The sequence below is a fragment of the Paenibacillus sp. FSL H8-0282 genome (genome assembly GCF_037963825.1).
Lineage (GTDB): Bacteria > Bacillota > Bacilli > Paenibacillales > Paenibacillaceae > Paenibacillus_AQ > Paenibacillus_AQ odorifer.
This window is the reverse complement of sequence record NZ_CP150146.1, coordinates 4,036,998-4,152,340: the sequence shown is the minus strand read 5'-3', so window position 1 is coordinate 4,152,340 and position 115,343 is coordinate 4,036,998. Positions and strand designations below refer to the sequence as shown.

At 43.5% G+C, this 115,343-nt stretch carries 101 protein-coding genes and 1 other annotated feature (1 of these 102 only partly in view); of the genes, 79 read left to right on the top strand and 22 right to left on the bottom strand.

Annotation, left to right across the window (positions count from 1 at the left end):
• The first annotated feature begins 10 nt into the window (after positions 1 to 10).
• The 18 genes from NST94_RS17840 to NST94_RS17755 all read left to right on the top strand — a co-directional run bounded on the left by NST94_RS17840 (position 11) and on the right by NST94_RS17755 (position 18,219).
• Positions 11 to 1,249, top strand: coding sequence for a pitrilysin family protein (locus tag NST94_RS17840; protein ID WP_256720979.1), 1,239 nt, complete (start codon positions 11 to 13; stop codon positions 1,247 to 1,249).
• A gap of 2 nt (positions 1,250 to 1,251) precedes the next feature.
• The gene (locus NST94_RS17835) at positions 1,252 to 2,532 is read left to right on the top strand and encodes a pitrilysin family protein (protein ID WP_076179904.1); all 1,281 of its coding nucleotides are present in this window, start codon (positions 1,252 to 1,254) and stop codon (positions 2,530 to 2,532) included.
• Positions 2,533 to 3,300, top strand: coding sequence for a 3-oxoacyl-ACP reductase FabG (gene fabG, locus NST94_RS17830; RefSeq protein WP_036688412.1), 768 nt, complete (start codon positions 2,533 to 2,535; stop codon positions 3,298 to 3,300). It begins immediately after the preceding gene.
• Positions 3,301 to 3,437: 137 nt separating this feature from the next.
• Positions 3,438 to 3,701, top strand: a complete 264-nt coding sequence (locus tag NST94_RS17825; RefSeq protein ID WP_036688409.1) for a DUF3243 domain-containing protein — start codon at positions 3,438 to 3,440, stop codon at positions 3,699 to 3,701.
• A 177-nt stretch (positions 3,702 to 3,878) separates the two neighbouring features.
• Positions 3,879 to 4,646, top strand: a complete 768-nt coding sequence (locus NST94_RS17820; protein WP_036688406.1) for a DUF3388 domain-containing protein — start codon at positions 3,879 to 3,881, stop codon at positions 4,644 to 4,646.
• A gap of 93 nt (positions 4,647 to 4,739) precedes the next feature.
• Positions 4,740 to 5,672, top strand: coding sequence for a RodZ domain-containing protein (locus NST94_RS17815; protein WP_076179903.1), 933 nt, complete (start codon positions 4,740 to 4,742; stop codon positions 5,670 to 5,672).
• A 79-nt stretch (positions 5,673 to 5,751) separates the two neighbouring features.
• Positions 5,752 to 5,913, top strand: coding sequence for a hypothetical protein (locus NST94_RS17810; RefSeq protein WP_169744781.1), 162 nt, complete (start codon positions 5,752 to 5,754; stop codon positions 5,911 to 5,913).
• Between the two features lie 210 nt (positions 5,914 to 6,123).
• On the top strand, positions 6,124 to 6,615 hold the full coding sequence (locus NST94_RS17805) for a YajQ family cyclic di-GMP-binding protein (protein ID WP_076127877.1): 492 nt from the start codon (positions 6,124 to 6,126) through the stop codon (positions 6,613 to 6,615).
• A 155-nt stretch (positions 6,616 to 6,770) separates the two neighbouring features.
• The gene (pgsA, locus tag NST94_RS17800; RefSeq protein ID WP_036688397.1) at positions 6,771 to 7,358 is read left to right on the top strand and encodes a CDP-diacylglycerol--glycerol-3-phosphate 3-phosphatidyltransferase; all 588 of its coding nucleotides are present in this window, start codon (positions 6,771 to 6,773) and stop codon (positions 7,356 to 7,358) included.
• 108 nt (positions 7,359 to 7,466) lie between these two features.
• Positions 7,467 to 8,753, top strand: coding sequence for a competence/damage-inducible protein A (locus NST94_RS17795; RefSeq protein WP_036688393.1), 1,287 nt, complete (start codon positions 7,467 to 7,469; stop codon positions 8,751 to 8,753).
• A 301-nt stretch (positions 8,754 to 9,054) separates the two neighbouring features.
• Entirely contained in the window at positions 9,055 to 10,119 is a 1,065-nt protein-coding gene (gene recA, locus NST94_RS17790) for a recombinase RecA (protein ID WP_076127879.1), read from the top strand.
• 110 nt (positions 10,120 to 10,229) lie between these two features.
• Positions 10,230 to 10,955 (top strand): RecX family transcriptional regulator, encoded by a 726-nt coding sequence (locus NST94_RS17785; RefSeq protein WP_076127881.1) that lies wholly within the window; start codon positions 10,230 to 10,232, stop codon positions 10,953 to 10,955.
• A gap of 319 nt (positions 10,956 to 11,274) precedes the next feature.
• Positions 11,275 to 12,816: a ribonuclease Y gene (gene rny, locus NST94_RS17780; RefSeq protein WP_036689085.1), complete on the top strand. Its 1,542-nt coding sequence runs from the start codon at positions 11,275 to 11,277 to the stop codon at positions 12,814 to 12,816.
• 211 nt (positions 12,817 to 13,027) lie between these two features.
• Positions 13,028 to 13,822 carry a TIGR00282 family metallophosphoesterase gene (locus NST94_RS17775; protein ID WP_076276224.1) on the top strand — a complete coding sequence of 265 codons (795 nt, stop codon included), beginning with the start codon at positions 13,028 to 13,030 and terminating at the stop codon, positions 13,820 to 13,822.
• Between the two features lie 199 nt (positions 13,823 to 14,021).
• The gene (locus NST94_RS17770; RefSeq protein ID WP_019910496.1) at positions 14,022 to 14,282 is read left to right on the top strand and encodes a stage V sporulation protein S; all 261 of its coding nucleotides are present in this window, start codon (positions 14,022 to 14,024) and stop codon (positions 14,280 to 14,282) included.
• 121 nt (positions 14,283 to 14,403) lie between these two features.
• Positions 14,404 to 15,369, top strand: a complete 966-nt coding sequence (locus tag NST94_RS17765) for a dipeptidase (protein WP_339281130.1) — start codon at positions 14,404 to 14,406, stop codon at positions 15,367 to 15,369.
• A 138-nt stretch (positions 15,370 to 15,507) separates the two neighbouring features.
• Positions 15,508 to 16,080: a phosphate propanoyltransferase gene (locus NST94_RS17760; RefSeq protein WP_036688383.1), complete on the top strand. Its 573-nt coding sequence runs from the start codon at positions 15,508 to 15,510 to the stop codon at positions 16,078 to 16,080.
• Between the two features lie 750 nt (positions 16,081 to 16,830).
• Entirely contained in the window at positions 16,831 to 18,219 is a 1,389-nt protein-coding gene (locus NST94_RS17755; RefSeq protein WP_081383205.1) for a DEAD/DEAH box helicase, read from the top strand.
• A gap of 149 nt (positions 18,220 to 18,368) precedes the next feature.
• Here the strand turns inward: NST94_RS17755 and dapA are convergent, their stop codons facing one another.
• The gene (gene dapA / locus NST94_RS17750; protein ID WP_280753079.1) at positions 18,369 to 19,265 is read right to left on the bottom strand and encodes a 4-hydroxy-tetrahydrodipicolinate synthase; all 897 of its coding nucleotides are present in this window, start codon (positions 19,263 to 19,265) and stop codon (positions 18,369 to 18,371) included.
• Positions 19,266 to 19,386: 121 nt separating this feature from the next.
• Here dapA and NST94_RS17745 point away from each other — a divergent pair, with 121 nt between their 5' ends.
• Positions 19,387 to 20,262, top strand: a complete 876-nt coding sequence (locus tag NST94_RS17745; RefSeq protein WP_076127886.1) for a LysR family transcriptional regulator — start codon at positions 19,387 to 19,389, stop codon at positions 20,260 to 20,262.
• Here the strand turns inward: NST94_RS17745 and NST94_RS17740 are convergent.
• Positions 20,233 to 20,655 (bottom strand): VOC family protein, encoded by a 423-nt coding sequence (locus NST94_RS17740; protein WP_076301614.1) that lies wholly within the window; start codon positions 20,653 to 20,655, stop codon positions 20,233 to 20,235. The genes NST94_RS17745 and NST94_RS17740 overlap by 30 nt on opposite strands.
• A 280-nt stretch (positions 20,656 to 20,935) precedes the next feature.
• Here NST94_RS17740 and htpG point away from each other — a divergent pair, with 280 nt between their 5' ends.
• Positions 20,936 to 22,816: a molecular chaperone HtpG gene (gene htpG, locus NST94_RS17735; RefSeq protein WP_076127889.1), complete on the top strand. Its 1,881-nt coding sequence runs from the start codon at positions 20,936 to 20,938 to the stop codon at positions 22,814 to 22,816.
• A 66-nt stretch (positions 22,817 to 22,882) separates the two neighbouring features.
• Here the strand turns inward: htpG and NST94_RS17730 are convergent, their stop codons facing one another.
• Positions 22,883 to 23,347, bottom strand: coding sequence for a DUF4362 domain-containing protein (locus tag NST94_RS17730; protein WP_076182589.1), 465 nt, complete (start codon positions 23,345 to 23,347; stop codon positions 22,883 to 22,885).
• A gap of 125 nt (positions 23,348 to 23,472) precedes the next feature.
• Positions 23,473 to 23,734 (top strand) — a binding site (T-box leader).
• 44 nt (positions 23,735 to 23,778) lie between these two features.
• Here NST94_RS17730 and metG point away from each other — a divergent pair.
• The gene (gene metG, locus NST94_RS17725; protein ID WP_076301611.1) at positions 23,779 to 25,425 is read left to right on the top strand and encodes a methionine--tRNA ligase; all 1,647 of its coding nucleotides are present in this window, start codon (positions 23,779 to 23,781) and stop codon (positions 25,423 to 25,425) included.
• Between the two features lie 9 nt (positions 25,426 to 25,434).
• On the opposite strand, the gene NST94_RS17720 is transcribed toward metG, so the two are convergent.
• The gene (locus NST94_RS17720) at positions 25,435 to 26,304 is read right to left on the bottom strand and encodes a LysR family transcriptional regulator (protein WP_076179895.1); all 870 of its coding nucleotides are present in this window, start codon (positions 26,302 to 26,304) and stop codon (positions 25,435 to 25,437) included.
• A gap of 150 nt (positions 26,305 to 26,454) precedes the next feature.
• Between NST94_RS17720 and NST94_RS17715 the strand changes: the two genes are divergently transcribed.
• From NST94_RS17715 to NST94_RS17700, 4 genes are all read left to right on the top strand, one after another.
• Positions 26,455 to 28,191: an ABC transporter ATP-binding protein gene (locus NST94_RS17715; protein WP_076301785.1), complete on the top strand. Its 1,737-nt coding sequence runs from the start codon at positions 26,455 to 26,457 to the stop codon at positions 28,189 to 28,191.
• Positions 28,188 to 29,927: an ABC transporter ATP-binding protein gene (locus tag NST94_RS17710; protein ID WP_076301610.1), complete on the top strand. Its 1,740-nt coding sequence runs from the start codon at positions 28,188 to 28,190 to the stop codon at positions 29,925 to 29,927. The genes NST94_RS17715 and NST94_RS17710 overlap by 4 nt, the downstream gene beginning before the upstream one ends.
• 1,461 nt (positions 29,928 to 31,388) lie before the next feature.
• A complete protein-coding gene (locus NST94_RS17705; protein ID WP_280753080.1) occupies positions 31,389 to 32,102 on the top strand; it encodes an ABC transporter ATP-binding protein in 714 nt (237 codons plus the stop codon).
• Positions 32,095 to 33,696: a hypothetical protein gene (locus NST94_RS17700; RefSeq protein WP_280753081.1), complete on the top strand. Its 1,602-nt coding sequence runs from the start codon at positions 32,095 to 32,097 to the stop codon at positions 33,694 to 33,696. Before NST94_RS17705 ends, NST94_RS17700 begins: the two co-directional genes overlap by 8 nt.
• 87 nt (positions 33,697 to 33,783) lie before the next feature.
• Here NST94_RS17700 and NST94_RS17695 read toward each other — a convergent pair whose 3' ends face one another.
• Positions 33,784 to 34,488, bottom strand: coding sequence for a TetR/AcrR family transcriptional regulator (locus NST94_RS17695; protein WP_076304461.1), 705 nt, complete (start codon positions 34,486 to 34,488; stop codon positions 33,784 to 33,786).
• A 230-nt stretch (positions 34,489 to 34,718) separates the two neighbouring features.
• Here NST94_RS17695 and NST94_RS17690 point away from each other — a divergent pair, with 230 nt between their 5' ends.
• Positions 34,719 to 36,152 (top strand): MDR family MFS transporter, encoded by a 1,434-nt coding sequence (locus NST94_RS17690; protein ID WP_280753082.1) that lies wholly within the window; start codon positions 34,719 to 34,721, stop codon positions 36,150 to 36,152.
• Positions 36,153 to 36,246: 94 nt separating this feature from the next.
• A complete protein-coding gene (locus NST94_RS17685; RefSeq protein WP_280753083.1) occupies positions 36,247 to 37,857 on the top strand; it encodes an S-layer homology domain-containing protein in 1,611 nt (536 codons plus the stop codon).
• A gap of 100 nt (positions 37,858 to 37,957) precedes the next feature.
• On the opposite strand, the gene NST94_RS17680 is transcribed toward NST94_RS17685, so the two are convergent.
• The 5 genes from NST94_RS17680 to NST94_RS17660 form a co-directional block, all read right to left on the bottom strand.
• Positions 37,958 to 38,674 (bottom strand): glycosyltransferase family A protein, encoded by a 717-nt coding sequence (locus NST94_RS17680; protein ID WP_076129813.1) that lies wholly within the window; start codon positions 38,672 to 38,674, stop codon positions 37,958 to 37,960.
• The gene (locus NST94_RS17675) at positions 38,671 to 39,408 is read right to left on the bottom strand and encodes a glycosyltransferase (RefSeq protein WP_280753084.1); all 738 of its coding nucleotides are present in this window, start codon (positions 39,406 to 39,408) and stop codon (positions 38,671 to 38,673) included. The genes NST94_RS17680 and NST94_RS17675 overlap by 4 nt, the downstream gene beginning before the upstream one ends.
• Before the next feature lie 187 nt (positions 39,409 to 39,595).
• Positions 39,596 to 40,582, bottom strand: coding sequence for a phosphotransferase (locus NST94_RS17670; protein ID WP_280753085.1), 987 nt, complete (start codon positions 40,580 to 40,582; stop codon positions 39,596 to 39,598).
• A gap of 20 nt (positions 40,583 to 40,602) precedes the next feature.
• Complete coding sequence (locus tag NST94_RS17665) at positions 40,603 to 41,475, bottom strand: glycoside hydrolase family 43 protein (RefSeq protein ID WP_076129816.1); 873 nt, start codon at positions 41,473 to 41,475, stop codon at positions 40,603 to 40,605.
• 68 nt (positions 41,476 to 41,543) lie between these two features.
• Positions 41,544 to 42,449: an AraC family transcriptional regulator gene (locus tag NST94_RS17660; RefSeq protein WP_280753086.1), complete on the bottom strand. Its 906-nt coding sequence runs from the start codon at positions 42,447 to 42,449 to the stop codon at positions 41,544 to 41,546.
• Positions 42,450 to 42,604: 155 nt separating this feature from the next.
• Here NST94_RS17660 and NST94_RS17655 point away from each other — a divergent pair, with 155 nt between their 5' ends.
• Positions 42,605 to 44,680 (top strand): beta-galactosidase, encoded by a 2,076-nt coding sequence (locus NST94_RS17655; protein WP_280753087.1) that lies wholly within the window; start codon positions 42,605 to 42,607, stop codon positions 44,678 to 44,680.
• 49 nt (positions 44,681 to 44,729) lie between these two features.
• Here the strand turns inward: NST94_RS17655 and NST94_RS17650 are convergent, their stop codons facing one another.
• Together NST94_RS17650 and NST94_RS17645 are read right to left on the bottom strand one after the other, a co-directional pair.
• The gene (locus NST94_RS17650; RefSeq protein WP_280753088.1) at positions 44,730 to 45,275 is read right to left on the bottom strand and encodes a GNAT family N-acetyltransferase; all 546 of its coding nucleotides are present in this window, start codon (positions 45,273 to 45,275) and stop codon (positions 44,730 to 44,732) included.
• A complete protein-coding gene (locus NST94_RS17645) occupies positions 45,272 to 45,922 on the bottom strand; it encodes an NUDIX domain-containing protein (RefSeq protein WP_076190947.1) in 651 nt (216 codons plus the stop codon). The genes NST94_RS17650 and NST94_RS17645 overlap by 4 nt, the downstream gene beginning before the upstream one ends.
• 142 nt (positions 45,923 to 46,064) lie before the next feature.
• Here NST94_RS17645 and NST94_RS17640 point away from each other — a divergent pair, with 142 nt between their 5' ends.
• A complete protein-coding gene (locus NST94_RS17640) occupies positions 46,065 to 46,589 on the top strand; it encodes a hypothetical protein (protein ID WP_280753090.1) in 525 nt (174 codons plus the stop codon).
• Positions 46,590 to 46,591: 2 nt separating this feature from the next.
• Positions 46,592 to 47,032, top strand: a complete 441-nt coding sequence (locus NST94_RS17635; RefSeq protein WP_076307739.1) for a hypothetical protein — start codon at positions 46,592 to 46,594, stop codon at positions 47,030 to 47,032.
• A gap of 311 nt (positions 47,033 to 47,343) precedes the next feature.
• Here the strand turns inward: NST94_RS17635 and kduD are convergent, their stop codons facing one another.
• Genes kduD through kduI form a run of 3 tightly spaced genes read right to left on the bottom strand, consistent with a single transcriptional unit; the run spans position 47,344 to position 49,766 of the window.
• On the bottom strand, positions 47,344 to 48,099 hold the full coding sequence (gene kduD, locus NST94_RS17630; protein ID WP_036688326.1) for a 2-dehydro-3-deoxy-D-gluconate 5-dehydrogenase KduD: 756 nt from the start codon (positions 48,097 to 48,099) through the stop codon (positions 47,344 to 47,346).
• 43 nt (positions 48,100 to 48,142) lie between these two features.
• Positions 48,143 to 48,898, bottom strand: a complete 756-nt coding sequence (locus tag NST94_RS17625) for a DeoR/GlpR family DNA-binding transcription regulator (protein WP_076129821.1) — start codon at positions 48,896 to 48,898, stop codon at positions 48,143 to 48,145.
• 34 nt (positions 48,899 to 48,932) lie between these two features.
• Complete coding sequence (gene kduI, locus NST94_RS17620) at positions 48,933 to 49,766, bottom strand: 5-dehydro-4-deoxy-D-glucuronate isomerase (protein WP_036688322.1); 834 nt, start codon at positions 49,764 to 49,766, stop codon at positions 48,933 to 48,935.
• A 229-nt stretch (positions 49,767 to 49,995) separates the two neighbouring features.
• On the opposite strand from kduI, the gene NST94_RS17615 reads away from it, so the two are divergent.
• A complete protein-coding gene (locus tag NST94_RS17615) occupies positions 49,996 to 51,672 on the top strand; it encodes a hypothetical protein (RefSeq protein ID WP_248548818.1) in 1,677 nt (558 codons plus the stop codon).
• A 393-nt stretch (positions 51,673 to 52,065) separates the two neighbouring features.
• Entirely contained in the window at positions 52,066 to 53,496 is a 1,431-nt protein-coding gene (gene aspA, locus NST94_RS17610) for an aspartate ammonia-lyase (protein ID WP_094903409.1), read from the top strand.
• Positions 53,497 to 53,642: 146 nt separating this feature from the next.
• Here aspA and NST94_RS17605 read toward each other — a convergent pair whose 3' ends face one another.
• Positions 53,643 to 54,185 carry a MerR family transcriptional regulator gene (locus tag NST94_RS17605; protein WP_280753091.1) on the bottom strand — a complete coding sequence of 181 codons (543 nt, stop codon included), beginning with the start codon at positions 54,183 to 54,185 and terminating at the stop codon, positions 53,643 to 53,645.
• A 213-nt stretch (positions 54,186 to 54,398) separates the two neighbouring features.
• Between NST94_RS17605 and NST94_RS17600 the strand changes: the two genes are divergently transcribed.
• From NST94_RS17600 to ybaK, 5 genes are all read left to right on the top strand, one after another.
• Positions 54,399 to 55,019, top strand: coding sequence for a bifunctional transcriptional activator/DNA repair enzyme AdaA (locus tag NST94_RS17600; RefSeq protein ID WP_076217828.1), 621 nt, complete (start codon positions 54,399 to 54,401; stop codon positions 55,017 to 55,019).
• On the top strand, positions 55,009 to 55,542 hold the full coding sequence (locus tag NST94_RS17595) for a methylated-DNA--[protein]-cysteine S-methyltransferase (protein WP_076301596.1): 534 nt from the start codon (positions 55,009 to 55,011) through the stop codon (positions 55,540 to 55,542). The genes NST94_RS17600 and NST94_RS17595 overlap by 11 nt, the downstream gene beginning before the upstream one ends.
• Entirely contained in the window at positions 55,539 to 56,357 is an 819-nt protein-coding gene (locus NST94_RS17590) for a radical SAM protein (RefSeq protein WP_076301595.1), read from the top strand. Before NST94_RS17595 ends, NST94_RS17590 begins: the two co-directional genes overlap by 4 nt.
• A gap of 85 nt (positions 56,358 to 56,442) precedes the next feature.
• Positions 56,443 to 56,694: a YolD-like family protein gene (locus NST94_RS17585; RefSeq protein ID WP_036688306.1), complete on the top strand. Its 252-nt coding sequence runs from the start codon at positions 56,443 to 56,445 to the stop codon at positions 56,692 to 56,694.
• A gap of 100 nt (positions 56,695 to 56,794) precedes the next feature.
• Entirely contained in the window at positions 56,795 to 57,268 is a 474-nt protein-coding gene (gene ybaK, locus NST94_RS17580; RefSeq protein ID WP_076129827.1) for a Cys-tRNA(Pro) deacylase, read from the top strand.
• Here the strand turns inward: ybaK and NST94_RS17575 are convergent.
• The 3 genes from NST94_RS17575 to NST94_RS17565 form a co-directional block, all read right to left on the bottom strand.
• On the bottom strand, positions 57,257 to 58,009 hold the full coding sequence (locus tag NST94_RS17575; protein WP_076190957.1) for a YdcF family protein: 753 nt from the start codon (positions 58,007 to 58,009) through the stop codon (positions 57,257 to 57,259). The two genes, ybaK and NST94_RS17575, sit on opposite strands and share 12 nt — an antisense overlap.
• 61 nt (positions 58,010 to 58,070) lie before the next feature.
• On the bottom strand, positions 58,071 to 59,306 hold the full coding sequence (locus tag NST94_RS17570; RefSeq protein ID WP_076301594.1) for an MFS transporter: 1,236 nt from the start codon (positions 59,304 to 59,306) through the stop codon (positions 58,071 to 58,073).
• A gap of 156 nt (positions 59,307 to 59,462) precedes the next feature.
• Complete coding sequence (locus tag NST94_RS17565) at positions 59,463 to 59,945, bottom strand: MarR family transcriptional regulator (RefSeq protein WP_076182515.1); 483 nt, start codon at positions 59,943 to 59,945, stop codon at positions 59,463 to 59,465.
• Between the two features lie 279 nt (positions 59,946 to 60,224).
• Between NST94_RS17565 and NST94_RS17560 the strand changes: the two genes are divergently transcribed.
• From NST94_RS17560 to NST94_RS17540, 5 genes are all read left to right on the top strand, one after another.
• A complete protein-coding gene (locus NST94_RS17560) occupies positions 60,225 to 61,826 on the top strand; it encodes a response regulator (RefSeq protein ID WP_076190964.1) in 1,602 nt (533 codons plus the stop codon).
• Positions 61,827 to 61,858: 32 nt separating this feature from the next.
• A complete protein-coding gene (locus tag NST94_RS17555; RefSeq protein WP_280753092.1) occupies positions 61,859 to 63,640 on the top strand; it encodes a sensor histidine kinase in 1,782 nt (593 codons plus the stop codon).
• Between the two features lie 202 nt (positions 63,641 to 63,842).
• Positions 63,843 to 65,192 carry an extracellular solute-binding protein gene (locus NST94_RS17550; RefSeq protein WP_076129833.1) on the top strand — a complete coding sequence of 450 codons (1,350 nt, stop codon included), beginning with the start codon at positions 63,843 to 63,845 and terminating at the stop codon, positions 65,190 to 65,192.
• An 83-nt stretch (positions 65,193 to 65,275) separates the two neighbouring features.
• Entirely contained in the window at positions 65,276 to 66,214 is a 939-nt protein-coding gene (locus NST94_RS17545; protein WP_076129834.1) for a sugar ABC transporter permease, read from the top strand.
• Between the two features lies 1 nt (position 66,215).
• Positions 66,216 to 67,052, top strand: coding sequence for a carbohydrate ABC transporter permease (locus NST94_RS17540; RefSeq protein ID WP_179089370.1), 837 nt, complete (start codon positions 66,216 to 66,218; stop codon positions 67,050 to 67,052).
• Between the two features lie 78 nt (positions 67,053 to 67,130).
• Here the strand turns inward: NST94_RS17540 and NST94_RS17535 are convergent, their stop codons facing one another.
• The gene (locus tag NST94_RS17535) at positions 67,131 to 68,045 is read right to left on the bottom strand and encodes a helix-turn-helix domain-containing protein (protein WP_076129835.1); all 915 of its coding nucleotides are present in this window, start codon (positions 68,043 to 68,045) and stop codon (positions 67,131 to 67,133) included.
• A gap of 173 nt (positions 68,046 to 68,218) precedes the next feature.
• On the opposite strand from NST94_RS17535, the gene NST94_RS17530 reads away from it, so the two are divergent.
• The 23 genes from NST94_RS17530 (at position 68,219) to NST94_RS17420 (ending at position 98,738) form a co-directional block, all read left to right on the top strand.
• The gene (locus NST94_RS17530; RefSeq protein WP_339281129.1) at positions 68,219 to 70,330 is read left to right on the top strand and encodes a glycoside hydrolase family 52 protein; all 2,112 of its coding nucleotides are present in this window, start codon (positions 68,219 to 68,221) and stop codon (positions 70,328 to 70,330) included.
• 184 nt (positions 70,331 to 70,514) lie between these two features.
• Complete coding sequence (locus tag NST94_RS17525; RefSeq protein ID WP_076301593.1) at positions 70,515 to 71,369, top strand: AraC family transcriptional regulator; 855 nt, start codon at positions 70,515 to 70,517, stop codon at positions 71,367 to 71,369.
• Positions 71,370 to 71,507: 138 nt separating this feature from the next.
• Positions 71,508 to 72,395, top strand: coding sequence for a hypothetical protein (locus tag NST94_RS17520; RefSeq protein WP_076301592.1), 888 nt, complete (start codon positions 71,508 to 71,510; stop codon positions 72,393 to 72,395).
• A gap of 33 nt (positions 72,396 to 72,428) precedes the next feature.
• Positions 72,429 to 73,805, top strand: a complete 1,377-nt coding sequence (locus tag NST94_RS17515) for an ABC transporter substrate-binding protein (RefSeq protein WP_076301591.1) — start codon at positions 72,429 to 72,431, stop codon at positions 73,803 to 73,805.
• A 104-nt stretch (positions 73,806 to 73,909) separates the two neighbouring features.
• Positions 73,910 to 74,800 (top strand): sugar ABC transporter permease, encoded by an 891-nt coding sequence (locus NST94_RS17510; protein WP_076217816.1) that lies wholly within the window; start codon positions 73,910 to 73,912, stop codon positions 74,798 to 74,800.
• Between the two features lie 12 nt (positions 74,801 to 74,812).
• Complete coding sequence (locus NST94_RS17505) at positions 74,813 to 75,721, top strand: carbohydrate ABC transporter permease (protein ID WP_339281128.1); 909 nt, start codon at positions 74,813 to 74,815, stop codon at positions 75,719 to 75,721.
• A 12-nt stretch (positions 75,722 to 75,733) separates the two neighbouring features.
• Complete coding sequence (locus tag NST94_RS17500; RefSeq protein ID WP_339281127.1) at positions 75,734 to 76,594, top strand: metallophosphoesterase; 861 nt, start codon at positions 75,734 to 75,736, stop codon at positions 76,592 to 76,594.
• Positions 76,591 to 77,793 carry a Gfo/Idh/MocA family oxidoreductase gene (locus NST94_RS17495; protein WP_339281126.1) on the top strand — a complete coding sequence of 401 codons (1,203 nt, stop codon included), beginning with the start codon at positions 76,591 to 76,593 and terminating at the stop codon, positions 77,791 to 77,793. The genes NST94_RS17500 and NST94_RS17495 overlap by 4 nt, the downstream gene beginning before the upstream one ends.
• A gap of 2 nt (positions 77,794 to 77,795) precedes the next feature.
• On the top strand, positions 77,796 to 78,311 hold the full coding sequence (locus NST94_RS17490; protein WP_076307236.1) for a GNAT family N-acetyltransferase: 516 nt from the start codon (positions 77,796 to 77,798) through the stop codon (positions 78,309 to 78,311).
• A 186-nt stretch (positions 78,312 to 78,497) separates the two neighbouring features.
• Complete coding sequence (locus NST94_RS17485; RefSeq protein ID WP_312149790.1) at positions 78,498 to 79,535, top strand: ROK family protein; 1,038 nt, start codon at positions 78,498 to 78,500, stop codon at positions 79,533 to 79,535.
• Positions 79,536 to 79,545: 10 nt separating this feature from the next.
• The gene (locus NST94_RS17480; RefSeq protein ID WP_076129845.1) at positions 79,546 to 80,748 is read left to right on the top strand and encodes an MFS transporter; all 1,203 of its coding nucleotides are present in this window, start codon (positions 79,546 to 79,548) and stop codon (positions 80,746 to 80,748) included.
• 65 nt (positions 80,749 to 80,813) lie between these two features.
• Positions 80,814 to 81,905 (top strand): glycosyltransferase family 2 protein, encoded by a 1,092-nt coding sequence (locus NST94_RS17475; protein ID WP_339281125.1) that lies wholly within the window; start codon positions 80,814 to 80,816, stop codon positions 81,903 to 81,905.
• Positions 81,905 to 82,522: a glycerol-3-phosphate acyltransferase gene (locus NST94_RS17470; RefSeq protein WP_076301585.1), complete on the top strand. Its 618-nt coding sequence runs from the start codon at positions 81,905 to 81,907 to the stop codon at positions 82,520 to 82,522. The genes NST94_RS17475 and NST94_RS17470 overlap by 1 nt, the downstream gene beginning before the upstream one ends.
• Before the next feature lie 224 nt (positions 82,523 to 82,746).
• Entirely contained in the window at positions 82,747 to 84,978 is a 2,232-nt protein-coding gene (locus NST94_RS17465; RefSeq protein ID WP_076301584.1) for an AraC family transcriptional regulator, read from the top strand.
• Positions 84,979 to 85,173: 195 nt separating this feature from the next.
• Complete coding sequence (locus NST94_RS17460) at positions 85,174 to 86,148, top strand: ABC transporter permease subunit (protein ID WP_076129849.1); 975 nt, start codon at positions 85,174 to 85,176, stop codon at positions 86,146 to 86,148.
• Positions 86,149 to 86,178: 30 nt separating this feature from the next.
• The gene (locus NST94_RS17455; protein ID WP_076129850.1) at positions 86,179 to 87,042 is read left to right on the top strand and encodes a carbohydrate ABC transporter permease; all 864 of its coding nucleotides are present in this window, start codon (positions 86,179 to 86,181) and stop codon (positions 87,040 to 87,042) included.
• 87 nt (positions 87,043 to 87,129) lie between these two features.
• Entirely contained in the window at positions 87,130 to 88,716 is a 1,587-nt protein-coding gene (locus NST94_RS17450) for an extracellular solute-binding protein (protein WP_076182453.1), read from the top strand.
• Between the two features lie 104 nt (positions 88,717 to 88,820).
• Complete coding sequence (locus tag NST94_RS17445) at positions 88,821 to 90,257, top strand: glycosyl hydrolase family 28 protein (protein WP_280753093.1); 1,437 nt, start codon at positions 88,821 to 88,823, stop codon at positions 90,255 to 90,257.
• 31 nt (positions 90,258 to 90,288) lie between these two features.
• On the top strand, positions 90,289 to 95,808 hold the full coding sequence (locus NST94_RS17440) for a discoidin domain-containing protein (RefSeq protein WP_339281124.1): 5,520 nt from the start codon (positions 90,289 to 90,291) through the stop codon (positions 95,806 to 95,808).
• Between the two features lie 214 nt (positions 95,809 to 96,022).
• The gene (locus NST94_RS17435) at positions 96,023 to 96,445 is read left to right on the top strand and encodes an SRPBCC domain-containing protein (protein WP_076129854.1); all 423 of its coding nucleotides are present in this window, start codon (positions 96,023 to 96,025) and stop codon (positions 96,443 to 96,445) included.
• A 1-nt stretch (position 96,446) separates the two neighbouring features.
• Complete coding sequence (locus NST94_RS17430; RefSeq protein ID WP_076182444.1) at positions 96,447 to 96,779, top strand: metalloregulator ArsR/SmtB family transcription factor; 333 nt, start codon at positions 96,447 to 96,449, stop codon at positions 96,777 to 96,779.
• Between the two features lie 109 nt (positions 96,780 to 96,888).
• The gene (locus tag NST94_RS17425) at positions 96,889 to 97,920 is read left to right on the top strand and encodes an ATP-binding cassette domain-containing protein (protein ID WP_076301580.1); all 1,032 of its coding nucleotides are present in this window, start codon (positions 96,889 to 96,891) and stop codon (positions 97,918 to 97,920) included.
• Between the two features lie 2 nt (positions 97,921 to 97,922).
• Positions 97,923 to 98,738, top strand: a complete 816-nt coding sequence (locus NST94_RS17420) for an ABC transporter permease (RefSeq protein WP_076129863.1) — start codon at positions 97,923 to 97,925, stop codon at positions 98,736 to 98,738.
• Between the two features lie 138 nt (positions 98,739 to 98,876).
• Here the strand turns inward: NST94_RS17420 and NST94_RS17415 are convergent, their stop codons facing one another.
• Positions 98,877 to 99,530 carry a TetR/AcrR family transcriptional regulator gene (locus NST94_RS17415; protein WP_076220107.1) on the bottom strand — a complete coding sequence of 218 codons (654 nt, stop codon included), beginning with the start codon at positions 99,528 to 99,530 and terminating at the stop codon, positions 98,877 to 98,879.
• A 199-nt stretch (positions 99,531 to 99,729) separates the two neighbouring features.
• On the opposite strand from NST94_RS17415, the gene NST94_RS17410 reads away from it, so the two are divergent.
• The gene (locus NST94_RS17410) at positions 99,730 to 100,515 is read left to right on the top strand and encodes an SDR family oxidoreductase (protein WP_076301579.1); all 786 of its coding nucleotides are present in this window, start codon (positions 99,730 to 99,732) and stop codon (positions 100,513 to 100,515) included.
• Between the two features lie 49 nt (positions 100,516 to 100,564).
• On the opposite strand, the gene NST94_RS17405 is transcribed toward NST94_RS17410, so the two are convergent.
• A complete protein-coding gene (locus NST94_RS17405) occupies positions 100,565 to 100,759 on the bottom strand; it encodes a hypothetical protein (RefSeq protein ID WP_143766400.1) in 195 nt (64 codons plus the stop codon).
• Positions 100,760 to 102,467: 1,708 nt separating this feature from the next.
• Here NST94_RS17405 and NST94_RS17400 point away from each other — a divergent pair.
• The 13 genes from NST94_RS17400 to NST94_RS17340 all read left to right on the top strand — a co-directional run.
• On the top strand, positions 102,468 to 102,794 hold the full coding sequence (locus tag NST94_RS17400) for a PadR family transcriptional regulator (RefSeq protein ID WP_036688249.1): 327 nt from the start codon (positions 102,468 to 102,470) through the stop codon (positions 102,792 to 102,794).
• Positions 102,795 to 102,800: 6 nt separating this feature from the next.
• Positions 102,801 to 103,763 carry a permease prefix domain 1-containing protein gene (locus tag NST94_RS17395; protein WP_076303332.1) on the top strand — a complete coding sequence of 321 codons (963 nt, stop codon included), beginning with the start codon at positions 102,801 to 102,803 and terminating at the stop codon, positions 103,761 to 103,763.
• Between the two features lie 251 nt (positions 103,764 to 104,014).
• Positions 104,015 to 104,773, top strand: a complete 759-nt coding sequence (locus tag NST94_RS17390) for a Wzz/FepE/Etk N-terminal domain-containing protein (protein WP_076303331.1) — start codon at positions 104,015 to 104,017, stop codon at positions 104,771 to 104,773.
• Entirely contained in the window at positions 104,721 to 105,428 is a 708-nt protein-coding gene (locus NST94_RS17385; protein ID WP_076277771.1) for a CpsD/CapB family tyrosine-protein kinase, read from the top strand. Before NST94_RS17390 ends, NST94_RS17385 begins: the two co-directional genes overlap by 53 nt.
• A 5-nt stretch (positions 105,429 to 105,433) precedes the next feature.
• The gene (locus tag NST94_RS17380; RefSeq protein WP_076303330.1) at positions 105,434 to 106,669 is read left to right on the top strand and encodes an oligosaccharide flippase family protein; all 1,236 of its coding nucleotides are present in this window, start codon (positions 105,434 to 105,436) and stop codon (positions 106,667 to 106,669) included.
• Positions 106,670 to 106,753: 84 nt separating this feature from the next.
• Positions 106,754 to 107,980: an O-antigen ligase family protein gene (locus tag NST94_RS17375; protein WP_179089467.1), complete on the top strand. Its 1,227-nt coding sequence runs from the start codon at positions 106,754 to 106,756 to the stop codon at positions 107,978 to 107,980.
• The gene (locus NST94_RS17370) at positions 107,928 to 109,238 is read left to right on the top strand and encodes a glycosyltransferase family 4 protein (protein ID WP_081383496.1); all 1,311 of its coding nucleotides are present in this window, start codon (positions 107,928 to 107,930) and stop codon (positions 109,236 to 109,238) included. Before NST94_RS17375 ends, NST94_RS17370 begins: the two co-directional genes overlap by 53 nt.
• A 106-nt stretch (positions 109,239 to 109,344) precedes the next feature.
• On the top strand, positions 109,345 to 111,255 hold the full coding sequence (locus NST94_RS17365) for a nucleoside-diphosphate sugar epimerase/dehydratase (protein ID WP_339281123.1): 1,911 nt from the start codon (positions 109,345 to 109,347) through the stop codon (positions 111,253 to 111,255).
• A gap of 3 nt (positions 111,256 to 111,258) precedes the next feature.
• On the top strand, positions 111,259 to 112,377 hold the full coding sequence (locus tag NST94_RS17360) for an LCP family protein (RefSeq protein WP_339281122.1): 1,119 nt from the start codon (positions 111,259 to 111,261) through the stop codon (positions 112,375 to 112,377).
• A gap of 24 nt (positions 112,378 to 112,401) precedes the next feature.
• Positions 112,402 to 113,028: a sugar transferase gene (locus NST94_RS17355; RefSeq protein WP_076129746.1), complete on the top strand. Its 627-nt coding sequence runs from the start codon at positions 112,402 to 112,404 to the stop codon at positions 113,026 to 113,028.
• Positions 113,025 to 113,822 carry a GNAT family N-acetyltransferase gene (locus tag NST94_RS17350; protein ID WP_076303328.1) on the top strand — a complete coding sequence of 266 codons (798 nt, stop codon included), beginning with the start codon at positions 113,025 to 113,027 and terminating at the stop codon, positions 113,820 to 113,822. The genes NST94_RS17355 and NST94_RS17350 overlap by 4 nt, the downstream gene beginning before the upstream one ends.
• Positions 113,815 to 114,948: a GNAT family N-acetyltransferase gene (locus NST94_RS17345; RefSeq protein WP_076303327.1), complete on the top strand. Its 1,134-nt coding sequence runs from the start codon at positions 113,815 to 113,817 to the stop codon at positions 114,946 to 114,948. The genes NST94_RS17350 and NST94_RS17345 overlap by 8 nt, the downstream gene beginning before the upstream one ends.
• Positions 114,945 to 115,343 carry the 5' portion of a DegT/DnrJ/EryC1/StrS family aminotransferase gene (locus NST94_RS17340; RefSeq protein ID WP_076303326.1) on the top strand. It continues 768 nt past the right edge of the window, so the window shows 399 of its 1,167 coding nt (coding positions 1-399); its start codon is at positions 114,945 to 114,947; the stop codon falls past the right edge of the window. The genes NST94_RS17345 and NST94_RS17340 overlap by 4 nt, the downstream gene beginning before the upstream one ends.

Genomic DNA, 115,343 nt, shown 5'->3' with positions numbered 1-115,343 from the left:
CGTTGCAGGTATGCGTATTCACGTGATGCCTACCAAGGCGTTCAAGACCTACGCCATCTCACTTTATGCCGGCGTCCCACTTAATGAGGATACGGTCACCCCTACAGCACTTGCTCCATTTGTGCTCCGCAGAGGTACCGCTTCTTATCCAGAGACTACTCAATTCCGTGAGCGTTTGGAGGAGCTGTATGGCGCTGGATTTGGTTTTGATATTTATAAAAGAGGCGATTATCAGATTGTTCAGTTTCGCATGGACACCATTAATGACTCCTTCGTGCAGAGTCAGGAGAGCTTACTTGAACAATCCTTTGCTTTCCTAGGAGAAGTCCTGACCCGTCCGTTGGTGGAGGAGGGAAGCTTCCGTCCTTCCTATGTTGCAACAGAGCGTGAAACAGTGCGCAAGAAGCTGGAATCTATCGTAAATGATAAGATTCGTTATGCTGCGGAACGCTGTATCGAAGAAATGTGCCGTAACGAGCCCTATCGTCTTCATCCACTGGGTCAAAGAGCAGATTTGGATCGGATTACCCCAAAAAGTTTGTACGAATCTTATAACTCATGGCTGGATGGAGCCATTTTGGATCTCTATGTTGTGGGAGATACGACTACTGAGGAAGTTGAAAAGCTTGTGCAGCAGCACTTCGGACGCATTCAGTCGGAGGTGGGCTTATATAGCTCCAAGTTTGTCCCAGTATCCGTCAGCGAGGTGCGGACGGTAGAGGAGAAGCTGGATGTCAGTCAGGGCAAGTTGAACATGGGTCTGCGCACATCGATTACGTATAAGGACGATACATATGCGTCCGCACTTATGTACAACGGAATATTAGGAGGGTATCCACACTCCAAACTCTTCGTCAATGTACGGGAGAAAGCCAGTCTTGCATACTATGCTTCTTCACGCTATGACGGTCACAAGGGGATTGGAACGATACAATCAGGCATCGAAACGCAAAATTACAACAAAGCTGTTGAAATTATAGAGAAACAACTGGAAGAGATGAAAGCTGGCAATATCAGTGATCTGGAGTTAAGCCAGACCAAAGCCATGATCCGCAATCAGCTTTCCGAGATTCCGGATTCTGCTTTTGAGATGATCTCTTACGACTTCAACCGCCAGTTGTCAGGAAAAGAACGGACAGCGGATCAGCTGCTAGAAGAGGTGGAACAAATCGGTGCAGGGGAAGTAAAAGCTGCAGCGGAGACCTTTCAGCTGGATACGATTTATTTCTTGACAGGGAAGGAGGAATAGAGATGGAACAGATTCAATACGACAGACTTCAAGAGACCCTTTATCATGAGGTGATGGAGAATGGGCTTCAGGTTTATGTATTGCCAAAACCAACATTCAAAAAAACTTACGCCACATTTGCAACTAAATATGGTTCTGTAGATAACCATTTTCATGTCGCAGGTGGAGAAGAGACCACTGTTCCTGATGGTATAGCTCACTTTTTGGAGCACAAAATGTTTGAAGAGCCAGAAGGCGATATTTTTGCCACTTTTGCTTCAAATGGAGCTTCAGCTAACGCTTTTACAAGTTTTGATCAGACGGTTTATCTTTTCTCGGCAACAGAGAACATAGAGACCAACCTTAGTACACTCGTTGATTTTGTACAACGACCTTATTTTACGGATGAGAATGTAGAAAAGGAAAAAGGGATCATTGGTCAAGAAATCAATATGTATGCAGATAATCCAGACTGGCGCGTGTACTTTGGCCTTATTGAGGCGATGTATTCGAAACATCCGGTTCGGATTGATATTGCCGGAACTATAGAGTCGATTAGTACGATTACGAAAGAAACACTGTACACTTGTTACAACTCTTTTTATCATCCCAGCAATATGCTGTTGTTCGTAGTGGGTGGTGTGGATCCGGAGAAGGTATTCTCCTTGATTCGCAGCAATCAGCAGGGGAAATCTTATGGTAAACAAGGTGAGATTAAGCGTATTTTTGAAGAGGAGCCGGAACAAGTCGCTACGAAGCGCTTAGAAAGCAAACTCGCTGTTTCGATGCCTAAGATTATGTTTGGATTTAAGGAAAAAGTTGATGGTCTTACAGGTGAAGCTGCGCTTAAGCGTGATCTCGCCACAAAGCTTATGCTTGATTTGCTGGTTGGCAGTAGCACAGCGTTGTACCAAAAACTCTATGATGAAGAACTGATCTCAGACAGCTTTGGCCATGAATTTAATAGTTCAGAACAATATGCTTTTTCAGCTATGGGTGGAGATACCAAAGACCCGGATTTGCTGCTAAAACGAATTAAAGAAGAAGTGGATCAGATCTTAAAGTCTGGCTTTGCTGAGAAGGATTTCGAGCGGGCACGGAAAAAGAAAATAGGCGGATATTTGCGCATGCTGAACTCCCCTGAAAGTATCGCACATGAATTTACACGTTACCAATTCCGCGGTGGTGACCTGTTTGAAGTTCTGCCTATTTACGAATCGATTACTTTAGCTGAAGTGAATGAGCGTTTACATGCCCATGTAAATTGGGAGCAGCTCGCTGTTTCACTAGTGGTGAGTCCTTAAATGGCGCTTTTGGGAGAGAGCAACAAACCATTAGGAGAAATGACAGTTCTGGTGACAGGGGGCAGCGGGGGAATCGGTGGCGCCATTGCAGAACGGTTTGCCTCTGTAGGCATGAATATTGTTATTCACTACAAGCACTCACATGAAGCTGCTAATGATGTCGCTCGGCGTTGTATGGCTCTTGGAGCAAAGGTAATGACTGTAAATGCGGATATGAAGGATCGCAGTCAGATTGTACGAATGGCGGAGAAGCTTGAAAGTAATGGAATGCAGCCGGATATTCTTGTCAACAATGCCGGTAAATCTCATTATGGGATGCTGGCTGATGTGAGTGAAGAGGAATGGGATGATATTATGGCCATTAACTTGAAAGGTACCTTTATGTGCAGCCAGATTTTTATGCCGTACATGGTATCCCAGCGTTATGGTCGAATCATCAACGTTTCTTCCGTGTGGGGAATATCGGGAGCCTCTTGCGAGGTCGCTTATTCAGCCAGTAAAGGCGGAGTAAATGCGTTTACTAAGGCGTTAGCCAAGGAACTAGCACCTTCTGGCGTAACTGTGAACGCGGTAGCTCCAGGAGCGGTTAATACGAATATGTTGTCTAACCTACAGGAGGATGAGGTCCGGATGCTGGAGGATGAGATTCCGGCGGGACGTTTGGCTACACCGAACGAGATCTCCTCACTGATTTACTTTTTAGCATTGCCTGAATCCGGGTATATTACTGGGCAGATCATTAGCCCTAACGGTGGCTGGATTACTTAATGCTTAACTTGGAGAAAAGCTCCAGCATAAGAATCTATCGTCTGAGACATATTATAAGTGTTGTTTTTTAATCTCTCGTAAGGCGGCTTACAGCCTGTATGCAGGTGTTTGACCGTAAACATGAAGGAGGATTTAAGATGACACAAGACGATAGCGTAATCAAAAATTTTGACACCTGGAAGAAATTCCTAGGTAAACGGGTTGTACAGGCGGAGAAACTTGGGATGAGTCAAGATACAATCTCAAAGCTGGCTTTTGAAATCGGGGAATTCCTTGATGAAAAAGTGGATCCAGCAAACACTCAAAACCGTGCGATCAAAGAGCTATGGGATGTCGGCAACGATGAAGAAAAGCAAACGATTGCTAAACTCATGGTCAAGTTGGCGAAAGACAACGCCTAAGCTTGCGGAAAAGCTCCCCCTGTGGGAGCTTTTCTGCAATTATTACAGGACTGACCTTGCCTTTCATTTTTATTTTATATATCATTAACATGACCCGTGTAAAAGACCGCTTTGCCGGGGCAGCTTTTTTTGCTGTATTGGCAAAGGGTAGGGAAAAGGAATCTATGAGGTGTACAAGTGGAATATAAACAGTGGTATATGGAATACAAGATTCACAAGAACAGACCCGGTCTGCTTGGTGATATCGCTTCAATGTTAGGGATGCTGGAAGTTAACATTCTGACGATTAATGGAGTTGAAGGAAAAACTCGCGGAATGTTGCTGGAGACCAATGATGATGAGAAAATTATGCTGATGGGCGAAATGCTCAAAAAAGTTGATAATATTACAGTTTCAGCTCTGCGGTCTCCAAGGCTCGTGGACAAGCTGGCTGTGCGCCATGGGCGATATATTGAACGGGATTCAGATGATCGGAAGACGTTTCGTTTCACCCGCGATGAGCTAGGTCTATTGGTTGATTTTCTCGGTGAGCTGTTTAAAAAAGATGGGAATCAGGTTATAGGACTTCGTGGTATGCCCCGTGTAGGAAAGACGGAATCCATTATAGCTGGCAGTGTCTGTGCTATGAAACGCTGGACATTTGTCTCCTCCACATTATTGCGGCAGACGGTGCGCAGTCAATTGGCTGAAGATGAGATGAACCCACATAATGTATTTATAATTGATGGTATAGTTAGTACGATCCGCTCTAATGAGAAACATTATAATTTATTGCAAAATGTTATGAGCATGCCAAGCACAAAGGTTATTGAGCATCCAGATATTTTCGTACGCGAATCTGAGTATAGTTATGATGACTTTGATATTATTATTGAGCTGCGGAATAATCCAACGGAAGAAATCTTGTACGAGTCATTTACGACGAGCTACAGTGATGATTTATAGAACACAAACGATGAAGAATACACTTCCGAGCATGTTTTTTTATAAAGCTGGTTAAGGAAGTTTACATTCATAGAACTTACAGGAGGTGATGGTATGTCGGAACTGGGCCGGCAATTGAAAGAGGCACGTCTGCAAAAAGGGATGAGTCTTGACGATGTCCAGGAAGTAACAAAAATTCGCAAAAAGTATTTGGAGGCCATCGAGTCTGGAGACTACAAGGTGCTTCCAGGAAGTTTTTATGTGAGGGCGTTTATCAAAACGTATGCAGAAGCAGTAGGCATGAGTCCTGACGAACTGCTCGAGGAGCATGGGAACGTACCTGCACCACCCGCAGACACGACCATGGAGACGGTGATTCAAAAGCGCAGCCGTAGACCCGAAACCGAACGGAATGCAAAATGGCTGCCAACGGTGCTGATGTGGACATTCCCTATATTGATTATTGTGGTGATTTACATTTATGCTTCTAGTTTAAACAAAGCAGACCCTGATCAAGTTGATCAAACAAATATCACCAATAATGTGCAGGATCCTAATACAGCACAAACATCTCCACCCGCATCAGGAGGCGGTGTAGTAGCGCCTACTTCCTCGGCAGGTGCAGAAGCAACTACTGAGCCAACTACGGAGCCTACGCCAACACCGACACCAACGCCGTCTCCTCAATCGATCACAGTTACACCAGATGGGAAGTCAGGCAAAACAACGAAATTTAAGGTTACAGCTCCTGCCGGAAGCGAAGTTAAGGTTGAGATTGTTGCATCCGGAGTAAGCTGGCTTGAAGTTTACAAAGGCGAAAACTCTAAAGGTGAAAAACTCTCCTTCGGAAATACTGCAGCAGGAGAAACTATGAGCTTCGTTCTTGGTAGTGAGGGCATGTATATTAAGTCTGGGTATTCCCCAGCAACTGAAATTACCGTAAATGGTCAAGTAATCACGGATGAGAAGACGTCCTCACGTCTCCTGCTTAATCTTGACGACGGTTCTGGAAGTGAAGGTACCCAAAGTGACGGGACAGGCGAATAACAAATAGGATGTATAGACTTTGGCTTTAGGGAGAACATAAGACTGTTTTCAGTTTTAGCCAAAGTGAGGTGTACATCTTATGACAGTTAGCTGGATTGTAGCTGGCCTTGGGGTTGTTGTCAGTCTCATCGGATACTATTTGACACCAGGTGCTTGGGGATACGGAATTCTCGGATTCGGTATTGCACATATTGTGCTAGGAATTCTGGATATGTTTCGTAATCCGGTCCGAAGCAGATAGAAGCTGTAGAAATGAACGTCTCCAACGGCGTACTTCCGGTGGAGACGTGTTTCTACCCTTTGAACCAAACTCACTCGAAGGAAAAGCTCCACTTAGTGGGGCTGTTTTCTATGTCGGGTGAGCTACATAATGATTTATCCAAAATTAGACTTAATAGTACCATTCTCTTATAATAGTAGCAGACTAATTGTATAAAGGACGTGGAGTTTAATGAGTTCAGAATGTTCATTTGATATTGTATCCAAAATGGATATGCAGGAGTTAACGAATGCTATTCACCAAACAGAGAAAGAGATCGACAACCGCTTTGATTTTAAGAACAGCAAAAGCAGTCTGAAGCTGGAGAAAGACGCACTTATAATCGCCTCTGAAGACGAATATAAGCTCAACGCTGTTATTGATATTTTACAATCAAAGATGGTGAAAAGAGGCATTACCCTAAAAAATCTGGATTTCGGTAAAGTAGAACCGGCTTCCCTGGGATCTGTACGTCAACGTTTAGGGCTTAAGCAAGGCATTGATCAGGAGAATGCGAAAAAAATTAATATTCTGATCCGTGATTCAAAATTAAAGGTGAAGAGCCAAATCCAAGGGGATCAAATTCGTGTAACCGGTAAGAGCCGCGACGATTTGCAGCAGATTATTCAGATCTTGCGTAAAGCTGATTTGCCGCTGGATCTACAATTCATGAACATGAAATAGAATTTTGTGCCCCGCAGTGCTTATTAGCACTAACAACGCGGGGTGCTTTCTGTTTTTTTGACACCTATTTATTGCTATAATATACTTGCTTAAGTAGAAATGGATTAGCCTGATTTAGGCAATTTGTATGAACGATTTAGGGGAGGAAAACTTCAGTGAATTTGCCCAACCGCATCACGCTAGCTCGTATTTGCCTGATCCCGATTATGATGTTTTTTTTACTGGTGGATTTCAGTTTTTATCCAGAACCGATACATTGGGGCTCGTTTCAGCTATCTGTTAATCATTTGGTAGCAGCTGTAATCTTTTTGCTTGCGGCCAGCACGGATGGAATAGACGGCTACATTGCTAGGAAATATAATATGGTCACCAATCTCGGTAAACTCCTTGATCCACTTGCGGACAAACTGCTGGTATCTGCAGTTCTGATTTCACTTGTGGAGCTGGGCAGATGCGATTCATGGATTGCTATTGTAATCATCAGTCGTGAGTTTGCAGTCACCGGACTTCGCCAGATTGCATTGCTAGAGGGAAAAGTGGTTGCCGCCAGCAAATGGGGCAAGATAAAGACGGTTGTACAAATTGTTGCGATCTCACTGCTGTTGTTGAATAATTTCCCATTTCAATTTGTCAGTATTCCTGTAGACGATATTGCTATTTGGGCCGCAGCGCTGATCACTATTTATTCTGGAATTGATTATTTTGTGAAGAATAAGGATCTGCTACAGCTGCATAATGCGTAAGCATGTAAGCTGGATATACAAGGAAAGGTAATAGGTGAAGCACCTATTACCTTTTTTGAAATCCAAAAGCAGTGTACCTACATTATAACGAGGAGGCGAAAGCCAGGTATGAAAGCGGAGATTATTGCAGTAGGGACAGAGCTTTTGCTCGGTCAAATCGTGAATAGTAATGCCCAGTTTTTGTCTATCGAGCTAGCTGCCATCGGGATCGATGTATACTTTCAAACCGTTGTCGGTGATAACAGCAGCCGCCTACAGCAAGCCATCGAGATCGCTCAGAGTCGGGCTGACGTTATTATCTTTACGGGCGGAATTGGCCCCACTGAGGATGATCTGACTAAAGACGCACTGGCTGCATCGCTAGGTAGAACGCTCCATATTGATCGTTTGGCGATGGATCATGTACAACGTTTCTTTGATGATCGTAAGATCGTTATGACCGAAAATAACCGCAAACAGGCACTTATAATTGAAGGAACTACACCGTTGCCGAATGAAATCGGTCTTGCGGTTGGGATTGCTTTTGAGCATGAGAAGAAATATTATATTGTGCTTCCAGGTCCACCTCGTGAGATGAAACCGATGTTCGTAGATAAAGCAGTACCGTGGCTACAGCAGCACGCCTTGACGAACGAAACACCGCTTTATTCAAAAATGCTCAAATTTGCCGGCATCGGAGAATCACTGCTGGAGGACAAGCTCATCGAACTGATTCGCAGTCAGACTGATCCAACGATTGCTCCGTATGCCAAAGAGGGAGAGGTAACTGTTCGTATTTCGACAAAGGCCCCTTCTGAGCATGAAGCTACAAAAAAGCTGGAGATACTGGAACAACAAATCAAGGAGATTTTGCCGGAACATTTGTATGCGAACATTGATGTGCCGCTGGAGCAATTGATTGTGGATTGGATGGCGGATGCCGGCCTGACCTTAAGTGCGGCAGAGAGCTGCACCGGAGGTTTGCTGATGGAGAGCATAACAAATATTCCAGGCAGTGCTTCGATGTTTGCCGGCGGAATCGTCTGCTATTCGAATGACTTAAAGAAAAAGTTACTGAATGTGCCAAGTGCTTATTTGGAGGGACCCAATGCTCCTGGAGCCGTAAGTCGAGAAGTTGCCGAGGTGTTGGCTGACCAAGTGAGAATGATTGCTGACAGCGATTTCGGCTTATCTGTTACGGGTGTGGCTGGACCGGGTTATTCTGAGCGCAAGCCTGTTGGACTTGTATTTATCGGCTTGGCTGAACGGGGACGTAAGACAGAGGTCTATGAGCTTAATCTTAAAGGTACACGGGAAAATATCCGGTTGCGTACTGTAAAGGCTCTGCTGTATCGTCTGTGGCGGAGACTTGAGGAACGCAAGGTGGAGACACCTCTTGAGGGTTCAGACTTGTAATGGGAGATTAGCCCAGTTATAATAAACACATACGGAAGAACCGTGGCACTGAGATTTCTTTGCTGCGGTTTTTTGTATATTTGCAGAGATTTTGATCACGATGACTACTCATGATCATAAGTCGTTGATGTCCGGTGAAGTGGGGAATTTAATTAACTTCTATCTCCGGAGGGAGGCTTACAATAAAAGGGATAAATAACGCCCAAGACAAAAAAAAACGAATGTATGTTCGAAAAAAAGCTTGGCAAGACCTTAAAAACACGTTATTATATTACTATAAACAGTGAAGGAAGTGGTCTGATTGTCAGATCGTCGTGCAGCGCTTGATATGGCGCTTCGTCAAATAGAAAAACAATTTGGTAAAGGTTCGGTAATGAAACTGGGAGAATCCACGCATATGCAAGTGGAAGTTGTACCTAGCGGATCTTTGGCACTTGATATTGCGTTAGGTATAGGCGGACTTCCAAAGGGACGTATTATTGAAGTATATGGACCGGAATCTTCAGGTAAAACAACAGTTGCTCTTCATGCTATTGCAGAAGTGCAAAGACAAGGCGGACAAGCTGCATTTATCGATGCCGAGCATGCGCTTGATCCGAAATATGCACGTAACTTGGGCGTAAATATCGATGAGTTGCTGCTTTCTCAGCCAGACACGGGTGAACAAGCGCTGGAAATCGCCGAAGCACTCGTTCGTAGTGGAGCCGTTGATATTATTGTCGTTGACTCCGTTGCTGCTTTGGTACCTAAGGCTGAAATTGAAGGCGATATGGGTGATTCCCACGTCGGATTGCAGGCTCGCTTGATGTCTCAAGCACTTCGTAAGCTTTCTGGTGCCATTAGCAAATCCAATACGATCGCTATCTTTATCAACCAGCTTCGTGAGAAGATCGGTGTTATGTTCGGTAACCCTGAGACAACTCCGGGTGGTCGTGCATTGAAATTCTACTCTTCTGTACGTTTAGATGTACGTCGCGTAGAGAGCATCAAGATGGGGAACGATGTGGTTGGTAACCGTACTAAGATCAAGATTGTGAAGAATAAAGTAGCCCCTCCTTTTAAACAGGCTGATGTTGATATTATGTACGGTGAAGGGATTTCCAAAGAGGGAAGTCTTGTAGATATCGGTACTGAAATGGATATCGTGAATAAGAGTGGTGCATGGTATTCCTACGAAGGCGAGCGTCTCGGTCAAGGCCGTGAGAATGCTAAACAGTTTTTGAAGGAACATCAGGATATTGCCCTTATTATTGAGAATAAGATCCGTGAAGCAAGTAATTTATCCACTATTGTTGCTGCGCCGAAGAATGAAGATATTATTGCAGAGCAAGAAGAAGAAGAGAAATTGCTTCTCGAAATCGAATAGTATATTAAGCAATAGGACGCCCTGTGATTGATTGTTGCAGGGTGTCTTTTCTTAACAAGTAATGAAAGTAAGACGATAACCGATCTATTGCTACGAGGTGACAAACAACTATGGTAATACAACTGGATTTTGAAGCAGAAGAACAAGATGAGCAGGTGTTATCTGATTTTCCTGAAGGAGAACTCTTAGAGATCACTAAAGTAGAACGTCAAAAGAAATCTGATCACCGTTATATCATACATTTCGGAGCATATAACATGACTGTGCACGAGGACGTCATGATTAAATATCGAATGATTACTGGTAATTCTTTTATGAAGGCTGATTTGGTTGAAATTGTTGTAGCTGATGAGCGTCAACGAGCTTATGTAGAAGGCCTCCGTTATCTAGAACGTAAACCACGCACCGCTATGGAAATGACTCGCCGTTTACGCCAGAAGGAAATAGGAGAGACTATTATTGCGGAAGTGGTGCAGCGGCTGCAGGAGGAAAGACTTCTTGATGACCCTTTATATGCTAAGCAATGGGCAGAGCAACGAATAGCGAACCAGCGGAAAGGGAAGATGTGGATTCGACAAGAGCTACGTGAGAAAGGGATAGACAAAACCCTTATATCGGAAGCTTTGGAGAATATTACTCCTGAACAAGAGCTGGAGAGCGCACTCGAAACTGGGCGCAAGAAATGGAATCTCATCCGTGGAGAAGCTTCAGATAAGCGAAGAAAGACTGGAGCCTTCCTTATGCGCCGTGGATTTTCGGGCGATATGGTTCGCCAAGTGATCAATACTTTACTTGCGGAAGACAATTATGAAGGTGAAGATGAGGAGTTTTACTAGAATCACTGATTCTCTTGACATTAATGCGTATATCGACTCTCTTGACAATGTCTTTTTATAAATAATAAAATATAACATGAATCGGCATAAAATTAGAATCCTTTTTCCTTCCCAAAAAGGAGACTGTTTTAAACGGTTCACGTACAACTCATATGAAATGTAATCGCCGGATAAGGCGGGCAGTGTGCATGTGCAGCATGTGCAGTATGGCAATCGGTTGTTTACCGGTTTTTTGTATGGTGATGAACGGATAGTTAAACAACTGCACAATTCCCAGGGATATACCTTGGAGAGGAACCAACGAGGAGGTGAACAGATGCTGGAATCATGGATCTGGGTCATTATCGTTCTCGTTGTAGCTGCAATATTCTTTGGGTTCGGTTATTTTATTCGTAAATCCCTTGCAGAAGCTAAAATCCAAAGCGCAGAAAGAGAAGCCGTTGTCATCGTTGAGAATGCGAAGAAGGACGCTGAGGCGCTGAAGAAAGAAACAGTATTGGAAGCTAAGGACGAAGTCCATAGAATCCGTACTGAAGCTGAGAAAGAAACTCGTGAACGTCGGAATGAAATCCAACGGCAAGAGAGACGTTTGCTGCAAAAGGAAGAATCTCTGGATAAAAAAATGGAATCGCTTGAAAGAAAAGAAGAACAAGTAGCTAACAAAGAGAAACGAATTGATGAAACCCAACAGCAAATTGATGTTATTTACAAAAACCAAGTCACTGAATTGGAACGTATCTCCAATTTAAGCATCGAAGATGCAAGAAGTATCATTCTTAGCAATGTTGAGCAAGAAGTTCGCCATGAAACGGCACAAATGATCAAAGAAATTGAACAGCAGGCGAAAGAAGAAGCGGATAAGAAATCCCGTGAAATCATCACACTCGCTATCCAACGCTGTGCAGCTGATCACGTAGCGGAAACAACGGTTTCAGTTGTTACGTTGCCGAATGAAGAGATGAAAGGTCGGATTATCGGTCGTGAAGGCCGTAATATTCGTGCTTTGGAAACTCTTACAGGTATCGACCTCATTATTGATGATACGCCGGAAGCAGTTATTTTGTCAGGATTTGATCCAATCCGCCGTGAAGTGGCCCGTACGGCACTTGAGAAATTGGTGGCTGATGGACGTATTCACCCCGCTCGTATTGAAGAGATGGTGGAGAAATCCCGCAAAGAAGTGGACGAACGGATTCGGGAATATGGTGAACAAGCTACTTTCGAAGTGGGCGTTCACGGTTTGCATCCAGATTTGATCAAGATTCTGGGGCGTCTGAAATTCCGTACAAGCTATGGTCAAAATGTATTGAAGCACTCCATGGAGGTTGCTTATTTAACAGGACTGATGGCCGGTGAGCTTGGGGAAGACATCGTGCTTGCAAAACGTGCAGGATTACTCCATGATATCGGCAAAGCGCTGGATCATGAAGTGGAAGGTTCGCATGTTGAGATCGGCGTTGAACTAGCGAAGAAATATAAAGAACATCCGGTTGTTATCAACAGTATCGCATCTCATCATGGAGACTGCGAAGCTACCTCGGTTATTGCTATGTTGGTTGGTGCCGCTGACGCATTGTCGGCTGCTAGACCTGGTGCTCGCCGTGAAACACTGGAAACGTATATTAAACGTCTAGAGAAACTGGAAGAAATCTCAGAGTCATTCGAAGGCGTAGAGAAATCATTTGCTATTCAAGCGGGCCGTGAGGTGCGCGTGATGGTACAGCCAGAGAAGATTGACGATGCAGAGGCATTCCGTCTTGCTCGCGATATTACGAAGATGATTGAAAGTGAACTGGATTATCCAGGACATATCAAGGTTACCGTTATTCGTGAGACACGGGCTGTTGAATACGCTAAATAGGCAATAAGTAGATAACATACTCTTGGGAAATAACGATATTTATGATCGTTTCCTGGTATATGTTTCTGCTAGGAATATAAGGTTAAAGGATAAGATATAACTTATACTTTCTTATATTTGATGAAAATTGGCCCCTAAGCGGGGCCTTTTTTCTTTTAAATATGAAGACTTATCCGTTAGATGCAGAGGTTAAGATTAGGAGGAGAGAAACATTAAAGTACTATTCATTGGAGATATCGTAGGTAGTGTAGGTAGGAAGGCACTTCGGGAGATGTTGCCCTCATTAAAAAGCAAATATCAACCACATATAATCATAGTTAACGGTGAGAATTCTGCTGCCGGTAGAGGTATTACTAAAGCGATCGCAAATGAATTTTTTAACTGGGGCGTTCACGGAATCACCATGGGTAATCACACATGGGACAACAAGGATATCTTCGAGTTTATCGACGATGAGGCCCGGATTATCCGTCCTGCTAATTTTCCTCCAGGAACACCGGGAAGAGGATATACAGTTGTTAAAGGTAACGGCAAAGAGCTAGCTATAGTTAACCTGCAAGGCCGTACATTTTTGCCTGCGATTGATTGTCCTTTCCGTGTGGGTGAAGAAATTGTGGAAGAGCTACGTAGAGATCATAAATGCATTCTCGTTGATTTCCATGCAGAGGTTACCTCTGAGAAAATCGCCATGGGCTATTTCATGGATGGTCGCGCATCAATTGTAGTAGGGACCCATACTCACGTTCAGACGAATGATGATGTGATTTTGCCGGGTGGAACGGCTTACTTGACCGATGCGGGCATGGTTGGTTCAAGCGAAGGGATTCTGGGTATGGAAAGAGATGCAGTACTTTATAAGTTCACTACACAGCTTCCAGCACGATTTGTTGTTGATGAAGGCAAGTGGCAGCTTCATGGTTTATTTGCAGAGTTAGACGAGAGTACTGGCGCGGCTACCCGTCTGGAGAAAATACGGCTACGTGAAGATGAATGGGTAATGAGCTAGTAGTAGGATAAGATAAGTGATTTTCCGGGTAATTTCGCCGAATAAGGGTAAAGTGTGATATTTATTATATCGAAAAAGAGTATCTATTGTACCATTTTCTCCAGAGTAGTCCGCAAAAAGAAGGAATTATTTCTTCTCTCGCGAATAACATCTAAAGTAGTGGAAGAACACCATTATTTTCCCAGGGGAGGTACTTACTATGGATGTATTAAAAGTATCAGCTAAATCCAATCCAAATTCCGTCGCCGGCGCTTTAGCAGGTGTTCTTCGTGAACGTGGATCGGCCGAATTACAAGCTATTGGAGCTGGAGCACTGAATCAAGCAGTCAAAGCAGTTGCCATTGCCCGGGGATTTGTTGCACCAAGCGGAGTAGATTTGATCTGCATTCCGGCATTTACAGACATTGTGATTGACGGAGAGGATCGAACCGCGATTAAATTGATTGTAGAACCCAGATAATAGAAGCATAGAACGGATGAACCTGTTTACTTATGTAAACAGGTTTTTTGCTTTTCGTATATAGTCTGGCGTTTTTAAGCATAGAATCTGGAATAGGGCTGCATGAAAGCGAGGGCTTGGGATGAGAACCGATAAGCTACAGGTTGCGGATTTTCATTGTGATGTGCTGAGTAAAATGCAAGCATCACCAGATATGGATTTTAAGAATGATCCTCGGCTGGATGTTACCGGAGAGCGGCTGGTAGCGGGCGGTGTGGAATTGCAGATTTTTGCAATATACCTTTCGGCAAGTAGAGGAAGACCTAGCTTTGAGAATGCTTTAGGACAAATTGATTTGTTCCGGCAAAAAATAATAGGCGCAGAGAGCCTTCAGTGGCTGCGTTGGAAGGAGGAGGTAGGAAAACGAACAGCTGGAGCATCCCCATGGGGAATGCTCTCTCTGGAGGGTGTAGACGGTCTAGAAGGGAACTTGTTTTATGCACAGCTCTGCTTTGAGCTTGGCGTGCGGTTTTTGGGAATCACTTGGAATTATGCCAATTGGGCAGCGGACGGTGTTCTGGAGCAGCGCAACGGCGGATTTACGGAAAAAGGGCGAATGCTGATCGAATGGTGCAACGACAGTGGAATGCTGCTTGATGTGTCGCATTTGTCTCAGGCAGGTTTTTGGGAGCTAGCCGACTTAAGTACACGTCCGTTTATAGCTTCCCATTCGAACGCCGCAGCAATCTGTGGGCATGTTAGAAATTTAAATGATGAACAGATTAAAGCTTTGATTGCAATGGACGGAAGAATGGGCCTGACCTTTTATCCGTGGTTTGTATGTGATGATGGAAAAGCTCGTATGGATGATTTATTAAAGCATATTGATCATGTATGTAGTCTAGGTGGCGAGAAACATATGATGTTTGGTTCGGATTTTGACGGCATTGACACTTGGGTAGAGAACATGGAGCATCCGGGAAAATACCCTGAGCTCGCGGAGCACCTGCTTCGTTACTATCCAGAAGCTTCCGTAAAAGGTTGGTTATATGAGAATGCGGTCTCCTACCTGCGCACAAACTTACCTTCTCAGGTGTCTAAATCATGACAATCCTGCTCTAAAAGTATGAATTGTCGAAAAAAAGGCCCTCGTTATGATGTGGGGCTTTTTATTTTTGGTTAAGAAGATGTATAATGGTTAATGGCTTGTACAGATACTAGAGAAAATACAAGGAGTGACTTTACTATGAGTAAGACTGTACCCGTAGGTGTGTCGGCTAGACATATTCACCTTACGCAAGAGCATGTGGAGGCTTTGTTTGGCCCAGGATATCAACTAACGGAGTTCAAACCCCTCTCTCAACCAGGACAGTTTGCAGCAAATGAGCAAGTAGCAGTTATCGGCAGCAAAGGTAAATTTGACAAAGTAAGAATTTTGGGACCTGCTCGTCCGGCTTCCCAATTAGAAATTTCCCGTACTGACTCCTTCGCACTTGGCGTGAAAGCTCCAGTTCGCGAATCTGGAAATATTGATGGAACACCTGGCATTACGCTTAAAGGACCTGCTGGCGAAGTAGAATTGGAACAAGGCGTTATCATCGCCGCTCGTCACATTCATTTCCATACTTCTGAAGCTGAAGCTTGGGGCATTGCTGATAAGCAATTGCTTAAAGTTCGCCTCGGAGGCGACCGTGGTCTCGTATTGGAGAACGTAATTGCACGCGTATCAGACAGCTTTAAACTGGATATGCATATTGACACTGACGAAGCTAACGCTGCAGGTGCCAACAACGGCGATACTGCTGAAATCGTAGAATAGTCATCATAGTTATAGCAAAGATAAGAAGCGGGGGAGAAATCCTCCGCTTTTTTTGCGTGTCTGATCTGCGTGCTGTAAGGATTGTGTGTCTGATCGGCGTGCTGTAAGAATTGCGTGGCTGATCGGCGTGCTGTAAGGATTGTGTGTCTGATCGGCGTGCTGTAAGGATTGTGTGTCTGATCTGTGTGCTATAAGGAATGTGTGTCTGATCGGCGTGCTGTAAGGATTGCGTGGTTTACCCGACGGCTTGTACTTATCGGACTGTATTGCAGCTATTTCAGCATTTTGATCTATTTTGCCAAGGTTTCGGACTGCATAGCTCTTATTGCCTTATATTTGTACTGAATTGGGCTTCGAAGGTGTGAATAACTGCATCTGAGTCCGATAGCATGTCCAAAATCCACGAATTTTCGAAATAAGGGCGTCTGAGTCCGATGGCTCAGCAGTCTCAGCAGTCTCAGCAGGTTCAGCAGTCTCAGCAGTCTCAGCAGTCTCAACAGGATCAACAGGATCAACAGGATCAACAAAAGATACGCCGCAGGATAAATTGAGAAGGAGTATTTTACGGTTAGTAAAAATATTTTTGTAAGAGCAGAACGGATAGTATCCTGAAATGGATTATTAATGAAAATTGGTGTGATGATAAAGAAAATCTATTATTATGTAACTTATTGTGTTATGATTATGGTTTATGACGTGACAAAAGGATTTATTGTTAAGAATATATGTATTAGAAATTAAGGAGACCCAATGACATTTAATGAACTGAATATTGTGCCTGCAATTTTGAAGGCTTTAAGCAAAGAAAACTATACATCACCTACACCAATACAGGAGCAGTCGATTCCAGCTGTATTAGCGGGTAGAGATTTACTTGGATGCGCGCAAACGGGAACAGGAAAAACAGCTGCATTTTCCGTGCCTATTATTCAATTGCTAAGCGAACAATCGAGCCCTAACAAATCCAATAATGTGCGACGCATTCGCTCGTTGATTTTAACACCGACAAGAGAACTAGCGATTCAAATTGCTGATAACATAAAAGCGTATAGCCAATATACAGATATCCGCTCAGCTGCCATTGTTGGCGGTGTGTCACAGAAAGTGCAAGAGCGCGCACTGAATCAAGGTGCCGATATTCTTATTGCTACACCTGGTAGACTTATCGACCTGATCAATCAGAAACGTGTAGATCTGCAATATGTACAAATTTTAGTTCTGGATGAAGCTGACCGGATGCTGGATATGGGCTTTATTCATGATGTGAAACGAATCATCGCCAAAATGCCTACGAAGAAGCAAACTCTGTTTTTCTCGGCAACGATGCCAACTGAGATTTCTAAATTGATCAAAACATTGCTTGTGAATCCAGTGAAGGTAGAAATCACACCCGTGTCATCTACTGCGGATAGAATCAATCAATCGATCTATTTATTAGAGAACGGAAATAAGCAAAACCAATTGAACCTGCTGTTACAGGATAAATCCATCGTCTCAGCATTGGTGTTTACTCGTACCAAACGTGGTGCAGACCGTGTTACCCGCGATCTGGCTAAAGTGAACATTGCTGCTCAAGCCATACACGGCAATAAATCTCAAAATGATCGCCAGAACGCTTTGCGGAATTTTAAAAGCGGTGCGACTCGTGTTCTCGTAGCTACGGATATAGCTGCCCGGGGAATTGATATTGATGAGCTGTCTCACGTAATCAACTTCAACTTACCGAACATTCCGGAAACCTATGTGCACCGGATCGGTCGTACAGGCAGAGCGGGATTGAGCGGAACGGCAATTTCTTTTTGCGAAGCTGAAGAGCTTCCTTTCCTTAAAGATATTGAAAAATTGATTGGAAAATCGATTCCGGAAGTTAAGGACCATCCGTATCCGATGTCTCGTAAAACGCAAATGAAGACAGATCGTTCGGCGAAACCGTCAGGTTCGAAAGCAGCAGCTTCGAGACCATCGTCTTCCAGACCGTCGAATTCCAAACCAGCAACTGCTAAACCTGCGGCAACAAAACCGGCAGCAACAAAATCAGCGGCATCTAAACCAGCTAAAGCAAAACCTAAGTCTAACCCTCCATTGAAGCCAAAGTCCGAGTGGTTCACAAAAGGAAGACAAAAAACGAGCAGCAGATAAGTTAGTTTGAATGCGTATCGTTTCTATAGCAAAATAAAAAAACCGTCAGAGTAAATCTGATGGTTTTTTATGTTTTATTTCCTGATAATTTACAACAAAAAACAGCCGCTAAACAGTTCCTCACTGTACAACGGCTGTTGTTATTTCATTTATGCGGTTGCTTCAATTGTATTCTCCTGAACATAGGGGCTCAGTTCTTGCTGAAGTCCTGCGCTGATGGAAGTCATAGGGAGGCGAAGCGTATCCGAGGACAGTAGGCCGTTTTGGCTAAGCATCCATTTAATTGGAGCGGGATTCGATTCCTTGAATAATAGGCGGATGATCGGCAGTAGTTGTTCAAAGCTTTCTTTAGCAAAGTCCACTTGACCAGATGTAAAGGCTTCAAAGATACGAAGGCATTCTGCCGGGAAAACGTTGGCAGTAGCAAGCATCCCCCCAGCTGCTCCGCAGCTAAGCATTTCATAAAAGAGGGAATCATCGCCGCCAAGCACAGGTTTAACACCTGTACGGACTAACTCTGTAACCATTTTTGTACTGCCTGAGCAGTCTTTTAAACCGACAACATTATTCATTTCTAGGATTGTACGTGCAGTATCTACCGTCATGGCCGTACCTGTACGACTTGGAATATCATAAGCCATGATTGGTATGCCTACTTCTGCAGCTTTGCGGAAATGGGCAATGATACCCTCTTGTGAAGGACGACTATAATAAGGTACGACTACTAGTGCACAATCAGCACCAAGGTTTGCAGCAATTTCCGTGCGTGCAACCGTAGAGGCTGTATCATTGGTACCTGTACCAACTACTAAGGGGATTGATGTGGATTGTAGAAGCTCACGGGAAGTGTTTACTAGAAGCTGCATTTCATTTACGGTTACAGTGGGCGATTCTCCGGTGGTTCCATTAACGACCAGACCTTGTATGCTGTTGTTAATAATGTTCTTTACATAACGCTGATACGAATCCAAATCAACTTCACCAGCAGCATTGAACGGGGTGACCACGGGGACATAAACTCCATAAATCTGTTGTTCTGTAAGCATAAATTATCGGCCTCCAAAATATTTTAATTCCTCTACATACACTTTACCATGGAAAGTAGCATCGTCGTTAGCTATAATAAATGATATGGATCATCAAAAATATTGATGTTAGGGTGAGGTAATGGATTTAACCTATTTACGAACCTTCCGCGAGGTGGCTAAACGTCAGAGCTTTACGCGAGCTGCTGAAGAATTGGGATATGCACAATCAAGTGTGACGATGCAGATACAGAAGATAGAGAAGGAATATGGAGTACCTTTAATAGAGAGGCATGGCCGTCAGCTGCGGCTTACCCCGCCAGGAGAAGAGTTATTGAAGCTGTTCGTGGAGATTTTGGATTTATATGATCGTTCAAAAGAAACCATCGCCCAGCAAATCGGAGGTACGTTAACTATTGGGACGATAGATTCTTTAGCGGCCTTTTATTTACCTCCTTACCTGCAGCAGCTAAGGACTAAATTTCCGAAGCTGGATATTCATCTGCAAACGATGCAGGAAGCTAATCTTCTTGCCAAAATAAAAGATGGCGAAGTAGATCTAGGCTTAATGTTGGATCGCACCACTGCGGATTCCATCCTTGAGCGTACGATCGTCAGAGATGAGCCACTTGTTTTGATAGCTCCCATTCATCATCCGCTTGCCCAGATGGATACGGTAACCCTACAGGATCTGAATAACTGTGAGCTAATAGTCTCGGAGGAAAGCTGTATTTACCGGAGTTTGTTCGAGAATTTGTTAAAAGAGCACGGGATCATATTCCGCATAGGTTTTGAGCTTTCGAATCTGGAGGCCATTAAACGTTGTGTAATGAATGGTCTTGGAATTGCTTTGTTACCAAAAATCGTGGCAGAGGAAGAAATTGAACGGGGAAGCTTGGCTGAGCTGTCCTTTGTTCATCCCGAAATTCACTTTGATCTGCAGCTTCTGATGCACCCTAAGAAGTGGAAATCACAACCACTGCAATTTTTAATCCAAATGCTGTTTGCAAATCATTAGTTTATTCCCATCAGGGTCTTTTACTACAAACCATTTTTGATCTTGAATTTCGGTTACTATATCTACACCGAGCTCCTTTATATAGTTGAAAGAGGCTTGCAGATCATCGGTTATAAGCATAAGAGCAGGTGTTGTAATTGGAGGAGCCCCTTCAGGCTCTAAACCTCCCCACATGGGCATGGTGTCCAGAATGATCCCAGTGCTTCCTTGCATAGTTAACGGACATAAATGACCGTTTATAATCGAATGATCTGCTTCTTGGAGTCCTAGGACTTGGCAATACCAGTTACGGGCTTTTTCAATATCGTGTACGGGGATAAATACACTGCCAATCAAATTCTTAATGGGACTTGTTGCTGAAGAATTTACAATGGACTGTGCTTGTTCATGCATTTGAATCCCTCCAGAGAAGATGCTAGACCTTTATTTGTAATTTATGTATCTAATCTATTTAAAACATAGAATCATCCTATGTGCAAGTTGAATGTTATTTATCGATCAAATCCTAAATTTGTATGCAAAATACAGCTTTATTTAATGAAAGTCGCTGTAAATATTGACATTGAAAATGAGTTTATGTTATATAAAAAGAAGAATTAGCACTCATCTAAGAAGAGTGCTAATCACGATGTGCTGGATAAGAAGGTTATTTTGAAAGGAGATTTATTTATTCATGGCCAAAAAAGAGTTTAAAGCCGAATCGAAAAGATTGCTGGAAATGATGATTAACTCCATTTATACACAACGGGAAATATTCCTGCGTGAGCTGATTTCCAATGCAAGTGATGCGATTGATAAGATCTATTACAAAGCATTAGCTGATGAAGGCCTGGTCTTCAATAAAGAGGATTATTATATTAAAGTGACCGCCGATAAGGCGAACAGAACCTTGACGATTTCCGATACAGGTATCGGGATGACACAAGAGGAGCTGGAGAATAACTTAGGTACAATCGCGAAGAGTGGATCTCTTGCTTTTAAGAAAGAGAACGAAGCTAAAGATGGCCACAACATCATCGGGCAGTTCGGGGTGGGCTTCTACGCTGCGTTTATGGTGGCTGATGACGTTATAGTGATCAGTAAGGCATTAGGCAGTGACGAGGCCTTTAAATGGGAGTCTAAGGGCGCTGACGGCTATACCATCGAGACTGTCGAGAAGGATTCTGTCGGCACTGATGTGATTTTGAAGATTAAAGAGAATACGGAAGAAGATCAATATGATGAATATTTGGAAGAATATCGCCTGAAATCTATCATTAAAAAATACTCCGACTTCATCCGTTTCCCAATTAAAATGGACGTGAAGGAGCAAAAGCCAAAAGAAGGCACGGAGAACGAGTTCGAAGAAGTTATTCAAGAACAAACCGTAAACAGCATGGTGCCTATCTGGCGCAAGAACAAAAGCGAGCTGACTACAGAAGATTATGATAACTTCTATGCAGAGAAACGTTACGGCTTCGATAAGCCGCTTAAACATATTCATATCAGTGCCGATGGTGCTGTAGTGTACAATGCAATCCTGTTCATTCCAGAAAATACGCCGTTTGACTATTACACAAAGGAATATGAAAAAGGTCTTGAGCTCTATTCCAATGGTGTGCTGATCATGAACAAGTGTGCGGATCTGCTGCCTGATTACTTCAGCTTTGTAAAAGGTATGGTGGACTCAGAGGATCTGTCCTTGAACATTTCCAGAGAGATGCTCCAGCATGACCGTCAGCTGACTCTGATCGCTAAGAACATTAAGAACAAGGTGAAAAGCCAACTGCAAAGCCTGCTGAAGGATGAAAGAGAGAAATATGAGCAGTTCTATAATGCTTTTGGTAGACAGCTTAAGTTTGGTGTCTATAACGATTATGGGATGCACAAAGACACCCTTCAAGATTTGTTGATGTTCTATTCCTCTAAGGAGAAGAAGCTGGTTACGCTGGACGAATACGTCTCAAGAATGCCAGAAGATCAGAAGTATATCTACTATGCTTCCGGAGAGTCGATCGACAGAATCGAGAAGCTCCCGCAAACCGAGCTTGTATCGGATAAAGGGTATGAAATTCTCTACTTCACTGATGATATTGATGAATTTGCGATCAAGATGATTCAGTCTTATAAGGAAAAAGAATTTAAATCCGTATCCAGCGGAGATCTGGGGATCGAAGCCGACGAAGCGGACAAGCCAACGGAAGCGGAAGAGAACGAAAACAAGGAGCTTTTTGAAGCGATGAAGGACATCCTGTCCGGCAAAGTGAAAAATGTTAAAGCTTCCAAACGTTTAAAGACTCATCCGGTATGTCTCTCTGCCGAAGGTGAACTGACAATCGAGATGGAGAAAATCCTGAAATCGATGCCGAATGGCCAAGAGGTGCAAGCGGATAAGGTACTCGAAATCAACATCCATCACGAAGTGTTCCAGTCCTTGAAGGCGGCAGCAGAGAACGACAAAGAAAAGCTCGGTTTATACACGAACCTGCTGTACAACCAAGCCCTGTTGATCGAAGGTCTACAGGTTAGTGATCCTGTTCAATTCACCAATGATATTTGCAAAATCATGAAATAATATGAAGTACAGAGACCATCCAATTGTATTATGATTTGATTGGGTGGTCTTTTTTATTTCAGTATTTCATTTTGTTGTGCGAAAAAGGTAGTAATCAATTTCAGAGTCATTATTTGTACAACCGCTGATCGAATAGATAATTTCACCTTGTGTGCTTTTTTTACTCGTCACTTCGGAGCAGGTATCGGTTCTGACTCCTGTGTTGCTTCCACCGAATGCATCATTAGAAGTATCATAGCTGTAATTAATCACGTTACCGTCAAATTTTAAATCCTTAAATATGGGATCGCCTTCATCTGTGTAACTTGTAACGCGTATATTGTCTGCTTTTTTGCTGGAGAGATTAGTTATAAATTTCTCGAATTTATCGAGGTTGTACACTTTTTCAAAAGAAACAATATCCCCTCTACTGATGGCTTCTTTGGAAGTATAGGGTTCACTTTTGGGAACAGAATTAACTTTATGATCGGAACAACCCCATACTCCTGCTAGTAAAAGAACAGAGAGTGTAAGCAAATTTACTTTTTTCACTGAGGGACCTCCTTGTAACGTATTTATATAAAAGACGGAGATTAACTGGAAAAGTTACAGAGAGCTTGATGTTTCACATTGACAATAAACAACAAATTGAGTATTATTTTCTCTTACTTGAATATGTAAAAGCAAAGAAGAGAAAGAGTACCACGGCAATTCTTTCAACAGAGAGCTCCGGTCGCTGAAAAGGAGTAAAGAAAACCCTTGGGAATATGGTCTCAGAGCTGCGCATCGAAACCTTATGGGTTGTAGGCTGCGCCGGAACCTGCATCCGTTACAGTGCTAGGGTATAAACGTTAATTAACGTCGTACCTGAAGAGGTAAATGTTATGAGGCATTTATAAAATTAGGTGGTAACACGTGAGTAGAACTCTCGTCCTTTGTGGATGGGAGTTTTTTTGTTGTCTAAAAAAAGGAGGAGAAGGTTAATGAGTAATGTGTTTATAGGTGGCGCTTGGCCGTATGCGAATGGATCTTTACATCTGGGGAGATTATCAAGTGTGTTGCCTGGGGATGTGCTGGCACGATATTTTCGCTCCAAAGGGGATAACGTATTATATGTATCAGGCAGTGATTGCCATGGCACACCCGTAGCAGTTCAGGCTGCGAATGAAGGGATTACGCCGGGAGCTTTTGCAAGCAGATATCATGAAGAGTTTCTGAAGTGTTTTGAACAGCTGGGATTTAGTTATGATCTATATACTCGAACGGATCAACAGCAGCATCATAAGGTTGTGCAAGCGTTGTTTACAAAGCTGCTAGAGAATGGTCATTTATATAAAAAAACCATTGCTCAATGCTACTGCGAGGTGGATCAGCGCTTTTTGCCAGACAGATATGTGGAAGGGACTTGTCCGGTATGTGGTGAGCGGGCGCGAGGGGATCAATGTGATTATTGTTCTACGATTCTAGATCCTGCCGATTTGTTAGACAGAGTCTGCAAATTATGTGGGAATACACCAACAGAAAGGCCGACAGAACATTATTATCTTAGCTTATCTAATTTTCAGTCTGAATTAACGGAATATGTAGAGGAAGCACAATTTTGGAGAGAAAACGCTATAAAACTGACCAAACGTTATTTACAAGAAGAGCTGCAGGACCGCGCGGTAACAAGAGACTTGTCTTGGGGTGTAGATGTTCCTGTGGCTGGATTTGAAGATAAAAAAATTTATGTTTGGATTGAGGCGGTAAGTGGTTATTTATCAGCCAGTAAGCAGTGGGCTGCACAGTCCGGAGGAAGCTGGGAGGATTTTTGGTTAGAGGAAAAAGGGGCGATTACCGCTTATTATGTGCATGGTAAAGACAATATTCCTTTTCACACTTTAATATGGCCGGCTGTGTTATTAGGAGCAGGAGGTCTGCATTTACCGGACAGGATTATATCTAGCGAATATTTAACCCTTGAAGGGCAGAAATTCTCCACTAGCCGAAATTGGGCGGTCTGGGTACCTGATATTTTAGAGCGGTATCAGCCAGATTCTATTCGTTATTTCTTAATTGCCAATGGACCTGAGAAGCGGGACACGGATTTTTCCTGGAGAGAGTTTATTTATAGCCATAATGGAGAGCTGCTTGGAGCATTTGGTAACTTTGTGAACCGTTCATTGGCTTTTATAGATAAGTTTTATGAAGGGAAAGTGCCAAATGGGCAATTAGATAAGGGGTGGAAGGACAATATTGACCTCTTGTATCTGGAATCAGGACGGCTTATTGAGGCTGGGAATCTAAAAGATGCGCTGGAGTTTATTTTTTCTTATGTGCGCAAGGCAAACCAGTATTTCGATCTGCAAAAACCATGGATACAGATAAAAGAGGATCAGGTTTCTTGTGATTCTGCAATATACACATGTGTGCAGATTATTGCGAACTTAGCGAATTTGTTGCATCCGTTTCTACCGTTCTCTTGTGACAAGATCAGGGGGTTCCTGTCGTTAGAACTACCGAATTGGCAGCCTTGCTCGGTGCCCCCTTACCAACAGGTTACTGATTTACAATTATTGTTTGAACGAATTGATATTAGCCGTATTAAAGAAGAAGAGGATAGGCTAGATCAACAGCAAGTGAATAAATAGAGCTGGTATTTATCCATTCCTAAAGCTTTCAATAAACTTGGAAGCCAATGATGATAAGTATTTATCCTTAATCCAGACGGCGGCGACCCGCGTGCGTAGTGATTCACTACTGATTTCTTTATAGACCAAATTACGGTTACTCGTTAATTCGAAAGCGGATTTGGGGATGATTCCAATGCCAAGACCAGCGTTTGCCCAGAGCAGTGTTGTTCTAGCATCATCATTCATACAGAAAATCAGCGGATCAAAGCCGTTCTCAAGACATGTTTCCCGGATAAGCTGCTCAAAACGGCGGTAGATAATAAGCGGCTTATCCTTTAGCTCACCGATCTCAATAAAGGTTTCATCCGTTTTCCAGTCATACTCAGGTGTCATTACGGCAATCATAGGTTCAGCTTGTGTGTAAAGACATTCTAAATTTGTACCATTAAAGGGTGTCCTAACAATCCCGACTTCGACAATACCTTTATTCAGGAGGTCAATGATTCTAAAGGTATTTCCTTCATGAATCTCAAACTTCACACCTTTATACGTTTTGTGGAACTCACATAGCCGATCTTGAAGCAACGTAGCTCCAGAGGAGGAAACTGTACCAATGGCTAGGGTTCCTTTTAAACCTTTGACAAAATCAGTGAGCTCACGGGCAGTGGAATCTGCCAGCTCCAGGATTTGTTGGGCACGGTCCCGCAATATGGCTCCAGCTTCAGTGAGCTGCACGCTGCGTGGACCTCGTTCCACTAGCTTTACACCGAGTTCTTCCTCTAGGAGCTTTAGCTGCTGGCTCAGCGGAGGCTGGGCCATTTGCAGTTTTTTGGCTGCAGATGTAATCTGTCCTTCCTCAGCTATCGCCATAAAATATTTAAGTTGTCTAATATCCATATAAAAATCCTCCGAACTTGAGATATGCTAATCGTATGGGAGCGATACGAATCCAATATTATTAATATGTGAGTAGATATGCCATAATCATAACTGTTCTTATACATATTTCAAGTGGTTAAATACTTCTTATGTTGGGTGTGGATGAATTTGTTCAAAATTGCAGTATATTTAAAGCCGTACAAAAAAGAAGCGATCATTGGACCGATCTTCAAACTGATGGAAGCGATTCTGGAGCTGATTTTGCCTACCATTGTCGCATTGATCATCAACAACGGGGTTGGCAATCATGACAGCGCCTATGTTTACCGCATGGGTGGTCTAATGGTGCTGATGTCACTGCTTGGCTTCGGCTGCTCCATGGTATGCCAATACTATGCAGCCCGGGCTTCACAGGGATTCGGTACGACACTACGCAATAAGATGTTTAGACATATCACATCTTTGTCGTATGCTGAGCTGGATACCTTAGGTACGCCTACACTGATTAATCGGATTACCAATGACGTAAACCAGCTGCAAATTGCTGTGGCTATGCTAATTCGTCTAGTTATTCGTGCACCGTTTATCTGTATCGGGGCTATCCTAATGTCCATGATTTTGGATTTTAGATTATCGCTGATTCTAATTGCGGCAACACCGGTTTTTGGCATTATTTTATATTTTATTATCACCCGCAGTGCTCCTTTGTACCGAAAATACCAGCAGAAGCTGGATGCCCTTGCGCTCGTACTGAGTGAGAATTTATCGGGGATTCGAGTGATTCGTGCTTTTGCCAAAAGACGTACAGAAAAAGAACGTTTTGATGCTTCGTCCGATGATTTGACTACTACAGCGATCCGGGTTTCGCGGATATCTGCTTTGCTTGGGCCGATGACTACACTTGTAGTAAATGCGTCAATCATTGCTATTTTGTGGGTAGGCGGAATTCATATCGATGGGGGCCGATTGTCTCAAGGGGAGATCATTGCCTTCATCAATTACATCACTCAAATCTTGCTGGCGCTGATAGTGGTCTCCAACTTGGTCATTATTTTTACCAAAGCCTCATCCTCAGCTAATCGTGTAAATGAAGTGCTGGGTGTTAAGGTCTCCGTGTCTGAGGAAGGAAATGCTGTGATTGCTGAACCTGACCATGCTGCCCCTGCTATACAATTCGATCACGTATCCTTTGGGTATAATACGACAGGTGAATCGGCATTAGAGGATATATCTCTAGTAATTAATCGCGGAGAGACCGTGGGCCTGATTGGCAGTACGGGTTCAGGTAAGTCTACTTTTGTGAATTTGATCCCTCGTTTTTATGATGCGGTGCAAGGTGAAGTAAAAGTGGATGGTGTGAATGTCCGAGATTATAAGCTGCAGCAGCTTCGTGAGAAAATCGGGATTGTACCGCAGAAAGCTGTGCTGTTTACAGGAACGATCGCTGAGAATATACGTTGGGGCAAGGAAGATGCAACTGAGGAAGAAATCATGCAGGCAGCCTCTATTGCTCAAGCGGAGGAGTTTATACGTAAATTACCCGAAGGGTTGAATACGCAAGTATCTCGTGGGGGATTAAATTTATCCGGTGGACAAAAGCAGCGCTTAACCATAGCTCGTGCAGTAGTAGGAAAGCCATCGATTCTTATTTTGGATGACTCCTCCAGTGCGCTGGATTTCTCCACAGATGCGGCACTTCGAAAGGCTCTCAAAGAGAGTAGCCAGGAAATGACCGTACTCCTTGTCTCGCAGAGGGTAAGCACTGTAAGGCAAGCGGATAAAATAATGGTATTTGAGGAAGGGCGGATCGCCGGTGTCGGAACCCATGAGGAGCTGATGCGTGGTTGTGAAGAGTATAAAGAAATCTGCCTGTCCCAGCTATCAAGTGAGGAGTCGGGCCAATGAACAAAAATAACATTTGGAAAAGACTTATTGTATACACAGGGCATTATAAAAAAATAGCTATAGGTGCAGTAATCTGCGCAATACTCAGTGTGATTGCCAGTCTAATTGGCCCGCTGCTCATCGGCAGCGCCATCGATTTTATGATCGGGCCGGGAGAGGTTGATTTTGACGCCGTACTTAGACTGCTTTTGATTCTGGCAGGGGTGTATATTGTCGGCAGCTTTTTCGGATGGCTTCTTACCTACCTGACTAATCGAATTGCCTATCGGACTGTATATGACTTACGGCGGGAGCTTTTTGATAAATTAAATGTTTTGCCGTTAAAATTTCACGATAACCACCCGCAAGGGGACAGCATCAGCCGGTTTGTTAATGACATGGATGCGGTCTCTGATGGACTGCTGCAAGGCTTCTCAACACTGCTCACGGGGATCATCACTATCGTGGGGGCAATTGTACTTATGTTGTACATTAGTCCTTTAATGACCCTAGTTGTTCTTCTGTCAGCACCCGTTACATTTTTTGTGGCAAGATTCATTACGATGCGCTCCCAGAAGATGTTTAAGGAGCAGGCTAAAATTCTGGGCGGTCTCAACGGATACGTGGAGGAAATGATTGGCGGACAAAAAGTGGTCACAGCTTATCATTATGAAGACCGTGCACTGACTCAGTTTGAAGAACGAAACGAGACTTTGTACCAGACTGGTGTGAAATCACAATTTTACGGTTCCTTGTCCAATCCGACAACACGGTTAGTAAATAATATTACCTTCTCTGTTATCGCGATGATCGGTAGTGTTATGGTGATTCGCGGGCTTGTGACGGTAGGGGATTTGTCCAGCTTTTTGATCTTCTCCAACTTGTTCGCTAAGCCGTTTAATGAAATTACAGGTGTGATTACGCAGCTTCAATCGGCAACGGCATCAGCGCAGCGGATCTTCGCCATTCTAGACCTCTCGCCTGAACCAGCGGATGCAACAGACGCCAAAATTATGAATACAAGCCAAGGGACGATTACCTTTGAAAAAGTATCCTTTGCTTATAATCCTGAACGTCCTCTGATTAATGATTTCAGTCTGGAAGTGAAACCAGGTACCCGGGTTGCAATTGTAGGGCAGACGGGAGCGGGGAAGACCACACTGGTTAATCTGCTTATGCGTTTTTATGATGTGGATAAGGGTTCCATCAAGATTGACGGTGTGGATATCAAGACGATTACCCGTGACAGTCTGCGGCGTAATTTCGGGATGGTGTTGCAGGACACCTGGCTGTTTGGCGGCACGATTAGAGAAAATATTGCCTACGGCAAACCTGAGGCTACCGAAGAAGAGGTCATCGCTGCTGCTAAGGCTGCAAATGCTCATAGCTTCATTAAACGCCTGCCTGAGGGATATGATACAAAGATCAGTGGCTCAGGAGATAATTTGTCGCAAGGACAAAAGCAGCTGCTTACCATAGCACGAGTGATGCTCGTAGATCCGCCTATGCTCATTTTGGATGAAGCCACCAGCAGTATTGATACGCTGACTGAGGTACGGATTCAGAAGGCTTTTCTAAAAATGATCGCTGGTCGGACCAGCTTTGTAATTGCTCACCGTTTGTCAACGATTCGAGAATCGGATCTCATTCTTTTCATGAAGGACGGAGACATTGTCGAAAGTGGCACGCATGACCAACTCCTAGCCAGCGGTGGATATTACGCCAGATTATATAACAGTCAGTTCGCATCAACTTAGACTTTGCATTAAGAAAAAGAGCATTCAATCCCTAAATTGGGGGTGAATGCTTTTTTTGGTTGGCTTGGCTTACCCTTACGGACTGTATTGCAGCTAAATTGTGTTTTTGGTGCCTTTTCCCAAAGTAACGGACTGCATAGCACTTATTCGGCTGATTTTGCAGGAAAAAGGAGTGGATATGGCACAATAGCTGCATCTGAGTCCGAACGGGGTGGAAAAGGGCGTGAATTTGCGAAATAAGGGCGCCTCGGTCCGATACGTAGCAATGGCTGCCACCACCAAGGGTAGATTGCTTCTGATCCGGAGTAGAACGCTTAGAAAGTAGTTTGCTCAGCGTTCCAATGTAGTTGGCTCATCGTCAGTTTGTTTAGCGTTCCAATGTAGCTGGCTCATCGTCAGTTTGTTTAGCGTTCCAAAGTAGCTAACTCACCGTCAACAAAGTAGTTTGTTTAGCGTTCCAAAGTTAGCAATCTCATCGTCACCAAAGATTTGCTTAGCGTTCGAAAGTAGTTAGCTCCTCGTCACCAAAGTCAGTCTGCTTAATGTTCCAAAGTAGCTATCTCATCGTCACTAAAGTAATTTGTTTACCGTTCCAAAGTAATTGTTTACCCTTACGGACCGTATTGCAGCTAAATTGTGTTTTTGGCGCCTTTTTTCGAGGTAACGGTGCATAGCGCTTATCTAGCTGAAATTGCAGGAAAAAGGAGTGGATATGGCAAAATAGCTGCATCTGAGTCCGAACGGAGTGGAAAAAGGCATGAATTTGCGAAATAAGGGCGCCTCGGTCCGATACGTTGCAATGGCAGCCACCACCAAAGGTAGATTGCTTCTGTTCTGGAGTAGAATGCTTAAAAAGTCGTTTGCTTAGCGTTCCAAAGTAGTTAGCTCATCGTCACTAAAGTAATTTGTTTACCGTTCCAAAGTAGTTTGTTTAGCCTTGCGGACCGTATTGCAGCTAAATGATGTTTTTGGTGCCTTTTTTCAAAGTAACGGACTGCATAGCACTTATTCGCCTGATTTTGCAGCAAAAAGGAGCGGATGTGGCACAATAGCTGCATCTGAGTCCGAACGGGGTGGAAAAGAGCGTGAATTTGCGAAATAAGGGCGCCTCGGTCCGATACGTAGCAATGGCTGCCACTACCAAAGGTAGATTGCTTCTGATCCGGAGTAGAATGATTAGAAAGTAGTTCGCTTAGCGTTCCAAAGTCAGCTATCTCATCGTCACCCAAGTAGTTATCTCAACGTCCCCAAAGTAGTTTGTTTGCCCTTACGGACCGTGTTGCACTTAATCGTAATTTTATCCCACCCGTTAGAGGTGAAAATCTCAAAATAAAATATTTGCAAACGAATGAACTATCTGGACGGGCTAAACGTATTATAAGAAACGTATATTGAACACGACGAAGCTACAGTAAATATGGCATATTGAGAGTGTTATGAGATTGGAAGGGGAGTGGCAAGATGTTGACAATCAAACATTTTACCAAAAGCTATAAGGGTGGCAAGAAGGCGGTAAATGATCTGGATTTGGTGGTCGAAAAAGGTGATATCTACGGCTTTATCGGTCATAACGGTGCAGGGAAAACAACGACTATCCGAGCAGTGGTCGGAGTTTTAGATTTTGAGGAGGGGGATATCGAGATTGGTGGGTACTCCATTAAAAAAGATCCCTTAGCCTGCAAAGCGATTACTGCGTATATTCCAGATAATCCGGATTTATACGATCATCTGACGGGCATTCAGTACTTGAATTTTATTGGTGATCTTTTTAGCGTATCGAAAGCGGATCGGGAGTTACTGATAAAGAAATATAGCGATGAATTTGAGATTACCTCTAATCTGGGGGATTTGATCTCCGCGTATTCTCATGGTATGAAACAGAAACTCGCGATTATCTCTGCGCTTATTCATAAACCGAAGCTGCTAGTTCTGGATGAACCCTTTGTAGGACTTGATCCAAAAGCGGCACACACGCTCAAGAGAATTATGGCGGATATTTGCAGCCAGGGCAGTGCAATCTTTTTTTCGACGCATGTACTGGACGTGGCCGAGAAGCTCTGCAATAAGATCGCCATTATCAAAGCGGGTGAATTGATCACTCATGGGAAAACAGAAGAGGTGAAGGGTGACAGCAGCCTTGAAGATGTGTTTTTGGAGTTGATAAAACATGATTAATATCTGGAGATTGACGAAAATTCAGCTAATCTCATCCTTTGGGTTAAATAAAGCTTTGCATACACGAGATATGAAAGAAAGACGAAAAATGCTTTTGCTGAGCATCGGTATCTTAATAGGGATAGTCATGATGGCAGTGGTTTCGTTTGGATATAGCTTCATGATAGCAGAGACCCTTGAACAGATAGGCCGTCCAGAGCTACTGCTTGCGATTATGATGGCTGTTACATGCTTGATTGGATTTTTTACAACGATCTATAAGGCGAGTGGGGTATTATTTGGCTCCAAAGATTACGATCTCGTAATGTCGCTGCCTATCAAAACGAGCCATATCGTAGCAAGCCGTGTAGTTCAGCTCTACGTGCTGAATATACTGTTCTCATTGATGGTGATGGTGCCAGCAGGTGTAGTTTATGCAATAAAGGTAAATCCGGCAGTAGTGTATTATTTATTTTTCATGATAACGCTGCTATTTATCCCATTAGTGCCGATCATTGCTGCAACGATTATAGGGGCATTGATTAGTTGGATTTCCTCACGGTTTAAAGGAAGTCGTTTAATAAGTCTCATTCTGACTTTTGCCGTAATCATTGTTATTATTTTGGGTTCAAGCCAAATGAATGGGAATGACCCGCAGTTAATTGCAGATATGAGCACACAAATTGGCGATCAAATCTTTAACTTATATCCTTTGACGGTCATGTATGTAGATGCTGTCTGCTCGTATCAGGTAGCTCCTTTACTATTATTTATAGGAATTTCATTACTTTCTTTTATGCTGTTTACCCTTATTCTTGGCAGCAAATATAAAGCAATACACACAGGCCTTACGACTTCTTACTCAAAGAATAAGTATCAAATGAGGTCACTTGCAGTCTCTTCACCGCTTTACACATTGTATAAAAAAGAGCTGCGCCGCTATTTCAGTTCTTCTATATATGTGCTAAATACAAGTATTGGTATGGTAATGCTACTTGTCATGGCGATCACCTTACTGTTTGTTAGCTCAGAGCAATTAGGAAAGATTATTGAGATACCAGAACTCTCTAATTATCTAAGCAGATTGGCGCCACTATTTGTTTCCCTCTTTATAGCATTAAGCTGTACGACCTCGAGTTCGATTTCGCTTGAAGGTAACCATATTTGGATTTTAAAAAGCGCTCCCGTTCCGACAAAAACTATATTATTAAGTAAAATCGCAGTGAATCTCACCATTACTGTGCCGATTGTGATTGTTAGTAGTGTGCTTCTTATGATTTCTCTGGGCACTGGCTGGATGGAGAGCTTGTTATTGCTAATAATCCCCGTCCTATACGCTTGTCTTACCGCAATGGTAGGTGTGATCGTAAACTTGAAGCTTCCTAAACTAGAGTGGACCAATGAAGTCTCTGTAATTAAACAAAGTGCTTCAGTCCTTGTAGCGATGATTATAGGATTTATCAGCTTGCTGATTCCATTTGGTTTGAGTTTTCTTTTATCTGATCTAATTGGTAATCTCGTTATGTTAGGGATTGGTGTGGTGATATTAGTAGCGTGTGGAGTGATGTATAGATACATCCAGTCCACAGGAGAATTTTTATTTCGGGCTCTTTAAAAAAATAGGGCATTCCAAAAGCCGAAATTGGCTGCTGGGATGCCCTTTTTATGTGCAAGATTTATTTTCGTGAAAAATCCCTAAGTTCTACCGTCGCACTTGTTGTTCTTGTTGTTCTTGTCGCTCATTAGCTAACTGTTCAATTCCGCCCACCATTATTTTTAGACCTGTATAGAACATCTTATCGGAGCCAATTTCATTAAAAATATTGTTTTCGTACATTCGTTTTATAACATTAGGTCCATCCCCGGATAAGTGCTCAAGCGATTGTTTAAAAACCACTCTAGCATCTCCATTAGGTTCATTTTTCATGGCTAAGTCTATTCGATCCTGCTCATATTTGTCCAATTCGAATGAGATTACATAGTTTAACACGCATGCAATCAAGGAGAATTTATCACTATCGCTTAAAGGAAGATGATCCACGATCTGAAGCAAAGTATTCAGTAAAGATAGATAATTAGGTTCAGAAGGCAAGGTTCTCATCATCAGCTGAGCCGAGCAAGGATACTTATGTAAAACCCCACGAATTCGGTCCACAAAATTAAATAACTGTTCTTGCCAAGTACCTTCGAGATTCGCAGTTTCGAGGGCTTCTTTGGCGACCTCATTAGCAAGCGTCTGGAAAATGCTCTGTTTACTCTTAAAATGCCAATACAGAGAGGCGGCTTGTATTTTTAGTAGTTCTGCTAATTTACGCATACTAAATGCCTCTATGCCGATATCATCCAACAGCACCCAAGAAGCTTTTATTATATCTTGTTCAGTGATTTGCAGATTTTTGATTCTCATCGAAACGACCTCCTGTTACTGTCTTTCTTTATCATAAGCGAAGATGAATGGCTGGTCTACCATCGTTAGATTACTGCTTTATCTTACAGTGTTAGATATTTTTATTTACAAGCAAATAAACGGGTGCTATATTAATCTTACACTGTTAGTTTAAAGGTGCGATTTTTAAAAAAAGGAGGCAGCAGTTAGCAATTTTATTAGTAAAAATTAAAAAGGATGTGTATAGACCCATGAGTAATCTTCAAGTGGAACAATCCCAACCAGTCACCAAAGAATTTTCTATAAAAGCAATACTTCCCGTAATACTGGCACTTATAACAGGAATGCTGCTGGTTATGCTCGACAGTACAATTATGAATGTAGCGATCCCGCAGCTTGAAAAAACCTTTGATACCAGCCTAAAAACAATACAGTGGGCCATTACGGGTTATACGCTGGCTTTATCCGTAATTATCCCATTGGCCGGTTGGTTCTCGGATAAGTTTACTGCCAAACGTGTTTTTTTAGCTTCGATCGTATTGTTTACCATAGGTTCTTTATTATGCTCTATGGCACAATCCACAACAGAGCTGATAATCTTTCGTATTTTGCAGGGATTAGGCGGAGGGATGATTGCTCCAATTGGTATGGCTATGTCATTCAAAATCGCACCTCCCGATAAAAGAGGTTCAATCATGGGATTGCTTGGACTACCGATGTTAATTGCGCCTGTTCTTGGCCCTGTACTGTCAGGATGGCTGTTGGAATATGCCAGCTGGCATTGGATTTTTCTGATTAATGTTCCCATTGGCATTATTGCAATGATTGTTGGAGTGAAATTTCTTCCGGTAATAGAGAAGGGGAATAAAGCTAAATTGGATATTTGGGGTGTGATTTTATCACCGCTCGCCTTCTCCAGCTTGGTATTTGGGGTGCATAGAGGGGGAGTAGATGGCTGGGGGGATCGTATAACGATTATATCTCTTGCGTTCAGCTTCATTGCTTTAGCCTTGTTTATTTTCGTGGAATTGCGCCAAAAAGAACCGTTATTGGAACTTCGCTCTTTTCGATCTCTAGAATTTAGTAAAGGTATGATTTTGACCTGGATTAATCAGTTCGCCTTATTTGGTTCGATTCTGTTAATTCCAATTTTTTTGCAGCAGGTCAGAGGTTTTTCTTCCTTTGAATCGGGGCTTTTAGTTATTCCCCAAGCATTAATATCCTTTGCTGGCATGATTATTGGAGGAAAGTTATTTGATAAGTTTGGAGCTCGGCCCGTTGTGTTCTCTGGACTTGTGCTGCTGTCCACCGGACTCTTTCTCTTGTCACGTTTACAAAATGATACAAGTGTATACGTTATGATCAGTTATTTTGCCATTATGGGACTTGGCCAAGGATTAACTACTATGCAGCTCGGTACACATGTGCTTAAGGCCGCTCCGAAGGATCTGATCAGCCGTGTTACCCCACTTACTGCCTCTGCGCAACAAATTGTGGGTTCCTTTGCTGTCGCTATAATGTCGGGCTTATTGACTTCCAATATTGCTACACATATGAGTCAAGGGAATCAGAAACTACCCTCAGCGGCTATGGTTGCAGGATTCCACGACACGTTCCTAGTTTCATTGGGCTTGGCGCTGTGTGGTGTGGTTCTTAGTCTCTTTTTGCGTAATCCGAAGAGCTGATCCTATCGTACTCTACCAATATTTTAGCGATGTTTATTGATTGTATCCTTGGTATAATTCAAAGATTGATAACCAAGGGGGAATCTCTTAACCCGTGAAAAATATATTTGCTAGATTTACTATAATAACCCTCGCTGTCGTGCTAGCCGCCGGAGTATTTATTCAGCATATATCGGCCGATAACGGGGTTCCTTTTGAGGATATAAACACTAGTTATGCAAAAAAAGAAATCATAGATTTATATAACCGGAATATATTAACTGGCACCTCGAATACTAAATTTTCACCTACTCAATCGATTACTAGAGCTGAATTTATAACAGTTCTTGATCGACTGTTGAAGCTTGATCCAGCGTTGAGTCCGGTATCTCCTTATACCGACGTAGCCAAAAGCGCTTGGTATTACGGCTGGATCCAGGCTGCGGTTCAGCTTGAACTGGCGAACGGCACTTCGGCAACTACTTTTGCACCCGCAAAAGCAGTCACTCGGCAGGAAGCAGCTGTGTGGATGACCAAAGCTCTAAAGCAAACAAGCACTGCAACTGCCGCACAAACTAATTTTAAGGATCGGCAACAAATTGCTAGCTGGGCAAGTGCTGCTGTTGCTAAGGTTAATGATCGCGGATTAATGAAAGGCGATAATAGCGGGAATTTTCGACCCGCGGACCCGATAACCAGGCAAGAGACGGCAGTGCTGATGGATCGGGTGCTGCAACATACAAGCTGGGCGGCAGAGCTGGAAAGTAATCCGGACAAACGTATTGTTATAGGCTGGCAGTATGGTCTCACGACGGCACAATTTGAGAATCATGTTCTGCAATCGAACGTCAACACATTATCACCACGTTGGTATTATGTTGGGAAAACAGGGGCAGTAACGGATTCGACAGACGCCTCACTGGTAACTTGGGCAAAAAAGAATAAAAAGCAAGTCTGGGCGATGGTTGGCAATCGATCGGATCAAGAAGCGACGCATCAGATGCTGTTGAGTACAACCGCAAGGAATACGGCAGTCAATCAGTTAGCTGCTTTAGTGAGTAAATATGGATTAGATGGACTAAATATAGATTTTGAAAATGTAGCGGCCGAAGATCGTGTGTATTTGACTTCGTTTATTACTTTATTAGCCGAGAAAATGCGTTCGCTAGATGTTATCCTGTCGATGGATGTATCTCCTGATCTTGGAACGGATTGGACAGAAGCTTTTGACTATGCTGCCCTAGGCAAGCAAACGAATTATATGGTGATGATGGGTTATGATGAGCATTATGACGGGAGTCAAGTTCCGGGGTCCAATGCCTCGCTTTCTTATGATCAAAAGGCTGTGAATACAATCCTAAAAGTTGTACCTAGTCAAAAAGTTATATTGGCATTGCCCTTATATAATCGGGATTGGACATTGAACCAGAAGGGGACGGTTTTATCCTCTCAATATATTACGCTTCCGGAGCAAAATCAGATTATCAGCAGCTATGCATCGAGACCCGTGTGGAATCCTTCGCTGGGACAATATGTCGCGGGCTACTCGAAACAAGCTATAAAACATACGATCTGGATTGAGGATGGGCGTTCATTAATAACAAAATACAACTTAGCGGTTACTAAAAAACTAGCTGGAGTAGCTTATTGGTATATAGGCGGAGAAAGTTCTGATGTATGGTCCAGCTTAAGGAATGCAGAGAAATTTTACGATTATACTTTTTAAAAATATGAAAGACTGGATGCGAATAGCCGCTTAGCTATATTGCTGTCCAGTCTTTTTATTGGGTTACTAAGGCATAGCTGGTAGGATTAGATTGATTAAATCAGCCTCGCGTTACGTATTTTTTGAAGTTTTTCACGTTTAGAACTTTAACATTTTGAGCTAGAAGTTTCTTGTCGCTAACGACCCAAGTGTGATCTTTGGAGTTTTTTCTACGAATCGCAGCGAAGTTATACTTATTTCCTGCATAGATCTTAAAGCCCTGTGCAGCACAATCAGCACAAAACTTAACGCATTCACCTTTATTCCAATCTGGAAAGGAAATCTGCTGGAAGACATTTCGTTTTACGAGTAGGGTCGCACCCTGAACATTGGTTACCTGTTTATTTTCCATATGAAGATAACGAAGCAAAAGTAGCTTCTTATCAGTTAAATACATATAGTGAGCTCGTTTTCCAACGATATCAGCTTTAGTTTTATGGAGGGTGTTCATACTATCCGTTAAATAGTTGGCAGAGTAATAATCGTCGTCATCAAATTTAGCGATACAGCTATAATTCGCTAAGTGCACACCAAAATTCAGACAAAACCCCAGTGAACGATATTCAGGTAGTTTATAGATCCGTACATTTTTATGTTTTTTTGCAGCATGTATATAGTCTTCTATTTTCAAGCTATCATTATTAATGATCACGATAAGCTCTTTAGATTTGAAATTCTGTCGTTGATAGTTATCAAATATTGTTTTAATACAATCCATTCGTTTTGTACAAGTTAGAATAGACACGGCAGATGAAGTAGATTCAGCAGTTAATTTCATAACGAAATCTTTGGACGGCGTCCAACAAAATTCCTATAGTTTTTAATATTCCGGATGATCTTATGGTTAGCTATTAGTGTACTATCACTGATGATCCATGTATGTTTTGAAGAGTTTTTTCTACGTATGGCAACGAAGTTTTTTTTACTTGCAGAATAAACCTTATAACCTTTCTTTTTGCTTCTGCTGCAAAAGAGATCATCCTCACCTACGTTTTTATTAGGAAATTTCACATGATCGAATACTTTTCGTTTGAAGACGAGCGTAGCGCCAGGGAGATGGGTAACCATTCGGTGTTCATCATTTGCGAAACGAAGAATCAAAGTCTTTGAACCTAGTAAATACATATAGTGAGCCCGTTTTCCAAGGATATCAGCTTTAGTTCTTTTTAAGGTCAGAATACTTTCCGTCAAATAATAAGGGGCATAATAATCGTCGTCATCAAATTTGGCAATGGTATGATATTTGCATTTTGTTACGGCATAGTTTAAGCATGAACCGAGAGATTGCTGTTCAGGTTTACGATATATCTTAATATTTTTGTGTTTTTTAGCTAAGGTTTGGTAGGGGGGAAGTGGAATTTTATTATTATTGATAATAATGATAAGTTCTTTATTTGCATATCTTTGTCTGCTGAAATTTTGGAGCAGGTTGTTTAAATAATTATGGCGATTGGTACAGGTAATAATGGAAACACCTTGTTGCTTCGCTTTGTTGTGAGGTACAGCACTCATTTAACCAACCCCTCATATGCATTTTTGGGAAAAGTCTCATAATACGATATGTCCAAGTTAGGATAGAGTAACGGCATATCAACCTCTTAAAAGCAAAAATGGACTTGTTTAAAGAACACAAAACCCACAGTGATAGCTGTGGGTTTTGTAAGAGAGACAATTCATATGAAACGCTTTGGATGTTTGTTCAGAAATAAGATTCAATGATGGATACGCTATTCTCGATTCTCGCCTTACTCTGCGTTAAATAATCTTTGGTCCAATCATCTAGGTTAGACATATCAAAACTCCGGTACATCCCTGTATAAACAATAATCTCTCTTAATCGAAGAAAAAGAGGAATTAGCTTCAGCTCATTTTCTGAAATATTGTTCTCTTTAACGTAGCCTTTTAGAAAATGCTCCATAAAACGCTGACATTGAAGCTGCCTGTCCTCCATACTATCATCCCCGTAAACGTAGACTAGATAATACAGTTGAATGGCGATATCTTCTACAAACCAGCTGTACTGAGCTTCATCAAAATCAAACAAGGTCAGCTTGCCATTGTCGACCAAAAAGTTGCCTACATTGATATCCCCATGGATGAGACCATAGGTATTTATATTAGCGTCGAGATGCTTTAGTTGATCCATAAGCGCCTTACAGCTTTCCAAAACACCACTTTGGGATGGAGGAATAAACCTGGTTACATTCTGCAGGTAGTAGTTCTGATGCCACGCATGTCTTTTGGACTGTGGTTTATAAGATTTTGCTAATCTGTGCATTTGTCCAGTGATCATGCCACACTGCTCATAGAGGTCTAGATCCTTCAGGCAGTCTGGGTAACCTATTCGTTTCCCTTGTGCTTTTTCAAAGGAAGATACCATAAAGCATGAATCACCAATCTCTATTTGCTCAACTAGATTACCCAGAAGAGAACCTACGGGTCTTGATACGGAAACGCCATGATCTGCCAGGTATAGAATCCATTCAAGTTCAGCCGTTAACAATTCTATACTGCGCAGCGAGCTATGAGTAAATCTTAGAATATATTGATGATTGCTAAGTTGATATTCATAAACGAAATTTTGAAATCCGCCAATGAAGCTTAGCTCATCTATGGGGATACCGTATTTCGTGCAGGCAGCACTTACAATCTGGTCATTAAATAAGGACTTAATCTTTTGTTCCAAGGGTTCTACTCCGTTCTACATTACAATGATTTTATCGAAATCGTTCTGGAGCTTTCCTGGACCTCAATAAGCAGCGGCCGTTCTTGTGGGTTGAGATTTGGGGCATGAATGGCCAGCATAAGTCTGCCCGTCAAATCACGAAACAACATTCCATGTCCGCCATCTTTGGCATAAAGAGGCTCAGGATCATGTTGCCAAGGTCCGCTAATGTCACCGCTGACGGATCGGGCTAAACCCATGGCATAACCACTAGCTCCACTGCTAGACCACAACATAAGCAGCTCACCACTGCTAGTCTGATGCATAAAAGGACCGTCAGTTACGTATTGCCCTTCTTTGCCGCCTACCGTCCAAGGAGCTTGTGAAGCCTGGAAAAGCAGCATAGGTTCGCCAATAGTAGCACTTAAATCCTCCTTCAGCCGAACGGCATACATTTCTCCATCCGTCACTTCAATCCATTCACGGCAAAAGATCATCCAAGGTTTGTCTTCTTTATCTACATATAACGTTCCGTCAAGGCACTCCCAAGAAGCAGGGGTAATCGGATGATTACTGATAGGGAGATAAGGACCCTCAGGTGTTTCCGCGCTTAATATTTGTGTCCCCCGTGGAACGCTATGTCCTTTAAAAGAAGCGAACATATAATATTTTCCGTTGTAGCGGTGAACCTCTGGTGCCCAGAAATGATGATCAGCCCAAAAATCAGTATCTGGACGAAAAGCAGCAATGGGCCCGGACCATTCCTGAAGATCTGAGCTGATATATACATCGAAGCCGTGAGGTGCGCCACTCCAAGCTGTTAGGCCATCTGTGCCAAATAAATAGTATTGTTCAAGTTCAGGCACAGATAGGATATAGGGATCTCTAAAGTTAATATCAGATAATGTTTTCATTAAGGTGCCCCCAATTTACAAGCTATCATCTGCTTAATTTTACAATATCTTCTTTAGGCTTGGAAGCGTTACTTCATTTGCTCGTCTTGTAGCAAACGTATTTTCATTACTCCGGGTGTACAGCCGTAGTTTTTTCGGAAGACACGTATAAAATAATTAGTCTCCATGCCCAGCTGAAGCGCTATATCTTGAACGGGAATCTCCACATCCTCCGTCATTAATTGCAGCGCCCGCTCCAGCCGCAGATTCTGCAAATACTTATGCGGAGTGACCCCATATTCCTGCACAAATAAACGCTGGAAATGCTGCACAGAGTACCCGACTGCTGCTGCAAGATTGGAGATCAGAAGCGGTTCTGTGTAATGTTCGTTGATCAGCCCGACGGCTGTAGTTAGGGCTTCATTTCGGACCGACTCGAAGGCTAGACGATTACCGGAGCCTTCTGAACTCTTGGCAGGGCGCAGCATCAAGAGCAGTCTATAGAGTGTGATAGACAACTCCTGCATCCACATCTCGTCCTGCCGATTGGGGGCAGGAGAATTCACCGTATGCCAGATTTGGCCGATTTCTTCCCAGCATTGTTCAAAACGATCCGTTCGATAAGGAACAGAAGGGAGCAGTTCAAGCGCTTCCAGCAATCCATGAGCTTGACTGCCTTGAAAGCCGATAAAGCCAACATGCCACGGTTCATGAGAGGTAGGATAATATTCATGACCACGATCGGGCGGGAAGGCAAAAGCCATCCCCGGTTCCAGTATGATTTCTGTGCCACTTTCCAGATCACGAAATAACCCGGTTCCGGTCCGGATTAAAAAGATTTGATACACAGGAAATCCTGCTGGGCGCACATGATGGAATTGGATATGGCGACCTACAGAGTAGGGGGATAGGGGCAACGTTCCAGAGTCGCGCGGTAATTCAATCAGAGAAAAAGGCAGCAGGTTTATCACCTCATCTTCATTTTGTGCTATCACTTCGAGACTATATTCCTACTGATTGAAATGAATTTTCTTATATTATAAATAGTATAAATGATGATTCCTGAATAAGATAGCTTACGCTTCTAGCCTATCATCAGAGAATAGTCCCATTCTATAAATGGGCAGAATTGAGAGGATGATCGTACACAATGAATAAAAAACATTCCCCGATAAGCAGAAAAGCTGGTGTCATGCTGCACGGTGCTGATTATAATCCTGAACAATGGCTGAAATATCCGGAAGTATTGCGTGAGGATATCCGATTAATGAAGCTGGCGGGCTGCAATGTCATGTCCGTAGGCATTTTTTCGTGGGTATCTCTTGAACCTGAAGAGGGTGTGTTCACTTTCGAATGGTTGGATGGTGTACTTGATTCTTTTGCAGAGAATGGGATTTACGCTATCTTGGCAACGCCAAGTGGTGCCCGCCCAGCATGGATGTCGCAAAAATATCCAGAAGTCTTAAGAGTGGAGCGTAACCGTGTTCACAATTTGCATGGCTTCCGTCATAACCATTGCTTTACCTCACCAGTGTACCGGGAGAAAACTGCAATTCTGAATGCAAAGTTAGCGGAACGGTACAGCCAGCATCCAGCCATTATCGGTTGGCATATTTCGAATGAGTTCGGTGGGGAGTGTCACTGCGAGCTCTGCCAGGATGCTTTTAGAGAATGGCTGAAAGTGAAATATAATAACAGTTTGGATGAGGTGAATCATGCTTGGTGGGCTACTTTTTGGAGCCATACCTACACTTCATGGTTACAGATTGAATCCCCAGCTCCACATGGTGAGACACAAGTACACGGCTTGAATCTTGACTGGCGGCGTTTTGTTAGTGAACGGACGATTGATTTCTGCCAGCACGAGATCAATACCGTTCGTCCTTATAATCCAGAGCTGCCAATCACGACGAATATGCATATGATCGATGGCATTGATTACCGCGAGCTGGCCAAAATCCTGGATGTGGTCTCATGGGACGCTTATCCAGACTGGCATTATACCGAAGACGGTGACGATACTAGATTGGCAGCATGGACGGCGATGCACTACGACTTAATGCGCTCTTTTAAAAAGAAACCGTTCCTGCTGATGGAAAGCACGCCATCCCTTACGAACTGGCAATCGGTCAGTAAGCTGAAACGTCCCGGAATGCACAAGCTGTCTTCCTTGCAAGCGGTAGCGCATGGTTCGGATTCTGTGCAGTATTTCCAATGGCGCAAAAGCCGCGGATCAAGTGAGAAGTTCCACGGCGCAGTTGTAGACCACAGTGGCCACTCCGAGACTCGAGTATTCCAAGATGTAGCGGAAGTAGGAAAGACGCTGGCGGGAATGACGGAAGTAGTGGGTACGTCCACTCCGGCGAAGACGGCGATTATTTTCGATTGGGACAACCGCTGGGCGATAAAGGATGCGCAAGGCATCCGTAATTCCGGATTACGTTATGAGGAGACGGTGCTACAGCATTATCGTGCACTTTGGGAGCTGGGCATTCCAGTTGATATTATAGGCTCTGGAGATGATCTGTCTGCCTACAAGCTGGTTGTTGCCCCTATGTTATATCTGATTAGTGAAGAGAATGGAAAGCGCATTGAGAAATATGTGGAGCAAGGCGGCACTTTCCTCGCAACCTATTGGTCAGGAGTAGTTAACGAAACGGATTTATGTCATCTGGGAGGATTCCCTGGTCCACTGCGCAGAACACTGGGGATTTGGGCAGAGGAGACAGAAGGGCTGCACAGCCGTGATCTGAACGGGTTAGTGATGGAGGCCGGTAATAAACTTAAGCTAAGCGGTGACTACGATGCGCATGAGATAGCCGAGCTGATTCATTTGGAAGGTGCAGAGGCTTTGGGGCATTATCGCAACGATTTCTATGCGGGCCGTCCAGCGCTTACAGTCAATCGTTTTGGTGAAGGAAATGCGTACCATCTTGCTACCCGTGTGAAAGAGAGTTCATTCTATGTTGAGCTATACGCAGCGATCACATCTAAGGCAGGAATTACCCGTGCGATGGATACTGAACTTCCAGCAGGTGTGACTGCACAACTTCGCACAGATGGCGAAAGTGATTATGTTTTTGTGCAAAATTTCAGCGGCAGTCCGCAAACGTTAGAGCTGGATGGAGCGGAATACACAGACTTGGAAACAGGTCTTTCAGCTCCGGCCCTATTGAATCTAGCGGTGAATGGACTTGCGATGTTGAAGCGTAAAGCATTAGTATAATAAAAAGGCAGGACCTGAGTTTCAGGTTCTGCCTTTTTTTTGAATAGAATCAGTTCTTAACTCTTCCCATCATAATGGTGTTATACAATTTGCCGTCCGATAGAAGTTTATCTTTCTTTAAAATCCCTTCAATTTCAAAGCCAAGCTTTTGATAAAGCTTAATAGCGTTGGTGTTCGTTTCCAGCACATTTAGGGTGATCTTTTGAATACCGTTAGTGTCAGCCCAGGCAATCGATTCGGCTAGAAGATTTTTCCCAATACCATATCCCCAATAATCCTGCAGCACACATACTCCGAATTCTACTTTATGAGCAAATCTTTTTAAGGGATAACCTTCGCATCTGGAGAACGCAACGATTTGATTATCAACTACTGCGACTAGAAAAAGGTTATTATTTTTCTCAGAATCGGCTTGAATAAGCTGTTCAAATCCTTTTTCGTCAATAAAGGCTTCGCCTGGTTCCCGATCTAAATTCTCGGTTTCTCCATCGATCCGCACTCTTAATTCAGATAACACTTTAGCATCATGAGAGGCCGCAGATCTAATGCTGTATTGGATTCCATTCAATGTAAATGTTTGAGGATTAATGATCATATGTCCTCCGTGACGATGGGTGATGTTAGAATTATTGCTTCGATGCCCTCAATGATCCGAGTGAAATAAGCTGCTTCATGAGGCACAAAATGAGTCCGATCCACACTTTGTTGAATGTTGATTTTTTGTCCGTTTGAATCCACTTTGAAACCATTGATTTGTAGACTATGTATTTCTCCCTGCCAAAAGCTTCGGAAGTCCGCAAACTTTGTGATAACTATTCCTGCAACCTCTTCTTCTTGCAGCTTAAAATCGTCCAGAGGATAAGGATTGTTATAAACAAAAACATGCGCTCGTTCTTTATCGATAAGATTTTCTTTGATCATACTGTAAGGAATCGTACCTAAGGGAATCAGCTCATCAAAAGCTAGCTCCAAACCGAGTTCTTCTTGGACCTCGCGAATCCCGTCCTCTACCGTTTCGTGTGTCAGCAAATGTCCAGCGGCCGTGATGTCCAGCAATCCTGCATAATCTTGTTTCTGCTCACTACGAAGCTGTAAATAAATATAGGGGATTTCTTGGGTTTTGCTTATAAACCAGCAGTGGAAGGTCTCGTGCCAATGTCCTAACCGATGTACTTCTGCCCGTGGAGCTGTACCGATTCGGTGACCCGCTTCATCAAATATAGTAAGTATCTCATTATGCATAGAAAAGCTCCTTTGTGAAAATATCTACTGCTTAAAGCCTATCATAAAAACGATCGAATTGCTTAATGTCCCCAAGTGATTTTTATTGACATCGTTAAGAAATATATGTATATTTTTGGATGTTAATCAAAGGAGGAGTTAAATGAATTTAGTAGCCATGAAGCGGGAAGACTTGGACACTTTAAGTGATGAAAGGTTAGGATGGGCCTGTATGGAGCCTACCTTTCAGCTGATTCGCGGAAAATCGCCATCGACCAAATCAGAAGTGATCTCGAAGCTCACAGAGGGGCAACAAGCCTTATGTATGTTCAGAGTGCTATATGGTCACAGCTGTAATTCCGAAGGGGAATATTATGCTTGGATTTCCTACATGCAAGACCTGCCAGGGTATTGGACAGGGGTGATAGGAGGCATACGATTTTTTGACGATTCACCCATGATTCTTTTGCTTCAGGAAACAAAGACATTTCTCGAGGAAAGAAATCATCGACTGGGTAAAGAGTGGGCGGATGCGGCCATCACGGATTTGGATCGAGACCCTCAGCTGTTAGAAGTAATTAGTGAGTTATTCGAACGATATAAGAACCTGACACCAAATACGCATAGAATTATCGGCGAATATATTCGCACTCATCCAGAGGAGTTTGTAGAAATAGGGTGTTCATAATTATGAATATCAAGAAACGTTATGTATTTCTCGTACTTATTTTTTTATTAATCGAAATCCCTGTAATCATTAATCTCTACCATAGTTATAATTCATTTGAGAATTTAGTGTTGGATCAAATCGATGAAACTGAAATCACCTCAATCGAGATTGAGAAATCTTTAGTGGATGAAAAGGTAGTGATTGAAGATCCGAAGGAAATTGAAAAGATCATTTATGCTTTTTCAGATGTAAAATTGAGAAGAAGTAGTGCTTTGGACAAATCTACGGAGACCTACTGGATAAGTATTATTGTGAATAACAGCTTGAGGTTTGGCATGAATCTTACGGATACTAACTTCCTGTATGTGACGGATCTTGATAAGAAGGACAAATACAGTTCGGGAAACTTTAGAATGACTAGTGATTTTGATGTGAATTCCATTGCAAGCTTATTTAAATGATGCACAACGATCCACAACCACTGATACTGAGATTTTCGGACCCAGATGCCCCTATTTGCGAATTTATCGCCTTTTGAGCAGGTTTTCGGACTCCAACGACGCTATTGCTCATGAAAGAGCTTATAATTGGTGTTTTTTGCGCCAATAGCGGCTATGAGGTCCGATAGCTATCCAAATAGCGGATAAAACGGTGTATAAGGTCAGCTGAGTCCTTTAGCTGCTGCGTGTGCAGATTGTTCAGTTGAGTCCGATAGTGCTTCATATCCACACAAAAAATGGGTGCCCCTATGGGACACCCATTTTTGTATGGATTATCTAGCCATCCATCCGCCATCCACATTAAGAACGTGACCGTTCAAGTAGTCAGATGCTGCGGAAGCCAAGAATACAGCAGGGCCTTTAACGTCATCAGGCGTTCCCCAACGTGCTGCAGGGATACGGTCTAAGATAGAGTCCGAACGACTTTGGTCGGCACGGATTGGAGCGGTATTCTCAGTAGCCATATAGCCTGGTGCAATTGCATTGATGTTCAAACCGGAGCCTGCCCATTCATTGGCAAAAGCTTTAGTAAGACCCGCAACCCCGTGTTTACTCGCAGTGTAACCAGGGACATTGATTCCGCCTTGATAGGAGAGCATGGAGGCGATGTTAATGATTTTGCCGGATCCTCTTTCCAGGAAGTGGCGGCCTGCGATTTGCGACAGAAGGAAAACTGTGTTCAGGTTCAAATTGATGACATCAAACCAGTCTTTTTCACTATGATCTTTTGCCGGTGCACGGCGGATCATTCCTGCGCAGTTTACGAGAATGTCAACATGTCCGGTCAGCTCTAGCGCTTGGTCAAAAGTGCTTTGCAGCTTGCTGTGATCACTTAAGTCAGATTCGATACTAACTGCTTTTACTCCAAAAGCTTTTGCTGCATTTACGGTTTCTTCACTCGAATTAAGGGAGACAGATGCAACGTCTGCACCGGCTTCTGCAAATGCAAGCGCGATTCCTTGTCCAAGACCTTGAGCTGCGCCTGTTACAATAGCTGTTTTACCTGCCAAGCTGAATAATGATGACATATAAATTACGCCCCTTTATTGTAAATGGATTGTTATTCCGGGTTTACCCGCATTCAATGGTAACGCCTGCACTGCGGAACTGATCTGCCGTTTCGGGGGAGAGCCCTTTGTCCGTCAGAATCACGTCAACTTCTTGTAGGGAAGCAAAGGTACGCAGTGCAGTATGGCCGAATTTATGATGATCTACAACCGCGAATACCTTACGGGCTGTAGATACAAGGGCTTGCTTGAACTCAATTAAATCTCCGGTATAAATGGAGAGCCCATGCTCTATATGAATAGCAGTCGATGAAAGGAATGCTTTTTGAATATTAAGCTTTTGTACATAGGAGACGGCTTCAGGACCAGCCAACATATTACGGACACGATAACCACCGGGAACGACCAGACGGATGTTATCTTTGGGAACCAGTTCGCTGATGATGTATACATCATTGGTGACTACCGTTAGTGGCATATTGTCCAGACGCCGAGCAATTTCAAGCGTAGTGCTACCGCCATCAAGAGCGATAATATCGTCCGGTTCAATATGAGCAAGCGCACGCAAGGCAATCTCCGTCTTCTCGTCAGAGTATTTATCCAGCGGATCCTTGGAGGGTAAAATACCAAACTGGTCGCTTTGTGCCAGCACAGCTCCGCCATGTACACGTACGATCAGCCCTTGTTCCTCCAGCCTGCTTAAATCCTCGCGTATTGTTTTTCCAGTAACCTGAAGCTTATCGCTCAGTTCATTCACCGTTACATCTTTTTGGTTCAGCATAACTTCCATAATCATCTCGTGTCGTCGTATCGGGTTCATCCGCCTGCCTCATCTTTCCGTAGTTGATTTATCTCTATTGTAATTCTTTCATGGATACGGGGTCCATATCATCATATCTTTTATTATCGCCAGCCATACTCCAGATAAAAGTATAGTTATGAGTGCCGACACCACTGTGGATGGACCAGCTTGGAGAAATAACGGCTTGTTCGTTATGCATTACGATATGGCGGGTTTCGTCAGGTTCTCCCATCAGGTGGAACACAACGGAATCGTCCGGAAGATCAAAATAGAAATAGGCTTCCATCCGGCGTGGATGGGTATGTGCTGGCATTGTGTTCCACATGCTGCCTGGTTTCAGTTGGGTCATACCCATAACCAGTTGGGCACTTTGCACACCATTTGTGTGAATGAAGCGGTGGATTGTCCGCTCGTTAGAGTTCTCCAGACCACCCATCGCACCGGATTCAGAATCGGCCAGTGTGGTTTTGGTAGTAGGGTAGGACTGATGGGCAGGAGCAGAATTCAAATAGAATTTAGCAGGCTTGGAAGCGTCTGCACTTTTGAAGACCACATCTTTAGAGCCTTGACCTACATAAAGACATTCTTTGAAATCCACTTCATATTCTGTGCCATCTACAACCACGGAGCCTTTACCACCGACATTGATAATGCCCAGTTCACGGCGTTCCAAGAAATAAGTAACCCCAAGTTCTTTAAGGTCAGTAGTTAGCGCAACCTCTTCTTTTACAGGATTAGCTCCACCAACGATCATACGATCTTCATGGGTTAGGACAAGCTTTAGCTCATCAGGAGCAAAAATAACGGGAATGTGGAATTCCTTACGGAGGCGCTCAGTGTCAAATTGTTTTACTTCATTAGGATGGGATGCGAAACGTCTTTCCATTGAATGTTCAATCTCCTTTGTGTACATATTATCGTTCGTATAGGTACACTTTAGTCCATTTATGTTCATTTTACAAGTACTAATCTTTTTTATTTCGTTTATTTATGTTTATTTATTGGTTTTTCCAATTGCAAAATGAACGAAAAGTGTGCACAATAGAGCTATTATGCTCGATTTTCATGAATGACGGAAGATGATATAAAACTGAAATGATGGAGGTTGAAAAGTAATGCCGGGGTTGAAAAATATCCAGAGTACTTATAAGGAACGTCAGCAAGAAATTATTTTTAATATAGCACTGGAAGCAGAGCAACGCCCTTTATTGGAAAGTGGACTCTGGTTCCATGATGATGTGCGAAATAACTTTTATTATGCTTCTTATCTTTTTGCAGCGGCTGTTGATGATTCTTTTGAGCTGCCTTTTGATCGTGAGCAAGCGAAACAGAAAGCACAGGATGTACTGCTGGAGATCTTAATGCTTCAGAACCGGCAGCCCGGCACAGAGTTATACGGTCATTGGCCGCTCGGTTTGAATCCGGTTCCGCGAGATGCGTCACCGCATGAGTTACCAGTGGAGCTTATGGGCAACCTGATGGCGTATTTTTGCAAAAGATACGGAGGAGCATTAAATGCTCAACTTCGCATAGTTCTGAATACAGCGTTTGGACATATTTATCGCAGTGATTTCTACCGTAAGCCGGTGGTTACTTTTGGGCATCATGAAGCTAAATATACAGCTGCTAAGCTGATTTTTGGCACCCTGTTTGCGGATGAAATATTGCTTGAGGATGGCCGGCAGAGTCTGAAGGATACGCTGGCTTATATTCGTACTAAAGGGATGCCGGAATACGGCAGTCTACCGTGGTTTTGGCATTGGGTGCAGGCATTCACCTGCGCGTTGGAACTTGTCCCGCCTGAGGATACGGAGCTTACTACGAGCCTTAAAGAAATGCTTGACCATTTATGGAATGTACGAGCTGAATTCTATCTGCGTGGCGCTTGGGTTGGTGCGCATTCTAGAGGCTGGCCGCATGATGTTCCCGGCGATGCTAATGTACTTCATGATTATGTTCAGTTTGGAGATTTCCAGCTGCCTGAGAGGATGCCGCGCACTGAGTATGCCGGTTTATTATTCTATCAAGCATCCGATGAAATATTAGCCGCAGCCATGAATCGCCAGACACCAGTGGAAGTAAGGAAGATTACTCAGAAGGTTGTCCCAACGGATCCACAGCCGCAGCCTTTGCTTCATTCCTATGCTTATATTACAGAGGAGTTTGCAGCAGGCGGGATGTGGGAGCGGGTTGAGGAATTCGATAATGAGCAGCTTCGCTGGGCTTTTTCGTTACCTGTGAGTGGAGAGGGAAGCGCAAATCAGCTGTATTTCTTCCACCCGGGACAAGGCTACAATGAGGGAGATCCCCGCCATCAAAGCCGTTATATGGAGGTTCTCTATCACAAGAATGTCATCATTTCTTTATTCCCAATCCCCCAGGGTGAGAAGAATACGATCATAGGTGTACTTCCCCAAGGGGAATGGAAACAAGAGCCGTATACATTGTACGGGCAAGTTGGTGAGACGTATTTTGTTATTTATTTATCTCACCCTTACCAGCTGCAGGAACGGTCCAGATTCATAGAGGTATCCGTCGCAGGGACGCCGGGCGGTGTGATCGTTGAAGCATTGGGCATTAAGAAAGCTGCCGAATGTGGTATTATTGGTTTAGAGGCTTTTGCCGCAGCTATGGCTCATAAAGAAAGGAATTTCGAAGTGGGAGAGGTATTAGCAGCGAATTATACCAACATGGATGGTGAAAGCTTAGTTTTGAGTATTAGTAGGGAGTTAGAATTACCGCAAGCTCAGCTTAATGGAATTCAGATCTCATTAGATCATTATTCAGTATAAAAAAACACAATTACTGTGATAAATAGTAATCCGAGTCGGCCTTTTTGGCCGGCTTCTTTAATAAGGAGCTACATGAAAGGATGTGATGCCCCATTGCACAGCCCGCAATAGATACCTAAGTATCCGTAAACGTGATTTTGTCCAAAATACTTATAATTGGGGTGAGCGACGATTTATCTGGATAAACTAGACCTAACGATTTGGTAATTCAATCCTCCCTAAGCACATTTCCCTTTAGAATAGCGGTGTCAGGTTACTAAATAGTAATTAATTACATTAAACCCTATTTTTCTGAGAGACATTTGTCACAATAAAGGTTAATATCTAAGTGAGATAGAAATGATTGCGCTTACTTATTTTCTAATAAACCTAATCATAATGAATGCGAGGGATATAACAGTGATTGAAACTGAATTTCGTGTAGAAAATGACTTTCTAGGCAGTAAACAGGTAGATAAGAACGCTTATTATGGGATTCAGACACTACGCGCAGTCGAGAACTTTCCTATTACGGGCTATCGGGTTCACAAAGAGTTAATCAAAGCGATGGGGATTGTAAAAAAAGCCGCTGCGCTTGCAAATATGGAAGTTGGCCGTCTCTATCGAGGGCTTGGAGAAGTTGTAGTGAAAGCAGCAGAAGAAATCATCGAGGGTCAGTGGCATGAGCAATTTATTGTAGATCCTATACAGGGTGGTGCGGGTACCTCATTAAATATGAATGCGAATGAGGTTATTGCTAACCGTGCCTTAGAACTGCTTGGCCATGAAAAGGGAGACTATCGTCACTTAAGTCCCAATTCACATGTAAATATGGCGCAGTCTACAAATGATGCGTTTCCGACGGCAATTCATATTGCCACACTTTCACTGCTGGAGCAGCTACTTGTAACGATGCACAGAATGCATGATGTGTTTGCGGTAAAAGCGGATGAATTCGATCCTGTGATAAAAATGGGTCGGACACATCTTCAAGATGCAGTGCCGATTCGTCTGGGTCAAGAATTCGAGGCTTATCGCAGAGTGCTTGAAAGAGATATCAAACGTATTGAGCATACACGCCATCATTTGTATGAAGTCAATATGGGAGCAACAGCAGTGGGTACAGGATTAAATGCTGATCCTCGTTATATTGAATTGGTGGTAGAGCACTTAGCTGAGATCAGTGAATTGCCGCTCGTAACGGCAGATCATCTCGTCGATGCCACCCAAAATACGGATGCCTATACAGAAGTGTCTGCTGCTCTAAAAGTGTGCATGATGAACATGTCCAAGATCGCTAATGATCTGCGGTTGATGGCCTCCGGTCCGCGGACTGGGTTTAATGAGATTTCATTGCCTGCACGCCAGCCTGGATCTTCAATTATGCCGGGCAAAGTTAATCCGGTTATGGCAGAGGTCATTAATCAGGTGGCTTTTCAAGTCATAGGGAACGATCATACGATCTGTCTGGCTTCCCAAGCGGGTCAACTGGAGCTGAATGTTATGGAGCCAGTGCTTGTGTTCAATCTCATTCAGTCCATCAGCATCATGAACAATTCCTTCCAAGTCTTCACAGACTTCTGTCTGGCTGGGATTGAAGCCAATAAGGAAAAGCTTGAGCGGGATGTGGAGCGGAGTGTCGGAATCATTACGGCTGTGAACCCGCATCTGGGGTATGAAGTGGTATCGCGGATCGCTAGAGAGGCGATTTTGACTGGGGAATCTGTACGGGAATTGTGCATTAAATATAATGTGCTGACCGAAGAAGAGCTTAATCTGATTCTGGACCCATACGAAATGACACACCCGGGAATTGCAGGAGCAGCTTTATTGCATAAAGAGTAGAATGTTCCGGAGGATCGAGCTTTTTGTTTGGAAAAAGCAAACCCCCGCCACCGTTTAGGGTGACAGGGGGAGATCCTAAATATGTTTTACTTATATGAATCTACTTCGCGATTGTCTGAAGTAGGTTCTTTTTTTACATTTCAGGCTTAAAAGAAAAATAAAGAACGTAACAGGCCGCGTTTTCTTGGCGGAGCCGTTAGCCTGGTAGAGGCAGTGGACTGGGAATTTTCATAAGAGGTGAGCGGTTTGCCGTTAGACACTTGCAACGGTTCTATTGATGCCGCGATTTGCTTGATCATTATTCGTAGGTCCTCAAGCTCCTCACGCTGCTGGAGCAGTTGGATCAATACTACTTCATCGGCTTTTTGATCGAGTGCACGTTCAACATTGTTGATGCGAGACAAGATATCCTTCATAGGCTCAGCATCTGTGTGCTGTAGTGGATTTTCCTGTTGTGATGTGGAAATTTGCTGCTCATTCGTGAGTGTGAGTTGTATACATTCCAAGGCCTCTCCGTGATTAATACGGTCTTTAATATGATTGAGCAGGTCGATTTGCTGCTCCGAGAAAACATAATGGCCAAATCGGTCTTTTGGAAAAAAATCAGGGAACATGGCAGCCCAACGTTTAATTGTGGTTAGACTAACTGACAGCAGCTCTGCGGCATCTTTTGTTTTTAGAATATCCATTTCGATTCCTCCAGTTCACGTAGTCATGTTATGAGTAATATTCGTTGTCCAACAGCGGCTCCCTGCACGGTTGACAAAGGTAGTGCGTATTCGCTAAACAAAGTGTAATTACGAGCAATCTCACCCTTTTGGATTTCACTATCTTGCTTTTCCATTCCAAATTGAGTACAGATGAGCCTGCTCAGGGGTATAATTGCATTAGAGGTGAAGGCGATGAACAGGATTGAAGATGAGGAACAAATGACTGAGGAGCAATGGCAGGCTATTTTGCAAAACGATGTTGCTTATAACGACATATTTTTTTATGCGGTGAAGACTACAGGAATTTTTTGTCGACCCTCCTGCAAATCCAAAGCACCCAATCGGGAGAATGCGTGTGTTTTTCAGAATGCTGAACAAGCGCTGGCAGCCGGATTTCGTCCTTGCAAAAGATGTAAACCGACAGGTGAGCGTCTTCCTGATAAGGAATGGGTAGCTGTGATGACGGAGTACATTGATCATAATTATATGGCCCCCCTCACCCTTGAAACGTTAGCTGAGGTATGTCATGGCAGTCCTTATCATTTACATCGAACCTTTAAGAAAGTAACAGGAATCACTCCCGTGGATTATATACAGCAAAAGAGAATCGCTAAGGCATCTGAGTATTTGCTTACTACAGAGCAGGCAGTTGCTGAGATTGCATTGCGCGTGGGTCTGCCCAATACATCGTATTTTATTACTTTATATAAGAAAAAAACAGGGTATACGCCCACACAGTTTCGTCAGCTTAACAAACAGAAAGTAACGTTGGCTTCTGATTTTAATTTGGAGGGACCGAATCATGGAGAATAAAAAAAATGCTATTCTATACTGGACATTATTAACCGATAAGGATTGGAGTTTTTATATTGCAGCCACTGAGAAGGGGTTAAGTTATGTGGGTTCGCAGCAGCAACCCTTTGAGGAATTAAGCGAATGGGTTAGACGTCGTTTTCCGGGGAGTGAACTGGTGCAGAACGATGAGAAGATGGCGCCTTATTTGAGGGAGCTTAGTGAATATTTGCAAGGGAACCGGCAGAGCTTCGGCATTCCTTTTGATTATCAGGGAACTCCTTTTCAGCTTGCGGTATGGAAGGCGTTATGTGAAATTCCATATGGGCAAACCTGGTCCTATTCAGATATTGCTACACATATTCAAAAACCAGCTGCGGTACGCGCGGTAGGGACTGCCATTGGCGCGAATCCGATTCTGATTACGGTGCCCTGCCACCGGGTTATTGGAAAGAATGGGACATTAACAGGATACCGGGGTGGTTTGGATATGAAGACCAAGCTACTTCAGTTGGAGAGAGGAGAGTATACAGCAGATATATGAAAATAGAGTCCAATTACACCTCCCCAAAAACCTTGCTGAATAAAGGAACAGGTTATCTGTCAGGCTACAGTCATTCCTTAAATCCATATACGGGCTGCACTTATGGCTGTTCCTATTGTTATGTACGTCAGATGCCTGTCTCGCTGTTCCGCAAAGAGGAGTGGGGGACGTGGGTAGATGTTAAACAAGAAGCGGCTGCAATTTTACAAAAAGAACTGCACAAAGCGAAGGCGAAAGGTCCCGTCTCTATTTTTATGTCGTCAAGCACAGATCCCTATCAACCGGTAGAGCACAAGGAAGAGGTGACGAGATCTTTACTGGAGGTTATGGTTCAAGATCCGCCCGATTTCCTATTCGTGCAGACGCGTAGTCCGCTGGTTCGCAGAGATATAGATTTATTATTACGTTTAGAGGATAAGGTTCGTGTAAGTATAACTGTAGAAACAGACCGAGAAGATATTCGCCAAAAATTCACACCAAGCGCTCCTCCCATTGCTGCAAGACTGAAGACGTTACAGCTTTTACGTGAAGCTGGCATCCCCATTCAAGCTACTATAGCGCCAGTACTGCCAAGCAGTCCAACTTTTCCAGCAACCTTAAGGGCTTTGGTGGATAGAGTCTGTGTGGATGACTATTTTATGGGCGACGGCAGCGGCGGCAAACGCACACGGAGATTAGGGATTTATTCCCTATATGAAGAGCTGCAACTGGAAGATTGGTATGATCCTGCAGCATATCGCAGAGTGTATGAAGGACTTCAGCAAGTTTTTTCCGAAGAGGAGCTATTCTTGAGCCAGAAGGGGTTCGAGCCTTAATCTGAAACATGGTATAATAAATGAGAGCATTCATACTTAGTATTTAATATACTTAATATCCGTAATAGCTTATTGGAGGATTAGTGTGGCAAAAGCAAAGGTGGCCAAGCGGCCCACAAGAGATGAATTTGTGCTTGAGGAGTTAGGTAATCAGTTAGTTGAAGCTAAGCAAGAAGGTTCTGAGATTTTATTGACCGTATGGGGAAAAGAAGAAGAGGTACGCGGCATGATCGTGGAAATGGATTCGCGAACCGGGAAAGTACACCTTAGTAACCATGAAGAAATCATAAAAGTTCCTTTTATGGATATCATGCAGGTTAATTATCCCAGAGATTAATGGGCACGGCAGCAACAGGAGGTCCTGAAAGCTATCATAGCTTTGGGGCCTCTTTGATCATAAAGGTAAGGAATAGAGGATATAGAAAGGGAGGTCAACAATGCAAGTAACCAAAACCAACGCGATGCGAATGCTGGATGCCAAAAAAATCGGCTATGAAGTGTTCGCCTATGACAATGAAGATGGACTAATCCATGGCACGGCTGTGGCTGAGAAGATTGGAAAGGCGGCAGAGACGGTTTTTAAAACGTTGGTCGCTCATAGCGGTGCAAATCTTTATGTATTTGTTATCCCTGTTGCCGAAGAGCTGGATCTCAAAAAGGCGGCCAAAGCCGCCGGAGAGAAAAAAATTGAGATGCTGCCAGTGAAGGATCTGCAGAAATGGACAGGGTATATCCGCGGTGGTTGTTCACCTGTTGGAATGAAGAAGCTGTACCCCACGTTCATTGAGAGCAGCGCAGAAGGGCTGGAAACAATGGCTGTCAGCGCTGGGAAGATTGGCCAGCAAATGGATGTAGCCCCACAGTTACTCGCTGAGGTTGTACATGCGAAATTTACAGAACTAATCAAATAGCCGAGCAGCAAGCTGGCCTAAATATTCCTTCAATGCTAACCCTGTTGTGGAGATCGCTCCTGGGGATGGACTGAACTTGGCGGGCTGCAGTGCAATATCAGCGCTGGCGATATAATCCGTAGGATAGGCTTGCGCTGTTAGCCCTGCATTCTTAAAGTGCAACATCGCTCGGGACATATGAAAACCTGAAGTAACTAGTATAGGTTTTATAAGTCCGGTTTGTTGCAGGATGGCTGCGGTATTTACAGCGTTTTGCTCCGTGTTGAGGGATTGATTTTCGATCAGGATGTCCTCTTCGGGTATGCCCAGACCCAGTAGTTGTCTTTGCGCGATATCCGCTTCATTACCACTGTCGGAGAATACTTGTCCGCCAGAAAATAAGATTGGCAGACCTGTCTGCCGATGGAGGCGAACAGCAGTAAGCAGGCGATTTGCCGCTGATCCATATAAATTGCCCTCGCCGTCTATATCCGGTGTGCCAGAGCTGGCGCCCCCGCCGAGTACGACGATGACATCTCCTTGCAAAGTTTCCGGCTGCGGATATTTCCGTTCTAGACTGCCGATCAGCGCATCGCTGACTAAGGGTGTCATGGAGAAATACATTAATAGTGTAACCCCGAGTAGAACTAGTGCTGGCCGGCGGTTTTTTTTCCATAACCAAATGACTAAACCTAGCAGAAGCACGATAAACAGGCCGGGAGGAAGCACAAAGCTGTATACAAATTTGATGATGTAAACCAACAGTATCAACCGCCTTCTAAAAATATAAGTTCAGGTTGTATTGTAACATGAGATTGCAAGATTACATATTTACATGCGTATCCTTATACAAAACGGATATTGCCGCAGCTATCAGAATCATCCCCATAAAAGCGGGTGCAGTATGGCCAAGTGATACATATATTTGACCTCCAATCACAGGCCCGATCATTCTTGCTAAAGCCTGAATAGATTGGCTACCTCCTTGAATCCTCCCTTGTTCACTAGAATCGACAAACTTGGAAAGCATCCCATTGAATGAAGGCCCAAAGATCGAATCCCCAAAACCAAATATAAACATTCCAGCGATAAAAAGCGGATAGTATGAGAACAAAGCAGATAATGCAATAAGGCTGTAGCCTATAATCTCCGAAACCATTCCAAGAATTGCGATCTGTTTATCCCTAAATTTCAGCAAAAGCTTAGGCATGATGAAACCCTGTGAAATGATGTCTTGGAAGCCCATAATTGAAAACATCAGTCCGATTAGTGCAGGCTTCCAGCTGAAAGTATCCATTGTGAATTGTGAAAAAACAGCCTGTAAAGATCCGTTGGGTATCCAGAGTAAGAATGCTGAGACCAGTAGCCTTTTTAAGTTTTTTATGGACAATATGCTTGCAAGCTGTGTAAATGGATTCAGTCTTACCAAGGTAATCTCTTTTAGTCTATTGTTCTTGTCAAGGCTCTCAGGCATAAAAAAGAATCCGTAAACAACATTTAATAAGGTTATTATTGCTCCGAAATACATAGGTACAGAATAACCAAATTTGGCAAGTAAACCGCCTAGCGTTGGACCAATGACGGTGCCTACTCCTACAACCGCACTCACCCAGCCAAAGTATTTGGTTCTCTGTTCTGGAGGAATGATGTCAGCAAAATAGGCGAAGATAGTACCTATGCTTCCGCCAGTTATACCTTCTATTATACGTCCAACAAAAAGTACCCATAACGCTCCTCCTATCCCAAAAACTAAGTATCCAATCGCGGAACCCAAAAGGCATACCAAGAGTAATGGACGACGCCCATATTTGTCGCTCAAAGCTCCAAGTGCAGGGGCTGCAAAAAATACGCAGACTGCATAAACAGACGTCAGCAGCGTGACAACTATAGCCTGTTCTCCCGGATTGCTTATATAAGGCTGCACTAAAAATGGGACAACGGGCATGATGATACTGAAGCCTATTCCGCACAGAAACACAGAGATCAAACCGAAGATTAGAGCGTGTTTATCTACGGTTTGCTCTGTGTTCTGTTCATTATGTGATCTGAATTTGAACATTAAATTCTCTCCTCAAAAGTTGATGTTTTGATTCCTTGGAAACAAATCTGGTGCATCACCATTTTTATCACGGTTTTGTTTCCGTGTCAACAAAATAATGACCATAAAAATGCAGCCTTTCTCATAAGAGCCCGGCTGCATGGAGTTTCATTTTCATTATTCGAATTTATTCGGATTAAAATCTATACCCTGTTTCTTTATTTCTGCATCCAAATGCCTACTATACTTTTCTACGAAGCTAAGCATACTGTCAAATTGCTCCTCAGTTACCTGCTCAAATACGGCTTTATCCCGCTCTTGGAACTCTTTGTGCAGGTCCTCATGGATTTTATAAATTACTTTCCCTTGCTCAGTAAGCCTAAAATAGATTTCTTTTTTGTTATCCGATTTTTGGTAGCTTTCGATGAGGCCCTTTTGGATGAGCTTCTTAGTTAATTTACTTATGGCACCGCGAGTCATATAAAAGGACTCTGCAAGTTTTGTGACGTTGGAATCTGCATTTTTTTCAATGTATTCGATGCAATGTACTTCAGAAGGTTTATAACCCTTAAGACTGTCTTCCATCTTATCCTTATTAAGCCAAACCATCTTGTTATATACGTCCCTGAAACCCATCATGACCTGATCTTCTTTGTTCATGGCCTGTCCTCCCAGCGCTCTTACATTAACAAATTATATTGATTTTTTGTTTCTATTTCAACAATATTAAAGTTGAGGATAGTTTGTTTCATTGAACTTTAGATAAAAATAACAGGTGAGTAGTAACAAGCGTAGATATAATATTCTTAAGAAACTGCGGTTTCTTCTTAAGAAAGTTCATCCGCTTGAAGCTGCACCAAAGATTGTTTGTCTGTTATCATAAGATTAAGATGATTGGACAGCTGTGGGATGATTTCTCTAAGGTAGGAGGACTGCATAGTGAAGAGTATTCGGGTACTGCTCGCAGATGATGAACCGGTGATTTTGCGAGGCCTAAAAAAACTGATTTCATGGGAGAAGCTTGGACTAACCATTGTTGGAGAGGCCAGTGATGGAATTGAGCTGAAACAACAGATCGAGGATTGTGATCCTGATCTGATTATTAGTGATATAAGCATGCCAGGATATACAGGGATTGATATCATCCGCGAAATTCATGAAGCTGGCAGAGCGGTGAAGGTTATTTTTATAAGCGCTTATCAGGAGTTTACGTATGCCCGTCAAGCACTGCAATATGGTGCGCTGGATTATTTGGTGAAGCCCGTGAACAAAAATCAGCTGGAACAGGTTGTGAGCAAAGCCGTCTCCCTTATTCGTCAAGAAACAGAAGGCGAGCGCAACAAAGAGAAGCTGAACCATTATGAACAGAGAAACCGCAGATTAACGATCGAAGAATTGCTCGACAAGCTGACGGACGGCAATAAGGGAACAGCAGACACCTTACTTGATATGGGGATTATTGCGCTAAGTCGCTACGTCAGTATTTGTTTGGTAGAGACGGACGAGTCGTCGGGGCAGCCTTCCAGATGGGAAGAACGCGAACGTAAGCTAATTGATTTTGCACTGTCTAACATTATTAAAGAAACCGTGGAGCAAAGCGATAATAGCTATATGTTCCGTAAAGGGGAACGTTTTTGTATCCTGCTCCAGCATGAATATGCTGAGGAACCAGCGAGAATTGCCTTAGACCTCCATGACAAAATTACAAGTTTTCTGAAATTAAAGGTGACTCTTGGGGTAGGCAATCCTGTTGACGGTATGGATGATGCTGATGAATCTTATCGCCAAGCTTTGAAAGCGCTAAATTATAAATATTTTACAGGGCCTAATCGTGTGATTCCTGTTAAAGAGAGCAGGTATGAGAGTGAATCATTGATTCAAGCTCCGCTGCATGAAATCCAGTCCGCCCTTGGGATTGCCATGAAATTACAACACAAAGAACAAATTGAGCAAGAGTGCCTGCGATTATTTCAGACGATCCGGCAGACGGCAGGCGGGAATAGAAACCAAGCCGTTTCTACCGTATACAATACATTCTTGCAGCTTGAACAAGAGCTTATTCAATTCGGTGTGGAGGCAGGTCCATCACTTCAGGATACAAATCCGATTCTTGAACGATTGGCTAATTATTCTACCTTCCAAGAGGTGGAGGAAGATTTCCGTGTGCTTTTGAGCAAAATGTCCGGGCAAATTGGCAGTCGCATGGGCAGTAAGGAACTGAAGCAGCTATCCCAGGTGAAGGCTTATATTGAGGAGCATTATCCAGAAAATATTACACTGGAATCTATGGCAGGGATGATGTTTATGAATTCCTATTATTTCAGCAGCTTTTTCAAAAAACATACCGGACAGAACTTTAAGAATTATGTCACTGAGGTGAGGATGAATCATGCCCTTCGTTTATTGCTGCAAAGCGATATGATGGTTTATGAGATTGCCGATAGTGTAGGCTACAACAATGCCCGGCATTTTAGCGATATGTTTAAGAAGAAATATGGCAAGCTGCCACAAGAATATAAGCAATCCTTCAAAAGCCAATAGTCAGATGGATAGCAAAGGGGATGCCTTCATTCATGTTTATCTGGGGCCGAAGATCCAAAAGTATATTTGTTAAATTCTCCGCTTCCTTTTTATTAGTCGGCCTAATTCCGCTTTTTGCACTTAGCTACATTTCTGTGCAGACGTTTTCCGGATATGTCGAGCGTTACACAACAAGCAATTTGCAGCAAATGGTGCTATATATGAGCTATAACCTGAATTCAGCCTTTAATCAGTACAATGAGGTCTCTAAGCTGATGTATACGGGACGATATGAAGGTTTTATCGAGAGTTATTCGCAGAATCAAACCTATAATGTAAATGAACTGGAGCAGATCAATACGATTCCTATTGAAACCTTTCTAAAAACAGTTCTCTACAGTGATTCCTACATCACCAGTGTTTATTTTCATAGGGAGTCAGACGATAAGCTCTACTATCAGGAAAAAGAAAACAGAGGGGTCAATTTTGATTTGCTGCCTTATCAAGAGTGGTTAACTAAAATGGCTCCAAATCCTTCACAAGTGGCAATTTTCCCTACCCATTCCGAAGAATATTATACAGGTTCAAAGCGCAGTGTGTTCACCATCGGCCGTACTTTAATTGATATTTCCGGGCGTGTCACCAAAGATCCCAAGATAGTAGGGACCTTGTTTATGGATGTGGATGTTTCGTTATTTAATCAGTTCTTCAGAGAATTAAATCTGGGGGGACAGGATGAATTATTCCTGCTGGATGGCGACGGAAATGTATATTTCACGAATGAGGCAAGGTCAGCGAATGGAGAGGCTTTTCGGGCTAAAAAGGACGAGGAGATGATCGTTCTCAGTGAAGAGATTCCTTTTCTTAAAGGCACGGTGACTGCCAGAATTCATCGAGCAAATTTATTCGATCAGCTTTTTTCAGCCCGTACGACGGTGTTTATAGCGATGTTTATTTGTGCGATTGCAATGATCATCATGGGTGTCTGGTTCTCTAGGCGGCTGGCTGCTCCGATTCGGAACTTAATTAAGCAAATGGCTATCGTAGAATCCGGTAATTTGGATACCCAGATGGTCGTGAACAGCAATGATGAAATGGGTAGACTTAGCCATGGTTTTAACCGAATGGTCGAGCGTTTACAAGCCTATATCGATGAAGCTTACGTTGCCCAGATCAAGCAGAAGCAAACGGAGTTAAATGCTCTGAAGAGTCAGATTCGTCCGCATTATTTATACAACACCCTGGAAGTCATTCGAATGAATGCGGTGGATAAAGATAATGATGAGGTCGCAGATATGATTTTATCACTCTCTAACCAGTTGAAATATGTAATCGACTATGGAGAGGATAGGGTAAGCATACGACAGGAGCTGGAGCATCTACGGGATTATTTCTATATTATCTCTGTGCGGTATGAGAATAAGTTTGAGCTTGTAGTCGATCTCTCACCCGAAGTGGATCTGAACTGGTACATTCTGAAATTGTCACTTCAGCCGATAGTTGAAAATGCTATCCAGCATGGCTTGCGCAGTCAAGGCAGAGGGACAGTTGGATTGACGATCGAAAAGAAAGATGAAATGCTGTTGGTTACGATCTATGATGATGGAATCGGTATGAGCAAGGAAAAGGTACAGCAGTTGGCTGAAACCTTGGAAGAGCCTAGTTCGCCTAGCAAAAATGTTGGACTTAAAAATGTACATGAACGAATTCGTACAGTGTACGGAGCAGAATACGGGGTATCTATTAGCAGCCGGGAGCATATTGGGACATCAATTCTATTGTTGCTTCCGATTGTAGAGGATCCGTATAAAATCTCGGATTCGGAGAATGCGTAAAGGATAGACGATGAACGGAAGACTGCGGTCTTTCGTTCTTTTTTTACTTATTCTTAAATTCACCGCATATCCCGCTTAAAAAAGTTCATTCTAACTATTTATAAGGAATGCTATTCTATTAGCAACGGAAACGCTTTCGAGAGATGATGCGCACATCTTGCTTCAGTTTCCACGGTTCACTAAAAGGGGAGGCTATTATGATATGTACAAAAAAACAATGATGAAACTATCCGTATTGTTACTTGCCACAACAACAGTTTTGACTGCTTGCGGTGGAAATAATAATAATGCAGGAAGTAAGGCAACTAATACGCCAGCATCCGAGACGCCTTCAAATACACCGCAAGAGAACAAAAAAGAGGTTAGCTTTACGATAGGTTACGCCTCCGGAGATCCGGCCACCAAAAAAGCTATCTCAGATACGGTCAAAAAGTTTACTGCAGCTAATCCAAATGTCACTATTAAAGATTTGAGCGAAACTTCATCCGCTGCCTATCTTGACTGGCTGAAAACCAAGGATGCTGTGGGTGAATTCCCGGACCTGGTGGAAATGCGGGATACAGAAGTTTTTGCCGATGCGGGTAAGATTGTAGAGCTGCCTTCCGATCTGCTAGATTTATTCGAAGCCCCTCCACAAGTGGATGGTAAGGTGTGGAACGCACCGCTGCAAGTGAACGCTCCCCAAGGGATTATCTACAGCAAAAAAGCATATGCGGATGCAGGGATCACCGAGCTTCCAAAAACGTATGACGAATTCATCGCCATCCAAGAAAAATTGAAAACATCGGGCATTACTCCGATTGTAGTAGGCGGAAAAGATATTTTCCATATGGGCTTTTGGGTTAACAAATTCCTGATTGATGAGGTCTACTCGAAAGATGCAGATTGGAACTCCAAACGTACCGCTAAAACGGTCAGCTTCACTGATGCTAATGTAGTTCAAGGCATAACGGACTTCAAAGAATTGTTCAAGAATTATGTCGATAAAGGTTGGCTCAGCACGGGCGACAATCAGACCGCTTCGATTCTTGTTTCTGGCAAAGCAGCACAATTGTACTCCGGTACGTGGATGTTTACACAAATCGCTGAAGCAGACCCGAACTTTGAATTTGGCTTCTATGCTCTTCCTGACCGTGAAGGGAAAATCAATGTCATAGGTCTTCCGTCACCTGCAGGCTGGTCTTTATCGGCTGAAGCCGCTAAGGATGCAGACAAAACAGAAGCCATCAAAGACTTTATCCGTTTCTTCTTCGCCCCAGAACAGTATTCGAACTATTTAGCAACGATAAATGCGATTCCTTCAACAAAAGAGAAAGTAACCTATGACACAAGTGAACAAATGCAGGTGGCTTTGGATCTTATTGCTGACCCGAATGTAGTGAAATCGTTGGCGATCAATAACTGGTGGGGAGACAATCTAATCCCTCCACAATTCCGTAACTGGTACTACAAGCTGTTGCAGGATCTCGTGGTAAAAGATGGAGATGTAGCGAAGTACATGAAAGATGCGGATACAGAGTATGACAACCAAGTGAAAGCTAATCAGATGTAAGAGCAGCGCCTGATCGAGCAACCTCTGCTGCTGCAGAGGTTCTCTTTTTAACAAGCGCGGTCTTTAAGGGAGGGAGAGTAGCCATGGCTACATCCGCAGTAAATGCTGACAAGTCATTGATAGGCACTGTGCAGCACAAAAAGAAAAAGAAAAAATGGCAGTCCTACGCTCTGCTGTTCATATTACCATCATTTATTTTGTACACCTTGTTCGTTATCGTCCCTACAGTAGGCAGTGTCTATTTAAGCTTCACCTCATGGGATGGCATTAGCGACAACGTAAGGTATATCGGCTTCGCTAACTTTGTGGAAATTTGGAATAGTCCAAGGGTGCATAACGCACTGAAAAATACGATGATCATGACCATTTCACTTGTTGTTCTAGAGAATATTGCAGCAATTGCAATGGCTATGATGGTCGATAAGGTACGCTGGTTCCGGAATTTATTCAGAAGTGTATTTTATTTCCCTACGTTGCTTAGTGGGATCGTAATGGGTTTCGTCTGGGCGATGATCTTGAATTACAACTTTGGTGTATTTAATCAGATTCTGGAGTCTGTTGGGCTTGGAACCTGGATTGTGGATTGGTTGGGCAATCCTAAATATGCGATGTTGTCGATTATTTTGTCTACCGTTTGGAAAGGCGCGGGGTATTATATGATCATTTATCTCGCTGGATTGCAAGGTATTCCGCAGGAATTGAATGAGGCGGCCAGTATTGATGGAGCAGGGGGCTGGCAACAGTTCCGGCATATTACCTTTCCGCTGCTTGCGGGGTCAATGACAGTATGTATGGTATTATCGATGATCAGCGCCTTGAAGATTTTTGATCAGATTGCCGTCATGACTGATGGTGGTCCGGGCTTTGAGACGGAGACATTAACTTATATTATTTATAAGGTTGGGTTTGGTGAATTAAGACAAGGTTTTGGTACTGCGCTGGCGATGGTCTTGTTCTTAATCATACTTATCATTACAGTCTTCCAAGTGAAGGTTCTCCAGAAGCGGGAGGTGCAGCTCTAAGATGACGATGCAGACACGCAAAAGAGTTGGGCAAATCGCACTTTTCATTGTTACATTATTAGTGGCTATTATCTTTTTCTTTCCTATTTTCTTTAATTTGATGTCAGCCTTCAAGAGTAATGCAGAGATTATGAAGGATGCCATTGCTTTTCCGAAAACTCTTTATCTGGACAGCTTTAAATATCTGTTAACCGAAACAGAGTTTCCACGGGCTATTCTGAATAGTCTGATTTTGACAGCAGTTTCTATTGCGGCACAGGTCTTAATTATTCCGATGGCGGGCTACGCAATTGAACGCAGAAATGCCAGATGGACCCGGTTCATGTTCGTTTACTTTTTAGCAGGAATGATGATCCCTTTTCAGGCGTATATGATTCCTCTGTTTAAAGAGCTTAGAATGCTGGGGTTATACGGCAGCCTTGCCGGTCCAATTCTAATTTATGTAGCCGGTGCGGTGGGCTTTGGGTGTCTGCTGTATACAAGCTTTGTCAAAGGCATTCCTAGAGAAATTGAAGAAGCGGCAGAGATCGACGGATGTTCTCGTTATGCGATATTTTGGAAAATTGTTTTCCCGCTGCTAGGACCCGTCACAGCCAGTATGGTGGTCTTAAACGGACTTGGAATCTGGAATGATTTCCTGATGCCGATGCTGGTATTGCCTTCAGGAAAGGCTAAAACTATGGTCGTGGAAATTTACCGTTATATCGGAGAATTCTCCTCACGTTGGGATATGATTTTTGCAGGAACAGCAATGTCGGTTGTGCCTGTGCTGATTGTGTTTATCGCCTTGCAGAAGTATTTTGTTAAGGGGATTGCGTCTGGTGCAACGAAGGGTTAATTCATAAAAAGGGATATATCCTGTGACCACTTTGTGGGCTGCGGGGTACATCCCTTTTTTTTGTATGGAAAACAATCACTAAAGTGTATTTGGATTCGCGGTTAAACGGCGGTAGCCCATTGGCGGGAGACCTGTCCAGCGTTTGAATTGCTTGCTGAAATGGGACACATCCCGGTATCCTAGCCGGTGGGCAACCGATTCGACAGATAGACTATTATCCATTAGCAGCAGTTTGGCGTGACGAATGATCAAGCGGGATAAATATTGTCTTGGCGACATGCCATAAATTTGGTGGAAAACACGATTGCAGTGAGTTGTACTGTATCCGAGTTTTGCCGCAATGTGCTCAATACCGCCGCCTCTTTCGCCTGTGCTTGCAGCGGAGGAGACAGATCCTTGCAGCAATCCTTCGATGGCGTTAGCTAAGGCGACGGTATTTTCCGTAGCTTCTGTATCTGCCAGGAGGGGCATCTCCGAAAGTACCCAGCCGCTGAGCGCGGTTAGAAGTTGCAGCGAAGCATGCAATGTAATCAGGCGATTTCTGTGTGTGTCCTTTGACTCTGACAGGATGGAAGAATTTATGATGACATCTAGAGCGGAACGAATGGCTCGCAGCTCCGGGGTATTCCCACTTAGACTAACAGCGTCTGCTGTTAGCAAAGCTCGCCGTAAAATCAGATCATCAATATCAAAATGCAGGCAGTAATAAGTCATGTCACGACTAGCATTCGAACCGAGGCTGCTATGTTCTACACCGGGACGAATGAACAAAATATCACCGCTTTGCTGGATAAAAGATTTATTGCCGACCGTCATATGTTGCTCACCCTGCAGTACAACGTTAATCTCAAACATAGGATGAGTGTGTACGGGATATTGCCAATCCGGATTTACTTTTCTCCAATGCGCGGCGAAGATATGGAAAGCCGCTTGGATGTCTGGAGACATCTGGCCATCAATAGAATTATGAAAAGCGGGATCATTCGAGATCATTTCAATCCTCTTTTACTGTAAAGTTTGGCTTCATTATAACATAGGTTTTTATCGATGTTTGATTTGCCCAAATAAAAGAAGGCTTTAACCCTGTTGTACTTCCGGAAAGATCGATAACATGGAGATATAGCCCGGAGGTATCCGGGACCATGCTGGAAGGAGTGTTATTATTTATGGCGCATAATCAATTTTTTAATGCCCATCATTCACCGATTGGTGCATTTGCGAGTTTCACTTTAGGATTCAAAGGAGCTAGTGGAGGTTTTGATCTGGAGATTGGAAAACCACCTAGACAAAATATATTCATAGGATTAGAACGTGCTGACGGAAAGGGATATGATACACTGCCATTTCATGAAATCGGGGGAGAGGACGAAAGTAAACGTTATGATATTGAGAATCCGGATCCTAATCCTGACAAGGAGAATATTCTGTTCCCTTTTCAAGAGCGTGAGATTTCTAGAGATTTTCATATAGCCACAGACAGCTGGAGTGCGGGTGATTTGAACTTCCGGATTCTGTCCCCCGTTCGTTCTGTACCGGATCCAGAAACTGCTTCTATAGAAGAAATGAAGGATGTGCTGCTGCCTGCAGTGCTGGTTGAACTCGAAGTGGACAATACCTCATCCGCCACCTCGCGCCGTGCATTCTTTGGTTTTCAGGGAACAGATGTGTATAGCGGAATGAGAAGACTGGATGATGTATCATCGGAGATTACAGGCGTTGGCCAAGGAAGATTTATTGCGATTGCTGCGGAAAAAGGAACTGCAAAGTCCGCACTCCATTTCACCATGGAGGATATCCTAACGGAGGAGCTGCAGGAGAATTGGACCTTTGGACTGGGACGAGTCGGCGCTTTGATCATGGATGTTCCAGCCGGAGTAAAAGAAACTTACCGCTTTGCTATTTGTTTTCACCGTTCAGGTTATGTCACCTCAGGAATTGATGCTTCTTATTACTACAATCATTATTTCAACAATATAGAGGCAGTGGCTGAATATGCATTAGCTAGATTTGATATCCTTAAGCAAGAAGCGGAGCAAGCTAACGATAGATTTACTCATGATGACCTATCCGCAGATCAAACCTTTATGTTAGCGCATGCGATTCGTAGTTATTATGGCTCCACGCAATTGCTGGACTACAAGAATAAGCCATTTTGGATCGTCAACGAAGGCGAATACCGGATGATGAATACCTTTGATCTTACCGTCGATCAGTTATTTTATGAGCTGCGTTTGAATCCTTGGACTGTACGTAATGAACTAGATATGTTCGTGGAAAGATTCAGCTACGAAGATACGGTGCGTTTCCCGGGTAATGATACAGAGTATCCAGGTGGAATTAGCTTCACACATGATATGGGTGTAGCCAACGTAGTTTCACGTCCGGGATATTCTGCTTATGAGGTCTATGGCATTGATGGTTGTTTCTCACATATGACACATGAACAATTGGTTAACTGGGTGCTGAGTGCAGCAACTTATGTAGAGCATACAGGCGACCGCGGCTGGATGGAACGTAATCTGAGTATTATGGAGAAATGCCTGGATAGCATGGTAAATCGCGATCATCCAGATCCTGAACAAAGAAATGGTGTCATGGGGCTTGATAGCTCACGTACGATGGGCGGAGCCGAAATTACTACGTATGACAGTCTGGATGTGTCTTTAGGTCAGGCTCGTAACAATATTTATCTGGCAGGAAAATGCTGGGCTGCTTACTTGGCTATGGAGAAAATATTTGCAGAGCATGGGCGTGCGGAACAGTCCAAAACAGCAGGGGATCAGGCTGAAAAATGCGCCGCAACAATGGTGGCAAGTGTTACAGCAGACGGGTATATTCCGGCTGTCATTGGAGAAGGCAATGACTCCAAGATCATTCCGGCTATCGAAGGCCTTGTCTTCCCTTACTTTACAGGCTGCAAAGAAGCTCTTGATCGTAATGGACGGTTCGCCGCCTATATTGGCGCACTCGACAAGCATCTGCATGCGGTGTTACAGCCGGGAGTATGCTTATTCGAAGACGGAGGCTGGAAAATCTCTTCAACCAGCAATAATAGCTGGCTCAGTAAAATCTATCTCTCCCAATTCATCGCCCGCAGCATTCTGGGACTGGAATGGGAGGAACGGGGAGCGGCAGCGGATCGTGCTCACGTAGCTTGGCTCACCCATCCGGAGCTTTCCATCTGGAGCTGGAGCGATCAGATTATTTCCGGTGAGATCACGGGCAGTAAATATTATCCGCGTGGCGTTACAGCGATTTTGTGGTTGGATGAGAAATAAGAGTAGATAGTTTCAATAAGTAGAAACGGAATATGCAAAAATACTAAGAGGGGGCTACCCCTCTTTTTTGCTGTTTCGAAGTATACACCTATCGAAGCTGAGAGGAAATTAATATAGCTTTTACAGCTCATTGACGCGGAGCGTATATAGGCTTGTTATATTGAGGGGAAAAGGGGGATGAAATATGAGAGAAATGGAAGAATCGTCCTTTACCACTACCCAGCCTGTTCTTGCAAGCGATACTTATGGTTGGGATAAGCTTCAGGTTTCACAATGGTATAGCCCGCAGCAAGCTTTCACCCCATCCTCGGAGTCAAAATATTTAATTGGGATTCACTGCACAACCTACTACGAAAACTATTACACCATTCATATTATCCCTTGTAATGAGAGCCTTCTTTGTCCTTGGGGCAGAACCTCGCTCTATTTTTTGAAAATTGAAATTACACCAGCGGTCATTGAAGAGATTGCTCGTGAATCAGGTTATCTGAAGGAAGGACATATCCAATTGGACCGCAAATTTCATGTCAAGGATTCCAAGCTGCTGCAATTAGGGCTTTGGATGCTGGAGGAATTGCAGAATGGCGGTGCCAAAGGGAAAATATACAGTGACTCTTTATCGAATATGTTAATTATTCATTTGTTACAACACTATTCTTCTGTGATCCCCCTGCACTCAAACAGTAAAACGCCCGCCAACCAAGAGATATTTCAGGTCATTCAATTTATGCGTGAGCGGTTGGAAGATGAGATTCAACTGACTGATCTCGCAACCATGGCTAATATGAGCCAATCACATTTTATTCGGATTTTTAAACAACAGACAGGATATACCCCCCATAACTATTTAATCCGGCTGCGAATCGAACGTTCTAAATTTCTTATTCGTTCCGGGAAAATTGGGTTGAAGGAAATTGCGTCTCAGGTGGGTTTCGCCGATCAAGGACATTTTACTAGATTGTTCAAACGAGAAACCGGCCTAACCCCAAAGCTGTATGCGAATCAAAGCGCCTCCAAGCCTAATCATATGGTTTATTAATTTTATTCTTGTAAATGAGAGTTTTATTCAAGGAATGAAGTGTTTTGTTCAATTAGAGAGCTGCAGCCAGCTCCTATAATAAGGTTGAAGTAAGGCGTACAAATGCCGAACTACAACCTTATTAGGAGGAGAGAAAACATGAGATTAAAAAGATTATTCAGTCTGATTTGCGCGGGGGTACTTACGACCAGTTCTTTATCTTTAGTAGCATCTGCCACACCTGTCGGACCGGATAACCTAGTAAACACCGTGGTAGAGTCCAGCGCAGAGTCAACTTCAGATTCAATGATCACTGCTGGATGGCATGAAGTATCCAAGCAAACCTTTTGGTTACTAGATGCTCTTGAAAGAGGACAAGGGGTGGCTACAGACGGGAATTCATGGATCTTTAATTCCTCGTATGGGCTCTTACGGACTGGACTTGATGGAAAATCCGTAAAAGCAAGGAATGAATTGGCTATTCCACTGGAGATTGCCTCTCAAGGTGGAGACCATATCGGTGATATTTCCTACTATAACGGTAAAATATACGCTCCTATTGAAGACGGTAAAAACTATCAGCATCCTTACATCGCCCTTTATGATGTGAACACTTTGAAATATACAGGCACATCCTATGCTTTGCCGCTGAATTTGCATATTGGCGGTGTACCATGGGTAGCGGTGGATGCCGCTCGCGGTCAGGTTTATACAGCTCAGTGGAGTAATGCGAGCGTCTTGAATGTACTTAGCCTCGACGATATGCATGTAATCACAACCGTTCCACTTTCCCAAAGCATTGATCGAATTCAAGGTGCCGAAGTGTACAACGGGGTTCTATATGCCTCTACGGATAACGCGACCCAAACGGTTTACCAGATTGATCCGGAGACTGGAAACGTATCTGTGGCCTTTGATCGCAATCTGCCTACTGGTACTGAAGCTCAAGGAATTGCTGTATTGCCGACCGCCGATGGTGCCCAGCTTCATATTCTTGATGTAGGCTCAAATCGTATTAGTGTGAACTTTCGCCATTATGCATTCTAATTCAAATCCAAGCGAAAAAAGGGGTTAACAGAAATGCTAAAGCAATCCAAAACCATTCTAACGCTATTATCCATTTCCATGCTGGCAGTAGCGGGCTGCGGTCAAGCCAATAACAGTACAGTTGAAGCCAAAGCGAATGCTAATAACGCTCAGCCTACAGCAATCGCAGCAACTCCTGAATCCACAGAGACTCCAGCCGCTAAGCCGGTGGAGATTACCTTTTATTATCCGGTTAACGTGGGTGGTCCTCTTACTAAAGTAATCGATGGGATGGCTAATGCATTCATGGAACAGCACCCAGAGATTAAAGTTAATCCCGTGTACACAGGCAATTACGGTGATAATACCGTAAAAATCCAAGCGGGTGTACAAGCTAAGCAGCCACCGGATGTCGCGGTCATGATGTCAACAGAGCTATACAGCATGCTCGATATGAATGCGATTGTTCCGCTGGATGATTATATTGCGAAGGACAAGGACATTCAAATGGAAGACTTTTATCCCGCCTTTGTGGAGGATACTCAGTCTGAAGGTAAAACGTACAGCCTGCCCTTTCAGCGAAGCACGATTGTTATGTATTACAACAAAGAAATGTTCAAAGCCGCAGGACTTGATCCAGAGAAACCACCCACTACATGGGATGAGCTTGTAACCTATGCTAAGAAGCTGAACAAAGACGGTCACGTTGGGCTGGAAATTCCGGGCAATGATGATTCGTATTGGATGTTTCAAATGCTTGCTCGGCAAAATGCTTCCGATCCGAAGCAAAACATAATGTCTTCCGATGGCAAAAAAGCGATGTTTGATACACCGGAGAATGTGGAGGCATTGCAATTCTGGTTGGATTTGTCCCATAAATATAAGGCGATGCCGGAAGGTGTTATTGATTGGGCTACGGTTCCAACGGATTTCATTCAAGGTAAAACAGCCATGATGATGCATACAAGCGGCAACTTGACCAATGTAAAAAATAATGCAAAATTCGAATTCGGTGTAGCGTTCCCACCTGCACAAAAACAATTTGGATCACCCACTGGTGGCGGTAATCTGTATATTTTCAAGGACAGCTCTCCTGAAAAACAAGCTGCTGCTTGGGAATTCGCCAAATACATGACGGCTTCGGAACAGGCGGCCCTCTTCAGCAGCTCATCCGGTTATGTTGGCGTAAGAAAATCCGCATATGATACAGATGCAATGAAGAAATATACGGCGGATTTCCCGCAAGCATTGGTTGCAAGAGACCAGTTGGAATATGCGTTCCGGGAATTATCCACTCATAATCATGGTAAAGTATCGACGGCAATAACGAATCAGATTCAAGCGGCATTGGCAGGAGAGATTGATGCCGCAGGTGCGCTCAAAAAAGCGCAAGCAGAAGCAGATCAGGCACTAGCTCCCTTCAATAAGTAATTATTAAGGTATGGGGTACGCCAGGACAGCCTTGGTAGCATGTTCTGGCGTCATTCCATTATTCAATAATCGTAGAAACCTTTAACAGGGAAGGATTGAATGGTATGAATGCCGGATGGAGTGAGAGGCTTAGACGAAACGGATTCGGCTGGGGACTTGTGTTGCCTTCGCTGCTTTTTCTTTGCTTGTTTACTTATTACCCTATGTTTAAATCGCTTTGGCTCAGCTTTTATGAGAAAAACTTAGCAACTCCTGAGCCTTTGTTCGTAGGATTTGAGAATTACGCTAATCTATTGCATGACCCTGTTTTTTTGAAGGTGTTCAGTAACAATATATGGTTCGCTCTTGGCACAGTACCAACCTCAATAGTTTTGGCTTTCTTGATGGCACTGTTTGCCGACAAGGCGATAAAAGGGCGGGGACTGGCACGTCTTTCTTTTTTCTATCCGAATATGATCCCAATGATCGCGGTGGCGAACATTTGGTTGTTTCTGTATACCCCTCATTTTGGTCTTTTCGCCAGATTGGCTTCTTGGATCGCGGATCAGCCTATGAATTTGCTGGGAACCCCTGATACAGTGATGGGCGCATTAGTCATCATGATGATTTGGAAAGAAGCCGGATATTTTATGATTTTTTATTTAGCAGGAATGCAGCAGATTCCTAAGGATTTATATGAAGCAGCTGCAGTTAGCGGAGTTGGTACGTTCACCTCCATCCGTAGAATTACAATTCCGCTTACGATGCCAACTACGCTGTTCGTGGCTGTTGTGGCGATAACGAATTCCTTTAAGCTGGTTGACCATCTCTGGATTATGACAAAAGGCGGCCCGAACAATGCAAGCAACCTGCTGCTTTATTATATCTACGAGTCCACTTTTAATTTCTACGATCAAGGAATGGCCGCATCGATGACGGTGGTCATGATCGTGTTGCTGCTCCTGATTTCCTCTTTGCAGTTTTTTGGCTGGGATCGGAAAATCCATTATGAATAGGAGGTGGATTCCATGGAGGATAATCCATTAAAGCTGCCCTTAGTATTAAGGCAGAATACACGTAAAGCTTTAGAAGAGGAGCGTATGTTGAACTCAGAAAGAACGAAGCGCCGAATCCAGCAGATACTATGGCATGTGGTTGGATTTACTTTTGCCGCGGTCTGGATCATTCCCTTCCTATGGGTGGTCAGAACGGCTTTTTTACCTAAAGACGTCGCTATCGATTCGGGCTGGTCTTGGGGCTTTATGTTCGAGAATTTGATTCATGTCTGGAATGGAGCGCCTTTTGGACGATTTTTAATGAATACATTGCTGGTGTGCGGTGTTGTGCTAGCTGTGCAACTCGTTACGATGACAATGGCTGCTTATGCGTTCGCACGGGTACGTTTCTTTGGAAAAGAGCTGCTGTTCCTGTTATTTTTGGTGCAAATTATGGTGCCGCCGGATGTTCTTATCTTTTCCAACTATCAAGTGTTGAACGAAATGGGTCTGCTGGATACCAAGCTGGGGATTATGCTGCCTTACTTTGCCTCCTCCTTTGGAGTGTTTCTCTTAAGACAATCCTTTAAGCAATTACCCTATGAGCTCGATGAAGCTGCCCGGGTGGAAGGCGCCTCACGGCTGCGTATTCTTTCCAGAATCTATGTTCCACTGTCACGCCCGATTTATGTGTCCTTTGCCATCGTGTCGGTCAGCTTTCATTGGAATGATTTCTTGTGGCCGTTAATTGTAACCAATTCAGAGGAAAATCGCTTGTTAACTGTAGGATTGGCGATGTTCGCAAAAGCCACGGAATCAGGCGCACAGTGGTCTGATGTCTGCGCGGCTACGCTGATTGTCTCGGCACCCTTAATGATTGGATTTTTATTGTTCCAACGGCAAGTGATAGGTAGTTTTATGAGCTCTGGCATTAAAGGTTAGGAGGAGGCATTTATGAGGCTGGCGATTATCGGAGACTTACATTATCCGGACGAATTGTTAAACAACAAGGTTTTGATTAAAGAGGCACGAGATGCTTTTTACGAGCAATTTATGAATCTATTTTTGTCCATCCCAGCCGATTATCATATTTCTGTGGGAGATATGGTGCATGCAGGAGAATTTAGCGAATTTAATTATATCATGGGTAAGATTAAGGACACCAAGCATTCCAGGCGTTTTCTACATGTTCTTGGCAATCATGATACGTACACTTATCCTAAGCAAGAAATCCTTTCCGTCACCCGGCAGCAGCGATACAGTGTGATTGAAGAGACCCATGCGATCATTATATTGCTGGATACCGCACGGGAAAATCGTGACGATTGGAGCGGAACGCTTGATGATGAACAGTTAGCCTGGCTCGAAGCACAAATGAAGCGGACTACAGATAAGCCACTATTCGTTTTTGGCCATCATCCCTTGTATAATACGACGGCTAGATCAACTGAGCCAATGATGTCACTGGATCCCAGCTTGGATATTTGGCCGATATTGAAGCAATGGCAAGGTGTGGGTTTTTATTTCAACGGGCATAATCATGTGCATTCTATCGTTAGACAAGAAAACTGGCATTTCATTCAAACGGCCTCCATTCTGGATATTCCTGCTGCTCGAATTCTCACTGTGCTTGAAGATGAGATCCGGTTAGAGATGGTGAGTCTGGCGAGCGAGCAATTAAGTAAATGGTCTTCATTATTTACCCTCAGCATTTTTGATTATGAAAAATATCCGCAGGCTGAAGGGGAGGCGGGAGATCAGGAACTAATCATCAATCGACTTCAAAGGGACAGAAAGCAGGTGGACCAGCAATGAATCGCCAGCCAGTAAGATTAGCCATCGTAGGCGGGAATCGCGGAACCAGTTTTATGAATGCACTATACTCTCTATCGGATCGGATACATCTGACCGCCACTTGTGACTTGAATGAGTGGGTTCTTAATCAATGGAAAGAGAAATTTCCGGACATCCGAACCTATCGGGATTATCATGAAATGTTAAAAGATTCGGCGATAGATGCAGTGTTTATCTTAAGCCCCATGCATTTGCATGCCAGACAATCTATGGATGCTTTAAAAGCGGGTAAGCATGTCCTAAGCGAAGTGATTTCGATCCAATCTTTAGAGGAAGCTTGGGAGCTTATCGAAACTGTTGAACAAACTGGACTTAAATATATGATGTCTGAAAATTACTGCTTCTCGCGCTCCAATCTGACGATTAAACATATGGCGGATCAAGGGATGTTCGGTGAAATTACTTATCTGGAAGGCGGATATATCCATGATTTGCGTCACTTGACTCATCATCCGGATGGATCTCTGACTTGGCGGGGGCAATTACATCAGCAGTATAACGGGATCAATTATCCGACGCATTCTATAGGTCCAGTTGCCCAATGGATTAATCTCAATAAGCCTGATGGAGATCGATTAAAAAGCATCTCGACTTTTGTTTCTAAATCAAGATCCTTACAATATTATTTTGGAGAGCATTATGGAAAAGATCATCCGGCAGCGCGTGAAGGTTTCTGGCGGCAAGGCGACAGTGCGGTTGCGGTCATCCAAACGGAAAAGGGTGTACTGATTGAGCTGCGTGTAGATTGGAGCTCTGTACGACCTCATAATAAAACTCATTATTTGCTGCAAGGAACTGAAGGGGCGTATATTACGGGCCGCCATCAGCAAGAGGAAGATTTGATCTGGTTCAGGAATCTTTCGCCCAAAAATATAGAGGATGGAGAGGAATTGTGGGAGCCGTTAAGCAGCTATCAGCCACTTTATGATCATCCAACATGGAAAAAATGGGGCGAATACGCTGCTGGGACGAAACATGGCGGAGGTGATTTTATGGTGCTTGAGGAATTCATTTCCGCGATTCAGGAGGATCGCACCCCTTCGGTGGACGTATATGATGCCGTTACTTGGAGCTCTGTGTTTACATTATCTATGGAATCTGTAGAGATGGGTGGGAAAGTTATAGCTTTTCCTGATTTTAGATCGAAGGTGAGAATTTGACGGTGGAACAGGCGCTTTCCAAACTTGTAATGAAAAAAGAAATGCTGTCCGACTTGCCTGCTTTTCATTGCCCCGCTGGGTATCGACTTACGTCCTTCCAGCCGGAGGACGAGCGAAATTGGGAGGATCTTATCCGTCATTCTTTTACGAGAGAAGTTAAATTCGTAGATAAAATCAGTGATCATGTACCCTTGTATTCGGATCGCTTGTTGTTCATTTGCCGCGGGAATCAGCCTGTAGCGACAGCTACGGCCTGGGAATTAGACAGTGGAGACCCTAAGAGCTGGTACTTGCATATGGTTGGAGTGCTTCCGGAATATTCTGGCAAAGGACTCGGTTATGCTGTAAGTCTTGCTATTTTGCACAAAATAAGAGAATCAGGTGGAGCGGCAGCCTCTTTAGAGACCGATGATTTCAGACTGCCCGCCATCCGTATTTATTTGAAATTAGGATTTCAGCCGGTGTACTTAGACGATAGTCATCCTGGAAGGTGGGAGCGAATCCTGCAAAGGCTTTGATTTTGATAATGATTAATGCTAGGGACTAGGGGGGCTATACGCCTCCTTATTTCATTCTGGCACCTACGGAAGAAACTTGATTCAAGAATTAACTTGTCGTTAGGTTTAATTGCTGCTATAGTCATACTGACTTATTAAATGCGTTTAATAAGTCAGTATGACTATAGGTGAGAGAGTGGGAGAGCCATGGCGAGTGAGAAACGACTTCCTTCACAGCAAATGAAATCTGAAATTATCCGAAATATTCGAACAGCATTATTAGAACTAGGAAAAGCAACGAAGGCAGAGTTAAGCCATAAATTGCAATACAGTTTCCCAACGATAAGTAAATTTCTAATGCAGATGGAAGAGGCAGGGGAAATAACGGTCAGCGGTCTGGATGAGTCAAGTGGGGGAAGAAGGGCAATAAGATACACCTATAATCCGAATTATCGGTTAGGGATGGCTGTTTTTTTGGAAAAAAATGAAACCAATTATACCATCTATAATTGCATTGGCGAGGTAATCAAAGAACGGAGTTTGCCCAGTATTCTTGAGGAAGATGTTAGTAAACTGGTCATGCTTATTGAAGATGAAATAAAGGCCAATCCTAAAATCCAATCTGTGGCTATTGGAGTTCCAGGTGCGGTGAATCATGGGCAGATTTTTCTGATTCCGGGTTATGAGAAATATCAGAATTTAGATTTGAAAAGACACATAGAAGATCAACTATCTATTCCGACAATCGTGGAAAATGATATGAATGCCGCTGTAATCGGCTATATGACGCAACAAAATTTGAAAGAGAATATATCTCTAATGTATCTGTATTTAGGGAAAAATGGTCCGGGGGCTGGGATCGCGGTCAATGGTGAAATCGTGCGAGGAAAGACGTTCTTTTCAGGAGAAGTTCAATTTTTGCCACAGTATGATCATAAAAATTTCATAGAGGCATTAACTGGAGATCCTGGTGGATCAAATATGCAGTCGAATCATAGTGTGGATGCGATTAGTCGATTAGTGGCTACTATGACTTCTATTTTGAATCCGCATTATATTATTTTTTGTGAGGATGAATTAGCTCCAGCCATGCTTAATCAAATCTATGAACGGAGTGCAACATACGTTCCGAAGGAGCATCTTCCAGCGTTAGCGGTAAGTAACTTGAAACGTGATTATCTGAATGGATTACAAAGTCTTGGATTAGGCTTATTAGTTTCACAACAAATAGATGAGAACAATTAAGGAGATAACTATGGCAACTTTTTTTCTTATTATTATTTATTTAGCATTTATTAGTTTAGGCTTGCCGGATTCATTGCTTGGCTCCGCTTGGCCAGTGATGAGAATGGACTTAAATGCTTCATTAGGTACTGCTGGAATTCTTTCGATGGTTATTGCAGTAGGGACAATTGTGTCCAGTTTAATGAGTGGTGTTATCCTTAAACGTTTTGGTACAGGGAAAGTAACTCTTATTAGCTGTATCATGACTGCTGTAGCGTTGCTTGGTTTTGCAGGGTCACCTTCGTTAGTCTGGTTAATTATTGCTGCAATTCCACTTGGTTTAGGTGCGGGATCTGTAGATGCCGGATTAAATAGTTATGTGGCTACGCATTATAAAGCCCATCATATGAGTTGGTTACACTGTTTCTGGGGAGTGGGCGCCACGCTGGGTCCTATTATTATGGGCTCTTTTATCTCTGGAGAAGGTCTATGGCGGCAAGGCTATCTTACGGTTGCTTACATACAATTGAGCTTAGTCATTATTCTATTCGTTACACTGCCCTTATGGGATAGAGTGGCTGGGAGCAATAACCACCCGAATGCTGAAAGTGATCCTGAGTTCAACCATCCGGAGCTAGAGCATGCCGCAGAGAACACAAAACCATGGAAATTAAGAGGGGTAAAGCTAGCAATGTTAACCTTTTTATTTTATTCTGCCATCGAAACGAGTATGGGCTTATGGGGGAGCAGCTTTCTTGTAAACATTAAAGACATTCCTGCATCAACTGCAGCGACATGGGTATCATTTTTTTATCTAGGGATTACCTTTGGTAGAATGGTGACGGGTTTCATTACTTTTAAAATGAGTAATAAACAGCTAATTCGATATGGCCAGCTCATTGCTTTAATCGGTACGGTACTGTTAGTATTGCCGCTTCCAACTATAGTTTCACTTGTAGGATTTATGATTATAGGTTTAGGGTTAGCCCCCATTTTTCCGTGTATGCTACATGAAACCCCTGTACGATTCGGGAAGAAACATGCTCAGTCGATTATGGGCTTTCAGATGGCAACAGCTTATACCGGCACCACGCTGATGCCGCCTTTTATCGGCTTATTAGCTTCGAAATTCACGCTGGGTATTTTTCCTGCAATGATCGTTTTTTTCGCCATCGTTATGCTCTTGTGTACAGAAAAGCTTAATCAATACTCAGCAAAAGTAAATGTCGGTTAAATTTGAATTGAATATATTACGGACTAACCCTTCATATATATAGCTATAGGAGGGGGGAGCTGTAAATGTGGTTGTTAATTATTATAGGTGTTGGATGTCTCTCCGGTTTTATATTGTTTAGAAAGAATATATTGGCCGCCGATCACGAACACTTTCAAGGACCGGAGAAATTGTCCATCATTATCCCCGCAAGAAATGAAGAATACAATTTGCGTTTTCTGCTCGACTCACTCCAGCTCCAAACCATTACCCCCTATGAAATTATTGTTGTGGATGATTTCTCGGAGGATCGGACCAAGGGAATTGCCGAAAGCTATGGAGTTAAGGTTATTGCCAACAGCAGTCTCCCTGAGGGATGGACGGGCAAGAGCTGGGCAATCTGGAATGGGTATTTACAAGCCTCGGGCGATATTTTTGCTTTTCTGGATGCAGATATCCGGTTAAAGCCTAACGCTCTGGCCTCATTATTAAAAGCAAGGGAGCTATCGAAAGGTGTCATTTCGGTAGTTCCTTTTCATCATACAGAAAAGCTGTTTGAGAAACTTGCCTTAATCATGAATATGCTGGGGATCTTCACATTCACCTCTGTTTTTGAAAAGAATAACGCTAAAAAAGGATTATACGGTTCGTGTATTCTAGCTTTAAGGCGGGATTATGAAAAAGTTAATGGCCATCAAAGCATTAGATCTGAAGTGCTGGATGATTTGTCTTTAGGAGAGAAGTTTATCGCTGCAGGTGTTCCCATTAGAAATTTTATCGGTTATGGCTTAGTATCTTTTCGTATGTATCCGAAGGGGATAAAAAGTGAGATTGAAGGCTTCAGTAAAGGGGCTGTCTTAAGCACCTCAACGATAAGTCCGCGGACAATTATTCCAATCGCACTTTGGGTGATCGGACTCATCATCTCAGAAACTGTGTTTATTTTTGCGAATACTACATGGTTTATGCCTTTATTGATCGGTTATCTCCTTTATATGTTCCAGCTCTTTTATTTTATAAAATATGTAGGTGTATTTGGCATCGTTATTCCTGTATTTCACGTGGTGGCAACTGTTTTCTTTATCTTGATCATGCTGTATTCGATTTATCAGGTTGTTTTTCTGAGGCATGTAAGCTGGAAAGGAAGGCATATCCAGGTGGGAGGCCCTAGGGACTAATGATCATATTGTGGGTCGCGGGTTTATTTTTGTCGGGATCTCTTATGTTTTCCTATTGGCTTGGTCTTGCGCGTAAAAAGAACTTGAAAGACATTGGCGACGGTAATCCGGGGGCTTTGAATCTATGGAAGTCATCTGGCTATAAATTCGGAATTTTTGGGGTATTGTTGGATTTTTTAAAAGGATATTTGCCTCTTTTATGGGTAATGGAAAGTCATTATAGTCAGGGTTATTTCATTATTCCGCTAGCCTTAGCTCCTATTGCCGGTCATGCCTTCTCTCCATTTCTTAAAGGAAAAGGAGGGAAGGCGATTGCCGTAACCTTTGGGGTATGGAGCGCGTTGACAGGATTCAAGGCCTCTTTAACATTAGCAGTTATCCTGGCAGTGTTGAAAGTGCTCGGCAGCGGGTACAAAAGCAGAGGGAATTCACCTGTCTCGGATGGTGTGCAAGTGGTTAGCGGAATGCTGCTCCTTTTTGTCTATTTGTGCATCAGTAAGTGGTCTGCTCCTATCCTGTGGGTATGGCTTGGGAGCTTTGTGATCCTTGTGTATACGCACAGGTTAGAATGGATTGCATGGGTGAAGGAATATTCAAAAAGGGAGCGGGGGCATTGAAGTTACTTTCTTTGTCGCGATAGATGTTTTGTATAGGTTAATAAACAGGTTTCCAGCGATTAATTTCGGGGAAGCCTGTTTTTTTTCGGTTTTATAAGATGCGTTATCTTTAAACAGAAGATTTTATAATGGCTAAAGTTGGTGCATTTTAGTATCTTTAATTATAAATGCTTTCAATTTAGAAAGTTACAGAGATAGGGTTATGAACTAAAGGGGGGCTTGTGATGAAGATCGGCGGCAGAGTAAGAAATGGAGGCACATGGTTTACCCATCTGATTTTTTCATTCACATTATTAGCCGTTTTTTTAATCGGACTTGTGGGCAGTTATCTGTATGTTCAGGCTAATCGCTTAATGGTGGATGAGATTGCCAGAGACAGTAAGCAACGACTGATGACTTCAAGTGATTTTGTGGAGAATACGCTGCTGCAAAAATACGAAAACAGTATCCGCAACCGTGCAGTGTCTACCTTGTCGTTAGAGAATCAATCTATGCTGAATTATTTACTGGATAGTGAATGGGAAGGCAATACGAGCAGAATATTAGCTTTTCGCAAGGATCTAGAAATTTTCAAGCTTACTAATGAAGGCGTTTACAAAATATCCACATACTTCGAGAAAGGAAATTATATCATCGATAACAGCCAATTTTATTCGAAGCTGGACAATTCTCCAGATGCTTTCTTCTTGAAAACTTCAGTGACACCAGCCTTAAACCGCTGGACATATAGAACGTTATCGGATGAAGAAGAGGTGTTGACTTACGCAATCGCCCTTCCCTATGGTGCTTTATCAAAAACATCAACCGGCACCATGTACATTGACGTTAGCTTAGAATACATCAATAAAATGATTTCCAGCACGATGAGCTCGCCGATGGAAAAGCTATATGCTTTTGATGAAAAGGGCAGCCCTATTATCCATACGGGCTCGAACGTCGAAGAGGGGCTTAAGACTGCTAAGCAATGGATGGAGTCAGCAGGGAATAATAAGGAAATTCATTATAATAAACGCGACAAATATGTGTTGTCTTTTAAAAATGACCAAACCTCGAATAATCAATGGAAATACGTATTAATACGGCCTATGAATTCATTTGTATCCTCATCAAAGCAGCTGAAGAGCCAAATATTTGTCAGCTGTATCCTGGTATTGTTAATTGGGCTTCTATTCGCTTATTTGATTTCCAAACGTGTATATGTTCCGATGAAGAAGCTTGTTAACAATGTTCGCAGCTTTTATCATCCAGGCAACGTAAACTATTCGCAAAATGAATTCGCTATTATTGGTAGTACAATCTCAAAGCTAGGTCAAAAAATCGAAACCTTAGAATCTAAAGCTAAAGTGAATGAACTAAAAAATCTGGTATTAGGTGCAGGCGTTGGCTCGGATTACTACGATTATTTACCTTTGCAATGTCATTACATGACTAGCTATATTCGTATAACTAAGGGAGATTGCGAGGAATTCAGGGCTTTTTATGAACAGCATGCTGCCTATAGCTTTTATAAATTCGTCAGCTTAAATACCCAGGAAGCGGCGCTTATCTATTTCAGTGAGTTGAATAAGGATCACGAAGAGCTGGAGCTTTTATTATTGAAGGAACTGGAGCTTATAAAAAATGTGTTGCCTGAGCAACTACACTTTGGAGCAGCGCTTGGATCGAAGGTTCAGGCACCTGAAGAAATCCCCTTTTCGTATCAAAATGCCTTACATGCCTATCGATATCGGTTTATCTATGGTTCGGAAGCTATTGCGCGGTATTCACATATCCCGCTTAACGATGTTACGCCACACTTATTCTCTTTTGATCTTTATAAAAATGCCTTAAAGGCGGGCAATGACGTTACGATGAACAGGTTTATGGACGATTTCCAAAGGGTCATGGAGAAAGGTGATGTCCAATTGGAGACGGTTGAGTTAGGCCTGCTTCAGTTGGTTACGGTCCTGTATCAGACCATTATTGAGCTTGATCTGCAACAAATCGTTTCGCCTTCCAGTCTGTTCGATGAGTTCAAAAAGGAGACGTTGGCCGAAACCCTTGATTCCATTCGTGATTTATCGGCACAAATTACAGCTTATATTCAAGAGTCAGGAAACCACGCACATACAGAGATCATTCATAAATTAAAAATCTTTATCGATGATAATATTCAAGAGGATTTATCGCTAAATAAATTATCTGAGGTTGCTTCGTTGGCGCCATCGTATATTTCTACCTTGTTCGGAACCGTTATGAATGAATCGTTCACTGAATATGTAACCCGAGTGCGGTTGGAGAAGGCGGCTGATTTATTAAGAGAAAAAAAGCAGCTGTCCGTGGCTGAGATTTCTGCTCAGGTGGGTTATCGTAACCCGCAATATTTTCACAACAAATTCAAAACACGTTACGGAGTTACACCGGTCCAGTATAGGAACGCAGGCAATGCAAACCATTCGAACCATTCAAGTGCATAATTCTCCAATCCATGTGGAAAAGGCAATCGTCTCGCGATTGTCTTTTCTTTTGTTCGGAAAATTATAGCCCCAATACGAAGATAATTTACTGATTTTAATGAATTTACAATAGAAAAAGCGCTTATAATGCCCTAACGTAAGGGGTGTTCAGACACAGTCTTAACGCAAAATCGTATTCGGAAGGAGAAAACAACTATGAACCCGGCAAGCACTGCTGGCATTCAAAAACAGGGAGAGAATCTTAAGCCGAAAGTCTCGAGGTGGACACATACTTGGCGCCAATACAAAAAAAACAAATATTTATTCTTATTACTAGCTCCCGTGATCATCTGGTATACCGTATTTGCTTATGGCCCGATGTATGGCATTCAACTGGCCTTTAAAGATTATTTTATTCGTGATGGAATTTGGGGAAGTCCTTGGGTCGGCTTAAAGCATTTCGAATATTTGTTCACAGCTTCACCCGACTTTTGGAAAATCATTAAGAACACGCTTATTATCAGTTTTTACCATATTATTTTTGGTTTTCCTGCACCGATCATATTGGCTCTGTTATTTAACGAACTTAGGTTTTCCTTCTTCAAGAAGGTTGCACAGACGATATCCTATTTACCCCATTTCTTATCCTGGATCGTTATAGGGGGGATATTGATCACATTGTTATCTCCGAATTCCGGTGTGGTCAATTATATTATTCAGTGGCTCGGCTTTGATCCCATTTACTTTTTAGGCAGCGAGAAATATTTCCGCTTTACGCTCGTTATGTCAGGAATATGGAAGGAAATCGGCTGGGGAACGATTATATACTTAGCTGCATTAGCAAGCATCGATTCCCAAATGTACGAAGCTGCAGTTCTGGACGGAGCCAATCGCTGGAAACAAACGTTATTTATCACCATTCCTTCGATCCTGCCGGTGATTGCTATTCTGCTTATTCTTCGGGTAGGGAGTGTGCTGGATGCTGGCTTCGATCAAGTCTTAACACTTTATTCACCAGCTGTATATGGGGTGGCGGATACGTTAGATACTTATGTGTACCGGATAGGTCTGCAAAACTTTCAGTTCAGTCTAACGACGGCTGTTGGATTATTTAAAAATGTGGTGGGTCTTATCCTGGTGTTATTTGCTAACTTCATAACGAAAAAAATGGGGCAGGAAGGTCTTTATTAATGAATGAATGTAAGGAAGGAGTAACTACAATTGAAGCTATCCACTGGTGAAAAAGTATTCCAAGTCTTTCTAATCCTATTTGTAATCATTCTTTGTATTACGATGATTTATCCCTTCTTGCATGTGCTCTCTATATCGTTTAGCACCCCTGCGGAAGCACTACGGCCGGGAATTCATTTCTATCCCAAAGAAGTTTCCTTCTTTGCTTGGAAGCGTGTACTGACAACAGATACGGTCTGGCAAACGATGGGGAATACGGTTTTCCGCACAGTTGTAGGAACAGTTCTGACACTCGTGTTTCTGTCACTGGGAGCATATCCGCTATCTCGTAAATATTTGCCGCACCGGGGATTTTATACAATGTTCATTGTCGTAACGATGTTTTTTGGCGGCGGGCTTATCCCTACCTATCTGCTAATCAAAAGTCTGGGACTTATAAATTCGTTATGGGTTTATATTGTCCCCGGCCTGCTTAGCACGTTTAATCTTCTGCTCCTGCGAAATTTCTTTATGGGTATACCGGAGGAACTGGAGGATTCAGCTAAAATAGATGGGGCTAATGATATGCGGATCTTATTTACGATTGTTATTCCACTGTCGAAGCCTGTTCTAGCAACGTTAGCCCTATGGACTGCAGTAGGGCACTGGAACGCTTGGTTTGATGCAATGTTGTATATGCAGGATCAATCAAAGATTGTACTGCAGCTCTTCTTAAGACGGCTAGTTATTTCGGCCGAAGGAGATCCGATGTTACCACTTCCTACCAATGAGCAGGCTCCTGAAATGGTCAAAGCGGCGATTATTATGTTTACAGCGCTACCTATATTAATGATTTATCCATTCCTGCAACGTTTCTTCGTCAAAGGAATTATGGTTGGATCACTTAAGGGTTAGAAGGCTCAGAACGGTTTAAACAGTCCGCTATATCCGCGGGCTGTCTAAATATATAGATGAACTAGAAAAGGGAGGAAATAAAAGAATATGAGGCATACATCCAAGAAATGGTTGGAAATTGCTGCGATAGCCCTATCGGCTTCACTTGTCATGAGCGGTTGCGGCGGGAATGTGGCGAATAATAACACTAACGAAACGAAGCCGACGAACCAAGGTCAAGGGGGAACATCAGCAGCTGAAGCTCCGATTGAAATTATTTGGGCGAACAACTTTAATACGCCAGAAGAAGACGGTAACTATGTGCAAACCGAGCTCGAGAAGAAATTTAATGTAAAAATCAAAAATATTAAATTGGAACGTGGAACTTGGAAAGAACAATTTTCGGTGCTTCTTGCTTCTGGAGATATTCCTGATATCTTCCCGGTCGATGCAAATGAAACGGATATGGTGCAATGGGCAGATCAAGGGATTATTGCGACGATTGATAAGGCTGAAATTGAATCCCTGATGCCGAAATATGCAGCAGCATTGGATTCGGTTGATTCCGGGGCATGGGGCGTAGGCTTATACAACGAAAAAAACTGGGGGATCCCGAAAATTTGGCCAGGTGGTCTTGATGGATTTATTCCGGGCTATAATGAAGCCTGGCTGAAAAATATTGGCTACTCAGAACCACCCAAGACATTGGAAGAGCTTGAGGATGTACTCACCAAATTTGTTAATGAAGATCCGGACAAAAATGGGAAGAAGGATACTTACGGTTTAATCGGCCGCGGCAAGCTTCCAGAGCAATTGTTCACAAGTGTCTTTTCAGCATTTGCTGTTTCCCCTTATCAGTTCAAAAAGGATGCTTCCGGGAACGTAGTTTATGGAGGCATTACAGAAGAGACGCGATCAGCATTGGCGTTATTGAGCAAATGGTACAAAGCAGGTCTGATTGATCCTGAATTCATAACTAGTGATAATAACGAAATCAATATTAAATTTGCTGACCAAAAAGTGGGTATGGTGGATAACGGGAAGTGGGGCAATTTTTATAAAGAATCTGGGTTTGTCGCAAAACCTGGTCTAGAGAAAGGTCAAATATTCGTGCCTGGCAAGCCGTTTACAGCCCCAGATGGCGTTGCTTATTCTTTCGCGTATGGTGCAAGACAGGCGCCAGTATTGTTCGGTGTTCAACTCGAAAAGGATGAGAAGAAACGTCATAAGATTATGGAAATTCTCGAATATGTGTCTACGGATTCCGAAGGTTTTCTGCTGACAGGTTTCGGTCAATTGGGTGTGAGCTATGATATGGAAGGGGACCTTGCCATTCCAAAAGCGGATGAAGAGGTTAGTGCTCCGAAGATGGGAGCAGGTAATTTCTATAATCCACTTAGCTCCACAGACACTTCAATGGAAAAACATACGGTAAAACAAGAATTGCTAGATTTGAGAGACAAGATCACTCCAGGTGTTACACCATTGCTAGATGTACTGGGACCAGCGGTATTAACAAGCAAACCCAAGTATTGGGGCAATCTGAAGACGTTGCAAGATACGTTTGTTATCAAAGCAATTACAGGAGAAGCGAACACGGGTAAAGATTTTGATAATTTCAAGGATAGCTGGCTAAAGGCCGGAGGTCAGGAAGTAACGGATGAGGTAAATAAAGTGCTGGCAGATCGTAAATAGCAGGGTTCGCTGATTAGTACTGGATGATAGGCTGGAGCAAAAGCTTGCTCCAGCCTATTTATTAAACCCTTAAGAGAGTTGATTTTAAGATAACGGAGGTAGAAATGAGCGGATTAATTATTTATGAGCAGCCGAATGAAGCCCTGGGGAAAGACGATTTTACAGTGAGTGTACGAGAGCCTGGTGGGGGATGGCAAGCACTGTTTGTTTTTGAAGCAAAGGTGGATATGCATCAGGTTCGATCGACATCGATGGTTTATTTTGATATGGAAGGCACGGTGGAGGTCTCTGTTCATTGTAATAACCGGCAGATTGAACAAGCGGTTATTCGCCCTTTGGCAACCCATATTCCCTTTCAAATCGAAGAGAATACCCTTTTGTTCACATTGGAGCACCCGTGTAAGCTTTCCATTGAAATCAATGGAGAACGTTTTAGTAACTTGCATCTTTTTGCCAACCCCTTGGAGACAGCCCCACCTAAACTTGACGATGATAATGTAGTGCTTGTCCAACCAGGAATACATCAATTTGCGGCTATCGCAGAACAAGTTCAGCATTTGTCAGAAAGGGCTAATGGGGAGCGTCAGACGATATATTTTATGCCCGGGCTTCATCAATTCGAGAATCCAATGCTGCATATCCCTTCTGGGACCACAGTTTATATTGCCGGAGGCGCGATCCTTTGCGGATCCATAATGATTGACCATGCTGAGAATGTTGTTGTTCGCGGCAGAGGTGTTCTGTATTTGGCGGATATGGAGAAAACCACTTATTTAAGAGGCGTTCAAATCCAGCATTCTGAACAGATTGAGATCGAAGGGATCATCACGCTTGATCCTCCGCATTACAGTATATATATCGGAGCGTCTAAGCATATCCGCATTCATAACTTCAAAGCTTTCAGTACACGCGGCTGGTGTGATGGAATTGATATGATGGCTAGCTCAAATGTGGATATTAAAGATGTGTTCTTGAGAACTTCTGATGATTGCATTGCCATTTACGGCAGCCGTGGAGAGTATTATGGAGACTCACGCCATATCACAGTTAAAGATTCCATACTCTGGGCGGACTTTGCTCATGCCATGCATGTCGGTATTCATGGTGATCACCAACATAATGGCGATTTTATAGAAAATATTTGGTTTGAAAATATCGATGTGCTTGAGCATCACGAGCCGCAGGAAAATTATTGGGGGGTTATGGCAATCTGTGCAGGGGATAACAATACCGTTCGTAAGGTTACTTTCAAAAATATCCGGGTGGAGGATTTTGAACTGGGGCAGCTGTTTGATGTCCGCGTGGTGTGGAATAAAACCTATAATCCGGTGCCAGGACGATGTATCGAAAATATAGAGTTTAGCGATATCACCTACAATGGGAAGAATATCAATCCTTCCCGTATATTCGGCTATGACGAGGAAAGAGGTGTGAAGGATATTTATTTTTATAATCTTCAGATTAATGGAGAGGTTATTGTCGACCTGAATAACAAACATTTTGTAGTGAATGAATTTGCCAGCGGTATTTATTTGCATTAAATCAGAGGATGTAAATGAATGGAGGAGAACAATGAATTCATTTAAAGAGCTACTCTTTGGAAAATCGCTTAAACGTATTTTTAGGATCACAGTTTCCTTAAGTTTGTTGGTAACGCTAGTGCCTTTATCGGCAGAAGGAGCCGCAGTAGAATCGACAGAGCTGTCGATAATTACGGATTACCAACCTACCATTAATGAGGTTATAGATGAAAGCGGATTCAAACATCCGGGTGTTGGCCTGACCAAGGATATTCTTGAGAATATTAGGACACAGGTACGGGCGCAAAAAGAACCCTGGATCACTTATTATAATCAGATGCTTCTCTCTCCGGCAGCTTCAAGGACGGTCACTTCCAACAATCAAAGTGGTGCGGATCCGTTGAAACCAGCGAGCGATGCTTTTAATAGCCAGGGCTTTAATTCAAGATTTATAGCGGATGGTTTGAAGGCTTATACACAAGCTCTATTGTATGTAATATCGGGTGATGAGGTTTACAGAGCCAATGCCATGCATATTATCCGGATTTGGTCACAGATGGACCCTGAGAAATACGTGTATTTTAATGATGCACATATTCATACAGGAATTCCACTTAATCGAATGGTTACTGCGGCGGAAATCTTAAGGTACACAAGTGCTCAAACTGAAGAGCTGAAATGGACGGAAAAAGATGTCGCTGATTTTACGAATAATCTTATTAATCCGGTTATTGAAACGTTCCAACACACAAATGATCGTTTTATGAACCAGCATCTTTATCCGCTGCTTGGAGCTATGTCAGGTTATATTTTTACAGGAAATACAGAGAGGTACAATGAGGGAGTTGAATGGTTTACCGTCAATAAAACCGCTGTCGATCAGGGGCAAAATGGCGCGATAAAAGCTTTATTCAGATGGGTTGATACAAATATTGTAACAGGGGAAAAAGTTAATCCACCCGTAGTTCAGCATGTTGAAATGGGCAGAGATCAGGCGCATGGCGCTGGGGATATAACGAATGTAGAGATTTTATCACGTTTATTATTGGCTCAGGAAACAAAGGTAAATCCGGTAGAGGGGACTGTTTCTAGTGCGCCAAATGCGGTGGGGCCGTATGAATTTCTAGATCAACGGATTTTAAAAGCTGCCGACTACTTTGCTCAGTATATGATTGGCCATGATACACCCTGGATTCCAGTGGCGGCACATACAGATGTAAATGGAAATCCAACGATTATCTATAAACACTTGGCTGGCGGTTACAGGGGGAGAATTGGCGGTAATGTCTATGACCTTTATTATTATTATAAATATACAGCTGGAATAAATATGGAGGTTGAAGCTCCTTATTTTAGCGAGATGTTTGCTAAGCGATTGCCTTTCTATTGGGAGTCTCCGGATGGAGGCGGGGATTATTGGCTGTACATTCCTAAAGAAGCAGAGGGCGAGGGTACGCTCAATTTGCCGAAGGTGATAACGAATCCAGATTTGAGAGAACTAGAAGACCGGTACACGAAGCTTGATGGTCACTCCACCACAAAACAAGAAGGAGACACTACTTACGTTGAAATTACCGCAACAGATGAGGGCAGTAAAATTGCTTTTGTGGGTGCAAGCAGTGGCGAACGAATCATTGCTTTAAAGATTCGGACTAATGGCATAGCAACCATGGAGGTGTTTGGCGATACCGTTACGCTACCTGATACAAAGGGGCAATGGAGGTATATTCAGTATGAGTTCAATGAGTTCCAAGGCTTCAGCGATCTTGTCTATTTTAATGTAAAAGGAAATGGAACAACAGTCGATATTGACCATATTAATTTAAAAGCTGGGGCACAGCTTACCCCTCCAGTATTTACATCAGGAAAGGCACCAGTATCTTTGTTTACCTATGAGGGATCTACAGCTGCAATTCAATTTGATTTCTCTGCGACAGACACAGGTGCAACGGATGTTGTTACCTATCAAGCGGATCAGTTACCTGAGGGTGCAGTGTTCAATGAGACTTCAGGTGTTTTCTCTTGGTCTGGAGCACATGCGGGAACCTACTCCTTTGTAGTGAGTGCCGCAGATGGAACTTCGGTTACAGCCAAGGATGTTAGTGTTGTAGTAGCGAATGATCGGCAATCTGCCGTCAACGCCGTCATTTCTCCTTATCATGTTGATGTGCCTTACATTTCGGCAACGTTAGCTTACTATAAGCAAGTGCACGCTGAGGTAATGGATATAATTACTACTGCCACTGACGAGGTCTTCTATCAGAAGTTATTTGACCTGAATCTCGCAGTGCAAAGTCTTAAAGAATTGACGCCATTAATGAAAGATGGAAGTGTTAATTTTACGAATATGTTTGTTAGCTCAACCTTTGGTAATGCTGTCCCGAACCTGCTGGACAACACAAATGATAGTTTTGTGGGGTATTATACAGCGCAGGATCGGGCGCATTACATGGATTTAGGACCGGATTTTCAAATATCAGCAGAAAGCTTTGAGCTTCAGGTAAGAGCTAGTTTTCCGGAGAGAATTGGCGGCGTTGCAATGTTCGGATCGAATGACAAAGAAAATTGGACCCGCTTAACCCCCGGCTTGACAACAGTTACTGAAGAGATGCAGAGACTTGAGGTTCAAGCAGGCCTGGAGCATGAAAAATTCCGATTTTTGAAAATGGAAATGATAAAGCCTTCGAGTACTATGCTGGAAATTGCTGAATTTAGAATCTTTGGCCAGCGGTATGAGACAGTAAATCAATTAGAGTCCGTGTCCATTCACTCGGATCAAAGCTTAAGAAATCGAATTATACCAGGGGATACGATTCAATTATCCTTTAAGTCTACAGAAATGATCCATAATGCCACGGCCCATATACAGGGTCAACCTGTTGCAGTCAGTTCTGTGGACAATATCAACTGGACAGCTAAGCTTGTGGTGAATGAAAATGTTCCATCAGGTATTGTGAAATTTAAGATCAATTATAAAACGGCAGCTGGAGAGAATGCAGTAGAGACTATTTTTACAACAGATGGTTCTACTTTATTCATTGCAGATCAGACGGGACTTGTCGCTAATGTGCTTGAGATAGCAAACCTAATCGATTCCAGTGGAAGAAATCCGGCTGATCTTTTGGCAACAGCAAAAGTTTTATTTGATAATCATTTAGGTTCCATCACTGATTTTCGTTTAAATGGCAGTGGTTATGGTGCATATCTAACCTTTGACTTTAAAGAAGGCGGCCAGGCATTGCTGTCTAGGGTAGAAGTAATCGGAAGGCAAGATAATTATGCGGGCAGAATTAATGGAACAGTGGTGCAAGGCTCCAATGACAATGTGACGTGGATCACGATCTCTAATGTAGCAGGAAATACGCCGGAATGGCAGAAGTTGACGATTAACAGCACAGAACCCTATCGTTATATCCGCATCACCAATGGAAACAACTGGTATGGAAACATGGCTGAACTACGTTTGTATGGTGATGTTACAATCAATTCAAAGCTTGATGCGGTGTCCATTAGCTCCGACCAAAGTATCCAGAAACGAATTGTGCCTGGGGACACGGTGAAATTGTCTTTTAAAGCAAGCGATGCAATTAACCAAGTGAATGTCAATATTCAGGATCAAGTCGCAACCGTTGCTACTGTCGATAAGATCAATTGGACGGCTGAAGCGGTCATGGGCAATAACGCACAACCTGGACCTGTGAACTTTAGTATTAAATACAAGTCAAAGGAGGGAATCGAGGGGCCGGAAAAAACATCAACTACAGATGGTTCCTCTCTGTACATTCCCGATGAGACCGAGTTGATTAGTAATGTGCTTGCGATTACTAATTTAAGTGATTCCAGTGGGAGAACACCAACCGATCTCAGGAATGTTGCGGGATCATTATTCGATGGAAATGCAGGCACAATTACGGATTTTCGGGTAAATGGTAGTGGATATGGAGGATTTATAACGTTTGATTTTAAAGAAGGGAATAGGGTCCAGCTGTCCAAGGCAGAGGTGCTTTCCAGGCAAGATAATTATTTTACACGAATCAATGGGACTGTGGTTCAGGGTTCGAATGATCATACAAGCTGGACGACAATCTCCTCTCCTGCAGGAAAAACGATGGATTGGCAGACCTTAAGTATTAGTAACGCAGAAGCCTATCGTTATATCCGGATCTATAATAGTAGTAATTGGTTTGGAAACATGGCGGAATTACGCTTTTATGGCGTAGTGAAAGGGGCGGACTCAACAGCTCCGGTGACAACGGATGATGCGCCACAAGGTTGGACCAACAAGGATACGTTGGTAACCTTCACAGCTACAGATGCGGGCTCTGGTGTTGCGGCAACCTATTTCACAGTAAACGATGGCGAGCAGAAAACCGGGAATTCAGTTATTTTGTCCAATGAAGGAACACATAAGTTAGTTTATTGGAGCGTTGATAGAGAGGGTAATGTGGAACAGCCGCAGAAGACTGCTGTGGTGAAGATTGATCGGACCGCACCACAGGTAGTAATTAAAGGAGAGAGTTCCTATACCATAGAGCAGACATTAAACATCACCTGTAGTGCAGCTGATACTGTATCAGGCATTACTTATTCGCCATGTGATTCAACGCTCGCAGATGTTAAAGCGTATACGCTGGAAGCGGGAACTCATAGTGTAACTGCGAAAGCCGAGGATGCGGCGGGCAATGTCGGGCTGGCAGAGCATTCGTATAGTGTATATGCGACATTTGACAGCTTGTCGGCATTAACCGAAAATTTTGCAGCTGAGACGGGTGCTCCAGATTTAGAAAACGTAACCAATTCACTTAAGCAGCAGCTGGCGATCGCCAAAGAAAAAGCTCAGCAGCATGCTGGCGCAGAAGTTCACAGCTTGCTGGAAGCTTTTAATAGTGAAGTGAATCTCCAGAGCAATCAGGTGTTCACTTCTGAGCAGGCAGAGGTTCTAGTCCGTTGGTCACAATGGCTCCAGAATACAACTCCGCTTGCTGGTGGAGCCCCTGGAAAGCCAGTGTTATCTGACAATAATGGGCACGACACCGGGCTTCGAGATGGCAGCTATGCCGTCACGATGAATCTTTGGTGGGGGAACAACGGTACCGAGTTTAAGCTCTATGAAAACGATGTACTGATCAGTACCCAGATGCTGACGGACAGCTCACCGAATGCACAAGCCATGAGTACGGATATTGTGGGCAAATCAAATGGAACCTACACGTACACGTGCGAGCTAGTCAACAGCTTCGGTTCGACTACCTGCGATCCGCTAATCCTTACTGTTACAGATGCAGCGCCGGGCAAGCCTATAGTATCCCACGACAACTGGAGTGGGGATGGAACTTACGACGTTGTGATGAATATGTGGTGGGGAACCAATGGTACTGAGTACCGTTTGTATGAGAATGGAGAAGTAATCGACACACAGACACTAAGCACGGCTACCCCTGCGGCTCAGCTGACAGTTACGAAACTTAAAGATAAGACACCAGGTGTATATGAATACTACGCGGTATTAGTCAATGCATCAGGCGAGACATCTAGCGAGAAAATCACAGTAACTGTCAAGCCAAGAAACTGACCATAGAGCTGATGTAATAGGAAGGCCCTTTCTTCGGGATGACCGAGGGATGGGCTTTTTTATAGCAGTTAAAGGATATTATTGAGGGATTGAGACGTTGAATAACGAACGGAGAATTAGGGGAATCTGTAAATTGACATAACACCTAAAGGTGTTATAATGAAAAGCGAACCCAAAAGGTGTTATATTAAATGAATGCTGGAGGCTATTTATTATGCAAACTCAAGAACCCTTACAAGAAATTCGTCAAACGATTTTACTAAATGCGCCAATAGAAAAGGTTTGGAAAGCTGTTGCCACGGCAGAAGGAATGGCAGCCTGGTGGATGCCTAGTACATTTGAGCCTGTTGTTGGGCATGAATTCATCCTGCATGCTGGACAATTCGGAGATTCTCCTTGTAAAGTAACCGAAGTTGATCCTCCGAATCGTGTTGGTTTTAATTGGGGGAAGGATTGGCATCTTGCTTTTGAACTGAAAGAAATCGAAGGGAAAACTGAATTTACCTTGATTCATTCTGGATGGGACCCTGAAAAAGTTACTGAATTTGGCCAACCACATCCAATCGTACGCGGCTTTATGAACAGCGGCTGGGAAAAAATCGTCCAAGAAAAACTTCCTGCTTATATCGAGGCTTAATATGCCGGTTGCTGAAGCAGGACATGATGTATTTCAAGCGATAGCAGATCCTACCCGCCGCAGTCTGCTAAAGCTGCTCGCTAATAAGGAAATGTCTATAGCATCTATTACGGATTGCTACCCGATCAGCCGAACCGCTGTTAATAAGCATTTACAGGTATTGTCCGATGCGCAGCTTGTTAGCAGTCAGAAAGTCGGACGGGAGACCCGGTATAAGCTTCAGCCAGAACCTTTGCTGGAGCTGCAAGATTGGCTTGCCTTTTTTGAAGGTTACTGGGCTAATAAATTGTTTGCGCTTAAAGAATATGTTGAGTCTGACTCAGACGAGAAGTGATAAGCCGGGTGGCGTGAGATCGCGCTCCCCGGTTTTTTGTGTTGTTTAAATTCAGTTTATAAAAGGGAGTTACCATCACAATACAAACTAAAACGTTGGAGGAATTGTAATGGTAAATGAACGCAAAAATATAATTGAGCCCAACCCTGGAGATTGGGCCGTCGAAGCGCGTGGGCTTGTCAAAACGTTTGGTGACAATCGCGCAGTTGATGGAGTAAATCTAAACGTTAAGGCAGGCACGATTTACGGCGTTCTTGGTCCCAATGGGGCAGGAAAGACGACGGTAATTCGGATGCTGGCTACGTTACTTCGTCCGGATGCGGGGTCGGCGCGAATCTTCGGGCATGATGTGGTAAAGGAGTCGCAGATTGTTCGGCAATTGATAGGGGTTACGGGACAATATGCTTCTGTGGATGAGTCACTTAGTGCTACAGAGAATCTGATTATCTTTTCACGTCTTTTAGGGTTAGGGCGGGCAGAGGCGCGGCAAAAGGCAGCGGAGTTGTTAGAAGAGTTTGGTCTGACGGAGGCGGCGAAACGGCCGCTTCGAAATTTCTCTGGCGGTATGCGCCGACGTCTGGATCTTGCAGCGAGTCTGATTGCCCAGCCCCCGCTTATCTTTTTGGATGAACCAACAACAGGTCTGGACCCACGGACACGTTCGCAAATGTGGGATACCATTCGTCGGTTGGTGAACACAGGATCAACAGTGCTGTTAACTACACAGTATCTTGAGGAAGCCGATCAGCTGGCAGACCGCATTGCAGTTATTGATCATGGTCATGTCGTTGCAGAAGGCACCGTGGATGAGCTAAAAGCTTCAGTGGGCACCACCTCGCTGCACTTAAAAATCCAAAATCTTAAAGATATCGCTCAAGCGCGCCGGATTGTGGAACATGTGCTGCATATCCAGTCTATTGTGCCGAATGAGGCTGGGAAAATTACTGCACCGATGGCGAACGCTGATTTAGTCACTGATTTGCTTTTTGCACTCCGCGAAGCGGGGATTCCACTCGCAGAGATGAGTGTGCAGAAACCGACGCTTGATGAAGTGTTTTTGACGATCACTGGCCATGGAGTTACGGATGAGGCATCCCAAGCATCACAAGAATCAATGAATAAGGAGGCAGCAAGAGCATGAGTATGAGAACTTCTACTATTAGTCCAGGTGCGACCCGACAATTGAAAAACCATACGAGCTTCAAACAATCTGTTCGTAACTCGTTAACGATGGCTTATCGCGGGATATTGAAAATCCGTCGCACACCCGAGCAATTGTTCGACGTAACGCTGCAGCCAATTATTTTCACACTAATGTTTACTTATATTTTTGGTGGAGCCATATCAGGAGATGTAGTGAGCTATTTGCCCGTTATTATTCCAGGTATTCTAGTGCAGACTGTAATCACGACCTCCATCGTCACTGGTGTCCAACTGCGGGAAGACATGGATAAAGGGGTGTTTGACCGCTTTAAGTCATTGCCGATTGCCCGAATAGCCCCATTAGCCGGAGCTTTGTTGGCAGATACGATTCGATATACGATCGCTACTGTGCTTACTTTTGTCATGGGCTATATTATGGGTTACCGACCTGATGGCGGTCTGGAGCATGTCGCAATTGCTGCGCTTTTGGTTATTGTCTGCTCCTGGTCGATTAGCTGGATTTTCGCTTTCTTTGGTGTGATTGCCCGAACCGCTTCCAGCGTACAGGGGATATCAATGATTGTGTTGTTCCCACTCACGTTTCTATCCAACGCCTTCGTGCCTGTAGATACGATGCCTAACTGGCTGCAATGGTTTGTCAAAGTCAATCCAATCTCGCATCTTGTGTCAGCTGTCCGTGAGCTTGCTAACTCTGGAACCGTAGGCTGGGATTTCGCTATTTCACTTATCGGAGCCGCTGTGATTGTTGCGGTTTTTGCACCTATCACTGTGCGTGCATATATGCGCCGGACATAATTAGAGAGATGAAGAAGCGGCAGAAATGCCGTTTTTTTTGTGTTTTTTTAGCATGTTAAAAAAGCCGTGATCTAAGGATATCCCAAGATTACGGCTTGAATTTATTGAGTAGGGACTTGCAAAGAGGCCTTTTTAGAATTAATTATCTTTTTTAAAGAAGGTATGAATTAAATTGGAGACCGATCTATCATACAATATTTTAGCCGTTTCCTCATTTTGAATATGTCCCCCTAAATGCAGATGAATGACGCCATGCAATGACGCCCACACCAGGTTCACAACAAGCAGAGGGTCTTTTTCGTTAATAAATCCTTGTTCGATGGCTTCTGTAATAAGGGCTATCACTTGTTGTAGTGCCGTAAAGATAGCATGTAAGCTTTCCTCCTCCGGTTTGAATTCGCTAAAGGCTCCTCCGAACATAACCATATAATAGCTAGTATGATTCCGTGAGAAATCCCAATAAGCTTGTCCAAGCTCGCGAAGATATAAATTTAGATTGTCTTGTTTTGGAACCGCTTGAAAGGCAGCAGCCAACAATTTACACCCCTGCAGAAAAAGCTCCTTCGCTAAACCTTCCTTGTTTCCAAACAAGTTATAAATGATTTTTGTGGGACATTCCATTTTTTCAGCAACCTTACGGATGGTTACACCTTCGGGTCCGGATTCATGCATAATGGCCGCAGCGGCTTCGATAATGTTCAGTCTTAATATTTCCGCATGCCGTTGCTTTGCTTTTGGGTAGGTTGTAACGGATTCAGCATCTATAGAAGATATTTTGGACGATTTTTGCATGTAGTTTCACTTCCTTAGAACTTTACTTTAGCTTTTTTTAGATAGCCGTTATTTCTAACCCTTATTTTACTGATGTAGAAGAGAAATAGCCAATAATTAAATGTGTAGAACTTTATTTGACAACACAACCTCACTTGGATACAATGATTCTTATTGAAACACTGTTTCTAAATGGTCGTTAAAGGGAGAGAGGATAGCAATGATTACAATTCAAAATAAATGGACGTTGATTACCGGAGCTTCTTCGGGTATAGGTGAAGCGTTTGCTCGAGAACTTGCAGCCAAAGGAAGTCACTTAATTTTAGTCGCCCGTTCTGAAGATAAACTGATTGCTTTAGCGGAAAAATTAAAACGAGAATTTCAAATTCAAGCGGAGGTTCTAGTTGCTGATTTATCTCAAGAAGGTTCCCCTGACAGGCTCTATCAACAATGTGTAGAACGTGGCTTGAACGTTGATATTCTTATTAATAATGCAGGTTTTGCTACGCATGGGCTTTTTGAACAACTATCTGGTTCGAGACAACATGAAGAAGTGATGCTAAATGTTTTGGCGGTTGTAGATCTGACCCATTTGTTTTTGCCAGAGATGTTAAATAGAAAAAGTGGAGTGATCATAAACGTTGCATCAACAGCTGCATTTCAACCTCTCCCTAATATGGCTGTATATGGAGCGACAAAAGCTTTTGTATTATCATTTACTCAAGCGCTATGGGAGGAAAATCGGAAACGGGGCGTACAATTTCTTGCGTTATGTCCGGGGTCTACGGAAACAGAATTTTTTAATGTCGTGGGAGCCGATGAGGCTTCGGTAGGGAAACGAGACACGCCAGAAAATGTCGTTCAAGTGGCTCTTCGGTCGCTTCAGGCTAAAAAAGTATTTGTTGTCCCAGGATTTACAAACTATATTTCTGCTCAAATGTCACGTTTTTTCACACGTAAACAAATGCTTTATTTTGTTGGACGCATGCTCCGTACACGACATTAATAGGTCAACGTATTCAAGTTGGTGTATTCCTTAGCAATGATTAACTATTTTATTGATTATAAAAAAACAACAAAACAGCGGTTCTCCCCAATATGGGAGAACCGCTGTTTTGTGTTTTGACTTCCTGACTTTGACTCCGTTCGCTTGAATTTACATCAACAAAATCAACATCACCAACATCACCAACATCATCAACATCAACATCATCCAACATCACTATCAACATCGTCAACATCACCAACATCAATATCAACAATCGACATCTAAATCTCAATCACACCGCCGACTCATAATCATCCACTGTGGTACGGACCCAGATGATGTTATTAGCATGTTTTTCGCAGTTCTAGCGTAGTTTCGGACTCCAGTGCAGCTATTCCCTAGAAAGTACCCTAAATATGATGTTTTGTGCGCCAATAGGTGCATTGGAGTCCGATAGGATCAGCAAAATGGGGAATTTCTGCGAATAAGGTCAACTGAGTCCGATAGTAGCTCATCCGGCAAAGTAAGGGGAAGTAAACACCTATGTTCTTGCAGTCAACCTTATTGTATTAAGGTTCAATAAAAAGGACAACAAACCAGCGTTGGTTTGTTGCTTCAATAGATAATGGGGCAAGGAAGGCTAACGGACCCCAATGGCGTTATTAGTATGTTTTTCGCAGTTCTAGCGTAGTTTCGGACTCCAGTGCAGCTATTCCCTAGAAGTAGGTTCGAATATGGTGATTTGTGCGCCAATAGGTGCATTGGAGTCCGATAGGATCAGCAAAATGGGGAATTTCTGCGAATAAGGTCAACTGAGTCCGATAGTAGCTCGTCCGGCAAAGTAAGGGGAAGTAAACACCTATGTTCTTGCAGTCAGCCTTATTGTATTAAGGTTCAATAAAAAGGAAAACAAAACAGCGTTGGTTTGTTGCTTCAATAGATATTGGGGCAAGCAAGGCTAACGGACCCCAATGACACTATTAGTATGTTTTTCGCAGTTCTAGCGTAGTTTCGGACTCCAGTGCAGCTATTCCCTAGAAAGGGCCCTAAATATGATGTTTTGTGCGCCAATAGGTGCATTGGGGTCCGATAGGATCAGAAAAGTGGGGGATTTCTGCGAATAAGGTCAACTGAGTCCGATAGTAGCTCGTCCGCCAAAGTAAGGGGAAGTAAACACCTATGTTCTTGCAGTCAACCTTATTGTATTAAGGTTCAATAAAAAGGACAACAAACCAGCGTTGGTTTGTTGCTTCAATAGATATTGGGGCAAGCAAGGCAAACGGACCCCAATGACGTTATTAGTATGTTTTTCCCTGTTCCAGCGCAGTTTCGGACTCCAGTGCAGCTATTCCCTAGAAAGTGCCCTAAATATGATGTTTTGTGCGCCAATAGGTGCATTGGGGTCCGATAGAACCTGAAAAGTAGTAAAATGCCTCGAATAACGCCAACTGAGTCCGATAGTACCTCATCCGCCAAACTAAGAGTAGGTAAACGTCACCGTATATGCAAACAGCCTACTAGTAAACACTATCGTCCTGCAAACAACCAATTGATGAACACTATCGACTTCGCAAACAGCCTACTAGTAAACACCATCGTCCTGCAAACAACCAATTGGTGAACACTATCGTCTATGCAAACAGCCTACTAGTAAACACCATCGTCCTGCAAACAGCCAATTGGTAAACACCATCGACTTCGCAAACAGCCTACTAGTAAACACCCCCGCCCTCGCAAACAGCCTACTAGTAAACACCATCGTCCCCGCAAACACTACTGGCCTGCACCTTCGTATACCTAACCCCGTATTGGAAGCTACCTCATGCGCAGACAGCAATTGTGATTTAATCAAGGAAGGATCGGTCCTCAAATTATGTTGGCCTATTTTTCCATTAACTACTTCATCTGTCGTAGTAATTGTGTTATACTGCAACTACTACGACAGATGAAGTAATCATGGGGGGATATTTTTGATCAGCAGTGATGTTATACGCGGCTACAATGATACGATGATCCTATACATGCTGCTGGACGGGGAATCTTACGGGTACGAGATTTCCAAAAATATCAGGCAGTTAACGCAGGAGAAATATGTCATGAAGGAGACAACGTTATATTCTGCCTTCACCCGACTGGAGAAAAACGGATATATAGAATCCTTTTATCTGGATGAGAGTCTTGGCAAGCGGCGTACGTATTACCGGATTACCTCTTTGGGTCTCGCCTATTACCGAGAAAAATGTGAGGAATGGAAGGTTACACAGCAAGTTGTAAACCAATTTATCAAGGAGTGGTGATAGAGCATGGAGACGATCATAGTATATCTGGATAATATGTTTGCGGGTCTGCCAAAGACTCCGGAACTAGAACATCTGAAGCAAGAGCTGCTATCAGGGATGGAGGAGAAGTACCTGGAGCTGAAGCTTGCTGGCAAGTCGGAGAATGAGGCGATTGGTATCGTCATATCGGAATTCGGCAATATTGAAGAGCTGACAGCGGAGCTTGGCATCAATCCGGTTGCGCCAGAACAGGCTATTCCGGTGCTGACGGAAGAAGAGGTTTACGCTTATGCGGCGGCCAGACGAAGCGCTGGATTATGGACGGGGATCGGCGTTTTTCTCTGCGCATGCGGAGTGGCGTTTTTGATCACCCTGGATACAATATTTGAAAATAAGGCTGTTATGAGTGATAAAGGTTCGATGCTGGGGCTGGTCGGAATGTTCGTGCTGGTCGCTATCGCGGTCGGGATGTTTATACACAGCGGAATGAAGCTGGATCGCTTTAAGAGTCTGGAGCAAGGCTTTCAGCTGCCTTATGCTCTAAAAATGGCGCTTCAACGCAGCCAAAGTCTTTATGCTCCGACTTACCGTCTTTCTCTGATTACAGGAGTCTGCCTATGCGTGCTGTCGCCGGCTTTTATCTTTACCACTAGCTATGTCAACGATGACTATGCTCCCTATGGAGTCGCTGCTTTTCTGTTTATTGCAGCTGTGGCGGTGTTTTTGTTCATCTATTACGGGAATATCCAGGGTACTTATACGAAGTTGCTGGAGGAGCCGAATATCACTGCAGAGAAGCAGGAAGAGAACCGATTTGTTGGAGTTGTTGGGGCTGTATTATGGCCTTTGGCGACGGCGATTTTTCTGTTCACGGGTTTTGTCTATGGGCGCTGGGACGTCAATTGGGCAGTATTCCCAATTGCTGGAGTTCTATCCGGCATGTTAAGCAATGTTCATCATGTTCTGAAACGTAAAGATATCTCCTGATGGTGTTGACTGCACTTGTACATTCCTGAACTAGATAGTTTATATGTAAGGTATTCTACCAGTTGATTTTGCTGGAAGAATGCCTTTTTTTGTTGGATTTTAACAGGTGAGCTATATGAGCCCTTTAATATTTTGACATTTAAATTTTAAGTACGGACTTGGACATATGTTGAGAGAAAGAGAATATGAATATACAACAATAATCTTGTTAAAGAGGCGACAATACATTAACTAGTTAGGAGAAATGATCGATGGAATTCGAACTGGGCAGCATTTTGAAACTAGTAAAACGTAGGCTGCTGTTCATTATTGTATTATGTATCGCTGCAGTCGGGCTCGCTGGTAGTGTTAGCTATTATGTTTTACAGCCGAAATACGAGGCGACAGCTTCTATACTTATTCAAGGAGACAGGCAGCAGAAAGCAATTAATGACATTATGGCCGGACAAAAACTGGTAACCACTTACGGGGAGATCATTCGAAGCAGCAGGATAGCGGAAGAGGTTGTCAGAAAGCTGCAGCTAAAAATGACAGCGGAAGAGTTACTCAAAAATGTGAAGACAAGAACCAATAGTGAATCACTCGTAACAACGGTAATTGTGACCAATTCAAAAGCTCAACGGGCAACAGATATCGCGAATGGCTTCGGAGAAGCTTTTAATGCGAATATTCAATCGATTATGGGAGTGGAGAATGTTGTATTTCTCGACCGTGCCAAGGTTCCTTCTGATCCTGTCTCACCTAAGCCGGTCTTCAATATGGCTGTTGCCTTCGGATTGGCGCTGATTACCGGGATCGCAATCTCTATCCTCCGGGAATTGATGGAGAAACCCGTGAGAAGTGCCAAAGATATTCAGCTTGATTTGCAGCTTCCGCTTCTGGGAACCGTGGGCAAATTGAAGCCACGTAAACGGCGGAATAAAGCGAAAACCAAATCAGCAGAAGGAGCCACAAGTTATGAAGAAGAAAACGCCAAAATTATATTGCCTGGAACAACCGAAGTCATCTAACGGAGATCAATTCCGAAGCATACGCTCCAATATTCGTTATACCCGCGTTGGTGGAGAGATCCGCTCTTTATTAGTCACAAGCTCGCTTCCGGATGAAGGGAAATCAACGGTAGCGATAAACCTGGCGATTGCCATGGCGGAAGCTGGTAAGACAGTTCTACTCATTGATGGGGATCTACGTACGCCAACGGTGCATAAGGCATTTGATCTGCCTAATTGGATCGGGCTTAGCAGTATCTTAGTGGATCATACCCGCTTAGAGGATTGCATTATTTCTATTGAGGAAGCAGAAGGTTTGTCTGTATTGACCTCTGGTCCGATTTCACCAAATCCCGCTGAATTACTAGGCTCTGAAGGAATGAAGCGATTGTTTGCAGAGCTGAGCGTGCGTTTTGATACGATTGTCATCGACTCATCCTCTGTATTAATGCCATTTTCGGATGCCCTTATTTTGGCAACGATGACTGAGGGGGTATTGCTAGTTGTGAAATCCGGAAAAGTACTCTTAAAGCACACGAGTTCTGCCAAGCACTTGTTAGAGCAGCAGGGAGCACATTTACTGGGAGCCGTATTGAATTATCGGAAAAAGAGCAGGCGTTCCAAGATTCGTGGTGAAGATTTTGCCGAGTGGGCCTCTTCTTCAGGAATGGTCTGACGTCTATGTCATTTGCTTCTCTTCGTTATTTGCTCGGGAATATCACTTACGCTGGTGCTCAGTTTGTGATTGTGATCCTGCTGAATAAATTCGGGTCATCGGCAATCGTGGGGAAATATTCGCTAGGGCTTGCAGTTACTGCTCCGATCTTTATGCTGTCGCATCTACATCTTCGTTCCGTATTAATCGTTGATTCATCGGGGAAATACAGTTTTGGAGACTTTCTGGGCTTACGGCTGATAACAACCGCCCTTGCGTTTACGATTACCGCAGGCTTTTGCATTATGAGTGGTTTGGATTGGAATACAGCATTGGTTATTTTCTTCATCGGTCTGTATAGAATCGTTGAATCAATCAGTGATATTTTATTGGGCATCGTTCAAAAGGAGGAGAGATTAGATCAAATCTCAATCTCCAGAATGGCAAAAGGGTTATTCTCCATTCTAATCTTCATCCTCGTATTTATCCCTACACAGAGCCTTGTTCTTGCCTTGTTAGTCATGATTATCGGATGGTTAGCGATAACGATTGGATATGATGCTCGTAAAGCAAGAATATACACTTCTCTCAGGCCACTCTTCAACAAAAGAAGCCTATGGAGTTTACTGATCGTCAGTTCACCGCTAGGCGTGGTGTTGGCGTTGATGTCGTTAAATACGAATATCCCATTATACGCGATTTCCTATTTTAAAGGGGAGCATGACTTAGGTATTTATGCTTCACTCTCATATATGATTGTTGCCTGTAATGTTGTCGTCACCGCACTTGGTGAAGCCATAACACCACGTCTTGCCAGGTGGCATTCAGCCGGGAGACACAAGGAGTTTGTCACTTTACTCAGCCGAATGATAGCGATGGGTTTGGGTTTTAGTGCGGTCGCTTGTTTGATAGGGTGGTTGTTTGGACACAAGCTGTTAACCTTATTATTCAGTTCAGACGTGGCAGGAGAGTTAGGGTTGTTTCATTGGCTGCTGGCGTCCACCATGCTGGTATTTATTTCATCCTACCTGTGGTACGCCATAACGGCTACCGGAAGGTACAAAGCCCAGATTCCATTGTTTCTGTGCACAGCATTCACTAATGGCTTATGTTGTCTGATCTTCGTACCTCATTACGGGGTAGTAGGGGCTGCGATGGGAGCTAGTTCGTCGTTATTTGTACAGATGATTGGCAGTGTAGTTGTGCTGTATCGTGTCATCGGAAAGGTAAGAAATCGGGAACAGTCGGAAGCGGCGGCATAAGTTCTTTGTTTTATAGGAAAGTAGGAAAGTAGGAAAGTAGGGACTTGTATGACATCTGTATCTGTTGTAGGGAAGCCCTACACCATGCACAATTTATTTCTGTTTGCGGTCATGGGGTATATCATATGCCTTCCGGCACAGTTTGATTTTGGTGGAGCCTTCCGTATCGCCCCGTCGGATCTCTTCTTAATGTTAGGTTTGTTTGCCGCTGGATTCCATCTCAAATTGGACCGGAGGATATTCAGTTCATGGCATTGGGGCATGTTGTTCATTTTTGTTCTAGCTTCCTTTGTATCCATTTGGCGCAACGGCTTCATAACCCAATACGCCTTATTGCAAAAAGATATTGGATTCATACTCCTATTGTTGACCTATATCATGCTTGTGCAAGCCGTAGATAGCTGGGAACGGTTATATAAGATGCTCCGATTTTTCCTGATCAGTGTGCTGCTCTTAAATGGTGTTGCCCTATTCGCTTTTTTCAGCGGAGTAAAGGTTCCGTTTATGGTGCAAGACGGGCGGTTGTCCGGCATGTTAATTGATCCCAATGCATACGGAGGATTGCTGGTGACGGCTTTTGCCATTCATATCATGACGAGTGGGGAGAAGATAAAGCTGCTGCGGGGATGGGTCAGCATACTAGCGACGATAAGCTTAGCCGGGGGCATTATGATGACTTTCTCGCGCTCGTCTTGGATTGGTCTCTTCCTTGTATTACTTACACTTTTGATTACCAAACCTTCCAGACTGATCAAGATCGGAATGGGGTTTGGTGTGGCTTTTATAGCTCTGCTGCTGTATAAAGGCACCGCTTATCTAAATGTGCTGGAGTCTATGTCTAGCAGACCTTCCCAGATCCAGTCGCGTCTTGACATCATTGACAAAGCGGTGGATTGGATCGCACAAAGTCCATTATTAGGCATTGGGCTTGGTTCCTATAATTACGAACTGCGCATTATTATCCACAACACGCCAATATGGTTTTTGACTGAATTCGGCTTATTGGGCTTGATTGTATATGGAGGATTTATGATTTGGTTCTTCATTGTGGCTATCCGTTCTTATCGTGCAGCAGATCCCATTCATAGGCCAATTATTATGGCATTGCTGTTGTCCCATGCGGCGATGATTGGGTTATCGATGGGTATTGAGGCGTTATTCCAGCGGTATTGGTGGTTCATGATGGCGATGAACGGAGCTTGCATCCGGTTAACAGACAAAAACCTGAAAGGAGAGATGCCCTATCGAACCCAACACGTTGAACGGTCAACTGGGCGCAAGCTTCGACAACGAGCAGAGCAACCTCAATAAAAGCTCAAGTAAGGACATCGGGACTATTCCAGCTGAGGGTGGCTTACAAGCAAAGGTTGCTTTTGTAGCCTCCATATATGGGCATTTCGAGAGTTTTCATTTACCTTACATGGTGTTATTGCTGCAAAAAGGGTGTGAAGTCCATGCTTACGCTCAGCCGGGCGAAGCCAGACAGCGCTTGGAACAGCGGGGAATTGTATGTCACGACGTACCTATACAACGAAGTCCTTTACAGTTGAAGAATTGGACGGCTCTGCGGATCTTAACGAAAAGCTTCCAAGCGGAAAAATTTCAGTTCGTCCATGTACATACACCAGTGGCTTCGATTCTCGGACGGATTGCAGCCCATAGAGCAGGTGTCCCTAGCGTATTGTATACAGCTCATGGTTTTCATTTTTTTAAAGGTGCTCCTTTTCTGAACTGGATGCTTTATTATCCGTTGGAGTATTTGATGGCACGTTGGACGGATGTACTGATCACCATTAATAGTGAAGATTATGAGCGTGCTCAGAAATTCCCTGTCCGAAAAAAAGTAACTTATGTGAGCGGAGTCGGGCTTGATCTTCTAGTATACGGTAGCGGTGAGGGGGATAATGAAATTGCAAAAATGATGGGGGAAAGTCGTTACCAGCTATTTGATTTACCTAAGAGTGACAATGATAATCCTTCATTCGTTGTTCTCTGCGTCGCTGAGTTAAATGCTAACAAGAACCAAAAACAGTTGATCGAAGCACTACATCATTTGGGTGATCAAGCAAGCGATATTCATCTAGCATTCGCAGGTACAGGTCCTTTCGAGCAAACCCTTATAGAACTTGCTACTCGGTTAGAGGTTAGGGATCAGGTGCATTTTCTGGGGTTCCGAAGAGATATACCGGATTTGCTACAAGCGTGTAATGTTGCGGCACTTGTGTCTTATCGTGAGGGGTTACCCCGGGCGATTATGGAGGCGATGGCAGCAGGCAAACCCGTGATCGGCACACATATTCGGGGCATTCGCGATTTGATTGAGCATGAGTCAACGGGCATGTTGGTTCCAGTAGATGATATTGCCGCTACGGCAAAAGCACTGGTTCAACTGCGAGCGGACGCAGCTTTGACCGCAGCAATGGGTAAGGCGAACAAGGACAGGATTATTCGCTATGGATTGCCAGCGGTGCTTCGTGAAATGGACTCGATTTATATAGAAGCGCTGAAAGAACCAGGGATAAAGCCTTTTCCGTCTGAATTACAACCGGGTCTGACAGCAGATAGATAATTCATTCTCACATATACGACAACAAACGAATAAACGAATTAACGAATAAACGAATAAACGAATAAACGAATAAACGAATAATTAGTTAATTAGGGAGAAAGAAGTGATGAAAATGCGGATCGTACGTTTAGTCATGTTGGATGCGGGAATTATAGCGGCTTCAGTGTGGCTTGTGTTTTTACTTCGGTTTGATTTTCAAATCCCTGAGCAGTACATGTGGATGCTTCCGTGGGCGATACTCATTCACATTATGGTGTACGCAGCGTTCTCATTTGGATTCAAGGTGTATAACAATATTTGGCGATACACCGGTATAGGTGAGTTATTGCAGCTGCTAAAAGTGAGTGCTTTAACACTCTGCGGAGTGGTCGCTGTCAATGTATCTGCGCATGTATTCGTCCCTTCCTATCGATTGCCGATTTCGATTTATTTTGCAGCGGGTTACGTATTTCTCGGCGTTGCCGGCTTACGTTTAGTTAACCGCCTTATCAACGATAGATTCGAAACACTGGGAACAAAGGGTTCATCCGAAGGCAATCTGCTAATCGTTGGGGCAGGGAAAGCAGGCATCCTCGTTACCAAAGATATCAAGCATTCAAGATTTAAATTCATGAACCCAGTTGCCTTCATAGATGATGATATCTCAAAGCGCAAGCTGGAGCTTATGGGGTTGCCGATTGTCGGTAACCGTAACTTCATTCCCCAGGCAGTCGAGCAGCTGGATATTTCGTTCATTATCATCGCTTTGCCTACGGCTCCTCAAAAGGAATTACTGGAGATCATCGAAATCTGCAAATCTACCAAAGCTCAGATCAAGTTAATGCCTAGTATGACCGATATTTTGGACGGGAAAATGGCCATTAACATGATCCGTGAAGTATCCGTAAATGATTTGCTGGGGAGAAGTCCCGTAGAAATTAATACGGAAGAGATTCGTGAGAATTTGGGAAGCGAGTGTATTCTCATCACGGGTGCAGGCGGTTCAATTGGTTCGGAATTATGCCGGCAATTGGCTGCGTATCGTCCGAAGGAAATGCTGCTTTTGGGGCATGGAGAAAATAGCATTTATCTTATTGAACAAGAGTTGCGACAGTTATATCCCGATCAGATCATTCATCCCATTATAGCGGACATTCAGGATGTATCGCGGATCGATAACGTTTTTCAAAAGTTCCGCCCCTCCATTGTGTATCATGCCGCTGCTCACAAGCATGTTCCTCTTATGGAGATGAATCCAGTAGAGGCAGTTAAAAATAATGTGATCGGCACAAGGAATGTAGCGGAAGCGAGTGCTAAATATGGCGCTAAACGGTTCATCCTCATCTCATCGGATAAGGCGGTTAATCCTACCAGTGTTATGGGGGCCACGAAACGAGCCGCGGAAATGATCATTAATGATCAGAATTCCTTAAGTAAGACGGTTTTTGCCGCTGTACGTTTTGGTAATGTGCTGGGCAGTCGGGGCAGTGTCATTCCGTTATTCAAAAGACAAATCGAAAACGGCGGCCCGGTGACGGTTACACATATGGATATGGTGCGTTACTTCATGACGATACCCGAAGCGGTACAGTTGGTTATTCAAGCAAGTGTGCTGGCACAAGGGGGAGAAGTGTTTGTGCTGGATATGGGTAAGCCAGTTCGTATATACGATCTAGCGAGGGATTTAATCCGCTTGTCGGGTCTCGAGCCTGACAAAGATATTCCCATTGTGGTCACTGGCATTCGTCCTGGAGAAAAATTGTTTGAGGAGCTTTTGACTGAAGAAGAAGGGTTATTGGTCACTAACAACTACCGTATTATGATTAGCCGCCCGCAAAGTGTCTCCAGATCTGAACTGAATTTGGTGTTGGGGGTTCTGGAGAACTTGTGCAAACGGTATGAACTGATGCCAAGCAGTCATCAGATCAAAAAACTGCTAAAGCAGCTAATTCCAAGCTATTCGGGCTTTCAGGAAGAACCGCAGGTGGGCACACATGATCTTGAACGCATTAAATCCGAAGTTCATGCGGGAATCTGACCTATGAAGTCGACTAAGCATTCATGGATGACAAGATTATGGGGCAAGCGCGACAAGGCAATTACAGGTAAACATTCACGCATGCGGCGGGTGGGACGATACAGCCTGATTGTTATTCTTGTTGTGGTTGTAGTTGGGGGGATCTGGATTGGAGGGATATTGAATCCAGAGCATCGTTTTAATAAGGCGATTCTTAACCCCTTGACGATCCCTAGCTCTAATGTGGTTACGGACAATGAAGCGATGGTGCAATCGCTCAGCACACCAGCCCCACAAGCTCAAACGGATGAGCTTACCCTTACAACGTCTACACAGACTCCAACTGCGGTGACATCTCCAACAGACAAGAAAAGCTCATCCTTTAATGTAGTGCTAATTGGAACAGACACTTGGGGCGGAGAAAGCTCGCGGGCAGATACGATCATGGTTGCCCATGTGATGCCGGATCAACGGAAGGTGAATATCGTATCTGTGCCGCGGGACACGCGGGTTTATGTGCAGAACGTCGGTTATACCAAGATCAATCATGCACATATCGTTGGTGAGACAAAGGGTGGGAATCAGCAGGGTACGCTGACACTGATTCAAGCCGTTAGTGATTTTATGAATATTCCTATTCATTACTACATCAAGACGAACTTCTCCGGTGTTCGTGATTTCATCGATTCGATCGGCGGGATCGATATGCTGATTGATCAGGATGTGACCATCACTCCGGAGATCACCATCAAGAAAGGTGAGCAGCATCTGGATGGTGCCCACACGCTTTATTTAGCAAGGGAGCGCTACTCGACTCAAGAGGGTGACTTTAGCCGCCAACGGGAGCAATTCAATATCGTTCGGGCTGTAGCCAAAAAGCTATTAAGTCCGGAACATATTTCTGATCTAGCGGGACTGCTACTGCGTGAAAAGAAAGACATTATTGATACGAGTTTTAGTGACAGTGATTTGATGAGCTTAGCTTGGCTATTCAAGGGAATGGATTCCGCGGATTTTGCTTATGAACAGATTCCTGGCCATAACAGCTCTGCTCTAGATCCGCTCGTCCGAACCAAAGTGTATTATTGGAGTGCAAATCCGGAAGAGGTAAAGTCACTTACTGAACGTCTTTTTACGGAATAAGAGAAAGGCGGGGGAAAGACTACCATGTATCGCCATATGAAGCGGGGCTTCGATTTGGTGGGAGCGATCGTTATGTTAGGTGTGTTTAGTCCGGTCATGGCTGTGGTGGCGTTGCTGCTTCGGATAAAGCTGGGAAGTCCTATTTTGTTCAAGCAGCAACGGCCGGGAATGGGAGAAAGACCCTTCTACATCTACAAGTTCCGAACCATGGCTGAAATGTATGATGCGCAGGGCCAGCCGTTATCGGATGCTCGGCGTTATATCAAATTCGGCGGATTGATTCGAAAGCTGAGTCTGGATGAGCTCCCGCAATTAGTAAATGTTGTGAAGGGAGAAATGAGTCTGATCGGACCAAGACCTTTGCTCATCCGTTACAGCCCGCATTACTCTGAACGGGAGCGGCTGCGATTTACTGTAAGACCCGGAATAACGGGATTGGCGCAGGTATCTGGACGTAATACTTCGGAGTGGAAACAGCGGCTCTCCTATGACGTTACCTATGTTGAGAAGCTGAGCTTTAGATTAGATGCGTTGATCTTATGCAAAACTGTGCTGAAGGTGATCCGCCAAGATGACGTTGTGGCCAATCCGGGTGAGCATAGTTTGCCGCTCGATGAGTACAGAATGAACCAAAAGGAGGGGTCGGCATGAATTTGCGGTTTAGTCCGCTTCAGGAAGATGATATTCACCTTGCATGCCGGCTCTTACAGAGCAACTTGCCAGAGTCGGTCTACAATCAAACCATATTCGCCTGTGGCGGTTATCCCGAATATTTGAAAGCAGCATGTAAATGCGGAAGCCATTCAGCAACACTGCTGATTGGTGCCTATTCTGAAGATCATCTTATTGGATTCGCTGAATGGCGAAGAATGGAGCAGATGCTGGTTCTGAATAACTTGAATGTGGACGCAGCTTATCGAAAAGACGGCATCGGTGGCAAGCTTATGGCCTACGGGGAGACGTTGGCCCAAAAGGATGGCATTTCGAAGCTGGCACTTGATGTATTTTCGTGGAATGAGCAAGCTCATGCTTGGTATTTGCGGCTTGGTTTTGCAGAGGAAGGCCGGACTTACTGGTATGTAAGAGATTTGGCTCCATCGATTGATAGGGATAAAGAAGCATTGGCGTACATCATAGATGATTATCCGATGGCAGAGGCACATCATCAAAAGTATGGATTCTCTTCTCTTAAGATTAGAACGAAGGAAGAGACTTCAGTTGTGGGCCGGTTAGGTGAACAGTATTATCGTATCCAACTGCAAAGTGGAGGGTGGAGTGGCTGCAATCTTTTGACAGACGTATTAATGGATTTAGACCGGGAGAAAAGGCTGCTGTTGCTTTCTTCAGATGCTTATTTGCGTGAGCGAGACCCCGGGCTAATCTTAAGCACTGAAAGTATACGTATGATCAAACTATTGGAGAATCAAGAGGTGTTGTATGAGTAACTTCATCGTGTTAGGCAGCTCTAGTTCAGCGGAATGGGATGCCTATTTGAACCAGCTAGAGACGAAGGATATCTATTTCTCCTCAGCGTTTTTTCGGCTGTTTGAGGATGGAGAGCATCAGCAGGCAGAGCTGTTTGTTTTTAAGCAGGGAGACCAGCTCATAATGTATCCTTACTTGCTTCGCTCCATAAGCCATCTTCCTGCCGTAATCCAACTGGGGCTTGAAGGCGATTGGTACGACATTAGTACACCCTATGGATACGGGGGACCGATATCGAATCTCCCTCCGGGAGCCGAACGAAGTGAGCTGTACCGGCAATTCAGTGAAACGTTCACGGATTACTGTAGAGAGAAAAAGATCATGACCGAGTTTGTAAGATTTCATCCCTTGATTGGCAACGCTACGGAATATCAAAGTGGTCTGACCACCGAATGGAATAGGAATACAATTTATATTGATTTGACTGTGGGTTCGGAGTCAGAGCTCATCCGGCATTATGGCAGCAATCATAAACGGAATATTCATAAATTAAAGTCCGCACCCTTTACGATTCGAAATTCGAATCTGAAGGATCGTATTGAGTCCTTCAGTGAATTGTATTACGGAACACTAAACGATTTACAGGCGGATTCTTTTTATTATTTTCCCAAAAAATTTATAGAAGATACTAGTCATCTACTTGAGGGGAGAGTAGAGCTATTCGAAGCTATGGATGGGGAGAAAACGGTGGCGACCAGCATCGTGTTACATGAACGACCGTGGATGCATTATCACCTATGTGGTTGGGATCGCGCCTATCTGCAGTGGTCACCTACCAAATTGCTAATACACGCAGCAGCCAAGTGGGGGATGGAAAATGGCTTTGAATGTTTTCATCTTGGCGGGGGATATATGGGGAATGACGACTTATTTCAATTCAAGCATAGATTCGCGACACAACTGGAACCCCTTGACTATTACTTAGGTAAACGAATTTTTTTCCCAGAGTTGTATGAGCGGATCATATCCTTTTGTGACACCAGAATATCAGGAAATTACTTTCCGCTCTATCGGCATCCAGATCTCGATATGATATGTATTCCATCTGAAGAAATCGGTCCAAATGGAGAAAGGAGCTTCGCATGAGCATTCGTCAAACAAGCATTCTGCCACGAATCTTGTTATCCCCGCCGCATATTAGTGGACGTGAGCAGGTCTACATGGAGGAGGCGATACACTCTGGTTGGATTGCTCCTATTGGTCCGCAAGTTGATGCGTTCGAGCGGGAGATGGCCGCCTACACAGGATCAAAGGGTGCACTAGCGTTAAGCTCTGGCACGGCGGCGATTCATCTCGCACTTCGTCTAGCCGGTGTCACACAAGGAGATTACGTGATCTGTTCAACGCTCACGTTCGTTGCTAGCGCCAATCCTATTTTATATTTGGGGGCCACCCCCGTATTTGTCGATTCAGAGCCTGAGACCTGGAACATGTGTCCGCTAGCTTTTCAGCGGGCCTGCCAAGCTTTGAATGACAAAGGA

Bases quoted from the DNA above. Each gene is read 5' to 3' on its own strand.
- NST94_RS17445 (WP_280753093.1), top strand. From the start codon at position 88,821: ATGAGCGGATTAATTATTTATGAGCAGCCGAATGAAGCCCTGGGGAAA.
- NST94_RS17785 (WP_076127881.1), top strand. From the start codon at position 10,230: ATGGTAATACAACTGGATTTTGAAGCAGAAGAACAAGATGAGCAGGTG.
- NST94_RS17700 (WP_280753081.1), top strand. From the start codon at position 32,095: ATGATTAATATCTGGAGATTGACGAAAATTCAGCTAATCTCATCCTTT.
- NST94_RS17840 (WP_256720979.1), top strand. From the start codon at position 11: ATGCGTATTCACGTGATGCCTACCAAGGCGTTCAAGACCTACGCCATC.
- NST94_RS17365 (WP_339281123.1), top strand. From the start codon at position 109,345: ATGAAAATGCGGATCGTACGTTTAGTCATGTTGGATGCGGGAATTATA.
- kduD (WP_036688326.1), bottom strand. From the start codon at position 48,099: ATGTCATCATTATTCAGCTTGGCAGGTAAAACAGCTATTGTAACAGGC.
- NST94_RS17530 (WP_339281129.1), top strand. From the start codon at position 68,219: ATGGCGCATAATCAATTTTTTAATGCCCATCATTCACCGATTGGTGCA.
- NST94_RS17420 (WP_076129863.1), top strand. From the start codon at position 97,923: ATGAGAACTTCTACTATTAGTCCAGGTGCGACCCGACAATTGAAAAAC.
- NST94_RS17650 (WP_280753088.1), bottom strand. From the start codon at position 45,275: ATGATCATTAATCCTCAAACATTTACATTGAATGGAATCCAATACAGC.
- NST94_RS17500 (WP_339281127.1), top strand. From the start codon at position 75,734: ATGAGGCTGGCGATTATCGGAGACTTACATTATCCGGACGAATTGTTA.
- NST94_RS17795 (WP_036688393.1), top strand. From the start codon at position 7,467: ATGAAAGCGGAGATTATTGCAGTAGGGACAGAGCTTTTGCTCGGTCAA.
- NST94_RS17695 (WP_076304461.1), bottom strand. From the start codon at position 34,488: ATGAGAATCAAAAATCTGCAAATCACTGAACAAGATATAATAAAAGCT.
- NST94_RS17465 (WP_076301584.1), top strand. From the start codon at position 82,747: ATGAAGATCGGCGGCAGAGTAAGAAATGGAGGCACATGGTTTACCCAT.
- NST94_RS17515 (WP_076301591.1), top strand. From the start codon at position 72,429: ATGCTAAAGCAATCCAAAACCATTCTAACGCTATTATCCATTTCCATG.
- NST94_RS17565 (WP_076182515.1), bottom strand. From the start codon at position 59,945: ATGAACAAAGAAGATCAGGTCATGATGGGTTTCAGGGACGTATATAAC.
- NST94_RS17415 (WP_076220107.1), bottom strand. From the start codon at position 99,530: ATGCAAAAATCGTCCAAAATATCTTCTATAGATGCTGAATCCGTTACA.
- fabG (WP_036688412.1), top strand. From the start codon at position 2,533: ATGGCGCTTTTGGGAGAGAGCAACAAACCATTAGGAGAAATGACAGTT.
- NST94_RS17705 (WP_280753080.1), top strand. From the start codon at position 31,389: ATGTTGACAATCAAACATTTTACCAAAAGCTATAAGGGTGGCAAGAAG.
- NST94_RS17395 (WP_076303332.1), top strand. From the start codon at position 102,801: ATGGAGACGATCATAGTATATCTGGATAATATGTTTGCGGGTCTGCCA.
- NST94_RS17625 (WP_076129821.1), bottom strand. From the start codon at position 48,898: ATGAACCCGATACGACGACACGAGATGATTATGGAAGTTATGCTGAAC.
- NST94_RS17380 (WP_076303330.1), top strand. From the start codon at position 105,434: ATGTCATTTGCTTCTCTTCGTTATTTGCTCGGGAATATCACTTACGCT.
- NST94_RS17440 (WP_339281124.1), top strand. From the start codon at position 90,289: ATGAATTCATTTAAAGAGCTACTCTTTGGAAAATCGCTTAAACGTATT.
- NST94_RS17545 (WP_076129834.1), top strand. From the start codon at position 65,276: ATGGCTACATCCGCAGTAAATGCTGACAAGTCATTGATAGGCACTGTG.
- NST94_RS17480 (WP_076129845.1), top strand. From the start codon at position 79,546: ATGGCAACTTTTTTTCTTATTATTATTTATTTAGCATTTATTAGTTTA.
- NST94_RS17765 (WP_339281130.1), top strand. From the start codon at position 14,404: ATGAGAACCGATAAGCTACAGGTTGCGGATTTTCATTGTGATGTGCTG.
- NST94_RS17825 (WP_036688409.1), top strand. From the start codon at position 3,438: ATGACACAAGACGATAGCGTAATCAAAAATTTTGACACCTGGAAGAAA.
- NST94_RS17355 (WP_076129746.1), top strand. From the start codon at position 112,402: ATGTATCGCCATATGAAGCGGGGCTTCGATTTGGTGGGAGCGATCGTT.
- NST94_RS17495 (WP_339281126.1), top strand. From the start codon at position 76,591: ATGAATCGCCAGCCAGTAAGATTAGCCATCGTAGGCGGGAATCGCGGA.
- NST94_RS17615 (WP_248548818.1), top strand. From the start codon at position 49,996: ATGCCGGGGTTGAAAAATATCCAGAGTACTTATAAGGAACGTCAGCAA.
- kduI (WP_036688322.1), bottom strand. From the start codon at position 49,766: ATGGAAAGACGTTTCGCATCCCATCCTAATGAAGTAAAACAATTTGAC.
- NST94_RS17555 (WP_280753092.1), top strand. From the start codon at position 61,859: ATGTTTATCTGGGGCCGAAGATCCAAAAGTATATTTGTTAAATTCTCC.
- NST94_RS17510 (WP_076217816.1), top strand. From the start codon at position 73,910: ATGAATGCCGGATGGAGTGAGAGGCTTAGACGAAACGGATTCGGCTGG.
- NST94_RS17710 (WP_076301610.1), top strand. From the start codon at position 28,188: ATGAACAAAAATAACATTTGGAAAAGACTTATTGTATACACAGGGCAT.
- NST94_RS17720 (WP_076179895.1), bottom strand. From the start codon at position 26,304: ATGGATATTAGACAACTTAAATATTTTATGGCGATAGCTGAGGAAGGA.
- NST94_RS17745 (WP_076127886.1), top strand. From the start codon at position 19,387: ATGGATTTAACCTATTTACGAACCTTCCGCGAGGTGGCTAAACGTCAG.
- NST94_RS17525 (WP_076301593.1), top strand. From the start codon at position 70,515: ATGAGAGAAATGGAAGAATCGTCCTTTACCACTACCCAGCCTGTTCTT.
- NST94_RS17460 (WP_076129849.1), top strand. From the start codon at position 85,174: ATGAACCCGGCAAGCACTGCTGGCATTCAAAAACAGGGAGAGAATCTT.
- NST94_RS17655 (WP_280753087.1), top strand. From the start codon at position 42,605: ATGAATAAAAAACATTCCCCGATAAGCAGAAAAGCTGGTGTCATGCTG.
- NST94_RS17640 (WP_280753090.1), top strand. From the start codon at position 46,065: ATGAATTTAGTAGCCATGAAGCGGGAAGACTTGGACACTTTAAGTGAT.
- NST94_RS17550 (WP_076129833.1), top strand. From the start codon at position 63,843: ATGTACAAAAAAACAATGATGAAACTATCCGTATTGTTACTTGCCACA.
- NST94_RS17600 (WP_076217828.1), top strand. From the start codon at position 54,399: ATGAACAGGATTGAAGATGAGGAACAAATGACTGAGGAGCAATGGCAG.
- NST94_RS17665 (WP_076129816.1), bottom strand. From the start codon at position 41,475: ATGAAAACATTATCTGATATTAACTTTAGAGATCCCTATATCCTATCT.
- dapA (WP_280753079.1), bottom strand. From the start codon at position 19,265: ATGCTTACAGAACAACAGATTTATGGAGTTTATGTCCCCGTGGTCACC.
- NST94_RS17410 (WP_076301579.1), top strand. From the start codon at position 99,730: ATGATTACAATTCAAAATAAATGGACGTTGATTACCGGAGCTTCTTCG.
- NST94_RS17435 (WP_076129854.1), top strand. From the start codon at position 96,023: ATGCAAACTCAAGAACCCTTACAAGAAATTCGTCAAACGATTTTACTA.
- NST94_RS17690 (WP_280753082.1), top strand. From the start codon at position 34,719: ATGAGTAATCTTCAAGTGGAACAATCCCAACCAGTCACCAAAGAATTT.
- htpG (WP_076127889.1), top strand. From the start codon at position 20,936: ATGGCCAAAAAAGAGTTTAAAGCCGAATCGAAAAGATTGCTGGAAATG.
- NST94_RS17350 (WP_076303328.1), top strand. From the start codon at position 113,025: ATGAATTTGCGGTTTAGTCCGCTTCAGGAAGATGATATTCACCTTGCA.
- NST94_RS17635 (WP_076307739.1), top strand. From the start codon at position 46,592: ATGAATATCAAGAAACGTTATGTATTTCTCGTACTTATTTTTTTATTA.
- NST94_RS17385 (WP_076277771.1), top strand. From the start codon at position 104,721: ATGAAGAAGAAAACGCCAAAATTATATTGCCTGGAACAACCGAAGTCA.
- ybaK (WP_076129827.1), top strand. From the start codon at position 56,795: ATGCAAGTAACCAAAACCAACGCGATGCGAATGCTGGATGCCAAAAAA.
- NST94_RS17595 (WP_076301596.1), top strand. From the start codon at position 55,009: ATGGAGAATAAAAAAAATGCTATTCTATACTGGACATTATTAACCGAT.
- NST94_RS17815 (WP_076179903.1), top strand. From the start codon at position 4,740: ATGTCGGAACTGGGCCGGCAATTGAAAGAGGCACGTCTGCAAAAAGGG.
- NST94_RS17470 (WP_076301585.1), top strand. From the start codon at position 81,905: ATGATCATATTGTGGGTCGCGGGTTTATTTTTGTCGGGATCTCTTATG.
- NST94_RS17475 (WP_339281125.1), top strand. From the start codon at position 80,814: ATGTGGTTGTTAATTATTATAGGTGTTGGATGTCTCTCCGGTTTTATA.
- NST94_RS17425 (WP_076301580.1), top strand. From the start codon at position 96,889: ATGGTAAATGAACGCAAAAATATAATTGAGCCCAACCCTGGAGATTGG.
- NST94_RS17740 (WP_076301614.1), bottom strand. From the start codon at position 20,655: ATGCATGAACAAGCACAGTCCATTGTAAATTCTTCAGCAACAAGTCCC.
- NST94_RS17430 (WP_076182444.1), top strand. From the start codon at position 96,447: ATGCCGGTTGCTGAAGCAGGACATGATGTATTTCAAGCGATAGCAGAT.
- NST94_RS17450 (WP_076182453.1), top strand. From the start codon at position 87,130: ATGAGGCATACATCCAAGAAATGGTTGGAAATTGCTGCGATAGCCCTA.
- NST94_RS17680 (WP_076129813.1), bottom strand. From the start codon at position 38,674: ATGAAATTAACTGCTGAATCTACTTCATCTGCCGTGTCTATTCTAACT.
- NST94_RS17810 (WP_169744781.1), top strand. From the start codon at position 5,752: ATGACAGTTAGCTGGATTGTAGCTGGCCTTGGGGTTGTTGTCAGTCTC.
- NST94_RS17405 (WP_143766400.1), bottom strand. From the start codon at position 100,759: ATGTTGGTGATGTTGACGATGTTGATAGTGATGTTGGATGATGTTGAT.
- NST94_RS17505 (WP_339281128.1), top strand. From the start codon at position 74,813: ATGGAGGATAATCCATTAAAGCTGCCCTTAGTATTAAGGCAGAATACA.
- NST94_RS17590 (WP_076301595.1), top strand. From the start codon at position 55,539: ATGAAAATAGAGTCCAATTACACCTCCCCAAAAACCTTGCTGAATAAA.
- NST94_RS17755 (WP_081383205.1), top strand. From the start codon at position 16,831: ATGACATTTAATGAACTGAATATTGTGCCTGCAATTTTGAAGGCTTTA.
- NST94_RS17805 (WP_076127877.1), top strand. From the start codon at position 6,124: ATGAGTTCAGAATGTTCATTTGATATTGTATCCAAAATGGATATGCAG.
- NST94_RS17520 (WP_076301592.1), top strand. From the start codon at position 71,508: ATGAGATTAAAAAGATTATTCAGTCTGATTTGCGCGGGGGTACTTACG.
- NST94_RS17345 (WP_076303327.1), top strand. From the start codon at position 113,815: ATGAGTAACTTCATCGTGTTAGGCAGCTCTAGTTCAGCGGAATGGGAT.
- NST94_RS17675 (WP_280753084.1), bottom strand. From the start codon at position 39,408: ATGAGTGCTGTACCTCACAACAAAGCGAAGCAACAAGGTGTTTCCATT.
- NST94_RS17375 (WP_179089467.1), top strand. From the start codon at position 106,754: ATGCACAATTTATTTCTGTTTGCGGTCATGGGGTATATCATATGCCTT.
- NST94_RS17360 (WP_339281122.1), top strand. From the start codon at position 111,259: ATGAAGTCGACTAAGCATTCATGGATGACAAGATTATGGGGCAAGCGC.
- NST94_RS17770 (WP_019910496.1), top strand. From the start codon at position 14,022: ATGGATGTATTAAAAGTATCAGCTAAATCCAATCCAAATTCCGTCGCC.
- NST94_RS17390 (WP_076303331.1), top strand. From the start codon at position 104,015: ATGGAATTCGAACTGGGCAGCATTTTGAAACTAGTAAAACGTAGGCTG.
- NST94_RS17535 (WP_076129835.1), bottom strand. From the start codon at position 68,045: ATGATCTCGAATGATCCCGCTTTTCATAATTCTATTGATGGCCAGATG.
- NST94_RS17570 (WP_076301594.1), bottom strand. From the start codon at position 59,306: ATGTTCAAATTCAGATCACATAATGAACAGAACACAGAGCAAACCGTA.
- metG (WP_076301611.1), top strand. From the start codon at position 23,779: ATGAGTAATGTGTTTATAGGTGGCGCTTGGCCGTATGCGAATGGATCT.
- NST94_RS17540 (WP_179089370.1), top strand. From the start codon at position 66,216: ATGACGATGCAGACACGCAAAAGAGTTGGGCAAATCGCACTTTTCATT.
- NST94_RS17645 (WP_076190947.1), bottom strand. From the start codon at position 45,922: ATGCATAATGAGATACTTACTATATTTGATGAAGCGGGTCACCGAATC.
- NST94_RS17760 (WP_036688383.1), top strand. From the start codon at position 15,508: ATGAGTAAGACTGTACCCGTAGGTGTGTCGGCTAGACATATTCACCTT.
- NST94_RS17485 (WP_312149790.1), top strand. From the start codon at position 78,498: ATGGCGAGTGAGAAACGACTTCCTTCACAGCAAATGAAATCTGAAATT.
- NST94_RS17605 (WP_280753091.1), bottom strand. From the start codon at position 54,185: ATGGATATTCTAAAAACAAAAGATGCCGCAGAGCTGCTGTCAGTTAGT.
- NST94_RS17835 (WP_076179904.1), top strand. From the start codon at position 1,252: ATGGAACAGATTCAATACGACAGACTTCAAGAGACCCTTTATCATGAG.